The 115108-nt window shown below is 71.5% G+C and carries 95 protein-coding genes, 1 tRNA gene and 1 riboswitch (2 of these 97 cut by a window edge); of the genes, 46 read left to right on the top strand and 50 right to left on the bottom strand.

Annotated elements, in window-relative coordinates; genetic code table 11:
• Nucleotides 1-966: the 5' portion of an L-lactate permease gene (locus tag ACI2L3_RS10415; RefSeq protein WP_404751891.1), read on the bottom strand. 651 nt of this gene lie to the left of the window's left edge; the window shows 966 of its 1617 coding nt (coding positions 1-966); it begins with the start codon at nucleotides 964-966; the stop codon falls past the left edge of the window.
• Between the two features lie 154 nt (nucleotides 967-1120).
• Entirely contained in the window at nucleotides 1121-1543 is a 423-nt protein-coding gene (locus ACI2L3_RS10410) for a DUF3499 domain-containing protein (protein WP_365367275.1), read from the bottom strand.
• 283 nt (nucleotides 1544-1826) lie between these two features.
• On the opposite strand from ACI2L3_RS10410, the gene ACI2L3_RS10405 reads away from it, so the two are divergent.
• Nucleotides 1827-2279: a metallopeptidase family protein gene (locus ACI2L3_RS10405; RefSeq protein ID WP_404751890.1), complete on the top strand. Its 453-nt coding sequence runs from the start codon at nucleotides 1827-1829 to the stop codon at nucleotides 2277-2279.
• Nucleotides 2280-2349: 70 nt separating this feature from the next.
• Here the strand turns inward: ACI2L3_RS10405 and ACI2L3_RS10400 are convergent, their stop codons facing one another.
• The 3 genes from ACI2L3_RS10400 to ACI2L3_RS10390 form a co-directional block, all read right to left on the bottom strand.
• Complete coding sequence (locus ACI2L3_RS10400; RefSeq protein ID WP_404751889.1) at nucleotides 2350-3840, bottom strand: DUF5719 family protein; 1491 nt, start codon at nucleotides 3838-3840, stop codon at nucleotides 2350-2352.
• The gene (locus tag ACI2L3_RS10395; protein WP_404751888.1) at nucleotides 3837-7529 is read right to left on the bottom strand and encodes a glycosyltransferase; all 3693 of its coding nucleotides are present in this window, start codon (nucleotides 7527-7529) and stop codon (nucleotides 3837-3839) included. Before ACI2L3_RS10395 ends, ACI2L3_RS10400 begins: the two co-directional genes overlap by 4 nt.
• 258 nt (nucleotides 7530-7787) lie before the next feature.
• Nucleotides 7788-8051, bottom strand: a complete 264-nt coding sequence (locus ACI2L3_RS10390; protein ID WP_016642094.1) for a WhiB family transcriptional regulator — start codon at nucleotides 8049-8051, stop codon at nucleotides 7788-7790.
• 646 nt (nucleotides 8052-8697) lie between these two features.
• Here ACI2L3_RS10390 and ACI2L3_RS10385 point away from each other — a divergent pair.
• Genes ACI2L3_RS10385 through ACI2L3_RS10375 form a run of 3 tightly spaced genes read left to right on the top strand, consistent with a single transcriptional unit; the run spans nucleotide 8698 to nucleotide 11514 of the window.
• Nucleotides 8698-9213, top strand: coding sequence for a cysteine dioxygenase (locus ACI2L3_RS10385; RefSeq protein ID WP_404751887.1), 516 nt, complete (start codon nucleotides 8698-8700; stop codon nucleotides 9211-9213).
• 34 nt (nucleotides 9214-9247) lie between these two features.
• Nucleotides 9248-10204 (top strand): 2-phospho-L-lactate transferase, encoded by a 957-nt coding sequence (cofD, locus tag ACI2L3_RS10380; protein WP_404751886.1) that lies wholly within the window; start codon nucleotides 9248-9250, stop codon nucleotides 10202-10204.
• Entirely contained in the window at nucleotides 10201-11514 is a 1314-nt protein-coding gene (locus tag ACI2L3_RS10375; protein ID WP_404751885.1) for a coenzyme F420-0:L-glutamate ligase, read from the top strand. Before cofD ends, ACI2L3_RS10375 begins: the two co-directional genes overlap by 4 nt.
• Nucleotides 11515-11808: 294 nt before the next feature.
• On the opposite strand, the gene ACI2L3_RS10370 is transcribed toward ACI2L3_RS10375, so the two are convergent.
• The 3 genes from ACI2L3_RS10370 to ACI2L3_RS10360 all read right to left on the bottom strand — a co-directional run bounded on the left by ACI2L3_RS10370 (nucleotide 11809) and on the right by ACI2L3_RS10360 (nucleotide 15798).
• On the bottom strand, nucleotides 11809-12819 hold the full coding sequence (locus ACI2L3_RS10370; RefSeq protein WP_404751884.1) for a DNA-3-methyladenine glycosylase family protein: 1011 nt from the start codon (nucleotides 12817-12819) through the stop codon (nucleotides 11809-11811).
• 67 nt (nucleotides 12820-12886) lie between these two features.
• Nucleotides 12887-13969, bottom strand: coding sequence for a sugar phosphate nucleotidyltransferase (locus tag ACI2L3_RS10365; protein WP_404751883.1), 1083 nt, complete (start codon nucleotides 13967-13969; stop codon nucleotides 12887-12889).
• A 104-nt stretch (nucleotides 13970-14073) separates the two neighbouring features.
• On the bottom strand, nucleotides 14074-15798 hold the full coding sequence (locus ACI2L3_RS10360) for a peptidoglycan recognition protein (RefSeq protein ID WP_404751882.1): 1725 nt from the start codon (nucleotides 15796-15798) through the stop codon (nucleotides 14074-14076).
• Nucleotides 15799-15935: 137 nt separating this feature from the next.
• Here ACI2L3_RS10360 and ACI2L3_RS10355 point away from each other — a divergent pair, with 137 nt between their 5' ends.
• From ACI2L3_RS10355 to ACI2L3_RS10340, 4 genes are all read left to right on the top strand, one after another.
• Nucleotides 15936-16688 (top strand): TIGR03089 family protein, encoded by a 753-nt coding sequence (locus ACI2L3_RS10355; RefSeq protein ID WP_404751881.1) that lies wholly within the window; start codon nucleotides 15936-15938, stop codon nucleotides 16686-16688.
• 740 nt (nucleotides 16689-17428) lie between these two features.
• On the top strand, nucleotides 17429-18799 hold the full coding sequence (locus tag ACI2L3_RS10350) for an LCP family protein (RefSeq protein WP_404751880.1): 1371 nt from the start codon (nucleotides 17429-17431) through the stop codon (nucleotides 18797-18799).
• A gap of 226 nt (nucleotides 18800-19025) precedes the next feature.
• Complete coding sequence (locus ACI2L3_RS10345; RefSeq protein ID WP_404751879.1) at nucleotides 19026-20783, top strand: LCP family protein; 1758 nt, start codon at nucleotides 19026-19028, stop codon at nucleotides 20781-20783.
• Nucleotides 20784-20869: 86 nt separating this feature from the next.
• Nucleotides 20870-22537 (top strand): LCP family protein, encoded by a 1668-nt coding sequence (locus ACI2L3_RS10340; protein ID WP_404751878.1) that lies wholly within the window; start codon nucleotides 20870-20872, stop codon nucleotides 22535-22537.
• A gap of 73 nt (nucleotides 22538-22610) precedes the next feature.
• Here the strand turns inward: ACI2L3_RS10340 and ACI2L3_RS10335 are convergent, their stop codons facing one another.
• Nucleotides 22611-23657, bottom strand: a complete 1047-nt coding sequence (locus tag ACI2L3_RS10335; protein WP_404751877.1) for a glycosyltransferase family 2 protein — start codon at nucleotides 23655-23657, stop codon at nucleotides 22611-22613.
• Between the two features lie 256 nt (nucleotides 23658-23913).
• Between ACI2L3_RS10335 and ACI2L3_RS10330 the strand changes: the two genes are divergently transcribed.
• On the top strand, nucleotides 23914-25284 hold the full coding sequence (locus tag ACI2L3_RS10330) for an LCP family protein (RefSeq protein ID WP_404751943.1): 1371 nt from the start codon (nucleotides 23914-23916) through the stop codon (nucleotides 25282-25284).
• Between the two features lie 33 nt (nucleotides 25285-25317).
• Here ACI2L3_RS10330 and ACI2L3_RS10325 read toward each other — a convergent pair whose 3' ends face one another.
• Nucleotides 25318-25899: an acyl-CoA thioesterase gene (locus ACI2L3_RS10325; RefSeq protein WP_404751876.1), complete on the bottom strand. Its 582-nt coding sequence runs from the start codon at nucleotides 25897-25899 to the stop codon at nucleotides 25318-25320.
• Between the two features lie 129 nt (nucleotides 25900-26028).
• On the opposite strand from ACI2L3_RS10325, the gene ACI2L3_RS10320 reads away from it, so the two are divergent.
• Entirely contained in the window at nucleotides 26029-27384 is a 1356-nt protein-coding gene (locus tag ACI2L3_RS10320) for an LCP family protein (RefSeq protein ID WP_404751875.1), read from the top strand.
• Nucleotides 27385-27497: 113 nt separating this feature from the next.
• The gene (locus ACI2L3_RS10315; RefSeq protein WP_404751874.1) at nucleotides 27498-28667 is read left to right on the top strand and encodes a dipeptidase; all 1170 of its coding nucleotides are present in this window, start codon (nucleotides 27498-27500) and stop codon (nucleotides 28665-28667) included.
• Between the two features lie 18 nt (nucleotides 28668-28685).
• On the opposite strand, the gene ACI2L3_RS10310 is transcribed toward ACI2L3_RS10315, so the two are convergent.
• Nucleotides 28686-29075 carry a VOC family protein gene (locus ACI2L3_RS10310; protein ID WP_404751942.1) on the bottom strand — a complete coding sequence of 130 codons (390 nt, stop codon included), beginning with the start codon at nucleotides 29073-29075 and terminating at the stop codon, nucleotides 28686-28688.
• Nucleotides 29076-29166: 91 nt separating this feature from the next.
• Nucleotides 29167-30510 (bottom strand): UDP-glucose dehydrogenase family protein, encoded by a 1344-nt coding sequence (locus ACI2L3_RS10305; RefSeq protein ID WP_404751873.1) that lies wholly within the window; start codon nucleotides 30508-30510, stop codon nucleotides 29167-29169.
• Between the two features lie 187 nt (nucleotides 30511-30697).
• On the opposite strand from ACI2L3_RS10305, the gene ACI2L3_RS10300 reads away from it, so the two are divergent.
• The gene (locus ACI2L3_RS10300) at nucleotides 30698-31855 is read left to right on the top strand and encodes an acyl-CoA dehydrogenase (RefSeq protein ID WP_404751872.1); all 1158 of its coding nucleotides are present in this window, start codon (nucleotides 30698-30700) and stop codon (nucleotides 31853-31855) included.
• A gap of 153 nt (nucleotides 31856-32008) precedes the next feature.
• Here ACI2L3_RS10300 and ACI2L3_RS10295 read toward each other — a convergent pair whose 3' ends face one another.
• From ACI2L3_RS10295 to ACI2L3_RS10285, 3 genes are read right to left on the bottom strand one after another with little or no spacing between them, the layout of a single operon-like run.
• On the bottom strand, nucleotides 32009-33202 hold the full coding sequence (locus ACI2L3_RS10295) for a dipeptidase (protein ID WP_404751871.1): 1194 nt from the start codon (nucleotides 33200-33202) through the stop codon (nucleotides 32009-32011).
• A gap of 17 nt (nucleotides 33203-33219) precedes the next feature.
• Nucleotides 33220-33753, bottom strand: a complete 534-nt coding sequence (purE, locus tag ACI2L3_RS10290) for a 5-(carboxyamino)imidazole ribonucleotide mutase (protein ID WP_404751870.1) — start codon at nucleotides 33751-33753, stop codon at nucleotides 33220-33222.
• Nucleotides 33750-34904 carry a 5-(carboxyamino)imidazole ribonucleotide synthase gene (locus ACI2L3_RS10285; protein WP_404751869.1) on the bottom strand — a complete coding sequence of 385 codons (1155 nt, stop codon included), beginning with the start codon at nucleotides 34902-34904 and terminating at the stop codon, nucleotides 33750-33752. Before ACI2L3_RS10285 ends, purE begins: the two co-directional genes overlap by 4 nt.
• 222 nt (nucleotides 34905-35126) lie before the next feature.
• Between ACI2L3_RS10285 and ACI2L3_RS10280 the strand changes: the two genes are divergently transcribed.
• Nucleotides 35127-35657, top strand: a complete 531-nt coding sequence (locus ACI2L3_RS10280) for a GtrA family protein (RefSeq protein WP_404751868.1) — start codon at nucleotides 35127-35129, stop codon at nucleotides 35655-35657.
• Here ACI2L3_RS10280 and ACI2L3_RS10275 read toward each other — a convergent pair.
• The 3 genes from ACI2L3_RS10275 to ACI2L3_RS10265 all read right to left on the bottom strand — a co-directional run bounded on the left by ACI2L3_RS10275 (nucleotide 35654) and on the right by ACI2L3_RS10265 (nucleotide 39885).
• Nucleotides 35654-36946, bottom strand: coding sequence for an ATP-binding protein (locus ACI2L3_RS10275; RefSeq protein WP_404751867.1), 1293 nt, complete (start codon nucleotides 36944-36946; stop codon nucleotides 35654-35656). The genes ACI2L3_RS10280 and ACI2L3_RS10275 overlap by 4 nt on opposite strands.
• A 455-nt stretch (nucleotides 36947-37401) precedes the next feature.
• Nucleotides 37402-38238: an alpha/beta hydrolase gene (locus ACI2L3_RS10270; RefSeq protein WP_404751866.1), complete on the bottom strand. Its 837-nt coding sequence runs from the start codon at nucleotides 38236-38238 to the stop codon at nucleotides 37402-37404.
• Nucleotides 38239-38358: 120 nt separating this feature from the next.
• On the bottom strand, nucleotides 38359-39885 hold the full coding sequence (locus ACI2L3_RS10265) for a peptide MFS transporter (protein ID WP_404751865.1): 1527 nt from the start codon (nucleotides 39883-39885) through the stop codon (nucleotides 38359-38361).
• A gap of 473 nt (nucleotides 39886-40358) precedes the next feature.
• Here ACI2L3_RS10265 and ACI2L3_RS10260 point away from each other — a divergent pair, with 473 nt between their 5' ends.
• Complete coding sequence (locus tag ACI2L3_RS10260) at nucleotides 40359-41036, top strand: response regulator transcription factor (RefSeq protein ID WP_362997384.1); 678 nt, start codon at nucleotides 40359-40361, stop codon at nucleotides 41034-41036.
• 108 nt (nucleotides 41037-41144) lie between these two features.
• Here the strand turns inward: ACI2L3_RS10260 and ACI2L3_RS10255 are convergent, their stop codons facing one another.
• From ACI2L3_RS10255 to ACI2L3_RS10230, 6 genes are all read right to left on the bottom strand, one after another.
• On the bottom strand, nucleotides 41145-42473 hold the full coding sequence (locus ACI2L3_RS10255; RefSeq protein WP_404751941.1) for a hypothetical protein: 1329 nt from the start codon (nucleotides 42471-42473) through the stop codon (nucleotides 41145-41147).
• Entirely contained in the window at nucleotides 42473-43732 is a 1260-nt protein-coding gene (locus ACI2L3_RS10250) for a hypothetical protein (RefSeq protein ID WP_404751864.1), read from the bottom strand. Before ACI2L3_RS10250 ends, ACI2L3_RS10255 begins: the two co-directional genes overlap by 1 nt.
• Nucleotides 43733-44274: 542 nt before the next feature.
• Entirely contained in the window at nucleotides 44275-45327 is a 1053-nt protein-coding gene (locus ACI2L3_RS10245) for a hypothetical protein (RefSeq protein WP_404751863.1), read from the bottom strand.
• Nucleotides 45328-45363: 36 nt separating this feature from the next.
• Nucleotides 45364-46107, bottom strand: a complete 744-nt coding sequence (locus ACI2L3_RS10240; RefSeq protein WP_404751862.1) for an LPXTG cell wall anchor domain-containing protein — start codon at nucleotides 46105-46107, stop codon at nucleotides 45364-45366.
• 232 nt (nucleotides 46108-46339) lie between these two features.
• Nucleotides 46340-46846 carry an ATP-binding protein gene (locus ACI2L3_RS10235; RefSeq protein ID WP_404751861.1) on the bottom strand — a complete coding sequence of 169 codons (507 nt, stop codon included), beginning with the start codon at nucleotides 46844-46846 and terminating at the stop codon, nucleotides 46340-46342.
• Nucleotides 46847-47118: 272 nt separating this feature from the next.
• Nucleotides 47119-47493, bottom strand: a complete 375-nt coding sequence (locus tag ACI2L3_RS10230; RefSeq protein ID WP_404751940.1) for an STAS domain-containing protein — start codon at nucleotides 47491-47493, stop codon at nucleotides 47119-47121.
• 236 nt (nucleotides 47494-47729) lie between these two features.
• Here ACI2L3_RS10230 and ACI2L3_RS10225 point away from each other — a divergent pair, with 236 nt between their 5' ends.
• A complete protein-coding gene (locus ACI2L3_RS10225; protein WP_404751860.1) occupies nucleotides 47730-48692 on the top strand; it encodes an RNA polymerase sigma factor SigF in 963 nt (320 codons plus the stop codon).
• 239 nt (nucleotides 48693-48931) lie between these two features.
• On the opposite strand, the gene ACI2L3_RS10220 is transcribed toward ACI2L3_RS10225, so the two are convergent.
• Nucleotides 48932-49315 (bottom strand): ATP-binding protein, encoded by a 384-nt coding sequence (locus ACI2L3_RS10220; RefSeq protein WP_404751859.1) that lies wholly within the window; start codon nucleotides 49313-49315, stop codon nucleotides 48932-48934.
• Nucleotides 49316-49424: 109 nt separating this feature from the next.
• Between ACI2L3_RS10220 and ACI2L3_RS10215 the strand changes: the two genes are divergently transcribed.
• The 9 genes from ACI2L3_RS10215 (at nucleotide 49425) to ACI2L3_RS10175 (ending at nucleotide 58458) form a co-directional block, all read left to right on the top strand.
• Nucleotides 49425-50276 carry a Scr1 family TA system antitoxin-like transcriptional regulator gene (locus ACI2L3_RS10215; protein WP_404751858.1) on the top strand — a complete coding sequence of 284 codons (852 nt, stop codon included), beginning with the start codon at nucleotides 49425-49427 and terminating at the stop codon, nucleotides 50274-50276.
• Complete coding sequence (locus tag ACI2L3_RS10210; protein ID WP_404751857.1) at nucleotides 50257-50472, top strand: DUF397 domain-containing protein; 216 nt, start codon at nucleotides 50257-50259, stop codon at nucleotides 50470-50472. The genes ACI2L3_RS10215 and ACI2L3_RS10210 overlap by 20 nt, the downstream gene beginning before the upstream one ends.
• A 40-nt stretch (nucleotides 50473-50512) precedes the next feature.
• Complete coding sequence (locus ACI2L3_RS10205) at nucleotides 50513-51133, top strand: DUF5753 domain-containing protein (RefSeq protein ID WP_404751856.1); 621 nt, start codon at nucleotides 50513-50515, stop codon at nucleotides 51131-51133.
• Between the two features lie 110 nt (nucleotides 51134-51243).
• A complete protein-coding gene (locus ACI2L3_RS10200; protein ID WP_404751855.1) occupies nucleotides 51244-51453 on the top strand; it encodes a hypothetical protein in 210 nt (69 codons plus the stop codon).
• Nucleotides 51437-51961, top strand: a complete 525-nt coding sequence (locus ACI2L3_RS10195; RefSeq protein WP_404751854.1) for a DUF6879 family protein — start codon at nucleotides 51437-51439, stop codon at nucleotides 51959-51961. The genes ACI2L3_RS10200 and ACI2L3_RS10195 overlap by 17 nt, the downstream gene beginning before the upstream one ends.
• Nucleotides 51951-52784, top strand: coding sequence for a helix-turn-helix domain-containing protein (locus tag ACI2L3_RS10190; protein ID WP_404751853.1), 834 nt, complete (start codon nucleotides 51951-51953; stop codon nucleotides 52782-52784). The genes ACI2L3_RS10195 and ACI2L3_RS10190 overlap by 11 nt, the downstream gene beginning before the upstream one ends.
• Nucleotides 52785-52912: 128 nt before the next feature.
• On the top strand, nucleotides 52913-53146 hold the full coding sequence (locus ACI2L3_RS10185) for a DUF397 domain-containing protein (RefSeq protein WP_404751852.1): 234 nt from the start codon (nucleotides 52913-52915) through the stop codon (nucleotides 53144-53146).
• A gap of 106 nt (nucleotides 53147-53252) precedes the next feature.
• On the top strand, nucleotides 53253-53759 hold the full coding sequence (locus ACI2L3_RS10180) for a hypothetical protein (RefSeq protein ID WP_404751851.1): 507 nt from the start codon (nucleotides 53253-53255) through the stop codon (nucleotides 53757-53759).
• A gap of 1444 nt (nucleotides 53760-55203) precedes the next feature.
• Complete coding sequence (locus ACI2L3_RS10175) at nucleotides 55204-58458, top strand: AAA family ATPase (protein WP_404751850.1); 3255 nt, start codon at nucleotides 55204-55206, stop codon at nucleotides 58456-58458.
• A gap of 72 nt (nucleotides 58459-58530) precedes the next feature.
• Here the strand turns inward: ACI2L3_RS10175 and ACI2L3_RS10170 are convergent, their stop codons facing one another.
• Nucleotides 58531-59898: a peptidase M23 gene (locus ACI2L3_RS10170; protein ID WP_404751849.1), complete on the bottom strand. Its 1368-nt coding sequence runs from the start codon at nucleotides 59896-59898 to the stop codon at nucleotides 58531-58533.
• A 41-nt stretch (nucleotides 59899-59939) separates the two neighbouring features.
• The gene (locus ACI2L3_RS10165) at nucleotides 59940-61376 is read right to left on the bottom strand and encodes a hypothetical protein (RefSeq protein WP_404751848.1); all 1437 of its coding nucleotides are present in this window, start codon (nucleotides 61374-61376) and stop codon (nucleotides 59940-59942) included.
• Nucleotides 61377-61571: 195 nt separating this feature from the next.
• Here ACI2L3_RS10165 and ACI2L3_RS10160 point away from each other — a divergent pair, with 195 nt between their 5' ends.
• Nucleotides 61572-63278: a carboxylesterase/lipase family protein gene (locus ACI2L3_RS10160; RefSeq protein ID WP_404751847.1), complete on the top strand. Its 1707-nt coding sequence runs from the start codon at nucleotides 61572-61574 to the stop codon at nucleotides 63276-63278.
• A gap of 46 nt (nucleotides 63279-63324) precedes the next feature.
• Here the strand turns inward: ACI2L3_RS10160 and ACI2L3_RS10155 are convergent, their stop codons facing one another.
• The 5 genes from ACI2L3_RS10155 to hutU form a co-directional block, all read right to left on the bottom strand.
• Nucleotides 63325-63540 carry a hypothetical protein gene (locus ACI2L3_RS10155; RefSeq protein ID WP_404751939.1) on the bottom strand — a complete coding sequence of 72 codons (216 nt, stop codon included), beginning with the start codon at nucleotides 63538-63540 and terminating at the stop codon, nucleotides 63325-63327.
• Nucleotides 63541-63634: 94 nt separating this feature from the next.
• Entirely contained in the window at nucleotides 63635-64822 is a 1188-nt protein-coding gene (hutI, locus tag ACI2L3_RS10150) for an imidazolonepropionase (protein ID WP_404751846.1), read from the bottom strand.
• Nucleotides 64823-65056: 234 nt separating this feature from the next.
• On the bottom strand, nucleotides 65057-66409 hold the full coding sequence (locus tag ACI2L3_RS10145) for a formimidoylglutamate deiminase (protein ID WP_404751845.1): 1353 nt from the start codon (nucleotides 66407-66409) through the stop codon (nucleotides 65057-65059).
• Nucleotides 66400-67602 (bottom strand): allantoate amidohydrolase, encoded by a 1203-nt coding sequence (locus tag ACI2L3_RS10140; RefSeq protein WP_404751844.1) that lies wholly within the window; start codon nucleotides 67600-67602, stop codon nucleotides 66400-66402. The genes ACI2L3_RS10145 and ACI2L3_RS10140 overlap by 10 nt, the downstream gene beginning before the upstream one ends.
• A gap of 77 nt (nucleotides 67603-67679) precedes the next feature.
• On the bottom strand, nucleotides 67680-69344 hold the full coding sequence (gene hutU / locus ACI2L3_RS10135) for a urocanate hydratase (RefSeq protein WP_404751843.1): 1665 nt from the start codon (nucleotides 69342-69344) through the stop codon (nucleotides 67680-67682).
• A gap of 126 nt (nucleotides 69345-69470) precedes the next feature.
• Between hutU and ACI2L3_RS10130 the strand changes: the two genes are divergently transcribed.
• The 6 genes from ACI2L3_RS10130 (at nucleotide 69471) to ACI2L3_RS10105 (ending at nucleotide 75033) form a co-directional block, all read left to right on the top strand.
• Nucleotides 69471-70883 (top strand): diaminopimelate decarboxylase, encoded by a 1413-nt coding sequence (locus ACI2L3_RS10130; protein ID WP_404751842.1) that lies wholly within the window; start codon nucleotides 69471-69473, stop codon nucleotides 70881-70883.
• 424 nt (nucleotides 70884-71307) lie between these two features.
• Nucleotides 71308-72675: an APC family permease gene (locus ACI2L3_RS10125; RefSeq protein WP_404751841.1), complete on the top strand. Its 1368-nt coding sequence runs from the start codon at nucleotides 71308-71310 to the stop codon at nucleotides 72673-72675.
• A 234-nt stretch (nucleotides 72676-72909) separates the two neighbouring features.
• Nucleotides 72910-73323 carry a hypothetical protein gene (locus tag ACI2L3_RS10120; RefSeq protein ID WP_404751840.1) on the top strand — a complete coding sequence of 138 codons (414 nt, stop codon included), beginning with the start codon at nucleotides 72910-72912 and terminating at the stop codon, nucleotides 73321-73323.
• Between the two features lie 5 nt (nucleotides 73324-73328).
• Nucleotides 73329-74108 (top strand): transcriptional regulator, encoded by a 780-nt coding sequence (locus tag ACI2L3_RS10115; protein WP_404751839.1) that lies wholly within the window; start codon nucleotides 73329-73331, stop codon nucleotides 74106-74108.
• Nucleotides 74109-74190: 82 nt separating this feature from the next.
• Nucleotides 74191-74583 (top strand): roadblock/LC7 domain-containing protein, encoded by a 393-nt coding sequence (locus ACI2L3_RS10110; RefSeq protein WP_404751838.1) that lies wholly within the window; start codon nucleotides 74191-74193, stop codon nucleotides 74581-74583.
• Nucleotides 74584-74658: 75 nt separating this feature from the next.
• Nucleotides 74659-75033, top strand: coding sequence for a hypothetical protein (locus tag ACI2L3_RS10105; RefSeq protein ID WP_404751837.1), 375 nt, complete (start codon nucleotides 74659-74661; stop codon nucleotides 75031-75033).
• 24 nt (nucleotides 75034-75057) lie between these two features.
• Here ACI2L3_RS10105 and ACI2L3_RS10100 read toward each other — a convergent pair whose 3' ends face one another.
• Nucleotides 75058-75648, bottom strand: coding sequence for a hypothetical protein (locus tag ACI2L3_RS10100; protein ID WP_404751836.1), 591 nt, complete (start codon nucleotides 75646-75648; stop codon nucleotides 75058-75060).
• 104 nt (nucleotides 75649-75752) lie between these two features.
• A complete protein-coding gene (locus ACI2L3_RS10095; protein ID WP_404751835.1) occupies nucleotides 75753-78698 on the bottom strand; it encodes a BTAD domain-containing putative transcriptional regulator in 2946 nt (981 codons plus the stop codon).
• 161 nt (nucleotides 78699-78859) lie between these two features.
• On the opposite strand from ACI2L3_RS10095, the gene ACI2L3_RS10090 reads away from it, so the two are divergent.
• From ACI2L3_RS10090 to ACI2L3_RS10080, 3 genes are read left to right on the top strand one after another with little or no spacing between them, the layout of a single operon-like run.
• The gene (locus ACI2L3_RS10090) at nucleotides 78860-79738 is read left to right on the top strand and encodes a hypothetical protein (protein ID WP_404751834.1); all 879 of its coding nucleotides are present in this window, start codon (nucleotides 78860-78862) and stop codon (nucleotides 79736-79738) included.
• Nucleotides 79739-79754: 16 nt separating this feature from the next.
• Nucleotides 79755-81947, top strand: coding sequence for a PQQ-binding-like beta-propeller repeat protein (locus tag ACI2L3_RS10085; protein WP_404751833.1), 2193 nt, complete (start codon nucleotides 79755-79757; stop codon nucleotides 81945-81947).
• A 2-nt stretch (nucleotides 81948-81949) separates the two neighbouring features.
• Entirely contained in the window at nucleotides 81950-84085 is a 2136-nt protein-coding gene (locus ACI2L3_RS10080; RefSeq protein ID WP_404751938.1) for a PQQ-binding-like beta-propeller repeat protein, read from the top strand.
• 10 nt (nucleotides 84086-84095) lie between these two features.
• On the opposite strand, the gene ACI2L3_RS10075 is transcribed toward ACI2L3_RS10080, so the two are convergent.
• Together ACI2L3_RS10075 and ACI2L3_RS10070 are read right to left on the bottom strand one after the other, a co-directional pair.
• Entirely contained in the window at nucleotides 84096-84929 is an 834-nt protein-coding gene (locus tag ACI2L3_RS10075) for a MurR/RpiR family transcriptional regulator (RefSeq protein ID WP_404751832.1), read from the bottom strand.
• A complete protein-coding gene (locus ACI2L3_RS10070; RefSeq protein WP_404751831.1) occupies nucleotides 84926-86500 on the bottom strand; it encodes an aromatic amino acid ammonia-lyase in 1575 nt (524 codons plus the stop codon). The genes ACI2L3_RS10075 and ACI2L3_RS10070 overlap by 4 nt, the downstream gene beginning before the upstream one ends.
• A 142-nt stretch (nucleotides 86501-86642) precedes the next feature.
• Between ACI2L3_RS10070 and ACI2L3_RS10065 the strand changes: the two genes are divergently transcribed.
• From ACI2L3_RS10065 to ACI2L3_RS10040, 6 genes are read left to right on the top strand one after another with little or no spacing between them, the layout of a single operon-like run.
• Nucleotides 86643-87914, top strand: coding sequence for an ABC transporter ATP-binding protein (locus ACI2L3_RS10065; RefSeq protein ID WP_404751830.1), 1272 nt, complete (start codon nucleotides 86643-86645; stop codon nucleotides 87912-87914).
• Entirely contained in the window at nucleotides 87911-88561 is a 651-nt protein-coding gene (locus ACI2L3_RS10060) for an ABC transporter permease (RefSeq protein WP_404751829.1), read from the top strand. Before ACI2L3_RS10065 ends, ACI2L3_RS10060 begins: the two co-directional genes overlap by 4 nt.
• Nucleotide 88562: 1 nt before the next feature.
• Complete coding sequence (locus tag ACI2L3_RS10055) at nucleotides 88563-89234, top strand: ABC transporter permease (RefSeq protein ID WP_404751828.1); 672 nt, start codon at nucleotides 88563-88565, stop codon at nucleotides 89232-89234.
• An 11-nt stretch (nucleotides 89235-89245) separates the two neighbouring features.
• Nucleotides 89246-90181 (top strand): ABC transporter substrate-binding protein, encoded by a 936-nt coding sequence (locus tag ACI2L3_RS10050; RefSeq protein ID WP_404751827.1) that lies wholly within the window; start codon nucleotides 89246-89248, stop codon nucleotides 90179-90181.
• A gap of 26 nt (nucleotides 90182-90207) precedes the next feature.
• Nucleotides 90208-91602 carry a purine-cytosine permease family protein gene (locus ACI2L3_RS10045; RefSeq protein WP_404751826.1) on the top strand — a complete coding sequence of 465 codons (1395 nt, stop codon included), beginning with the start codon at nucleotides 90208-90210 and terminating at the stop codon, nucleotides 91600-91602.
• An 11-nt stretch (nucleotides 91603-91613) separates the two neighbouring features.
• Nucleotides 91614-92033 carry a hypothetical protein gene (locus ACI2L3_RS10040; protein ID WP_404751825.1) on the top strand — a complete coding sequence of 140 codons (420 nt, stop codon included), beginning with the start codon at nucleotides 91614-91616 and terminating at the stop codon, nucleotides 92031-92033.
• Between the two features lie 396 nt (nucleotides 92034-92429).
• Here ACI2L3_RS10040 and ACI2L3_RS10035 read toward each other — a convergent pair whose 3' ends face one another.
• Entirely contained in the window at nucleotides 92430-93821 is a 1392-nt protein-coding gene (locus ACI2L3_RS10035) for a cystathionine beta-synthase (RefSeq protein ID WP_404751824.1), read from the bottom strand.
• A gap of 165 nt (nucleotides 93822-93986) precedes the next feature.
• On the opposite strand from ACI2L3_RS10035, the gene ACI2L3_RS10030 reads away from it, so the two are divergent.
• From ACI2L3_RS10030 to ACI2L3_RS10020, 3 genes are all read left to right on the top strand, one after another.
• Nucleotides 93987-95015, top strand: a complete 1029-nt coding sequence (locus ACI2L3_RS10030; protein ID WP_404751937.1) for an SGNH/GDSL hydrolase family protein — start codon at nucleotides 93987-93989, stop codon at nucleotides 95013-95015.
• Nucleotides 95016-95478: 463 nt separating this feature from the next.
• Entirely contained in the window at nucleotides 95479-96699 is a 1221-nt protein-coding gene (locus ACI2L3_RS10025; RefSeq protein ID WP_404751823.1) for an acetyl-CoA C-acetyltransferase, read from the top strand.
• A 234-nt stretch (nucleotides 96700-96933) separates the two neighbouring features.
• The gene (locus tag ACI2L3_RS10020) at nucleotides 96934-97821 is read left to right on the top strand and encodes a hypothetical protein (protein WP_404751822.1); all 888 of its coding nucleotides are present in this window, start codon (nucleotides 96934-96936) and stop codon (nucleotides 97819-97821) included.
• Between the two features lie 52 nt (nucleotides 97822-97873).
• Here the strand turns inward: ACI2L3_RS10020 and ACI2L3_RS10015 are convergent, their stop codons facing one another.
• A complete protein-coding gene (locus ACI2L3_RS10015) occupies nucleotides 97874-98185 on the bottom strand; it encodes a hypothetical protein (RefSeq protein WP_404751821.1) in 312 nt (103 codons plus the stop codon).
• Between the two features lie 102 nt (nucleotides 98186-98287).
• Between ACI2L3_RS10015 and ACI2L3_RS10010 the strand changes: the two genes are divergently transcribed.
• On the top strand, nucleotides 98288-98518 hold the full coding sequence (locus ACI2L3_RS10010) for a DUF4287 domain-containing protein (RefSeq protein WP_125513198.1): 231 nt from the start codon (nucleotides 98288-98290) through the stop codon (nucleotides 98516-98518).
• Nucleotides 98519-98603: 85 nt separating this feature from the next.
• Here the strand turns inward: ACI2L3_RS10010 and ACI2L3_RS10005 are convergent, their stop codons facing one another.
• Nucleotides 98604-99536, bottom strand: coding sequence for a Bax inhibitor-1/YccA family protein (locus tag ACI2L3_RS10005; RefSeq protein ID WP_404751820.1), 933 nt, complete (start codon nucleotides 99534-99536; stop codon nucleotides 98604-98606).
• A gap of 215 nt (nucleotides 99537-99751) precedes the next feature.
• A tRNA-Leu gene (locus tag ACI2L3_RS10000) sits at nucleotides 99752-99834 on the bottom strand.
• A gap of 394 nt (nucleotides 99835-100228) precedes the next feature.
• On the opposite strand from ACI2L3_RS10000, the gene ACI2L3_RS09995 reads away from it, so the two are divergent.
• Both ACI2L3_RS09995 and ACI2L3_RS09990 read left to right on the top strand, forming a co-directional pair.
• Nucleotides 100229-100999 (top strand): ABC transporter ATP-binding protein, encoded by a 771-nt coding sequence (locus tag ACI2L3_RS09995; RefSeq protein WP_362998497.1) that lies wholly within the window; start codon nucleotides 100229-100231, stop codon nucleotides 100997-100999.
• A gap of 111 nt (nucleotides 101000-101110) precedes the next feature.
• Nucleotides 101111-103633, top strand: coding sequence for an ABC transporter permease (locus tag ACI2L3_RS09990; RefSeq protein ID WP_404751819.1), 2523 nt, complete (start codon nucleotides 101111-101113; stop codon nucleotides 103631-103633).
• Nucleotides 103634-103695: 62 nt separating this feature from the next.
• On the opposite strand, the gene ACI2L3_RS09985 is transcribed toward ACI2L3_RS09990, so the two are convergent.
• From ACI2L3_RS09985 to ACI2L3_RS09940, 10 genes are all read right to left on the bottom strand, one after another.
• Nucleotides 103696-104994 (bottom strand): class I SAM-dependent methyltransferase, encoded by a 1299-nt coding sequence (locus tag ACI2L3_RS09985; RefSeq protein WP_404751818.1) that lies wholly within the window; start codon nucleotides 104992-104994, stop codon nucleotides 103696-103698.
• A 246-nt stretch (nucleotides 104995-105240) separates the two neighbouring features.
• Complete coding sequence (locus ACI2L3_RS09980; protein ID WP_404751817.1) at nucleotides 105241-106644, bottom strand: NAD(P)/FAD-dependent oxidoreductase; 1404 nt, start codon at nucleotides 106642-106644, stop codon at nucleotides 105241-105243.
• Nucleotides 106645-107010: 366 nt separating this feature from the next.
• Nucleotides 107011-107952 (bottom strand): exopolyphosphatase, encoded by a 942-nt coding sequence (locus ACI2L3_RS09975; protein WP_404751816.1) that lies wholly within the window; start codon nucleotides 107950-107952, stop codon nucleotides 107011-107013.
• Entirely contained in the window at nucleotides 107949-108488 is a 540-nt protein-coding gene (locus ACI2L3_RS09970; protein ID WP_404751815.1) for a DUF501 domain-containing protein, read from the bottom strand. The genes ACI2L3_RS09975 and ACI2L3_RS09970 overlap by 4 nt, the downstream gene beginning before the upstream one ends.
• 22 nt (nucleotides 108489-108510) lie before the next feature.
• Complete coding sequence (locus tag ACI2L3_RS09965; protein ID WP_404751814.1) at nucleotides 108511-108990, bottom strand: septum formation initiator family protein; 480 nt, start codon at nucleotides 108988-108990, stop codon at nucleotides 108511-108513.
• A 115-nt stretch (nucleotides 108991-109105) separates the two neighbouring features.
• Nucleotides 109106-110392: a phosphopyruvate hydratase gene (gene eno, locus ACI2L3_RS09960; RefSeq protein WP_404751813.1), complete on the bottom strand. Its 1287-nt coding sequence runs from the start codon at nucleotides 110390-110392 to the stop codon at nucleotides 109106-109108.
• A gap of 321 nt (nucleotides 110393-110713) precedes the next feature.
• Entirely contained in the window at nucleotides 110714-111436 is a 723-nt protein-coding gene (locus ACI2L3_RS09955; protein WP_404751812.1) for a transglycosylase family protein, read from the bottom strand.
• A gap of 4 nt (nucleotides 111437-111440) precedes the next feature.
• Nucleotides 111441-111588, bottom strand: a riboswitch (cyclic di-AMP (ydaO/yuaA leader).
• 195 nt (nucleotides 111589-111783) lie between these two features.
• Nucleotides 111784-112863, bottom strand: a complete 1080-nt coding sequence (locus tag ACI2L3_RS09950) for a transglycosylase family protein (RefSeq protein WP_404751811.1) — start codon at nucleotides 112861-112863, stop codon at nucleotides 111784-111786.
• Nucleotides 112864-112982: 119 nt separating this feature from the next.
• A complete protein-coding gene (locus ACI2L3_RS09945) occupies nucleotides 112983-114326 on the bottom strand; it encodes a cytochrome P450 (protein ID WP_404751810.1) in 1344 nt (447 codons plus the stop codon).
• On the bottom strand, nucleotides 114323-115108 hold the 3' end of the coding sequence (locus tag ACI2L3_RS09940; RefSeq protein WP_404751809.1) for a sel1 repeat family protein. The gene runs 1140 nt beyond the window's last position; only the last 786 of its 1926 coding nucleotides appear in the window; its start codon lies beyond the right edge, outside the window; the stop codon is at nucleotides 114323-114325. The genes ACI2L3_RS09945 and ACI2L3_RS09940 overlap by 4 nt, the downstream gene beginning before the upstream one ends.

Raw genomic sequence — 115108 nt, 5'->3', positions numbered from 1 at the left:
GAGGTCCTTGACGGCCGGGATCTGGGCGACGGAGAAGACGGCGACGATGAGGGCGTACGGGGCGTAGGCGCGCAGTACTTCGGGGCGCGGGTCGTCGTGGTCGAGGTCTTCGCTGCGGGCGCCGGTGAGGACCGCGGCGCGGACGGGCTCGGGGGCGGGCCTGCGTGCGTGCGGCACCGCCATGAGCGCGCCCGCGCCCGCCAGCGCGGCGCCGATGTCGGCGAGTTGCGCGGAGACGTAGTTGGACGCCGCGAACTGCGCGACGGCGAAGGCGGCTCCGCAGGCGAGGGCGGGCACCCAGGTCTCGCGCAGCCCGCGCCGCCCGTCCACGAGCGCCACGAGGAGCAGCGGCACGACGAGGGCGAGCAGCGGCGTCTGGCGGCCGACGACCGTGGCGACGGTGTCCAGCGGGAGGCCCGTCACCTGAGCCAGGGTCACCACGGGGGTGCCCATGGCTCCGAAGGCGACGGGTGCGGTGTTGGCGACGAGGGCGACGACCGCGGCGCGCACCGGGTCGAAGCCGAGGGCGACGAGCATGACCGCGCTGATCGCCACCGGCGCCCCGAACCCGGCGAGCGCCTCCAGGAGCGCTCCGAAGCAGAAGGCCACGACGAGGGCCTGGATGCGGGGGTCGTCGGAGAGCCCGCCGAAGGAGCGGCGGAGGATGTCGAAGTGCCGGGTGCGGACCGTCATGCGGTACACCCACAGGGCGTTGACGACGATCCACAGGATGGGGAAGAGCCCGAAGAGTGCCCCTTGCGCGGCGCTGGAGGCGGTCTGGCCGAGCGGCATGCCGTACGCGAGCCAGGCGACCAGGACGGCGACGGCGAGGCCGATGAGCCCGGCCCGGTGCGCCTTCATGCGGACGGCGCCGAGGAGGACGAGGACGGTCAGAAGGGGCAGGGTCGCGACGAGTGCGGACAGGCCGAGCGAGTCGGCCACGGGCTCCAGTTGCTGCACGAACACAGGACGCCTCCCGGCTGTGGGGTGGCGAAATCGTCATGGCCTGGGCGAACGTGCGTCAACGTGCCGGACGGCGAAGATCCGGTGAAGGGGGCTTCCGGGGCGACGGGCGTGACGGGCGGGCCGTGGCGGGCCGTGAACTCGCGCCGTAGGCGGCTCAGGAGTCCGGGGAGCGCAGCACCCTGAGGTGGCCGCGGCGTGCGACCTCCATGGGGTCCGCCCTGCGGGCGCCGCCACCGGCCTCGGCCGCGCGCTCCTGCGGGCGGGCCGCCTCGCGCACGGCGTTGGCGAGCGCTTCCAGGTCGTCGCCGGAGGGGCGGGCCGGACCCGAGGCGTCGGCGAGCCGGACGACGTCCCAGCCGCGGGGTGCGGTGAGGCGCTCGGAGTGCTCGGCGCACAGGTCGTAGCAGTGGGGTTCGGCGTAGGTGGCGAGGGGGCCGAGGACCGCGGTCGAGTCGGCGTAGACGTACGTCAGCGTCGCGACGGCGGGACGGCCGCAAGCGGTGCGCGAACAGCGACGTACAGGGCTCACGATGTTGGACGGTACCGCACTCTTGAGCGGGCCGCGACGACTCTCCATGAGGTCACTCCACCGTGTCGTGTCCGGGCCCGCGCACCGGCGCGTCCCGCGCGGACCTCGTTGACCTGCATGGACGCCAGTGACCACAGGGGCGCATGGTGTTGAATCCGGTCACCACATGGATCGGATCACGTCATTTGGCGCGAGCTCGCCGGTCCAGGAGAGATACGGAATTGAGTCCAACCTGGGCCGGAACGGTCAGGAATCGACACTTCGCGCCCCACACGCGACATGTCGTGCCCCCCATGGAAAGGGCGATCTCGAGGACTACCCTTCGTCAGTGATGGACGACCCCGTACAGCCCCGCTCCGCAGAGCCGAGGCCCCGCCGCCGCGACCGCCACGGCAGGGGCATGCGCGGCCCCGTGGCGCCCCCTCAGGTTCCGCTCTCCACCAGCCGCGGCGAGGCCTTCACCGACCTCGTGCAGGACTCCGTGGAGCGTCTGGAGCGGCGCTGGCCGCAGCTCACGGAGATCGAGTTCATGGTGCTCGAGGTGCCGCCGCTGGGCCGGACCGACGGGGAGTGGCAGGACGAGGTGGTGCCGTTGGGCGGCACGATCACGGCGTCCCAGGGGCGGCCCGCCCGCGTCGTCATCTACCGCCGCCCCGTGGAGATCCGCACCAAGGGCCGCGACGAACGCGCGCACCTCGTGCACGAGGTGGTCGTCGAGCAGGTCGCGGAACTCCTCGGCATGTCCCCGGAGTCGGTGGACCCGCGCTACGGGGACGAGGACTGAGCGCACTTCTGCGGGGCCGTCACATCCGTGGGGCCACCCCTTCCGCTGGGCCGTCACATCTGTAGAGCCGTCACTTCTGAAGCACCGCCAGGTCCCGCTCGGCCTTCGGCACCGCCACCGTCCCCCGGTCGTCCGGCAGCGTCTGCACCGTGAACATCGGGATGCCGCTCTCCGGCAGTGCCAGCGTGCGCGCCGCGTGGACCGGGCCGCCGGACACCGGCTCCAGCGTGAGCGCGTAGGTGCCCTTGAGGCCGGCGGGCTTCGGCGGATCCGGGATCTCCAGGGTCGTGCCGCCCTTGACCGTGTACGTCTTCGTCGCCGGTGAGCCGCCCTCGGTGCCGGCCGACGCCGTGACCTTCACCCGCGCCGACTTCTCCGGGGCGACCAGGGAGAGCGTGGATCCCTTGGCGCCGTTGCCCGCGACCGTCGCGCGCGAGCCGACCTCGCTCGTCGCCGGGATGAACGCCGTCTCCTGCTTGCCGCCCTTGCCGCGGGTGACCCGCAGCGCCGCCACCACGGGTACCGGCGTGTCGGTGGGCGACAGGAGCAGCGAGCCGGCCTCGCCCTTGGTGACGTCGCCGAGGTCGACGGCGGCCGTCATGCCGGACTTGACGTGCAGGCTCTCGTTCCCGGCCGGGGTGATCGTGCCGGTCGGCGAGGCCAGCTGGACCTTCAGGTCCGCGTCCTGCGCACCGGGCGCGTAGGCGACCAGGCGCACCGAGGTGGCGTCCTTGGGGATGCCGGGCAGGACGAGGCTGTCCGCGGGGTCCGTGGACGCGGGCAGCCAGTCGCCGCCCAGCTTCTCGTCGGAGGACTGCACGGCCGCCGCGACCCGGCCGCTGCGCGCGGTCACGTGCATGGTGAGGTTCGTGTACGCCTTGTCGGCGAGCGTGGACAGCAGCACCGGGACGCTGGAGTGCGGCTGCACCTGGATCGAGTCGCCCACCGCGGACGTGACCTCGCCGTCCGGGCCGAAGAGTTCCACGTCGATGACGGCGGCGGAGTCGTCCGGGTTCGTCAGGTGGATGTAGTCGCTGCGGTCCTTGGCGGTGCTGGCGCCGGGGAACCAGAAGTCGGTGTCGGGCGCCGTGCAGTTGGTGCCGTGCATGCCGCGGCCGCTGCCCGCCGCGTACGTGGTCGTCTGCTGCACGGTCCAGCCGGGGGCGAGCCCGCCGTCGGCCGTGCCGATGAGCGCGGGCGCCTCGGCGCCCGACTCCTCGCCCGCGACCGGCTCGCCCGGCGTCTTCTGGGTCAGGAAGGGCTTGGCCTTCTTGTCGTTCTCCTTGGCCGCGTCGGTCAGGGCCTTGCTCACGGGCAGCAGTTCCGCCTTGCCCGTGGCCGCGGCGCCGCCCGCCTTCGGTGTGAACGCGGTGTACGAGGTCTCGGCGAGGTCGGACGAGCTGGGCACCGGGCAGAGCAGGCTGGTGCGCTCGACGGGCAGCCGGGCCGCGGCCTTCGTCCCGCCGTCGTCCGTGCCGTCCGTCCCACCGAACGCGGCGAACCCGGTGACGGCGCCGAGCGCGACGACCACGGCGATGAGGGACTGGGTGGTGCGGTTCACTGCTGGCTCCCGTCGGGGCGCTCACTGTCGGTGCCGTGGTCGTGGCCGTGGGGCGGGCGCGGGGGTGGCGGCGGCATGGGGGGCTGCTGCTGGTCGTACGAGGCGTCGTACGGGGTGTCATGCGGCGTGCCGTACGAGGTGTCGTACGACTGCCCGTACTGCTGCCCGTACTGCTGGCCGTCTCCGTAGGCACCCCCCGCGCCTCCGTAGGACGCGTACGGGTCGTACTGGCCGCCCTGATAGGCGTCCGCCTGGTACGCCGGCTGCTCGTACGGAGCGGACGCGTACTGCTCGCCGCCGTACTCCTCGTAGGACTGCGACTGCGACTGCTGCTGCGGGACCGCGGCGAAGGCCTCCTCCGAAGGAGGAGGCGGTACGTCGTGGCCCGCCTCCTGTGCGGCCTGCTCGCTCTGCGCCCGGAGCCTGCGCGCCCTGCGGCCCTCGCCCTCGACCGCCTGGGCCGGGACGACGGGCTCTTCGGGGAGGTCGTCGTCGACGTCGCGGCGCCGCCCCGGCAGGGCGAGCACCACGAGGACGACGGCCAGCGCGCCCTGCGCCCACAGCCAGGCCGTGTGGCTCATCGGGGCGTCGAAGGCGACGTCCAGGTGGCCGCCCGCGGTGGGCAGTTCGAAGCCCTGGGCCCAGCCGTCGACCGTGGTGCGGGGCAGCGGGCGGCCGTCGAGGGTCGCCGTCCAGCCCGGGTCGGCCGAGTCGGCGAGGCGCAGGACACGGCCCGCGTCACCGGATTCGATCTTCGTGTGGAGTTCGACGGGTCCCGCCGCGACGGGCTCCGGGTCGCCGGTCTTCGGGACGACGGCGGCGCGGGCCACCTGCCGGTCCACCCGCCACAGGGCGCTGCCGTCCTCCTGGCTGAGCCGGGTCAGGCCCGGAGTGGCGTCCAGGGTGCGGCTCATGTGGCGGGGCGCCCCGTCGCGTACGAGGACGTACCGCACGGCGAAGCCGCCGAGCTGGTCGGCCTGGTCGGCGCCGGAGCCCGCGATCAGCCGGGCGACGATCTTGTCGAGCCGCTCGTCGTCGGGGGCCGCAGCGGCGAGCTCCGCGTCGCCGAGCCGGCCGCCCGAGCCCCGTACGAGCGTGTAGGAGATCTCGGCGGCGGAGTCGCTGCCGAGGACGAGGGTGCGGGCCTGGTCCTCGGTGCCGCTCTCCTCCGCGACGAACGCGGGCACCTGCACCGGATCGCGCCGCTCCAGCGGTCCGTCGGCGCCGCCGATCATCCAGCCGGCGGCGACGAGCAGCGGCCCGGCGGCCGCGGCGAACGCGATGAGCGCGGCCACCGGCTGGCGCCAGCCGAAGCTCTGTTCGGCGACACGCGCGCGTGCCCCGTCGGCGCCGAGCGCTGCGGCGGCCAGGAGCGCGATGCCGTAGCCGAGCGTGGCCGGGCCCGCCCACGTCGAGCCGTTCGAGAGGACGGCGAAGACCAGGGAGACCAGGGCGGCGGCCCAGGCGGTGCGGACGGCGAGCTGCCGTTCGCTGCGCAGCAGGGCGCCGAGCGCGGCGAGGACGATGCCGATGAGCAGCAGTCCGTCCACGGTGCCGGGTCCGCCGGGGCTGGCGCCGAGCAGGTCGACGGCGGTGGCGGAGCCCGCTCCGAACTCCAGGCCCGCTTCCTGGAAGAAGCCGAAGGGCAGCAGCGTCAGGGACCAGGGCGCGAGGATCAGCAGCGGTGTGCCGAGCGCGGCGAGGAAGCGCAGCCCGTACGCCGTGATGTCGCCGCGGCGCACCACGAGGAGGGCGAGGCCGAGCACCAGGGCGATCGGCCAGACGATCGGCGTGAAGGCCGTGGCGAGGGTCAGCAGCAGGGTGTACGCCCAGGTGGCGCGCCAGGTGCCGCGGGCGCCGCCCGGGTTCGCGAGGCCGCTCGCGGCGATGCCCGCGCGCGCGATGAGCGGCAGCAGGACGGCGAGGACGGCGGTGCCGATGCGGCCGCCTGCGAGGGCGCCGGTGGCGGCGGGCAGGAAGGCGTACGCGATCGACGCCCACGCGCGGAGCAGGCGCGAGGTGACGAGCGGGCGCGAGGCGAAGTACGCGGCGAAGCCGGCCAGCGGGACGGAGCCGACGAGCAGCACGGTGACCGCGAGCCCGGTGGAGCCGAAGAAGAGGGTGGACAGGCTGGCGACGAGTGCGAGGTAGGGCGGTGCGCCCTGCGTGCCGCCGGTGCCGATGGGGTGCCAGGCGTCCGCGTAACGCGCCCACAGATCGGCGGAGTCGGCGGGTGCGGGCAGCAGCGCGCCGCCCGCGAGCGCACCGGTGCCGAGCAGGGCGCGGCAGGCGATGAGCGAGGCGAAGAGGAGCACTACGAAGAGGACGGGTCCCGGTTTGCGGGCGACGCGCTTGAGGCGGGCGAACTGCTCGATCTCCAGGAAGTCGGCGTCGTCTCCGCCGGGTCCGGACTCGACGACGCCGTGCCGTCCCGCGCCCGCCGGGGCTTCGGCGTCGGCGCGGCCGACGAGGCTGCCCGCGGCCTGTTCGACGGTGGCGCGCACGGTGGCTCCGGGCGGCGGGAAGAGGGCCCGCATCTCGCCGGCGTCGGGCAGCGGCTTGCCGCGCCGCTTGCGGGCGCTCAGGATCCGCCCGGGGCGCAGCAGTGTCGCGAGCAGGCCCGCGATCTCGTCGAGGGCCTGTCCGGGGGCCTTGCCGACGAGATACGCGACGGTGCGCACGAGCGTGCCGACGACGATCCGGAAGAGCACCCAGGGGAGCACGGCCGAGCGGGCGTTGGCGAGCAGGGCGTAGGTGGCGCCGGCCTTGTCGACGCGGTGCGGTGACGTGGCCGTGCGGCCGACGCAGTCGACGGTGCGGCGCTCGCGGGACGAGGCCTCGGCGTGCCGGACGACGGCGTCGGGGGCGACGAGGACGCGGTGGCCCGCGGCGTGCGCGCGCCAGCACAGGTCGACGTCGTCGCGCATGAGCGGCAGGCGGCGGTCGAAGCCGCCGAGCTGTTCGTAGACGTCGCGGCGGATCAGCATGCCCGCGGTGGACACGGAGAGCACGGGCCGTACGTGGTCGTGCTGGCCCTGGTCCTGCTCGCGGCGGTCGAGGCCGGTCCAGCGGCGGCCGCTGTTGGCGATGGAGACGCCGACTTCGAGGAGCTGCCTGCGGTCGTACCAGCCGCGGAGTTTGGGGCCCACGACGGCGACGTCCTTGCCGAGCTCGTGTTCGTTCTCGACGACGCGGAGCAGTTCGGCGAGGGCGTCGGGCTCGGGCGCGCAGTCGTCGTGCAGCAGCCAGAGCCACTGCACGGGCTCGCCGTGCGGCAGCTCCGGCATGTCGTACGCGTCGTCGCGCCAGCTGCGGCTCACCGGGTCCCAGCCGCTGGGGCGCTTCAGGTAGGGCAGCTCTTCGGGGGTGAGCACGGCGGCGGTGCGGACGGCCTCGTCGACGGCGGTGCCGAAGCCGGAGCGGCGGGCGAGGTGCAGCACGCGGTCGGCGCCGAGGGCTTCGGTGACCAGCTGCGCGGAGTCGTCCGCGCTGCCGGTGTCGGCGGCCACGGCGCTCTGCACGGGCCGCTCCTGGCCGAGGAGCCCTGCCAGGGCGTCGGGCAGCCAGCGGGCGCCGTCGTGGGACACGAGGACGGCGGTCACGACGTGCCGCGGGAACTCGGGCGGGCGGGTCGGGTCGAACCCGGTGGCAGCGTCGTGGTGGGCTGCCGAATGGCTGTGCACGGACATCGAGGTACGGGCCCCGGTTCGCTGGACTGTGGTGGACGCCCGCGCCCCGCGGGGCGCCGGGTCGTCTCGGACGGGGCCCCACACTAACGGCTGGTACCAGAACGGCCCGCCGCCTGTGGATAACCCACGGGTGACGGGCCGTTCGTCGCGCATTGTTCCAAGGACTCGTGCGGCGAGATGTGCGGCGAGACGTATGTCGGAATGTGTGTGGCGAATCGGTCGTGGGCACGCGGGTGTGAGAGCGTCGCAGCGCGTCGCTCAGACCGCGGCCTTCTTCAGTCGGCGGCGTTCTCGCTCCGACAAGCCGCCCCAGATGCCGAAACGTTCGTCGTTCGCAAGTGCGTACTCAAGGCATTCCGAGCGGACTTCGCAGGCGAGGCAGACCTTCTTGGCCTCGCGCGTGGAGCCGCCCTTCTCGGGGAAGAAGGACTCGGGGTCGGTCTGGGCGCACAGTGCGCGCTCCTGCCAGCCGAGTTCTTCGTCCGCGTCCTCGACCAGCAGTTCCTGAACCAGCTCGGTCATGTGCGCCCCTCGTCTGTCTGTGCGTCCCCGTGGTGCGGCCGTCACCGGTTTCGGATGAACGACACGAGTGAAATTACAAGTGCGCCGATCCGGGCCAGTCAAGCCGAGATCTGCTATTGGGCCCCTTATTCACTCTGCGGAACCAAGGGTATGCGGAAAGTGTTCAAATCGGCCTAAACCATGACACCCTCAATGGCCCGTCCGGCGCCCCGCCAACGAGTTCCCCCGAAGCGCGATCTCACTCAGGTCTCGCTCGGGTCTCAACATGGAGGACGTCGATGTTTGAGTGCCGGTTGCTGCGCCATGTGTCCGGAGGGTCGGCTGCACAAACCTTTCGCCTGACAGAACAACCGGATGAGGTGAAACATAGCCCACATAGTGGACATCGAGTTGACAGCTTCAGGTGTGAGCCGCTGTCCTGGTGGGCATGCTCGCGAACCTGGCTCTTTCGATGACCCGCACCAGCGGGTCCATCGGTGCTGCCCACGCGCGCTGTCGCTGTTCCTGCTCCAGCTGTTGAGCCCATCCAGCTGTTGAGCCGCGTTTCCCTTTCGCAGAACCCCGTTTGCGCAGAGCCGGTTCTCCCACAGAACCGCACCTTCCTTCGTGACACCCCAGCACTCTTACGTTGAGGAACCACCGCACGATGAACAGCGACAGCGACCTCCAGATCGCCGGCGACCTCCTCGAGGTCCCGCACCTCCTGCAGCCCGCCCGCGAGCACCCCGCCACCGTGGCCGAGTTCGTCGGCCTCGCCCGCACCATCGCCGCCGACCGCTCCCAGTGGGCCCACCTCGTCCAGTACGACGCCACCACCCGCTGGTACCACCGCCTCCGGACGGGACCCGGCTACGAGGTGTGGCTGCTCTCCTGGGTGCCCGGACAGGGCAGCGGCCTGCACGACCACGGACGCTCCTCCGGCGTGCTCACCCTCCTCCAGGGTGAGCTGACCGAGCGCACGGAGCGCGGCACGCGGGCGCTCGGCGCGGGCGCGCAGCGCGTCTTCGCCCCGGGATACGTCCACGAGGTCGTCAACGACTCCCTGGAACCGGCCGTCAGCCTGCACATCTACTACCCCGGCCTCACCGAGATGCCGATGCACGCCGCCCGGTGCGCCGCCTCCGTCGCCCCGGACGCCGCGGAGGATGTCGTAACCGCCTGACACGGTGTCGTACCCGCCTGACATGCTGGGGGCCATGCGCATTGTGGTTCTGGCCGGCGGCATCGGCGGCGCCCGATTCCTCCGCGGGCTCAAGAAGGCCGCGCCCGACGCGGACATCACGGTCATCGGCAACACCGGTGACGACATTCACCTGTTCGGGCTGAAGGTCTGTCCCGACCTCGACACCGTGATGTACACGCTGGGCGGTGGCATCAACGAAGAGCAGGGCTGGGGGCGTACGGACGAGACGTTCAAGGTCAAGAGCGAGCTCGCGGCCTACGGGGTGGGGCCCGAGTGGTTCGGCCTCGGCGACCGGGACTTCGCGACGCACATCGTGCGGACGCAGATGCTGGGCGCCGGATATCCGCTCAGCGCCGTCACCGAGGCCCTGTGCGAGCGGTGGCAGCCCGGCGTGCGGCTCATCCCCATGTCCGACGACCGCATCGAGACGCACGTCGCCGTCACGATCGACGGCGAGCAGAAGGCCGTGCACTTCCAGGAGTACTGGGTCCGGCTCCGCGCCTCCGTGGACGCGCACGCCGTGGTGCCCGTCGGCGCCGAGCAGGCCAAGCCCGCGCCCGGCGTCCTGGAGGCCATCGCCGAGGCCGACGTCGTGCTCTTCCCGCCGTCCAACCCCGTCGTCAGCGTCGGCACCATCCTCGCCGTGCCGGGCATCCGCGAGGCCATCGCCGACGCGGGCGTGCCGGTCGTCGGCCTCTCCCCCATCGTCGGCGACTCCCCCGTGCGGGGCATGGCCGACAAGGTGCTCGCCGCCGTCGGCGTGGAGACCAGCGCCGCCGCCGTCGCCGAGCACTACGGGAGCGGGCTGCTCGACGGATGGCTCGTCGACACCGTCGACGCGGGAGCGGTGGAGCGGGTGGAGAGCGCCGGGATCCGGTGCCGGGCCGTACCGCTGATGATGAGCGACGTCGACGCCGCCGCGCAGATGGCCCGCGAAGCCCTCGCCCTCGCTTCGGAGGTACGCGCGTGACGTCGCCGTCCTACCGGGTGTGGGCCGTCCCCGGACTGCCCGAGGTGCGGGAGGGCGACGACCTCGCCAAGCTCATCGCGGCCGCCGAGCCGGCGCTCGCCGACGGGGACGTCGTCCTGGTCACCTCGAAGATCGTCAGCAAGGCCGAGGGGCGGATCGTCCAGGCGGACGACCGCGAGGCGGCCATCGACGCGGAGACCGTGCGGGTCGTCGCGCGGCGCGGGCCGCTGCGCATCGTCGAGAACCGGCAGGGGCTCGTGATGGCCGCGGCCGGTGTCGACGCGTCCAACACCCCGGCCGGGACGGTGCTGCTGCTGCCGACCGACCCCGACGCCTCGGCCCGTGCCGTACGGGAAGGACTGCGCGGCGCACTGGGTGTGGACGTCGGCGTCATCGTCACCGACACCTTCGGGCGGCCCTGGCGGGCCGGGCTCACCGACGTCGCCATCGGGGCCGCCGGAGTGCGGGTCCTCGACGACCTGCGGGGCGGTGAGGACGCGTACGGCAATCCGCTCAGCGCGACCGTCGTCGCCACGGCGGACGAGCTCGCCGCGGCGGGGGACCTCGTCAAGGGGAAGGCGGCCGGGCTTCCTGTCGCGGTGGTGCGGGGGCTGCCGCATGTGGTGAACGGTGGCGTGGAGGGCTCCGCGGATGAAGGGGCCCGGGCACTGGTGCGGGCTGCGCGGGACGACATGTTCCGGCTCGGGACGTCCGAGGCGGTGCGGGAAGCGGTGACGCAGCGGCGGACCGTGCGGGAGTTCACCGACGACGAGGTCGACCCCGGTGCCGTGCGGCGGGCCGTCGCCGCGGCGGTCACCGCGCCCGCGCCGCACCACACGACGCCCTGGCGGTTCGTCCTCCTGGAGTCCGCCGCGGCGCGCGTCGAGCTGCTCGACGCGATGCGGGACGCGTGGATCGCCGATCTGCGGCGGGACGGGAAGTCGGAGGAGTCCATCGCGAAGCGGGTCCGGCGCGGGGATGTCCTGCGCCGGGCGCCCTATCTGGTGGTGCCCTGCCTGGTGATGGACGGCTCCCACACATACGGGGACGCGCGGCGGGATGCCGCCGAGCGCGAGATGTTCGTGGTCGCGGCGGGGGCCGGGGTGCAGAACTTCCTGGTCGCGCTGGCCGGGGAGCGGCTCGGCTCCGCGTGGGTCTCGTCGACGATGTTCTGCCGGGATGTCGTGCGGGAGGTTCTGGGGCTGCCTGAGTCGTGGGATCCGATGGGGGCGGTGGCTGTGGGGCGGGCTGCGGGGGAGCCGGGGGCTCGGGGGGAGCGGGTTGTGGATGACTTTGTGGTCGTCCGGTGAGGTGGTCGGGGGCGGGGTTTTGCGCAGTTCCCCGCGCCCCTGAGTTTGGTCCTTCCGCGCGTTGCTGAGTGCGGGTTGTGGGTTTTTTTGCGCAGTTCCCCGCGCCCCTGGGGTGGCTCCCCTGGCGTGTGATGTCGGGTGCGGGTCGTGGGTTTTTTGCGCAGTTCCCCGCGCCCCTGGGGTGTCTCCCGTCCCGGCGTGTCTTTGGGTGCGGGTCGTGGGGTTTTTTTGCGCAGTTCCCCGCGCCCCTGGGTGTCTCCCCTGCCGTGCGCCACAGCGTGACCCGCAGGGTGGTTACCAGGCGGCGATGTTGGTTTTGCGCATTTTGGGGGATCTGCGGGGTGGGGTTCGGCCGCTCAGGCAGATCAGGCGGGTGGCCCGGTGGCGTTGGCCCTCGTAGGGGGTGAGGAGCGTCAGCATTTCGGGGTCGGTCGCGTCGCGGTTGTCCGCCAGGGCGTAGCCGACGATGCCCGGGAGGTGGACGTCGCCGACCGTCACCGCGTCGGGGGCACCATTGCTGCGCTGCACCGTTTCCGCCGACGTCCACGGGCCGATGCCCGGGATCAGTTCCAGGCGGGCCTGGGCCTCCAGGGGAGCCATGGACGACGCCTCCTCCAGGCGGGACGCGCGGGCCACCGCGCGCAGGATCGTGGAGGCCCGCTTGTTGTCCACGCCCGCCTTGTGCCACTCCCAGGAGGGGATCAGGGCCCAGGTGCGCGGCTCCGGCATCACGTACATGCGGGCCTGCGCGGGGGTGGGCCCGGGCGCCGGCTCGCCGTACTTGCGGACCAGGAGGCGCCAGGCACGGTACGCCTCGTCCGTCGTGATCTTCTGTTCCAGGATCGACGGGATCAGGGACTCCATGACCAGACCCGTACGGGTCAGCCGCAGCCCGGGCCGCCGGTGGACCGTCACGGCCAACAGACGGTGGCGCGGGACGAACACACCGGGGTCGTCCGACTCCCCCAGCATCGCGGGCAGCTGGTCGAGCAGCCAGGTCGCGCCCGGCCCCCAGGCCTCCGCCTCCACGGTCCCGGCGCGCAGAGCGACCCTGAGCGTGCCGGCGCCCTGCGGCGTGCGGCTCGCGCGCCAGACCGAGCCGTCGGGTGTCGTACGGAACGTGGGGTCCGCCGGGCCGCGGCGCAGCGGGCCCAGCGTCAGGCCCAGGTCCAGGGCGTAGGGCGGCCGCCAGCTGCGGGTGTGCGCGGTGGAGCGGGAGGGCGGGTGGGGGACGGCTGTGGACACCGGCGTTTCGCCGCCGCGCACGGTGGTGCGGGTGGGGCGCGGGGCGAAACGGGATGACATTCGTATGAGGGTAGGCGAAGGAGGAGGGCGTCCGCCCCGGTCTCGTTCGGACTCGTTCGGACTCGTTCTACTGGTCCGAGGAGAAGCGGACCGCGCCCGCCGGGAGCGTGGCCTCGCACCAGACGCGTACGCCTTCGCGCAGTTCGTTGTCGGCGCCGACGGTCGCTCCGTCGCCGATCACCGTTCCCGAGAGGGTCGAGCGGGCGCCGATCCGCGCGCCCGCGCCGACCAGGGAGTCCGTGATGACCGCGCCGGGTTCGATGACCGCGCCGGAGAGGATCGTGCTGCCGGAGATCCGGGCGCCCTCGCCGACGCTCGCGTTCTCGCCGACCACCGTGCCGCCGGTGAGCTTCGCGTCGGGGGCGACGGAGGCGGTGGGCAGGACCAGGCGGTCGCCGCAGCGGCCGGGCACCGCCGGGGAGGGGGCGCGGCCGAGGACCAGGTCCGCGGAGCCGCGTACGAAGGCCTGGGGCGTGCCGAGGTCCAGCCAGTACGTCGAGTCGACCATGCCCTGGAGGTGGGCGCCGGAGGAGAGCAGGTCGGGGAAGGTCTCGCGTTCGACGGAGACGGGGCGGCCCGCGGGGATCGTGTCGATGACCGAGCGCCGGAAGACGTACGCGCCCGCGTTGATCTGGTCGGTGACGATCTCCTCGAGGGTCTGCGGCTTCTCCAGGAAGGCGGTGACCCTGCCGGACGGGTCGGTGGGGACCAGGCCGTAGGCGCGCGGGTCGTCGACCTTCGTGAGGTGCAGGGAGACGTCGGCGCCGGACTCCTCGTGGGTGGCGACGAGGGCGCGGATGTCGAGACCGGTGAGGATGTCGCCGTTGAAGATGAGGACCGGGTCGTCGGGGTCCGAGTGCAGCCGGGACGCCACGTTGCGGATGGCGCCGCCGGTGCCGAGGGGTTCGGTCTCCGTGACGTACTCGATGTGGAGGCCGAGGGCCGAGCCGTCCCCGAAGTACGGCTCGAAGACCTCGGCGAGGTACGAGGTGGCGAGGACGATGTGCGTCACGCCCGCGGCGCGGGCCCGGGCCAGCTGATGGGTGAGGAACGGGACGCCCGCTGCCGGGACCATCGGTTTGGGGGTGTGGACCGTGAGGGGCCGCAGCCTGGTTCCCTTGCCGCCGACCAGGAGGATCGCTTCTGTCACCTGTCGTCTCTGCTTCCTGCTGGGGCCGGCCGAACTTGGGTTTCGGCCGGCCAGTGTATGCAGATGGATGTGCAGGTCGTGCAGATCGTGCGGTGCGTCGGAGCTCAGCGGCCCTGGAGGCGGGCCGAGGTGGAGCGGGCCGTGCCGAGCTTCTGATATAGGCGCTTACCGGGGCATTCGGTACGGAAACCGTCCCGGTGCCCGGAGATCACCCGGAGCCGGACCTTCCTGCCTTTCTTGTACAGGTTTCCACCGCCCGACTTCAGGTATGTGGTCGCGCGCGGATTGGCTCCGTACAGGCCGAGCTTCCACGCCGTCAGCCGGGCGACGGCTTTCACGGCCGACTTCGGCGGGGTGGTGCCGCTGTACGAGCCGAGGACGGCGACGCCCATGGTGTTGCTGTTGAACCCGAGAGTGTGGGCCCCCAGGACCGGCTTGGCCACACCCCCGGCACGCCCTTCATAGATGTTTCCGCACTTGTCGACCACGAAGTTGTAGCCGAGGTCGCGCCAGCCGGTGCTCTTGACGTGGTAGCGGTAGATGCTGCGCAGCACGGACCCTGCCTGTGAGCAGCGGTAGTTGTTGCCGGACGCGGTGTGGTGCACGAAGGCGGCCTTCACGGTCTTCGTGTACGCGAAGTTCTTCTCGCGGATCTTCTCGTTGGCCCGCCAGCCCTTGCGCGTGATGATGCGCGGGCGCGGGCCCACGTACGGGCGCGCCTGGCCGGCGACCTCGGGGCCGCCGCGGGCCGCGATCAGGTCGTCCTCCGTCTGCCGCTTGGTCAGTTCGGGGATCTCCGTGGCGCCGAGGGGTGCGAGGTCCGCGTTCACGGCCGAGGCCGCGGCGGTCTCGGCGGACAGCGGGTTGATCCGCGGGGCGTCGAAGACCTGGGTGGAGCCTTGGGGCTGGGTCTGCTTGGGCGGGGTCTGCTGGGGCGGGACCTGCTGAGGCTGAGCCTCTTGGGGCTTGGTCTGCTGAGGCTGGGCCTGCTGAGGCTGGGCCTGCTGGGGCTGGGTCCCTTGGGGCTGGGGCTGCTGAGGCTGAGTTCCCTGGGGCTGAGCCTCTTGGGGCTTGGTCTGCTGGGGCTGGGCCTCCTTGGGCTGCGTCTGCTGGGGCTGCGTCTGCTGAGGCTGCGTCTGCTGGGGCTGCGTCTGCTGAGGCTGGGCCTCCTGGGGCGGGGGCTCGTCGCCGGGGTCGACCAGTTCGAGGCGCAGCCCGTCGGGGAACAGGCCGCCTTCGGAGGGAGCGGTGCCGGCGGCGGGGAGTTCCGTGCCGGCGCCGGGGAGTTCGGTGGTGGCGTCGGCGGCGGGGAGTTCGGTGGTCGTGCGGTTCGCGGGGGCGGGCCGCTCCGCACGTACGCGGATCTCGACGCCGTCCGAGGCGCCGACCCACAGCGGCGCGGTCGAGCCGCGGACCGCGCCGGAGCCGCGTTCGGGGGTGCCGGGGTCGGCCGCGTGTTCGTGGTTGTGCGTCTCGACGCTCTGCCAGCCGGACCAGGTGCCGGTGCCGGCCGCGCGGGCGCGGACCTGCACGGTGCCGTGCAGGTCCACGTCCGGGTCGTTCCAGACGACGCCCAGCAGGGAGAAGGGGCGGACGTCGCGCCGGGCCAGGCCCTGCTCGTGCGCCCCGGACGGGCCGAGGGAGCGGTCGGAGCCGAGCGGGGCGAGCGGGAATGACTGGGTGCTGCCGGGGATCGCCTCCGCGGCGGGCCCGGCGGCCGACGGTGCGCCGGGCGCCGCGGCCCGGGCGCCGGACGCCGGCAGGGTGAGGGGCAGGGCCAGGGCGGCCGCGCACGTGACGCCGATCGAGGAAGCAAGAAGTCCACGCATACGTCTGATCGTTGACATAGCGGGACATATCTGTCCATCGGGAAACTGACGGGCCGTCGGCCGCGAGTGGGTGTTCCGGCGTCCGTACTCCCCCGCCACGCCGGGGCGCGCGTGGACGCCCGCGTACCCTTGCGCCCGTGAACGCCAACGACCGCACCCCTGCCGACCTGCTGCGATCCGCGCTCGCCTCGGACCCCGGCCGGCCCCTTGTCACCTTCTACGACGACGCCACCGGTGAACGCGTGGAATTGTCCGTGGCCACCTTCGCCAATTGGGTGGCCAAGACCGCGAATCTGCTCCAGGGCGACCTCGCCGCCGAGCCCGGTGACCGGGCCGTCCTGCTGCTGCCCGCGCACTGGCAGACGGCCGTGTGGCTGCTCGCCTGTTCGTCGGTGGGTGTCGTCGCGGACGTGGGCGGCGACCCGGCGTCGGGCGACCTCGTCGTCAGCGGTCCCGACTCGCTCGACGCGGCGCGGGCGTGCTCCGGGGAGCGGGTGGCGCTCGCGCTGCGGCCGCTCGGGGGGCGCTTTCCGCAATCGCCGGCCGGCTTCGCCGATTACGCGGTCGAGGTGCCCGGGCAGGGGGACCAGTTCGCTCCCTACGCTCCGGTGGACCCGGACGCGCCGGCGCTCGCCGTCGACGGGGCCGAGCTGACGGGCTCGGAGGTCGTGGAGCGGGCGCGGGCCGACGCGGGGCGGCTGGGCGTCGGGCCTGGGTCGCGGGTCCTGTCCGGTCTTCCGTACGGGAGCTGGGAGGGGCTGAGTGCGGGGTTGTACGGGGCGTTGGCGGTGGGGGGATCTGTGGTGCTGTGCCGTCATCTGGACCGGCTCGGGGAGGAAGGGCTGGGGAAGCGGGTGGGGGATGAGCGGGTGAGTGTCACCGTGCGGTGACTGGCCGGGGGCCTTGGGGGGTTATTGGGTGCGGGTCGGTTGTGGCTGGTCGCGCCCCGCGGCGCAGCCGCATATGCCACAGCCCCGCGCCCCTGGAATCGTCCCCGGCGCGTCGCTTGCTGCCGGGGCCGGTTCTTTTTTCGGGTGCGGGCCCGTCGTGGCTGGTCGCGCAGTTCCCCGCGCCCCTGAACTCGCCTCCGGCTCGTCGTTTACTGCCGGTCGCGCCCCGCGGCACAGCCGCACATGTCACAGCCCCGCGCCCCTGGAATCGTCCCCGGCGCGTCGCTTGCTGCCGGGGCCGGTTCTTTTTTCGGGTGCGGGTCCGTCGTGGCTGGTCGCGCAGTTCCCCGCGCCCCTGAGTTCGCTCCGGTGCGTCGTTTGCTGCCGGCCGGCCCACCTGCTGGGCGCGCCCCGCGGCGCAGCCGCACATGTCACAGCCTCGCGCCCCTGGGCTCGATCCCGTGCGTCGTTGGGCGCGGGCCGTTTCCTGTGCGGGTGCGCCTCACGGGCGGACAGGCCGGGAGCGAACGACGTACGGGACCAAGTTCAGGGGCGCGGGGAACTGCGCGATCAGCCACGACGGACCCGCACCCTGACCCGCAACCGGACCCCACCTCACCCCCCCCCGCCCCCCATTCGGCCCACACAAGCCCCGGGCCCAGAGGCCCGGCGGCGTCGGGCGGGCCATGGTCGTAGGGACGGCCTATGCACCGACGCAGTCATGAGGGGTGGACGCACACGTGAGCGACAGCGCAGGCGTGCCTTCTGGGGATGGGGGGCCGGGGCCGTACGGGCCCGGGGCGGGGGCCAGTCCCAGTGGGGTGGGGGTCGTCCGGCGGAGGCGGCGGCACCGTTGGGTGCGGTGGACCGCGCTCGGCGTCGCCGTCCTCGTGCTCGGCGCGGGGGGCGCGGGCTGGGTGGCGTACGAGAAGCTCAACGGGAACATCACCAAGGACACCGACGCGGCCGCCGAGCTGGCGCGCTACGACAAGGAGCGGCCGACCCCGCTCGTACAGGGCGCGCAGAACATCCTGCTCCTCGGCTCCGACACCCGCGCGGGACCGGTCAACAGCAAGTACGGCAGGGACCCGGGCACCGAGCGCTCGGACACCACGATCCTGCTGCACCTGGCGGCCGACCGGCGCAGCGCGACCGCCGTGTCGATTCCGCGCGACCTGATGGTGGAAATTCCTGGTTGCCGCCGGCCGGACGGCTCCCGGTCGCAGCCCCAATTCGCCCAGTTCAATCTGGCGTTCGCGGTCGGCGGCACGGCCTGCGCGATCCGTACCGTCGAGAAGCTCACCACGATCCGCGTCGACCACCACATGGTCGTGGATTTCGCGGGCTTCAAGGGCATGGTCGACGCCGTCGACGGCGTACAGGTCTGTCTCAGGGCGCCGATCGACGACAGCGACGCGCACGTGAAGCTCGCGCCGGGGCTGCGGACCCTCAACGGCGAACAGGCGCTGGGTTTCGTACGCGCCCGGAAGAGCCTCGGCAATGGCAGCGACACGGAGCGGATGGACCGCCAGCAGGAGTTCCTCGCCGCGCTCGTCAACAAGGTGCAGAGCAATGACGTCCTGCTGAATCCGACGAAGCTCTATCCCGTTCTCGACGCGGCGACTTCTTCGCTGACGACCGACCCCGCTCTCGCCAGTCTGCGGGGTCTGTACGACCTGGTGCGCGGCATGCGCAATATCCCCACGGAACGGGTGCAGTTCCTCACCGTCCCCCGGCAGTCGTACACCTACGACGCCAACCGTGACGAACTCGTCGAGCCCGCGGCGGAACAGCTCTTCACGCGGCTGCGTTCGGACGCTCCGGTCGAGGTGGCACCGCATCAGGCCGCCGAATCCGGCGCGGGCGACCGGCAGGAGGGCCAGGCGCAGGAGGGCCAGGCGCAGGAGGAGCCCTCCGGCGAGTCGTATGGAGAACAGTCGTACGGAGAAGAGGCGCAGGGAGAAGAGGCGTACGGAGAAGAGGCGTACGGCGACGAGTACGGCGGCTCCGGGGACTCCTCGAGTGATGAGAAGCCCGACGACCCGACTCATACGCCGACCCCTACACCGACATTCCGGGGCAACACGGCCGCACGCTCCACCTGTGAGTAAAACGATCCCCAAGGGAAGTGCGCCCCGCACAAAGAAATAGGGCGGATTGCCCAGTTGTAGGGGAGTGGAATTTGTCACCGGCGTCGCTCGGCGCTGAACTGGGCGGATAGTGTGAGCGATCCGGTGCGCCGGGCCCTTTCGGCCGCGCACCGCTGGAACGACTGACCGAGCGCCTTCTTGAGGGGGGAAAGGCGCCGCGTGGCCCCGACGGAGGACGCAAACAACCGTGGACGCGCAAGGCCGTGGGCGGGCGGAGAACATCGACCCCGCAGACCAGTGGGTGCTCAACCCGGACACCGGCGATTACGAACTGCGACTGAGCCCTTCCGCTGGGCAGTCGGCGGTGCCGAAACCCCGTGGTTCGTCATCCCGTCCGGGCGGCCGCGGCCGTTCGGCGCCGGGGCGTGAGCGCTCCCGCGAGGGTGAGCGCGACGAGCGCCGCGAGGTGCCGGGGCAGCGCAGGCGACGCGTCAAGGAGCCGGAGCCCGGCGGGGGCGGCCGGCGCAAGCAGAATCCGCGCAAGTCCAAGGGCAGGAACAAGTCCAAGGGCAAGAAGGTGCTGGTCTGGACGGGCGGCACGCTGGCCTTCCTGCTGGTCGCGGGCTGCACCGGCGGCTACCTCTACTACCAGCACCTCAACGACAACATCACGTCGATAGACGATGACGGCGCGGGCACCGGCGGCTTCAGCAAGGACCGGGCCATCAACATCCTGGTGATGGGCACCGACAAGCGCAGCGGCAGCGGCAACAAGGGGTACGGCGACGAGGGCAGTGCCGGGCACGCCGACACGACGATCCTGCTGCACGTCTCCAAGGACCGGACGAACGCGACCGCGCTGAGCATCCCGCGCGACATGATCGTCGACATTCCGGACTGCCCGACGAAGCAGGAAGACGGCAGCACGAAGAACATCGCCGGCACGCAGAACGCCCGCTTCAACGAGAGCCTCGGCCAGAACGACCGCACGCCCAGCTGCACGATGCGTACGGTCAAGGCGGTCACCGGCATCACGCCCGACCACTTCATGGTGGCCGACTTCAACGCGGTGAAGACGCTCTCCAGCGCGGTCGGCGGCGTGGACGTCTGTCTGGCCAAGGACATCGACGACCCCAAGTCGCATCTGAAGCTGCCCAAGGGCGAGCACACGATCGAGGGCGAGGACGCGCTGGCGTTCGTCCGCACCCGTCACTCCGTGGGCACCGGCGGCGACTTGAGCCGGATCGAACTGCAGCAGCAGTTCCTCAGCTCCCTGATGCGCAAGCTGAAGTCCAGCGACACCCTCACCAGCCCGCAGAAGATGGTCAAACTCGCGGAGGCGGGCACCGAGGCCCTCACCGTCGACTCCCAGATCGCCGACATAATGAAGCTCAAGAACCTCGGCATGGAGCTCGGCAAGCTCGACATGAAGAACCTGAGCTTCACCACGGTGCCGGTCATCGACAACCCGGCCGAGAAGGTCCACACCACGGTCGTGCCCGACCCGACCAAGGCCGAGCAGCTCTTCGCCATGATGCGCGCCGACGAATCGCTGACCGCGGTGAAGAAGAAGGAGAAGAAGGAGAAGGCCGCGGTGGCCGCCCGGCTCAAGGGCCCCAAGGCCGACGCCTCCGACGTGCGGGTCGACATCTACAACGGCAGCGGCAAGACCGGCGCCGCTCAGACAACTCTCACGTGGCTGCAGAACACTGAGGGCGTGCTCAAGTCCAGCCAACTGGGTAACGCGCCCTCGGTCATCAAGAAGACGACGCTCGAGTACGCGCCGGACCAGGCCGACCAGGCCCGTCGGCTCGCCGACATCATGGGTCTGGCCGGTGCCGCCCTGAAGCCGGGCAAGAGCGAGAAGAACGCACAGGGTCTCCCGACCATGAAGCTGACGCTCGGTGGCGACTTCAAGGGCGCGGGGGTGCCCATTGATGCACCTGCGAAGGCACCGAAGGACCTGAAGAAGGTCGAAGCGGACAAGACTGTGTGTGCCAAGTGACCTGAAGCGGTCGTTCTGCGTCTAACAATGCGCCAAGGCGCCGTAGAGCGGCCGCAGTTCAGGAACGGGGCGGGGAGGGGCTGGGGATGAGGCAGAACAGCGTGCGTAAGGAGGGGGCGCGGCGGCGCGCCCCGCACGCAAGTGATCGCGGCCGAGAGGACGGTGCGCACGACGGCGCGGCGCGCTCCCGGAAGCCCTCGGAGAAGGGCGGCGAGCCGCCGGAGGGCAACGGCCGGCACCGGCGCGGCACCAGCGGCGGCGAGCGGCCGCCGCGCCGCAAGCGCGGCGTCCTGCGCTGGTCGGCGACGGTCCTTTCGGTACTGATACTCGGGACGGCCGGCGCCGGATACCTGTACTACCAGTACCTCAACGGCAACATCGAGACGGACGACCTGAACCTCGGCGAGCACCGGGCCCCCGAGCCCACGCCCAACGCCGCGGGCCAGACCCCGCTGAACATCCTGCTCATCGGGTCGGACGCACGGGACTCCAAGGCGAACCAGAAGCTCGGCGGCGCCAAGGACACCTTCGGCTCGCAGCCGCTCGCCGACGTGCAGATGCTGCTGCACCTCTCGGCCGACCGCACCAACATGTCGGTCGTCAGCATGCCGCGCGACACCCTGCTCCAGATCCCCAAGTGCACCGACCCGGACGACGGCAAGGTCTATCCGGAGACCGGGCCGCGGTACATGACGAACGAGTCCCTGGGCCGCGGCGGCCCCGGCTGCACGGTCGCCACCTGGGAGAAGCTCACCAACATCCACATCAACCACTTCATGATGGTCGACTTCGCGGGTGTGGTCTCCATGGCGGACGCCATCGGCGGCGTGCCGGTCTGCGTGGACAAGAACATCCACTCGCGCACCAGCAGCGGCAAGGGCTCCGGCCTGAAGCTGAAGAAGGGCACCACGGAGATCAAGGGCGAGCAGGCCCTGCAGTGGCTGCGCACCCGCTACGGCTTCGAGGGCGGCACCGACATCAGCCGCGCCAAGGCCCAGCACATGTACATGAACGCACTGGTCCGCAAGCTCCGCGAGAACACCGGTCTGACCAGCCCGAACAAGCTCCGCAAGCTCGCCGACAAGGCGACGAGGGCGCTGAAGGTCGACGACGGCCTGGGCGACATCAAGGAGCTGTACGACCTCGGCAACGAGCTCAAGAAGGTCTCGCCGAACCGGACGACGATGACGACCATGCCGTTCGAATACGTCGGCGCGCGCGTCATCCCCAAGCCCGGCGACGCCGAGCAGCTGTTCCGCCTCGTACGCGACGACATCCCGCTGGACGGCAAGGGCAAGAAGAAGCCGGCCAAGGAGAAGGCGTCGGACGACCCGGCGGCCGCGGACGACAAGATCGCGGTGCAGGTCCAGAACGGCACGCGCACCGACGTGGAGGCCCCGGTCAGCGGCCGTGCGGGCGTGGTGGCGCAGCTCCTGGCGGGCAAGGGGTTCACGAAGGCCGCACCGGACACGTCGACGGCGCCGGTTGAGGAGAAGACGGTCGTCCGCTATCCCAGCAAGGAGCTGGAGGGCGATGCCCAGCGGGTCGCCAAGTCGCTGGGGCTGCCGCTGAGCGCGGCGAAGAAGTCGACGGACGTCTCCGGGGTGACGCTGATCGTCGGCGCCGACTGGCGCGAGGGCGACGCGCCGCCCAAGGCGAAGAAGAAGGACGACACGACACCGGACTCGGCGGACGCGCTCAGCGGGTCCGACAAGAAGGCGTGCATGAAGGTGGATCCGGCCTACACCTGGTAGCACGTGACCTTCACCTGGTAGCACGTGAAGAGGGCCCCGGCGCGCTGCCGGGGCCCTCTTCGCGTGCGGTGTCTCAGGCCTCCTGGGCCGCCTGAGTCTCCCCGAGCACGGCCGGTCGGCGCGAGGCGATGACCTTCTTGGCGAGCGAGCGCGGGCTGGTGAGGAAGCCCCAGCCCCACGACATGTGCATGGTCGCGAGCGCCACCGGGATCCGCAGGCGCGCCTTCAGCGGCAGGCCCTTGCCCGCGGGGAGGGACCCGGCGACTATCGCCGCGAGGTAGCCGCCGGGGACGACGAAGCCCCACGGCGTGAGCGCGGCGCCCACGACGACGCCCGCGGCGATCGCGCAGACCGCGGTCGGCGGTGCGAGGTAGCGGAGGTTGATGGAACCCTCGTGGTAGCGGGCGACGACGTGGCGCCAGCGGCCGTAGTCCTTGTACTGCTTGGCGAGCGCCTTCACGCTCGGCCGGGGGCGGTACGAGACCTTCAGCTCGGGCGAGAACCAGATCAGGCCGCCGGCCTCGCGGATGCGGAAGTTCAGCTCCCAGTCCTGGGCGCGGATGAACTCCTCGTTGTAACCGCCCTGCTGCTCCAGGGCCTCGCGCCGGAAGACGCCCAGGTAGACGGTCTCGGCCTGCTGGGCCTCGCCGCCGGTGTGGAAGGCCGCGTTGCCCACGCCGATCTTCGACGTCATGGCGGCGGCGACCGCGTGCTCCCAGTCGTTCTGGCCCTCGGCGTGCATGATGCCGCCGACGTTCATCGCGCCGGTCTCCTCCAGGAGGCGCACGGCGGTCGTGATGTAGCCCGGCGAGAGCGCGGCGTGGCCGTCGACGCGCACCACGACGGGGTGGCGGGAGGCCTTGATCGCGGCGTTCAGCGCCGCCGGTGTGCGCCCCGTGGGGTTCGGGACCGTGTGCACCCTGGGGTCTTCTCGGACCAGCTCCGCGGCGATCTCGTCCGTGCGGTCGGTGGAGGGGCCGAGCGCGACCACGACCTCCATCTCACCCGCGTACTCCTGCTGCAGGATCGCGTGCACGGCCTCGCGCAGATGCCGCTCCTCGTTGAGGACCGGCATGATCACGGATACGGCTGGAGGCTGCGCCTCGGACTTCGCGTTCATCACGCGTCACGTTACCGCGAATGGGGGACACGGGTGCGCGCCGTCCGGGTCGCTACCCCGGGCCGCATTTCGTATGGGCTTACGTTTCTCGGGTCACCGGCTCGTCCACGCCCGCGCCACGGCCCGTCTCGCGGAGGTGCTTCCCAACGTGCCCACACCGCCCCGCTCCCCCACGCCACGACCGCGCCGCCCCGGCCCACCGGACAGAAGGCCCGTCCGGAAGCGCGCGGGGCGCGGGAAGCGGCCGCGCTGGGCGATGCGGGTGGTGACCGGCGTGTCCGTGGGGGTGCTGGCCGCGGCCGGGATCGGGCACTCGGTGGTCACCAGCCTCGACACGGGCATCAGGCGGGTCGACGCCTTCCGGGACATGAAGAACAGGCCCGCGCAGGGCAACGGCATGAACGTACTGCTCGTCGGCACCGACGGCCGCGACAAGATCACGCCCGAGGAGAAGGAGAAGTACCGCCTCGGCGGCTCCCCCTGCCACTGCACCGACACGATCATGATCGTGCACATCTCGGAGAACCGGGACCGCGCCAGCGTCGTGAGCCTGCCCCGGGACAGCTACGCCGATCTGCCCGCGCACACCGACCTGACCACCCGCAAGGAGCACCGCGAGCACCCCAACAAGCTCAACGCGGCGTACGCGGAGGGCGGCCCGAACCTCACGGTGCGCACCGTCGAGCGCATGACGAAGGTCAAGATCGACCACTATCTGGAGGTCGACTTCCTCAGCTTCATGAAGACCGTCGACGTCCTGGGTGGCGTGGAGATCTGCACGTCGAAGCCGCTGAAGGACTCGCACACCGGCCTCAGCCTGGCGGAGGGCACGCACCTCATGAACGGCGGCGAGGCCCTCCAGTACGTCCGTTCCCGGTACGTCGACGGGGCGTCCGACCTGGGCCGCATGCAGCGCCAGCAGCGTTTCCTCGCGGCGCTGATCGCGAAGGCGACGAGCGGCGGCGTCCTGCTGAACCCGGTCAAGTTCCGCGACGTGACGCGGACGCTGCTCGGCTCGGTGCGGGCGGACGGCGGCTTCGGCACCAACGAGATGCTGGAGCTGGGGCGGGCGATGCGGGGCTTCTCGCCGTCGTCGTCGGAGTTCACGACCGTGCCGCTGAGTCCCACGGGACAGGTCGTGCCGGGCATCGGCTCGACGCTGAAGTGGGACCCGGTGAAGTCCGGGAAGCTGTTCGACGCGCTGCGCGAGGACCGGCCGCTGGCGCCGCACCGCGTCAGGGCCAAGGGCGTCCTGGTCGACGTCTCCCCGCAGCAGATCCGGGTGCAGGTGGAGAACGGCACCGGGGCGCCGGGCCTTGGCAAGCAGGTCGACACGGGGCTGCGGGCGACCGGCTTCCGGACCACGGGGACGCCGGTGGACCTGCCGGGCGCCGCGGCGAAGCCCGCCGAGCGGACCGTCGTCGCGTTCGACCCGCGCTGGGACCGGTCGGCGAAGACGCTGGCCACGGCCCTGCCGGGGTGTGAGATGCGGCAGGTGCCGGGGCAGGGCGCGACGCTGAAGGTGATCGCGGGCAAGGACTTCAGGGCGGTGCGGCCGGTGCGGGCCGAGGACTCCTACCAGGGCGAGTTCGGGGTGGTCACCGGGGATGAGGTGATCTGCTCCTGAGCCGGCCGTGATGCCTGTGGTGCCTCTGGTGCCTCAGTCGTCGAAGCCCTCGGCGGCCCGTGCCTCCCGCAGCTCCTTGATCGCCCGGCGGCGGGCAAGGCGGTGGGTGCGGCGGATCTGGGCCTCCTGGTAGCGGCGGCGGTCGCGGTCCGTCTCGGGGACGACCGGCGGCACCGTGCGGGGCTTGCCGTCCGCGTCGACCGCCGCGAAGACCAGGTAGGCCGAGCCGACCTGCTGGGCGGGCGTCGACTCGTTCCAGCGCTCGGCGAGGACCCGGACGCCGACCTCCATGGAGCTCCGGCCGGTCCAGTTGACCTGGGCCTTCACATGGACGAGGTCGCCCACGCGGACCGGCTCCAGGAAGACCATCTCGTCCATCGACGCGGTGACCGCGGGCCCGCCCGAGTGGCGTCCCGCGACGGCTCCCGCCGCGTCGTCCACCAGTTTCATGATCACGCCACCGTGCACCGTGCCGAGGAGGTTGGTGTCGTTGTGGGTCATGATGTGGCTGAGCGTGGTGCGGGAGGCCGAGGTCGGCTTGCCCGGAATCGACCCGGGGGTCCGGTCGTTTTCCCCCGAAATAGACGCTGCCGAACGGGGAGCCTGGTCTGTCATGCCCTCCACCCTATGTCGGACGTATGTCCGACCCCTCCCCGGCCGCTTTGCATCAGCTCTGCAACAGCCCTGAACCGAATTCCCGACCGCCCTGTAAGGCGCGGGCCCTCAGGCGGCAGACTGGGCCACATGAGCGATTGGCCTGACGATCAGGGTGGCGGCCGGGGATACGGCCGCGGCAGCGGGAACCCCCAGCCCGAGGGAGCCCGCGCGATGCGGCACGTCCAGCGCGGCCGGCCCTCGCGTCCGGCCGGACCGCCGCCCGGCGGGGTCCCGCAGCAGCCCGCGTACGACGACGGGTACGACGAGCCGCGGTACGGCGACGGGCAGCCGTACGGCGACGCGCGCGACGAGGTCTTCGAGCCGCGCACCCCGCGCCGGGACCCGTACGGCCAGGGCCCCGACAACTCGTACGACAGCGGCTATAACACCGGCCAGGTCTACGGCCGGCCCGACGGCGGCAACGGCGGCCAGGGCGGCGCCCCGCCGCGTGCCGCGCGCCCCGCGCCGAACTGGCGCAAGCGCCTCAAGTGGGGCTCGATCACGCTGGTCAGCGTGCTGGTCGTGACCTCCGTCGCCACGTACTTCTGGGCCGACTCCAAGCTCAAGCGCGAGGTCGACCTCTCCAAGGTCATCGAGCGGCCCGAGGGCGGCGCGGGCACGAACTACCTCATCGTGGGCTCCGACAGCCGCGAGGGCATGTCCGACGAGGAGAAGAAGGAGCTCCACACGGGCTCCGCCGAGGGCAAGCGCACCGACTCGATGATGATCCTGCACGTCGCGGACGACGGCGGGAACACGATGATCTCGCTGCCCCGCGACTCGAACGTCACGATCCCCTCCTTCAAGGGCGCCGAGTCCGGCAAGCTCTACCCGAACCAGGGCCGCCAGACGAAGCTCAACGCCGCGTACTCGGAGGACGGCCCGGAACTCCTCGTACGGACCGTGGAGTACAACACCGGCCTGCGGATCGACCACTACGCCGAGATCGGCTTCGGCGGCTTCGCCAAGATCGTGGACGCGGTCGGCGGCGTCGAGATGGACATCCCCAAGGCCTTCAAGGACAAGTACTCGGGCGCCGACTTCGAGGCCGGCAAGCAGACGCTCAACGGGCAGGAGGCCCTGGCCTTCGTCCGCACCCGGCACGCGTTCAGCAGCGACCTTGACCGCACGAAGAACCAGCAGAAGTTCCTCGCGTCCCTCGCCAACCAGGCCGCGACCCCCGGCACTGTCATGAACCCGTTCAAGCTCTACCCGACGATGGGCGCGGGCCTGGACACCCTGGTCGTCGACAAGGACATGGGCCTGTTCGACGTGGCTTCCATGTTCTGGGCGATGAAGGGCGTCACCGGCGGCGAAGGCAAGTCGATGAACATCCCGGTCGCCGGCATGGCGGGCGGCAACGTCCTCTGGGACAAGGCCAAGGTCAAGCAGCTCGTCGAGCAGTTGAACAACGACGAGAAGGTCACGGTCACGGGCGGCTGAGACACGCTCCGGGACCGGCGGGTACCCCGAACGCTCCGTCCGCCGCGAAGCCGCGGCCGCTCCGTGCCACGGTTTATTCGACCTGCCACCCGCCGACGTCCGGAGCACCCGCCATGGCAGACCTGCAGGAGGAACTGAACGCCACCGCCGAGGCAGGGGCGCTCGACCCGCCCCTCGCCCCGCCCGAGCCCGGTCCCGATCTCGACCCCGGTCCCGATCTCGGCCCCGACCTCGATGTCGTCCTCGAACCGCAGCCGGGCCGGTGCGCCGATCCGGCCGAGCGGGCCCGCGCGCTTCTTGCCGCGCATCCGGTCGCCGACGGTTACAGCGGTCTGCCGTGGGCGCTGCGCCAGCTGGCCTGGTACGACTTCGAGACGGGCGACAGCGTGCTGGAGAGCGACGTACCGCGGCTGCGCGGGGGCCGCGTCGGCGCGCAGTTCTGGTCCGTGCACGTGCCCGAGGGGCAGGCCGCCGGCGACGCCGACCGGCCCGTCGGCGCCACCCTCGACCAGATCGACCTGGTGAAGCAGGTCGTCGCCGCCCACCCCGAGGCCCTGCGGCTCGCCCGCAACGCCTCGGAGGCCGCCGACGCGCACCACTGCGGCCGCATCGCCACCCTGATCGGCCCGGCCCGCGGGAGCGCCATCGGCGACTCCCTCGGCACGCTGCGCATGCTGCACAGCCTCGGCCTGTGCGTGGTGACCCTCTCCGGTACGTCGTGGGCGGGCCCGGGCGGGCTGACGCCGTTCGGCGAGGAGGTCGTCCGGGAGATGAACCGGCTCGGTGTCCTCGCGGACCTGTCCGGCGCGGCCGAGGTGACGGCCAGGCGCGTCATCGCCGTCTCCAAGGCCCCGGTCGTCTTCATGCGCTCGGGGGCCCGCGCCCTCAACGACCACCCGGCGAACCTCAGCGACGACATGCTCGCCGCGGTGGGCGCCGCCAAGGGCCTCTGCCTCGTGCCGCTCACCGCCGAGCGGACCGGCTCCTCGGTGCGCGAGGTGGCGGACCACCTCGACCACGTGCGCCGGATCGCCGGTCCGGAGTGCGTCGGCATCTCCGGGACGTACGACACCTACGAGGCGCACCCGCAGGGTCTCCCCGACCCGTCGGGCTATCCGCGGCTCGTCGCGGAGCTCATCGGACGCGGCTGGCCCGAGGCCGACTTGGCGCTGCTCACCTGGGGCAACGTCCAACGGGCGCTGCGGGGCGCGGACTTCACGGCGCGCGCCACCCGGCAGCTGCGGCCCGCGTCGACGGCGACGCGGGACCGCCTCGACGGCTGAACCTTCCGCCGGTCCGCGTCAGGGGATCTTGCAGAGGCAGAACGGGTGGCCCACCGGGTCGGCGTACACGCGGAAGTCGCGCTTGCCCCCGTCGTCGTCCAGGTCGAGGGGGCGCGCGCCGAGGGCGAGCACCTTCTCCTGGGCGGCGTCGATCTCCTCGTCGGTGCGGCCGGCGTCCAGGTCCAGGTGGACCTGCTGCGCGTTCACGTCGGCGCGCGGCCACTCCGGCGGGTGCAGGTCAGGCACCCTCTGGAACGACACCTTGACGCGGCCCGGCGTCACGAGGTCGACCCAGTCCCCGTCGTCCTCGATGGTGCCGCCGATGATCGCGGCGTAGAACTCGGCGAGGGCTCGTGGGTCGGGGCAGTCGAAGACGACGTTGCGCAGTTTGGCGATGGGTTCCGTCATGTCCATCTCGTCTCTCCTCGCGTCTTGCGTGGTCTCCGGACGCACGGTGGCTCCAGGGCGGAACGAGTGCCCACTTACCCCATATTCACCCCTATGCGGCCGGACGTCCCATCGCGCGGTACGTCCAGCCGGCGGCCCGCCACGCCACGGGGTCCAGCGCGTTGCGGCCGTCCAGGATGACGGGGGCCGTCGCCACGGAGGCGAGCTCGGCCGGGTCCAGTTCGCGGAACTCGCGCCACTCCGTGAGGTGCAGGACGACGTCGGCGCCCCGGACGGCGTCCAGCGCCGTGTCCGCGTAGCCGAGGGTGGGGAAGAGCCTGCGGGCGTTCGCCATGCCCTTGGGGTCGTAGACGGTGACCTGACCGCCCTGGAGATGGATCTGTCCCGCCACGTTCAGCGCCGGGGAGTCGCGGACGTCGTCCGAGTCCGGCTTGAAGGTGGCGCCGAGGACCGCGACCCGCTTGCCGAGGAAGGAGCCGCCGCCCAGCGCCTCGCGCGCCATCTCGACCATCTGGCCGCGCCGCCGCATGTTGATGGAGTCGATCTCGCGCAGGAAGGTCAGGGCCTGGTCGGCGCCGAGCTCGCCCGCGCGGGCCATGAAGGCCCGGATGTCCTTCGGCAGACAGCCGCCGCCGAAGCCGATGCCGGCCCGCAGGAACTTCTTGCCGATCCGGTCGTCGTGGCCGAGCGCCTCCGCCAGCTTCACGACGTCGCCGCCCGCCGCCTCGCACACCTCGGCCATGGCGTTGATGAAGGAGATCTTCGTGGCGAGGAAGGAGTTGGCGGAGGTCTTCACGAGTTCGGCGGTCGGGAAGTCCGTGACGACGAAGGGCGAGCCCTCCGCGATGGGCGTCGCGTACACCTCGCGCAGCAGCTTCTCCGCGCGCTCGCTGCGCACGCCGACCACGATCCGGTCGGGGTGCAGCGTGTCCTGCACGGCGAAGCCCTCCCGCAGGAACTCGGGGTTCCAGGCCAGCTCGACCTCGTCGCCGGCCGGGGCGAGCTCGGCGAGGCGCGCCGCGAGCCGGTCCGCGCTGCCGACCGGGACGGTGGACTTGCCGACGACGAGCGCCGCCCTGGTGAGGTGCTTGGCGAGCGACTCGAAGGCGGTGTCGACGTAGGACATGTCGCAGGCGTACTCGCCGTGCTTCTGCGGGGTGTTCACGCAGATGAAGTGGACGTCGCCGAAGTCCGCGGCCTCCGCCGGGTCCATCGTGAAGCGCAGCCGGCCGCTGGCGCCCTCGATGCCCGCGACGTGCTTGCGCAGGAGCTCCTCCAGGCCGGGCTCGTACATGGGGACCTCGCCCCGCTGGAGCATCTCGACCTTCTCGGGCACGACGTCGAGACCCAGCACCTCATAGCCCAGCTCGGCCATGGCCGCGGCGTGCGTGGCGCCGAGATAGCCGGTGCCGATCACGGTGATCTTGAGGGCCATGCGGTGCTCCAGGGTCTGAGGCTTCAGTGCGCTGACCGAGCATAGTTCGCGCGTGTCCCACGCTCTCACCGGGCACGATTCCCGCTGTCTTCGCGTTGTCGCCAAGCTCACGTATCCCTCTCACCGTGAGCGCCACTAAAATTTGGGTTACTTAACGGTAATTAGCATCCTTGGAGCGTGAGAGACCTTGGCCGGATCGGCTGATTTCGACCTGTACCGCCCGTCCGAGGAGCACGGCATGCTCCGGGACGCGATCCGCTCGCTGGCCGAGGCGAAGATCGCCCCGTTCGCCGCCGCGGTCGACGAGGAGGCCCGCTTCCCGCAGGAGGCCCACGACGCGCTCGTCGCCAACGACCTGCACGCCGTGCACGTCCCGGAGAGCTACGGCGGCGCGGGCGCCGACGCGCTTGCGACCGTCATCGTGATCGAAGAAGTGGCGCGCGTCTGCGCCAGCTCGTCGCTGATCCCCGCGGTCAACAAGCTCGGCTCGCTGCCCGTCATCCTCTCCGGCTCCGAGGAGCTGAAGAAGAAGTACATGTCGCCGCTGGCGAACGGCGAGGGCATGTTCTCGTACTGCCTCTCCGAGCCGGACGCCGGTTCCGACGCGGCGGGCATGAAGACCAAGGCCGTGCGCGACGGCGACTACTGGGTGCTCAACGGCGTCAAGCGCTGGATCACCAACGCGGGCGTGTCCGAGTACTACACGGTGATGGCCGTGACCGACCCGGAGAAGCGCTCCAAGGGCATCAGCGCCTTCGTCGTCGAGAAGGGCGACGAGGGCGTCTCCTTCGGCGCGCCGGAGAAGAAGCTCGGCATCAAGGGCTCCCCCACCCGCGAGGTCTACCTCGACAACGTCCGCATCCCCGCCGACCGCATGATCGGCGAGGAGGGCACGGGCTTCGCGACCGCCATGAAGACCCTGGACCACACCCGCATCACCATCGCGGCGCAGGCCCTCGGCATCGCGCAGGGCGCCCTCGACTACGCCAAGGGGTACGTCAAGGAGCGCAAGCAGTTCGGCAAGCCGATCGCCGACTTCCAGGGCATCCAGTTCATGCTCGCCGACATGGCGATGAAGGTGGAGGCCGCGCGTCAGCTGACGTACGCCGCCGCCGCCAAGTCGGAGCGCGGCGACAGCGACCTCACCTTCCAGGGCGCGGCCGCGAAGTGCTTCGCGTCGGACGTGGCGATGGAGGTCACCACGGATGCGGTGCAGCTCCTCGGCGGGTACGGGTACACCCGGGACTACCCCGTCGAGCGGATGATGCGGGATGCGAAGATCACGCAGATTTATGAGGGCACGAATCAGGTTCAGCGCATCGTGATGGCGCGGAACCTGCCGTAGCGCCTTAGGGGCGCGGGGAACTGCGCGAGCAACCACGGAAAACCCGCACCCGCGGGGAAACCGCCCGGGGCAGACGCGTCCGCGGGTGGTTCGTGGCTGAGCGCGCAGTTCCCCGCGCCCCTTACGGGGCGCCCCTGAGCGGGCGCCCCTGCCTCAGCCGTCCAGTTGGGCCAGCGTCGCGATCGACGGGCCCCTGCGGGACTGGAGATCCCGCGCCACGTCCTCCGCCGCGCCGAGGACTCTGACCGTGTTCTGCCACGTGAGCTTCGCCAGGTCGGGCTTCGACCAGCCGCGGGTCAGGAGTTCGGCGAGCAGGTTCGGGTAGCCCGCCACGTCGTCCAGGCCGTGCGGGGTGAACGCCGTGCCGTCGTAGTCGCCGCCGATGCCGATGTGGTCGATGCCCGCCACCTCGCGCATGTGGTCGAGGTGGTCGGCGACCGTCGCGGCGGTGGCGACGGGGCGGGGGTTGCGCTCCTCGAAGGCCGCGTGGACCTTCATCGCCTCCGGGGACGTGTCCAGGTGGTGGAAGCCGTTCGCCCGCATGTTGTCGTCGGCGGCCGCCGTCCAGTCGACCGCCGCCTGGAGGACGAACTTCGGGACGAAGGTCGCCATCGCCACGCCGCCGTTGCCCGGCAGCCGCTCCAGGACGTCGTCCGGGATGTTGCGCGGGTGGTCGCACACCGCCCGCGACGACGAGTGGGAGAAGATCACCGGCGCCACGGAGGTGTCCAGGGCCGCCCGCATCGTCGTCGCCGCCACGTGGGACAGGTCGACCAGCATGCCCATGCGGTTCATCTCGCGCACGACCTCGTGGCCGAAGGGCGAGAGGCCGCCGACGCGCGGCTCGTCCGTCGCCGAGTCCGCCCACGCGATGTTGTCGTTGTGCGTGAGCGTCATGTAGCGGACGCCGAGCGTGTGCAACGCCCGCAGCGTGGCCAGGGAGTTGTTGATGGAGTGGCCGCCCTCGGCACCCATCAGGGAGGCGATGCGGCCCTCGCCGCGGGCCTTCTCCATGTCCGCGGCCGTCAGGGCACGGGCCAGGTCCGCGGGGTAGCGCGTCAGCAACTGCTCGACACAGTCGACCTGTTCGAGCGTGGCGCTGACCGCGGCGTCGCCGGTCAGGTCCGTACGGACGTAGACCGACCAGAACTGCGCGCCGACGCCGCCCGCGCGCAGCCGGGCGATGTCCGTGTGCAGGCTGCCCGTCTGGTCGGCGGCGATGTCGAGCCGGCCTATGTCGTAACCGGCCTTCTCGCGCAGCGCCCACGGCAGGTCGTTGTGACCGTCGGCGACGGGGAACTCGGCGAGCAGGGCCCGTGCTTCTTCCAGCTTCTCCGGATGCGTCATACCCGTCACTGTGCCGGTCACTTCCCCGAGCCGAAGCCGAATCCGGAACCCGCTCCCTCGACCTTGGCGCGCAGCCGCTTGCCCTTCTCCGTCGCCTGGTCGTTCAGCTCCTGCTGGAACTCCCGCATGCGGGCGAGGAGTTCGGGGTCGTGCGCCGCGAGGATGCGGGCCGCGAGCAGGCCCGCGTTGCGCGCGCCGCCGACGGAGACCGTCGCCACCGGGACGCCCGCGGGCATCTGCACGATGGACAGGAGGCTGTCCATGCCGTCCAGGTACTTCAGGGGGACGGGCACGCCGATGACCGGCAGCGGGGTCACCGAGGCGAGCATGCCGGGCAGGTGGGCGGCGCCGCCCGCGCCCGCGATGATCGCCTTGAGGCCGCGGTCCGCGGCCTGCTCGCCGTACGCGATCATCTCGTGCGGCATGCGGTGCGCGGAGACGACGTCGACCTCGAAGGGGATCTCGAACTCGTCGAGGGCCTTGGCGGCGGCCTCCATGACGGGCCAGTCCGAGTCGGACCCCATGACGATGCCAATAACGGGGGAGGTCATTCGGTGATCGTTCCTCTGAGGTAGCCGGCTGCGTGGCGGGCGCGGTCGAGGACCTCGTCCAGATCGTCGCCGTAGGTGTTCACGTGGCCGACCTTGCGGCCAGGCTTCACGTCCTTGCCGTACATGTGGATCTTGAGCTGCGGGTCGCGGGCCATGCAGTGCAGGTACGCGGCGTACATGTCGGGGTAGTCCCCGCCGAGCACGTTCGCCATCACGGTCCACTTGGCGCGCGGGCGCGGGTCGCCGAGCGGCAGGTCGAGCACGGCCCGCACGTGGTTGGCGAACTGCGAGGTGATCGCGCCGTCCTGCGTCCAGTGGCCGGAGTTGTGCGGGCGCATCGCCAGTTCGTTGACGAGGATGCGGCCGTCGGGCGTCTCGAAGAGCTCGACCGCGAGGTGGCCGACCACGCCGAGCTCCTTGGCGATGCGCAGCGCCAGCTCCTGGGCCTCACCGGCCAGCGCCTCGCTCAGGCCGGGCGCCGGGGCGATCACCGTGTCGCAGACGCCGTCTACCTGCTGGGACTCGACGACGGGGTAGGCGACGGCCTGGCCGTGCGGCGAGCGGACGACGTTCGCCGCCAGTTCGCGCACGAAGTCGACCTTCTCCTCGGCGAGCACCGGCACGCCGGCCCTGAAGGGGTCTTCGGCGTCCTCGACGGAACGTACGAACCACACCCCCTTCCCGTCATAGCCGCCACGCACCGTCTTCAGGATCACCGGGAACCCGTCGCCGCCGTCACCCGCCCCCTCGGCCGCGAAGGCGGCCACGTCGGCCGGGTCCTTCACGATCCGATGGCGCGGGCACGGCACGCCGATCTCCGTGAGCCTCTCGCGCATCACACCCTTGTCCTGGGCGTGCACCAACGCGTCGGGCCCCGGGCGCACGGGAATGCCGTCCGCCTCCAGGGCCCGCAGATGCTCGGTGGGTACGTGTTCGTGATCGAAGGTGATCACGTCGCAGCCCCGCGCGAAGTCACGCAGCGTGTCGAGGTCGCGATAGTCGCCGATCACGACTTCGCCGACGACCTGCGCCGCGGAATCCTGCGGGGTGTCACTGAGGAGCTTGAATTTCAGGCCGAGGGGGATGCCCGCCTCATGGGTCATGCGGGCGAGCTGACCGCCGCCGACCATGCCGACTACCGGGAACGTCACACCCCCAGGGTATCGGCCGGTATCGGCCACCCGGCAACGGCCGGAACCAGTGCCCCGCGGCCCCCGCCGTCACAGCGCGGGCACAGTGTCCGGGCGCCCGCGAGCGCCGGGGAGGCCCGCTGGTTAGCATGGCTGGGTCGACACGACCGAATCACCAATCCGTCGGCACGTACACGACCGGTACGACCACCGGTACGAATCGACGGGGGCTGGGGCGACACCATGACGGAACGGGGCGCACTGCGCGTGCGGCTGGACCAGATCTGGCGTGAGGTCGCCAAATTCGGGGCCGTGGGAGCGGTCGGCACGCTGGTGAACTTCGCTGTCTTCAACCTCGTGCGGCACGTCACCGACCTCCATGTGGTGCGCGCGAGCGTCGTCGCCACGGTCGTCGCGATCGCCTTCAACTACGTGGGGTTCCGTTACTTCACGTACCGGGACCGCGACAAGACCGGCCGCACCAAGGAACTCACGCTCTTCCTGCTGTTCAGCGGGGTCGGCCTGGTCATCGAGAACGGGGTGCTCTACGCCGCGACGTACTGGTTCGGCTGGGACGGCCGGCTCCAGGCCAACTTCTTCAAGTTCCTCGGCATGGGCATCGCGACGCTCTTCCGCTTCTGGTCGTACCGCACCTGGGTGTTCAAGGCGCTGCCCGTGAGCGAGACCGTCACCGCCCATGCCGAATCGTTCCTGGAGACGACGGGTGGGGAGAAGGCGGACGAGAAGGCTGACGAGAAGCCCGTGGTCCGCTAGCGCACAGTCTTCTCGTCCGTCTTCTCGTCCGTCTTCTCGCTGTCCGTGCCCTTCGACGTCGGCGTACGCGACAGGAAGAGCCCGAAGACCGGCGGCAGCGTCTGCAGCATCTCGAGGCGGCCACCGTCCGCCTCGGCCAGATCCCGCGCCACCGCGAGGCCGATTCCCGTCGAATTGCGGCCGCTGATGGTCCGCTCGAAGATGCGGGCGCCGAGGTCGGCCGGTACGCCCGGGCCCTCGTCCGTGACCTCGATGACCGCCTGGTTGCCGGTGACGCGGGTACGCAGCGCGACCGTGCCGCCGCCGTGCATCAGCGAGTTCTCGATCAGCGCGGCGAGGACCTGCGCCACCGCGCCCGGCGTGCCCACCGCCTCCAGGTGCCGCTTGCCCGAGCTGACGATGGCGCGGCCCGCGCTGCGGTAGGCCGGGCGCCACTCCTCCAGCTGCTGCTTGACGACCTCGTCCAGGTCGAAGGCGACGGCCGAGCCGGTGCGCGGGTCACGGGAGTTGGTGAGCAGCCGCTCCACGACGTCGGTCAGCCGCTCCACCTGCGCCAGCGCGATCGTCGCCTCCTCCTTCACGGTGTCCAGCTCGTCGGTGACGGTGATCTCCTCGAGCCGCATGGAGAGCGCGGTCAGCGGTGTGCGCAGCTGGTGCGAGGCGTCGGCGGCGAGCCGCCGTTCCGCGGTCAGCATGCGGCCGATCCGCTCGGCGGAGGAGTCCAGGACGTCGGCGACGCGGTCCAGCTCCGGGACGCCGTACCGCTTGTGGCGGGGGCGGGGGTCGCCCGAGCCGAGGCGCTCCGCGGTCTCGGCGAGGTCGGTGAGCGGGGAGGCGAGGCGGTTGGCCTGCCGCACGGCGAGGAGCACGGCGGCGACGATGGCGAGCAGCGCCACGGCGGCGATGATCAGCAGGGTGCGGCCGACCTCGCGGGTCACCGCCGCCTTCGGCTCCTGCACGGTGACCTTCTCGCGCTGCTCGCCGGGGCGGGTGGCGCTGATGACGTCGCCGGTGGGGCGGGTGCCGATCTCGATGGGCTTGCGGCCGGGGATCTCGATACGGGCGTAACGGTCGCCGGCGACCTGGTCCCTGAGGATGGCGCCGGTGATCTTCTCGTCGCTGATCAGCCTGCTGTCGACGATGCTGGCGAGACGCAGCGCCTCGGATTCGACGCGCTCTTGGGCGCTGCTGCTGATGGTCCTCGTCTCTACGATGACGAGGCTCACTCCGAAGACCGCGATCACTACGAGGACGACGGCGAGAGTGCTGTTGATCAATCTGCGGCGCATTTACTCAGTGTCCCGCGTCCGGGGTGGCTTCAGGGGCGCGGGGAACTGCGCGGCCAGCCCGCGACGGGCCGCAGACGCGTCTGCCTGCGGCGGCTCGACGGCGGGTGCGGGTCTGCTTTTGGTTGCTCGCGCAGTTCCCCGCGCCCCTTACGGGGCGCTGCCGCGGGCTCCCCAGGGGCGCGGGGAACTGCGCGGCCAGCCCGCGACGGGCCGCAGACGCGTCTGCCTCCGGCGGTTGGGCGGCGGCTGCGGATTGCTTTTGGTTGCTCGCGCAGTTCCCCGCGCCCCTAACGGGGCGCTGCCGCGGGCCCCCCAGGGGCGCGGGGAACTGCGCGAGCAGCCACGGATCGTCCGCAGTCGCCCGCGAGCGGCCGCGGGCAGACGCGGGGGCGGGTTTTCAGGGGCGCGGGGAACTGCGCGGCCAGCCACAGGCGGGCCGCAGCCGACCGCCGGGGTCAGGTGTGGGAGCGGAGCCAGGTGAGGATTGCGCGGGACGTGGACGGGTCGCGGAGGAGTGGGCCCCCGTGTGCGGGGCCCGGCACCGTGCGGACCGTGACGTCGGAGAGTCCCGCCCCGCGCTGCGCCTCCGCAAGCTCCGCGGAGTGCACCCGCGGCACGAAATCCTCCGCCGAGTGGACCAGCAGCAGCGGAGCGTCATCCGCGCCGGAGGCGTGGGAGGCGACGGTCAGGTCGGCCCACCGGGTCGAACAGTCCCGCCCCGCGGCCCACGTCGGCACGCACCCCGCGAGCCGCTCCGCGGCCCTCCGCAGCGCCCGCCGCTCGGCGGACGCCCCCCGCCTCGCGCCGTCCAGCCACGCGCGGTACGGCGACGCGACAGGGGAGAGCGCGACGACACCCCGCACCCGCGCCCGCCCCGCCCCGTACGCCCCCGCCTGGAGCGCCAGGTGCCCGCCCGCGGACGATCCGAGGACGAGGGGCAGGCCCCCGCCGTGGAAGCCCTGCACCCAGCGCAGCGCCGCGTGCACGTCGTCGCGCTGCGCGGGCCAGACGGCGTCGGACGTCAGCCGGTAGTCCGTGTCGTACACGGTGAAGCCGCGCGCCGCGAACCACCGCGCCCGGCCGCTCCAGTCGGTGTCCTTCGACCAGTAGCCGCCGTGCACGATCATCAGCGCGGGGCCCCGGTCGCCGTACACGGTGATGTTCTGGCGGGCATGGCCGCCGTAGTGGAAGAGCCGCCCCGGCGGTGGCTCGGGGGCAGCCTGGGCGGCGGCACCGGAGGAGAGCAACGCCCCGCACACGGTGAGGGTCAGCAACGTACGACGCATGGCCATGACGCAGATGCTGCACCGCCCCCCGCCCCCGCATCCGGAGAAACGCCAAGGGCCGCCGCACCGGGTGGTGCGACGGCCCTCAGTTCGAGCGAGTCGAGCGAATCGAATGAGGCGTGCGGGTCAGCGCACGTCGCCCATCAGGCCGCTGACCTTCTTGCGCGCCATGTAGACCGAGATGCCCGCGAGCACCGCGGCCGTGGCCTCCAGGGCGACCATGCCCCGGCCGTTGAGGTCGACGCCGGCGATGGCGAGCATGCCGGTCACGCTGTCGCCCGCGGTGACGGCGAGGAAGAAGACACCCATCATCTGGGAGGCGTACTTCGCGGGCGCCATCTTCGTGGTCAGGGAGAGACCCACCGGGGACAGGCACAGCTCGGCGACCGTGTGCATCAGGAAGATCAGCACCAGCCACCACATGGTGACCTTCGTGTCGCCGGTCGCCATGCCCATCGGGACGAGGAACACGAAGAACGAGGCGCCGGCCATCACCAGGGCGAAGGAGAACTTCACGATGGTGCTGGGCTCGCGGTTGCTGCGGGCCATCTTGATCCACAGGGCGGCGAAGACCGGGGCGAGCAGCATGATGAAGCCCGGGTTCAGCGACTGGAACAGGGTGTTCGGCATCTCCCAGCCGAAGATGTCCCGGGAGGTGTGGGAGTCACCGAAGAGGGACAGCGTCGACGCGCCCTGGTCGAAGATCATCCAGAAGATCGCGGCGGCCACGAAGAACCAGATGAACGCCGTCATCTTGGTCTGCTCTTCGGTGTTGAGCTCCTTGTCCCGCTTGATCTTGACCAGGACCGCGACGGGGATCAGCAGACCGGCGACGGTGATCGGGAGCAGCGCCCAGTTCAGGGTCAGGCGGTAGACGTCGGTGAAGGCCACGACGAGGTAGAACGCCGCGATGACGGCGACGGCACCCAGCGTCTTGACGATGACGCCGCGCTTCTCCTCGGCGGACAGCGGGTTCGGGACCTTGCTGCTCTCCGCGGACAGGTGGCGGGAGCCGACCATGAACTGGATGGCGCCGAGCGCCATGCCGATCGCGGCCAGGCCGAAGCCCAGGTGCCAGTTGACCTTCTCACCGAGGATGCCGATGGCGAAGGGCGCGGCGAAGGCACCGAGGTTGATGCCCATGTAGAAGATGGTGAAGCCGCCGTCGCGGCGGAGGTCCTTCGGGTCGCTGTAGAGCTGGCCGACCATCGTCGAGATGTTGGCCTTCAGCAGACCCGAGCCGACCGCGACCAGCGCCAGGCCGACGAAGAACATCGCCGAGCTCGGCAGCGCCAGGCAGACGTGACCGGCGACGATCACGCAGCTCGCGATGGCGACGGTCTTGCGGGCGCCCCAGACGCGGTCACCGATCCAGCCGCCGGGCATGGCCATGAGATAGACCATGGCCACGTAGACGGAGTAGATGGCCGTGGCGGCCGCCGCGGTGTACGCAAGGCCGCCGCCCTGGCTGCCGGTGGCCGCGTCGGCGCCGCCGGAAACCAGGTAGAGCACGAGCAGGGCGCGCATGCCGTAGTAGGAGAACCGCTCCCACATTTCGGTCATGAACAGAGTGGCCAGTCCGCGGGGGTGGCCGAAGAAGGTCTTCTCGGTGCCAGGGGTGCTGGCGGAGTCCTTCGTCAGGCTGGACGCCATGGGTCGATCCTCGTGGGTTCGGGACGCGCGCGGCAGGAGCGTGAGCGCGCCCGGTGGGGGGCGGTCGGCACCGTCGTCGTACCGCCCGACCCCACGCCCGGGGGAGGTTCCCACCCCCGCATGCGGAGGTGAGGAGCGGTGACTCCGGGATCCACACCCTGGGCGCATCCTCGCGCGCAGGGCCCGACCACAGGTCATTCCTTTCAAGGCCAGCAGAACTGGCCCGCACATAAAAGAGACCTAAGGCCGCACAGCGGGCCAAAGGTCCTTGAGTAGTGCATGAGGCGTTGGGTCACCATACGACACCGCAGGGATGCATATGGAAGGACTTGAGAGATGGATCACAGGTTTCGCTGCAACCAACAGCGCACAATCAAAGGTGTTTCCTGGGATCGCGTCCCATAGCCGTAGGCATGGTGCTCCACTGTGCGATCACCTCCCTGGTGTTGTCCACCGCGGACTACCATCACCCCATGACCCGTGTACTGCTCGCCGAGGACGACGCGTCCATCTCGGAGCCGCTGGCCCGTGCCCTGCGCAGGGAGGGTTACGAGGTCGAAGTGCGTGAGGACGGCCCGACCGCCCTCGACGCAGGCCTCCAGGGCGGTGTGGACCTTGTCGTGCTCGACCTGGGGCTGCCCGGGATGGACGGCCTCGAGGTGGCCCGCCGGCTGCGGGCCGACGGGCTCACGGTGCCGATCCTCATCCTGACCGCGCGCGCCGACGAGGTTGACACGGTCGTCGGCCTCGACGCGGGCGCCGACGACTACGTGACCAAGCCGTTCCGCCTCGCCGAGCTGCTCGCCCGGGTCCGGGCCCTGCTGCGGCGCGGCGCCACGGAGCACAAGGAGGCGCCCGCGACGCACGGCGTGCGCATCGACGTCGAGTCGCACCGCGCCTGGATGGGCGAGGAGGAGCTCCAGCTCACCGCGAAGGAGTTCGACCTCCTCCGGGTCCTCGTGCGCGACGCGGGCCGCGTCGTCACCCGCGACCAGCTGATGCGCGAGGTCTGGGACACGACGTGGTGGTCCTCCACGAAGACCCTCGACATGCACATCTCCTGGCTCCGCAAGAAGCTCGGTGACGACGCGGCGAATCCTCGCTACATCGCGACGGTACGAGGCGTAGGTTTCCGCTTCGAGAAGAGCTGACGGCACCCCTTCGGGGGCGGTGCCTCCTTCCAGGGGCGCGGGGAACTGCGCGACCAGCCACGCACGGCCCGCGGGGAGCCACCGGTCCCAGGCCCCCCGCGGACGCGGCTAGCGCAGGCCGCCCCGCCGCCTGGGCAGGAAGGTGAAGACGGCTCCGCCGAGGAGGATCACCGTGCCGGCCACCAGGCCGAGCGCGCGCAACGCTCCGTTGTCGTCGGCGCCGGTCTCCGCGAGGCCGCCGCCGCCCGAGGACGAGCCGCCACCCGAAGACGTACCGCCGCCCGAAGACGTGCCGCCGCCGCCGGAACCGGACGCCCCGCCCGGCTGGGCCGCCGTGTCCAGTTCCAGGGAGACCTCGCTCTTGGCGGGCGTGCACGTCGTCGTCGTACCGAGCGCCTTCACCGTCAGTACGCCCGGCGACAGCGTCGACTTACCGTCCGCGCCCGGCTTGTACGTGCCCGTCAGGTCGGGGATGGTCATCGGGTCGCCGGACTTGATGGGCTCCTTGTTGGTGGGGCCCTCGACGTGCACCGTGCCCTTGTCCGCGCCGCCCAGCGCGACCTCCATCGACGGCTTCACGGAGTCCGCGGGGATGTCGGCCGGGCTGTCCATGACGGCCTTCTTGAACTGCACGGTCAGGCCGTAACCGCCGCCGTCCTTCTTGGCGTTGATCTGGACCGGCGAGGTCGCTTCCTTGTCACCGATCGGGGTCTTGCACTTGTAAGGCGTCTGGACTTCCTTGCCGGGGAAATCGGTCTGCCCGTCGCCGCCACCGGAGGTACCTCCACCGGGAGTGCCCCCACTGGAGGTGCCCCCACCGGACGCACCGCCCGAGGACGTGCCGCCGCCCGAGGACGAGCTGCCGCCGGAGGACGTGCCGCCACTCGCCGTCACCTTGATCGTCGCGCCCGCCTTCACCTGCTCCTTCGGCGTGCACTTCGTGTCGGTCGAGATCGGCTTGCTGACGTTGATGTTGTACGCGTCCGGGGTGAGCGTCACCTCGCCCGCCGCCGTCAGCTTCAGCTTGCCCTTCATGTCGGACAGGATCATGGGGCTGTTCTTCTTGATGGGCGGGTTCTTGCGCTCACCCGTCATTTTCAGGTCCCCGGTCTGGCCGCCGGCCACTTTGACCGTGCCGGTGGGCTGCACCGTGTTCTCGGCCAGGTCGAGGACGTCCGGGTTCTTCGACGCGGCCTGCGTCGTCTTCCACACCACTTCCACCTCGTCGCCGACCTTCGCCGTGGCGGGCGCGGTGATCTCCACCTGGGTCGTGCCCTGAACGGGAGGCAGATTGGAGATCGGCGGCGGAACACACTCCGTCTTGTAGGCGACTTCGGCGGCTTCGGCGGCCTGTGCCGGGCCCGCGGTGAGCAGGATGCCCGCTCCGCCCAGCAGGAGCGCGACCGAGGCCGCGCCCGCTCTCCGTCGTTGCGTGATCACGTGGTTCCCTTCGTCGGACTGTCGTCGGACGGTGCGGAGAGCCGGCCTGCGGGTGCGCCGGGGTCTGTGTCGGGGGTGAACCAGGGCAGGGAGCCGGTCGTGCCGGAGCCGCCCGTGCCGGGTCCCCCCGTCGGTTTCGTGCGCGGCGCCGGCGTCGGCGCCGTGTGGGACGTACGCGGGCCGCCCGCATCCCGGGCCTTGCGGTCCGCGTCGACCGCTCCCTGCGGAAGCCTCAACTGGGGCAGGCGCTGGGTAAGTTCGGCGAGGCGGCGGCCGGTGCGGTGGCGGCCGCCGTGCGACGTGCGGCGCCGGTTCGGGCGGAGCCGGTCGACGACCGCCATGCCGATGCGGAAGACGGCCGCGGGCACGACGACGCCGAGCAGGATCCAGAAGAGGGTGACGCCCCAGGGGCGGCCCACGCCCCACGGCTGCTCGGCCAGGACCTTGCCGCCGAACTTCAGCGAGACGAGGTAGTCGCCGTGCGCGCCCGCCGAGAGCTCCACGGACAGCTTGATCCGCGCCTTCTTGCCGGGCGCGACGGTGCCGCGCCACTGCTGTTCCTGCCACTCCGGGGCGAAGACGCCATGGGAGGTGCCGACCTGGAAGACGGGGTTCTTGACGGGCGCCGAGCCGACGTTGCCGACGGTGAATTCGAGGGTGCGCTGCGGTGGTGCCCCGAACCAGGTCAGCACTCCGCCGGACCCCTCGAGCCGGGTGTCCGTCAGGATGGACAGCTTCCCACCACCCGCCTGCTCGGGCAGCGCCTTCACGGGATGCCCCGCGACCTTCAGCACCGCGTCGACCTGCTGTTTCTCGCCGGTCACGGTGGACACGTGGACGACACAGGGGCAGGGCTCCGGCGGCTCGGCCACGGGAAGCTTCTTGCCGAAGGCACCGTCCTTGTCGGTGGTGACGGCCCGGCCCTCGGAGTTGGCGCAGGAGTTGGTGCCGCCGATGACGCCCTTGCCGGGCGCGGACTGCCCACAGACGAGCATCATCAGCAGGGCACCGGGCCGCCAGCCCTTGCCCTCGACGGTGACGGAGCCGCCTTTGCCCGCTTGGGAGGTGGAGAGTTCGAGGGTGGGGCCGTCCGCGGCGTTGGCCGCGTTCGCGGCGTCCGCGGCGTCCGCGGCGGAGGCGGGGGAGCCAGCGGGCGCGGCAGAGCCTGTGGACGCTGCGGACGCACCGGGCGCGGCAGAGCCGGCGGACGCGACGGAGCCGACGGGCGCGGCGGACGCGGCGGAGCCAGCGGGCACGACCGGTGCGACCGGTGCGACGGAGCCAGCAGACGCGGCAGAGCTGGCGGACGCGGCGGAGCCGACGGGCGCGACGGGCGCGACGGAGCCAGCGGACCCGACGGAGCCAGCGGACGCGCCGGACCCGACGGAGCCAGCGGACGCGCCGGACGTGGCAGAGCCAGCGGTCGCGGCGGTCGCGGCGGAGCCAGCGGGCACGACCGGTGCGACCGGTGCGACGGAGCCAGCAGACGCGGCAGAGCTGGCGGACGCGGCGGACGCGGCGGACGCGGCGGACGCGGCGGAGCCAGCGGGCACGACCGGTGCGACGGAGCCAACGGACGCAGCAGAGCTGGCGGACGTGGCAGAGCCAGCGGACGCGCCGGACGCGGCGGAGCCAGCGGGCACGACCGGTGCGACCGGTGCGACCGGTGCGACCGGTGCGGCGGAGCCGGCGGACGCGGCGGACGCTGCGGTCTGCGGTAGTGCCACGACGCTGCTGAGGACGAAGGTCAGCGCCGCCACTACGGCGCCCACCCCTGATCCCGGCCTGCTCTTCTCGTTCACAGTTCCTCCCCCGTCCTCGTCCGCGTCCCCGTCCCCGTCCCCGTCCGTGCCAACTCCCGCTCGTCGCCGCGTTCCTGTTCGTCGGCGACCGGCTCGGGTTGCCGCTCCTCGGAACGCCGACCCCGTCTGCGTACGAGATGGATCGCCCCGGCCGCGACGGCGAGCAGCAGCGCTCCCCCGCCCGCCACCGCGCCCCACGGCACGATGCGGGCGGACGCCGTGGCCGTGTCGCGGGCGCCGCCCGCCGCCGTGGCGGTGAGCTCGACGTCGACCGCGTCGAGGGCCGGGGCGTCCCGCCACGGCTCGGTGAGGGAGACCCGGCGGCCGGGCAGGAGCTCGACCGGCAGCGTGCGCGCGGGGCGGTCGAGGAGCGTGCCGAGGACACCCTCCGCGTGCACCGCGAGCTTCGGGGTCAGCACGGTGTTGCCGCGGTTGACCAGGTCGTAGGTGATGCGCTCGGCGTCGGTGTCGACCTTGACGCGTTCGACGGTGAGCGCCGAGAGGGACGGGCCGCCGACCCGCAGGTGCACCCGCACGCCCACCGTGCGGCCGCCGGCGCTCGCGACGATCGCCCCCGGGTGGTCGCCGGGCAGCGCGCTCGCGGGCACGGTCAGCGTGAACGGCACCTCGGCGCGGGTACGCGGCGGAACCTTCACCTGCCGCTTCGCGAAGGTGATCCACGCGCCCGTCCCCTTCGGGCTGCCCTTGGCCGGGGTGACGGAGAACGCGCCGGAGCCGGTGTTGCGCGCGTCCGCGCCGCGCAGGGAGACCGTGCGGGGCTTCGGGCCGGGGTTGGTGACGGACAGGGTGTCCTGGAGCACCGCGCCGGGGGCACCCTCCGCGTAGAACGCGGGCCGCCCGTCCTTCGCGGGGCGCTTGCCGGCGCCCGCGGAGGGCGCGACGGACCAGTCCGCGGAGCCGCCGCCGTCCGCGTGCGCGGGGGCCGCGGCCGTCACCACCAGGGCGGCCGCACACAGCGCGGCACCCACGGAGGACGTCAGCGCGGCCCGTACCCGTGCGGAGGACATCATCGGCGGCATCAGCGGCATCGGCGGCTCCTGACCTTCTCGCAGTCTTCCTTCGCGCTACCGGGAGCGAGCCGCCTGGTTCCTGCGGGTCAGCCAGAGCGCGCCGGCCGCGCCCGCGAGCAGCACGGTGCCACCGAGGGTGCCGAGCGCGACGGCGGAGTCCGCGGGGCCGGTCTGCGGGAGCTCCGCGCCGCCGGACGCCGCGCTGTCGGAGCCGCCCGAGGCGTCCGACGTACCGCCGGATCCCGTATCCGACCCACCTCCGGAGCCACCGTCAGAGCCGCCACCCGACCCCTTGACGTCCAGTTCGAGGGACGGCTTCGGGTTGTTGGACGGCGTGCACGTCGTGGTCGTACCGAGCGCCTTGATCGTGAGGACGCCCGCCGTGAAGGTGACCTTGCCGCTCTTCTCGGGCGTGTACGTGCCCGACAGATCGCTGATCTTGATGGGGGTGTTGGCGGGGATCGCCGCCGAGTTCGGCGCGCCGGAGACCGGGACGGTGCCGCTGTCGGCGCCGCCCACCTTGATCACGGCACTTGGCTTCATCGCGCCCTTGCCGAGCTCCACCGGGCTGGAGGAGACGCCCTTCTGGAAGGACATGGTGAGTTTGTAGCCGCTGCCGCTCTTGACGCTCTTGATGTCGATCGGCGAGACGGCGCCCTTGTTCCCGATGGGCGTCTTGCACTGGTAGTTGACGTCCTGGACGGTGGCCTGCGCGGCGGGGGCGGCCATCAGCACCGCTGAGCCGCCGGCCAGGACGGTGGCGAGCGCGAGCGCGGCCGGTTTTTTCGTGTGCGACACCTCGTTTGTCCCCTCATGCCGGTCGTGGCGTGCCGCGGTGCGGAGTTACTGGTGTTACTGACGGCACATCAGATTGGGCGCTCAAGGTACGCCGGGGACCTTGTCGAGGGAAGACAAAAGACGCGCCGGATCCGAGTGATCCGGCGCGCGTACGAACCGTGGGTAACAGCTATGGCCCAGGGGCGGGAGCCAGGTGGGCGCCAGGCGGCCGCCGGACGGAGGCCGACCGGCGCTAGGCGGGCGCGCCCAGCTCCGCCCAGACCGTCTTGCCCGTGGTCCCGGGGGTCCGGACGACGCCCCAGTCCAGACAGAGCCGCTGGACGATGAACATGCCGTGCCCGCCGGGGCGCCCCGCGCGGTGCGGCGTGCGCGGCGCGGGCTGCCCCGTGCCGCGGTCGGAGACCTCGATGCGCAGCACCTTGCCATCGCTGGAGAGCCAGAGCTCGTCGGGGCCCTCGGCGTGCAGGCAGGCGTTGGTGACGAGCTCGGAGACGACGAGGAGCACGTCCTCGGCGGCGGCGCGCCGCTCGGCGCCCTCCGCGGGCAGCCAGCCCCACGCGTGGAGCGCCTCGCGCGTGTAGTCGCGCGCGAGGGGGACGATCCCGCTCGCCCCGTTCAGGCTCAGTCTGCGGACCTGCCGGGTGGGCGTACCGGAGATCCGGTCCGCGGGAGCGTCCGCGACTGCGGCCTCGGAATCCGGGCCGCGGTCGCCCGGCGAGTAAGGCCGGGTGGTGCTCATCAGCGCTTCACCTCACCGACAAGAGGACTGAGGGCTCTGAACTCTGGACAAGTTGAGAACTCTGGGCGAGTAGGGGACATCGGCTGGTTGCCGTTCTGACTGTTGATTTTGCGGACCGCTGTCGGCGGATCCAGGTCTCTCCTGCCCGGAGGGGCCGTGAGAACACCCACTTCTTCGGCACGGTCCGTGTGACGCTGGTAACGCCATGATCACGCAGAGGCAACTGGAGCGTAACTGTCGCGTGTGACCAGCGCGGACTCATGCGGAATCATTCACCCAGAGCCGCTCAGAGCCGCTTCGAGCGTCTCGTGGACGGTGAAGACCGCCTCGGCCCCAGTGATCTCGAAGACCCTGGCGACCACCGGCAGCATTCCCGCCAGATGCACGCCGCCGCCCGCCGCCTCGGCCTTGAGCCGGGCACCGAGCAGCACGTTGAGCCCGGTGGAATCACAGAACTCAAGGCGTGAGCAGTCGACGACCAGTCGTGCAAATCCGTCCGTGATGCAGTTCTCGAGTGGCTCGCGCAACACGTCGGCGGTGTGGTGATCCAACTCACCCGCCGGGGTCACGACGGCACTCGTGCCCACCTTCCGGACTTCGACCAGAAGCCGGCCCCTGTGTGCGCTGCCGACCGTCCCGCGGTCCATCGTCACTCTCTTCCGACCGTCGTGGCTGTTGATGACGCCCCTGAACATTACGCCCTCCTGGCGGCCCGGGGTACCCGAACATCCCCCTGAATTCGGACATTTACCCGCAGAACGCACTTGCGACCGGCACGCGGAAGCGGGTAGGGGTAGAAGAGACATCAATCGACACGGACGGCTTTGGAGGCGCCGCACACCGCAGTGCACGTATTGGCATCGGCAGCCATATGCCGAGAACGATGGAGGACACCATGTCACCCCGGCTCGACGAATCGCATACTGACCAGGCGACGTCGACACTCCCGCCGCACCACTCCGCCACCGAGATCCCGGGCCCCGCTCCCGAGTCCGTACCCGCTCAGCGCGGGTCCATACCCACTCAGGACGGACTCGAAGGCCTCGACGACCTCCCCGAGATCCCGCCGTACGACGAGGTGGGGCCGCTGGACGCGAGGGCCCTGTCCAAAACTCTCTTCGAGCGCCTCGAATCGCTCGAAGAAGGAACGCACGAATACGCGTACGTCCGTAACACCCTGGTCGAACTGAACCTCGCCCTGGTGAAGTTCGCCGCCTCCCGGTTCCGCTCCCGCAGCGAGCCCATGGAGGACATCATCCAGGTCGGCACGATCGGCCTCATCAAGGCCATCGACCGCTTCGAGCTCAGTCGCGGCGTCGAGTTCCCCACCTTCGCCATGCCGACGATCGTCGGCGAGATCAAGCGCTTCTTCCGCGACACCAGCTGGTCGGTGCGGGTCCCGCGCCGCCTTCAAGAGCTCCGACTGGACCTCGCCAAGGCGGGCGACGAACTCGCCCAGCAGTTCGATCGCGCCCCCACGGTGGGCGAGCTCGCCGAGCGCCTGGGCATCTCCAACGACGAGGTCGTCGAAGGAATGGCCGCCTCCAACGCCTACACGGCGAGCTCCCTGGACGCGCAGCCCGAGGAGGACGACTCCGAAGGCGCCCTCGCGGACCGCATCGGCTACGAGGACCACGGCCTCGAAGGCATCGAGTACGTCGAGTCGCTGAAGCCGCTGATCGCCGAGCTGCCGTCGCGCGACCGCAAGATCCTCTCCCTCCGCTTCGTCGCCAACATGACGCAGTCGGAGATCGGCGAGGAGCTCGGCATCTCGCAGATGCATGTGTCGCGCCTGTTGTCGCGAACTCTCGTCAAGCTCCGCAAGGGACTGACGGTCGAGGAGTGAGCGCCGGCACCACTGCCCGCTTGAACGGCCCTGTGGGGCCCGCCCCTTGAAGAGGGGCGGGCCCCACTGCCGTGTCCCCTCCGGGCGGGAGCGGCATGCCGTGGATGACCGCCGGCCCGTAGTCCACACCCTCCATCGCGAGGGCGAGGGCGAGCGCCAGCCGCCGTTCCGCTTGCCCGGCGCGCACCCTCCCCCGGCAGCAGCCGCCCCAAGACCCGGTGCGCGAGCCGCTTCAGCACCTACGCCTCCCCCAGCTCGCACCAGACCGTCTTGCTGTCGGGCCCCTGCTCCACGCCCCACTGCAGCGAGACGGCGTCCAGCAGGGCGAGGCCGCGCCCCGTCTCGTCGTCCCGCCCCGCCCGGCGCAGCAGCGGCCAGGCCCGCGGGTCGGGGTCGGTGACCGCTACGCGGATCCGTCCGGCGCCGCCGGTGACTCTCACCTTCACGGGGGTGCCCTCGCCGAGGTGCAGGATCACGTTGCTGAGCAACTCGCTGACGCAGAGCTGCACGTCGGGGTGCGGGCCGTACGGGGACTCGCCCAGGGTGCGGCGGAGTTCGGGAACGGCTTTGGGAACGGCGAGCAGGGAGAGTTCGAAGTCCGGGGGCGGGGCTGGGTCTTGCATGGGTACGCCTTCCGTGCGCTCTGTGACGAGTTGGTCACACAGTGGCGTGGGGCGGCGTAGCGTGACAGGGGTTTGGATTCCACAGTGCGAAGTGTGGAGGCGGTCAACTGTGGCAGCGCGCAAGGACATCGACGGCTCGGTGAGCGTCCCCGCCTTCTACGGCAAGGAGTTGCGCTGGAAGCGGGAGGCGGCGGGCCGCACCCTCCAGGAGACGGTGCAGGGCAGCTACTACGGGGCTTCGTACCTGAGCGAGATCGAACGTGGGCAGCGTCGAATGCCGGTTGATCTGGCCCGCCACGTGGACCGGCTCCTGAAGACCGACGGCTTCTTCGAGCGTCGCTGCGCGGACGTGCACAAGGCACGGAGGAGCAAGCACGCGGAGTACTTCGCCCAAGTGGTGGAGATGGAGGCACGCGCCAAGGAGATCGAGGAGTGGAACCCCGTGTTCATTCCCGGTCCGCTCCAACTGGAGCCATACATCCGCGCCATTGTCCGGGCCAGCTGCCCCCGTGACACCGAGCAGGCGATCAAAACCAAGGTCGAGGCACGGCGCGAGCGGGCGTGGGTCTTCGAAGACTCGACGGGGCCGGAGTGCTGGCTCGTTCTGCACGAGTCGGTCCTGCGGCAACCGATCATCGGAGCGGACGCGATGGCGGAACAGCTCGCCCACATCGTCACCGTCGCCGAACGGCGGCGCTTCATTCCACAGGTCCTTCCGTGGAACTCCGGAGCGCACCCTTTCATGATGGGTACGACTTGGCTCATGACCTTCACCGACGCCCCGCCGGTGATGTACACGGAGGGCATGTACAGCGGGCAGATCATCGACGAGCCGGACCTCGTGCAGCAGTACACCAGCGCGTACGACCGCCTCAGAGCCGCCGCCCTGCCCCCTGAGGAATCCCTCAACATGATCGCGACAGCAGCGGAGGACTACGCCCATGGCAAGCACCGACTCTGATTTCGCCGCCACCCACTGGCGCAAGAGCAGCTACAGCAACGGCTCCGGCGGACTGTGCCTGGAGGTCGCCGACGGCCTCCCCGACCTCGTCCCCGTCCGGGACTCCAAGGTCACGGACGGCCCCGTCCTCGTCGTCCCGGCGACCGCCTGGGCGCCCTTCGTCGCCGCTGTCGTGGTGAATGAACTGGGCTGCTGAGGATGCACACCGACTGATCTTCGGGCCAGGGGGTCTCTGCATGACGTGTGAGGAGCAAGTCCGTTCCGCCGGCGGCACCGAGTGGCAAGACGCGTGGTCACTGCGGCGTGCGGGCCTGGAGAAGAAGCAGGATGAGCTCGCAGAGTTCGAGCGATCGGCGACCGAGTTCCGATACCTTCTGCCGTCCATGGTGACGGGTCTGCTGGCCACCCCCGACTACGTCAAAGCAAGCCTCGCCGGTGTCCCCTGTGACCACAGCAAGGTCATCGCGCAGAAGTTGCAGCGGCAGGCCGTCCTTCACGACACGGCAAAACAGTTCACGTTCATCCTGACCGAGCAAGCTGTCCGGTGGCCCTACCTCCCGCCTTCCGCCATGGCAGCGCAGTTGGACAGGCTGACAGTTGTCAGCCGACTGCCGAGCGTACGTCTCGGAGTGATGCCGCTGAACGGCGACCACACGCCCGTCGCGCCCTTGAACACATTTACGATCTATGACACTCGGGTCGCAACGGTGGAGACATCGATCGGAGTCATGGTGTCCCGGGACCGCCGCCATGTCACTGCATACCTGCAGGAGTTCGCTCGGTACGAGGAGTACGCCTTGTTCGGTGAAGAAGCACAAGAACTGCTGCACTCATGGGGCCAGCAGTTCATTTCGTGATCGTCTACCCGACAACGCGAATATTGGCGATGCGCCGTAGACCAGGCGCCTCTTGTCGTCCTACCGTCCTCGTGGCGGCGGGCGACGGTCCTGCGCCAAGGGAGATGACGATGGCGCGTGAGGAACTGACCCGCCTTACCGGCAGTGCCGAGGGACCCGACTGTGACGACGATGACTGCCCGAACGTCTACCGGACCAAGAGTGGTTCGTTCGTCGTCCAGGGGGAGTTGACAGACTTCTTCGTTCCGCCTGCCGGCGAGGGTCTGGTGGAAATTCCCGAGCATGTGCTGAGGGAGGCCGTCCGTGCTCTTGGATGGTGAGAACTGGCGTCGGTTCTTTGACGCCTTCAAGCAGGAAGCGTGGCGGTTCGAGGCCCAGCCGACGTACGCCATGCCCAAGGAGCAAGAAAATGTGGCCCGCTTCCTGCGGGGCGACAAAAAGCCCGTCGGCCACAACGCCCGCTGGCACGAGCGGGTGCGCGGCTACGTCGACTCCGGCAGACACATCGGCCGCGTCCGCATCGTGCGCCAGCCGCTCACCGCCTACCAGCGTTATCAATTCGCGTGGGGGATCCCCGACAACATCGCGGCAGGTGAGGACATCCGCATCCTGGATGTGACGCAGGACAGCTACGGCTTGCCGCTCTCAGGGCGCGACTGGTGGATGTTCGACGGGACCCGAATCGCCCACCTGAATTACCGACCGGACGGCACCCAAATCAACCGTGAGGCTTACGAGGGCGATCCGGCCCCCTACCGGGAGTGGAAGCGCATAGCCCTGGAGTATGCCGTGCCCTTCGAGGAGTACGTGAAGGGCCTTGACGTTTGACCCTGGGCAGCTAGGCCAGTCCAAGGCTGATCTGGCGGAAATGCTCCGCACTATGCGCAAGCGAGCCAGACGTACGCAGGTCTGGCTCGCTCAGCGCTGCAACATGTCCCAAACCAAGCTGAGCAACATCGAGACGGGACGGATCACCCCGGGCCTTGTCGATGTCGAGCTGATCCTCGGAGCACTTGAAGCACCTCCGGAACTCGTTTCGGAAGCATGCCTCCTTGCCCGGCTCGCAAATACGGAGTGGCAGGGCAAGCGAGCCTCGTGGCGAAGAGGGCTGGAAAAACGGCAAGCAGAATTGGCCGGTCTCGAAGCGGAAGCCACGACTTTCCGCTACTTCCTGCCTGCGATGGTGACAGGGCTCCTGGCCACACCTGAGTACATCAGAGCCAGCCTAGGCCACTCACCTGTGAACATCTCCAAGACTGTGGCCAGGAAGCTGCAGCGGCAAGCAGTCCTCTACGACAGCACAAAAAGATTTACGTTCCTACTGACGGAGCAGGCCGCAAAATGGCCCGTTATTCCGCATCTCGCAATGGCCGTTCAAATCGACCACCTTATCTCAATGTCACACCTCCCCCACTTGCGCATCGGCATCATCCCGCTGGGATCAGTGATGTCACGCGGCCCGATGAACAGCTTCACCGTCTACGACCAACGGTTGGCAACCGTCGAGACATTCACGGGACGCATAGTTTTCCAGGATGCCAGGGATATCGCGGAGCACCTTGAAGTGTTCAGCCTGTATGAGCGCCACGCCTTGTTCGGCGAAGACGCCCGGGCGCTGCTCGGCGAATGGGCTGCCGCCTACCGTTCCTGATCTTCTACCCCACAACGTGAATAACGCTGGAGCCTTCACGCCGGGTGGCCGATGCTTTACTCATGCCGACCGATCCGAGACGGGTCTGAGTCCGCTGTTTCCCCTGATCCCACAACGGAAGGTGAACCATGCCCGGAATCGACCTTTATGACTATCCCCTCTCCGAGGGCACCGTGTTCAGTAGGGCCTGCGGTGGCAACACGCATCCCGACGGCGAAGCGTGCGTGACTCTCGCCAAGATCGGCGACGGCGCGTGGGCCGTGGGAGACAGCAAGCGGCCCGACGTCGCGCCGCTGCGCTTCACCACGGCCGAGTTGGCCGCCGCCGGTATCGACCCGGCGAGGTTCGGGCTCTCCGCCTGACCCCGTATGCCTCGTGTCTCCGGCCGGGCTCCGTTCCCCCGCAGGGGTCGGGGCCGGCCGGACTCCATCGCTGCGTGCTCCCTCCCCCGCCCCGAAGGGGACGACTGTGCACCACCACGGCTACCTGTGGACCGGCCCCAAGCAGCGGTTCGACGATGAGGCTCTGCGTCGGCCGCCACCCCCGCACGTGCCCCCGGAGGGAAGCCGGCCCGAGCTGGTCCAGCGGCACCGCGAGGTGAAGGCGGAGTTCCGCCTCGTGGACCTGCCACCCCTGGAAACGGCGTACTGGCTGCTCAAGCCGGAGAAGCTGATCCGAGGCACGTGGGAGGAGCCGAAGGAGGCCGCGGAGTGGCTCGGAGAGCGGCTCGTCGAGTACGCGCCCCGGTTCGGCTCCGAGGCCGACCGGGACCATACGCGCCTCGCGGTGATCGTCGGATCCGCCGCCGAACGGCTCGGGTGGGGCGGAGACGTGTCCCACGGCTGCTATCTCGAACGGCCCGCCTTTCTGTCCTTGGCGCTCGTCTGCTGCTCCCCAAATCGTGCCGCACCCCAATTGGTCTGCCCCTCAAGCGGATTCGGTTCAGACCGACGACTCGGTACCGCCCTGCACTGACCAGAGGGGCCCCGCCGCCCGCGCCAACCTGGCCGCCGGTGAACCGTTCGGTGGCTGCCTCGGCGACTCGCGCCAGATCCCGCTCTTGGCCACTCGCAGCGGGGACGTTGATGGGTACCGGGGCCGCCCGGTTTTTTGCGGAGTGTGGCGCCTCCGGGCCACCAGTAAAGGGCGCTCCGCGTCGGCTGCGCCGATTCCGCTTCGCTCCACCCTTGACTGCCGTCCCTCCACCGCACGTAGACCTTGACCCGGACGGCCAGGGGTGGGGCCTGCGGGGACCTCTGTATGGGGCATTCCCTTTCACTGCCGGGTGCGGACCGGCCCATCGTGGGTGGCTGTCACGCTCGGGGCGCGGTCGTCCAGGCGGCCAGCCTGGTCGGGTCATCGGCTTTCCCGGCCGGGCGCGGTCCGGTCCAACGTGGGTGCCCGCTACGGTCTGGGCTCGCCCAGCCGCGCGGCCTCTCGGCTCGGGTCATCGGCTTTCGTCGCCGGGTGCGGGCTGGTCCATCGTGGGTCGATGCCACGCTTGGGGCTCGGTCTTCCACGTGCCCTCGGCGGCTGCCTCGGTCAGGGACCTACTTTGGGAAAGTTGCGAATCGGATCGGCGCGCGCCCCCTTGCCGCGCCCCGCGCGCCTGTCGCGCGTACCCATCCGGCCCGGGAATGGGACATAGCGGGACCGCATGCCGGGGGCGTATTGGTGTCGTGAGGGGGGCGCGCGGCACACGCATTCGCAACTTTCCCAAAGTAGGTGCCGTCGGGCGGCGGGCCCCGGCCTGACACCACATCGGCTGCGGCTCCCGCCCACGACGAGCCGGTCCGCACCCGGCAGCGAAAGCCGATGACCCGAGCGGAGAGGCCGGGCGCCTGGCCGAGCCGTGACCGTGGCGCGCACCCACGATGGGCCGGTCCGCACCCGGCAGCGCGAGCCGATGACCCGGACCGAGAGGCCGGGCGGGTGGCCGAGCCCAGGCCGTGACGGGCACCCACGATGGCCGGGTCGCAGGCGGCGGCGAGAGGTGATGACCCGAGCGGCGAAGCCGGGGGCGGCGCCTCGACCGTGACGGGGACTCACGTTGAGCCGGTCCGCACCCGGCAGTGAAAGGGGATGACCCGAGCAGGGAGCCCCGAAGCCCCCACCCCTGGCCGTCCGGGTCAACGTCTGCGTGCGGTGGAGGGACGGCAGTCAAGGGTGGAGCGGAGCGGAATCGGCGCAGCCGACGCGACGTAGGAGCGCCCTTTACTGGCGGCCCGGAGGCGCCACACTCCGCTAAAAACCGGGCGGCCCCGGTGACCATCGAAGGCACAGGCCCATCGAAGGGGAGCCGGGCCGCGTTCACCCCTTTGGTCGAGTTGATCCGGTTTTCGAACACGCCCTACGCTTTTGGGTTAGACGACGGCTGTCGCCGGACGGGGACGTTGCGAGGGCTGGGGCGGGGGCGGTCGTGAGCGTGGGGCCGGGGGAGGGTGGGGCCGGGCAGGGGCTGCTGGGGCGGGATGATGTTCTGCGGGCCGTGCGGGGGCAGTTGGGGCGAGCCGGCAGGGGGCAGGGTGGGCTGCTGTTGGTCACTGGTGAGGCCGGGATCGGCAAGACCGCTCTCACCGGGTGCGCGGTCCACGAGGCGCGGCGCGCAGGCATGGCCGTGCTGCGCGGGTCGTGTTGGGGCGCCGACGGTACGCCGGGGTACTGGCCCTGGACGCAGGTCATACGGGGTCTGCGCAGGTCCCTGCGGGCGGAGGCGTGGGAGGCCGCGTCGGAGGCCGCCGGTGTGGTGTGGCGGGTGCTGCTTGACGGCGGGGGCGGCGGGGACTGCGGGGACGGCGGGGCGGAGGAGTCGGGACGGTTCGAGCTGTTCGACGCGGTCACGACCATGCTGGTCAGCGCCTCGCAGCACCAGCCGGTGCTGGTCGTACTGGAAGACGTGCACTGGGCCGACACCGCGTCGGTCGCCCTCCTGGAGTTCGCGGCCCAGCACCTGTCGCTGGAACGGGTGTTGATCGTGGCGACGTGCAGACTCGTGGAGGTCGAGCGGCCGGACCACTCCCTGCGCGACCGGCTGCGGTCGTTGGCGGGCCGGGCGGCGACCCTCACGCTGAGCGGACTCGGCGCCGACGACGTCGCCGAGCTGATGCACCGTACGGCGGGCAGCACACCGGACAACAGGCTCGTCGCCGACGTGCTGCACCGGACGGGCGGCAACCCCTTCTTCGTACAGGAGACAGCGCGCCTGTGGGCCGGCGGTCACGACGTCAGCGGGACGTCGCCGGGACTGCATGCCTCCCTCCGGCAGCGGCTGGGCCTGCTGGACGGTGCCGTGGCCGATTGTCTGGGGGCCGCGTCCGTGCTCGGGCGGCGGTTCCGCACCGACACGCTGGCGAGTGTCATGGGTGCCCCGGTCGAGGACGTACGCCGGTGGCTGGGGCAGGCCGCGGACGCGCGGCTCGTGGCGTACGAACCCTCCGGCGACGGCGACGTGGTTCCGCGGGAGGTGGTCTTCGCGCATGATCTCGTGCGCGAGACCCTTTACGGCGGTCTGGACGCGCGGCTCGTACGCCGACTGCACGCGGCCGCCGTACGCGCACTGCGGAACACCGCGGACGCGCAGGACGTGACCCTTCCGGTGGAACTGGCCCGCCACGCCCACCTCGCCGCCGAGGAGCTGGACCGCGACGAGACCGTGGACCTGCTGCTGTCCGCCGCGCGGCATGCGGAGAACCGCATGGCGTACGAGGAAGCGGCCGGGCACTACGAGCGTGCCCTGCACCGCCTCGAGGATGCCGCCCCGGCGCGACGCGTGCTGCTCGGCCTCCACTTCGGGACGGCGCTCCAGATGCTGGGTGAGCACGAGCGTTCGTGGCGCGTGTACGCCGACGCCGCCGCCCTGGCGCGGGATCTGGGCGACCCGCTGACGATGGGGCGGACCGCGCTGACCCTGTACGGGTCCGACGGGCGCGGCGACACCGCGCTGCTGAAGCCGCGCGCCCTGCGGTGGGCCTACGAACAGCAGCGCGCCGCTTCCGGTGATCCGACAGCGGGGGACGACGGCGAACTGCCCCTGTCGCAGTCCTCCCTGGCCCGGCACGTCGCGGCCGGCGTGGTCGCCGGGGCCCGCGCGGCGGGTGACGACGACACGTTGCACATCGGGCTCTGGGCGCGGCTGCAGTCGGAGTGGGGGCCGCGGACGGCGGGCGGCCGGCGGGCCCTCGCGGAAGAGCTCGTCGCGGTGTCCCGGCGCCGCGGCGACCGGTGGACGGAGCACGTGGCGATGTCCATGCGCTGGGTCGCCGCGCTCGAGTCGGACGACCCGCGCTTCATGGCGGACTTCCACGCCATGGTGGCCCTGGGCGCCGCCGACGGCTCCACCCGCCTGCGGCTGCACTCCGTGATCGACCACAGCATCGTCCACGCCCTGACCGGCAGGTTCGGCGAGGCGGCGGAGCTGCTCGAAGCCTCGGAGTCGATGAGCAGCAAGGGCGCCAACTACTACCAGTACTTCGTCTCCCACCACCGCTGGAGCCTCCTCGTACTGCGCGGCAGGTTCACCGAGGCGAGGCAGCTCCTTGACACGCTGCGGGCCCAGCAGCATCCGTACGTCGACCTCGTCGAGGCCCTCGCCGGCCTGGAAGCCGGTGAACGCCGGAGCGCGCCCGTTCCCCGGCCGGGCGCGGGGGCCGGCGGTGACACGGTCCTCCACCGCAGCGTCACCCCGCTGTGGCTGCGCTACCAGGCGCAGGCGGCCGCCGCGTCGGGCGACCCGGCGTGGTGCGACAACGCCCACGCCGCGCTGGTCCCGTACACCGGCCAGTGGCTGGTCTCCCTCTTCGGGTGGGACATCAGCGGCCCGGCCACGCTCTGGCTGGGCATCCTCGACGCCGCGCGGCAGCGCTGGGACTCGGCCGTACGCCATCTCACCGAGGCATGCCGGTCGGCCGACCGGTTGCACGCCCTGCCCTGGTCGCTGCGGTCCCGCCTCGAACTGGCGGCCGCGATCGCGGCGCAGGACGCCCACGACGAGCGGTACGTGGCCACGCTGCTCGGCGAGGCCGCGGCACAGGCGCACGAGCTCGGCATGACGCATCTGCTCACCCGAGTCGAGCACGTGGGCGGCGGTCCCGCGGACGCAGGCCACCCCGATCCGGACGGCACACCCGCCGCGTACGAGTTCCGCCGCAACGGCGAGGTGTGGCGGCTGACGTACGAGGGCCGCACCGAGCACATGCCCGACGCGAAGGGGCTGCGCGACCTGCACTGTCTGCTGAGTCTGCCCGGCCAGGACATCGCGGCCGTCCGGCTGCTGAACCCGGACGACGACGCCGTCGCCACCGAGCACGGCATGGGGGCCGACGAGGTGCTCGACGACGAGGCCCGCACCCGCTACCGGCGCCATCTGGAGCGGCTCGACGAAGAGATCGACCGGGCGGTCGAGCAGGGGGACGAGCAGCGTGCGGCCGCCTACGACCAGGAGCGCGCCGACCTGCTGGAGGAGCTGCGCCGGTACGCGGGCCTCGGAGGCCGTCCGCGCCGCCTGGGCGACTCGCGCGAGCGCGCCCGCAAGAACGTCACCGCCCGCATCCGGGACACGTTGCGCAAGCTGGACCAGCAGCACCCCGAGCTGGCGGCCCACCTGCGCCGCACCCTCTCCACGGGCACGATGTGCCGCTACACCCCGGACGGCCGGGCTCTCCCATGGAAGCTGTGACCGGCAGCCGTCAGCCGTCGCGGACACCACTGGTCTGCGGTGTCCGCGACGGCCTGGTGCGCGAAGGCAGGGTCACAGCGGTTGCCAGTCGAGCCAGGTGCTGCCGGGCTGGTGCTGCCAGCGGTGGTGCACGCCGCCGGAGTTGTTCGCGACGATCTCCAGTCGGCCGTCCCGGTTGCGCAGGGCCTGGATGAAGTAGCCCCCACCGCCGAAGTCCTGCCAGGTGCGCCACGCACCCGACGCGTCCACCTGGTAGTTGTGCTGCAGGACGTCGTCGTTCATGGCGAAGACCTCGATCCGCTCGTCGTGGGACTCCACCACCGCGAGCCGCGCGCCCGCAGGGCCGCCCATGGGCTGCCACTCATGCCAGTCACCGGCCGGCACGTTCTGCCAACGGTGATGTACCCCGGACGAGTTGGTCGCGAAGACCTCCAGCCGCCCGTCGCGGTTCCTCGCCACCGCCAGATGCTCACCCCCGAGACCGAAGTCGACCCACTCCCGCCACGTCCCGGCCAGATCCGTCTGGCAGGTGTGGCGGAAGATGTCGTCGTTCATGGCGAACACCTCGATGCGCCCGTCCGACGCCGGAGCCGCCGCCAGACGCGCACCCGCCGGACCGCCCAACGGCCGCCAGTCGTGCCACGTACCACCCGGCGTGTTGTGCCAACGGTGATGCACACCCCCGGCGTTGGAGGCGAACACCTCCAAGCGGCCGTCCTGATTGCGCCCGACCGCCAGGTGGTCGCCACCCTCACCGAACGCGTACCAGTCGGCCCACTCCGCCGACACCTTCGCCTGGTACCGGTGCATGAACGTGTCACCGTTCATCGCGAACAGCTCCAGCCTGCCGTCCGGTGACGCCGCCAGCGCCAGGGCCGCCGACGCGGGCCCGCCGAACGCCCGCCAGCCCGACCACGCACCACCCGGCTCAAGCTGATACGTGTGGTAAATCTGGTCGACCGCCGCGTGGAACACCTCCGCACGACCGTCCGCCGACATCCCCACCGCGAGCCGCTGCCGCCGGTCCGGCTTCCCCGGGCCGACCGACTCCTTCGCCTCGTCGAGCAGCGCGCGGGCCTTGCCCTCGGCCTGGTCGTACCGGTCGGGGAACGCGGAACGCTGCACCCGCTGGGCCGTCTGCCCGGCCGTGAGGTTCGGGTGCTGCTCCTCGACGCGGATCGCCCGCGTGAAGAACTGCTCGGCGGCGTACGGCACGTGCCTGATCTGTTGCGGTGTGCCCCAGCCCTGGCTCGGGCGCTGCTGGAAGACGCCCAGGGAGTCGCGGTCGCCGCAGTCGAGGTTGTTCATGTGGGACTCGACCCAGCCGGCTTCGAAGCCGGCGAGCATCACTTTGTCGGACACCCCCAGATCGCGGCCGACGGTGTACACCGTCTTGGTGACGTCCAGGTCTCGGTCCGGGGGTACGCGGCAAGGTGCCATGGGAGTGCTCCTGTCTGTACGAGGGGGGAGTGAGGGCGGCGTTACAGCGGTTGCCAGTCCAGCCAGGTGCTGCCGGGCTGGTGCTGCCAACGGTGGTGCACGCCACCGGAGTTGTTGGCGACGATCTCGAGGCGGCCGTCCCGGTTGCGCAGGGCCTGGATGAAGTAGCCCCCGCCGCCGAAGTCCTGCCAGGTGCGCCACGCGCCCGACGCGTCCACCTGGTAGTTGTGCTGCAGGACGTCGTCGTTCATGGCGAAGACCTCGATCCGCTCGTCGTGGGACTCCACCACCGCGAGCCGTGCGCTCACCGGTCCGCCCATGGGCTGCCACTCGTGCCAGTCACCGGCCGGCACGTTCTGCCAACGGTGATGTACCCCGGACGTGTTGGTCGCGAAGACCTCCAGTCGGCCGTCGCGGTTCTTGGCCAGCGCCAGGTGCTCGCCGCCCAGGCCGAAGTCGACCCACTCCCGCCACGTTCCCGTCAGATCGGTCTGGCAGGTGTGGCGGAAGATGTCGTCGTTCATGGCGAACACCTCAATGCGCCCGTCCGACGCCGGAGCCGCAGCCAGACGCGCATCCGCCGGACCGCCCAAGGGCCGCCAGTCGTGCCACGTGCCACCCGGCGTGTTGTGCCAGCGGTGGTGGACCCCGTCCCCGTTGGAGGCGAAGACTTCCAGGCGGCCGTCGTGGTTCTTGGCCACGGCCAGGTGGTCCCCGCCGCCGCCGAACGCGTACCAGTCGGCCCATTCCGCCGACACCTTCGCCTGGTACCGGTGCATGAACGTGTCGCCGTTCATGGCGAAGAGTTCCAGCCTGCCGTCCGGTGACGCCGCCAGCGCGAGGGCCGCCGAGGCGGGGCCGCCGAACGCCCGCCAGCCCGACCACGCACCACCCGGCTCAAGCTGATACGTGTGGTAGATCTGGTCGACCGCCGCGTGAAAGACCTCCACACGGCCGTCCGCCGACATCCCCACCGCGAGCCGCTGCCGCCGGTCCGGCTTCCCCGGGCCTTTCCACCAGCTCGTCTCCTTGCGGGCGCCGGCCCACGAGAAGCTGAAGTGGATGTGGTTGGTGTGCGGGTTGGCGCCCCGGTACGGCTGCCAGCCGGCGTCGGGGCGGTTGGCCATCCAGATGCGCCGGTTCCAGATCATGTACATGATGCCGAAGCGGCGGGCGAGGGCGTGCGGATTGCCGTGCCGGTCCGTGGCGTGCAGCCAGTTGATCAGGTCGTCGGCCAGATGTTCCTGGCCCTGCACGTTCACGCCCCAGTCCCAGGCCCGGCCCTCCTTGTGCTCGCTCTGGCCTCCGCTGCCGCAGGCCCTGCTGATGCCCATGTCCGTCGTACCGGCATACGCGTCGAGCACCAGCTCGCGGAAGCCGACAAGGCCGGGTTTGGCCTCGGGGTCGCAGTCGCGCTGCGGTTCGTAGGGCGCGTACGGATCGATGTCAGGACCGAATTCGGGTGCGGTGGGTGCCATGTCCGGCTCCTCGGGTCCCAGCCCCTCGCCCGGTGCGAAGGAGCTTCGTACCCCTGGGGCGCGTGATGGGAACGCGCGGCCGCCAGACGCGATCACGCGCCTGCCCTGTAACAGGGGCGCGGGCCCGCGCCTCGTTCAGGTCGTCTTCGGTGCGTCCGCGCGCCGGGACAGGCACCCACGAGGAAGGCTTCCGTCGTGATCCATCGCAGAGCTCCCCACGCTCCCCACACTCCCCACCGGGCGGCCGTCGCGCTGACTGCCACCGCCTTGACGTTCACCGCGCTGTTGTCCGCCCCGCTCGCCTCCGCGGCGAAGCCCGGCCCCGGCCCCGGTATCGATCCGGTGCCGCACACCGGCGAGATCGTGCGCACCGACGCCGGCCTGGTCCGCGGCGCCCGGTCGGGCCCGCACCGGATCTTCCGGGGCGTCCCCTACGCGGGCGCCCCCGAGGGACGCCACCGCTGGGCGCCGCCCCGCCCCGTACAGCCGTGGAAGGGGGTCAGGGACGCCACGAAGCCCGGGCCGCTGTGTCCGCAGGTCCCCTCGGCGTACGCGCCCATCTCCAGCACCGAGGAGGACTGCCTGGCCCTGAACGTCACGACGCCACCGGCCACGGACCGGCACCTGCGGCGGGCCGCGCCCGTGCTCGTATGGATCCACGGGGACGGGTCCGTGGGCGGGGGCGGCTTCTTCGACGGGCGCCGGCTGGCCGGGCGCGGCCTGGTGGTCGTCACCGTCAACTACCGCCTCGGCGTCTTCGGCGGTCTCGCCCTGCCGGGTCTCCGCGGCTCCGGCACCTTCGGCCTCCAGGACCAGCGCGCCGCCCTCACCTGGGTACGGAACAACGCGCGGGCCTTCGGCGGCGATCCCGGCAACGTCACCGTGGCCGGTGTGTCGTTCGGCGCGTCCGCCGTGGCCGGGCACCTGACGTCACCCGCGTCCAAGGGTCTGTTCCACCGGGCCGTCATGGCGAGCGGCGAGGCCGTGATGGACATGCCGGCCGGCGCGATGGGCCCCGGCGTGCCGGGATATCCGTGGTACGCCTGGCGGACGGGCCGGGAGATGGAGGACATCACCACCGAGATGACCTCGACCCTCGGCTGCCGGGACCGCCGCCGCCCGCAGCGCACGCTCGCCTGCCTGCGCGCCCTGCCCGTGAAGACGATCCTGAAGGTGCCGCACATCATGAACGCCTTCCAGGCGTTCGGATACGGCAACGCCACCCTGCCCGAGCTGCCCCCGAAGGCGCTGCGCGCCGGACGTTTCCACCGCGTGCCCGTCCTGTCGGGGGCGACGCTCGACGAACACCGCACGTTCGTCGGGATGCTGTACGACGCGGTGGGCAGGAAGTTCACCGAGGCCGACTACGGGCGGGCGCTGCGCACCGCGTTCGGCAAGGCGTCGGCGAAGCGGGTGCGGGCCGAGTACCCCACGGACGCGTTCCCCTCCCCCGCGCTGGCGTGGGCCACCGTGATCACCGACCGCATGTGGGCGCGCGGCACGCACGCCCAGCACGAGGCGCTGGCCCGGCAAGTCCCGGTGTACGCCTACGAGTTCGCGGACCGCGACGCGCCGATGTTCCTGCCGCTGCCCGGCGACTTCGACTTCGGCGCCTTCCACGCGGGCGACATCCCGTACCTGTTCGAGGACGAGACGGCCGAGCCGCGGTTCACTCCGGCGCAGCGGCGTCTGTCGGCGGCGATGAGCGGATACTGGGCCGCGTTCGCCCGCACCGGTACGCCGGGGGCCGGAGGCCTGCCCGCCTGGCCGTCCTACCGGCCGGGCCGCCACGTCAGCCGGCCGTACACCCAGTCACTGGCACCGCACCGGATCGGGCCCGTCGACTACTACCGGGAGCACAACCTCGCCTTCTGGGAGGGGCAGCGAGGGGTGACGCGGTAGACACGCCAAGGGGGGCCACCCGCGAAGGTGGCCCCCCGAAAAGCCCTTAGCGGGTCGGCGGCTTGACCCAGCCCTTGCGGACCAGCTGGTCACAGTGCCACTTGCCCTGCGCCGGGCTCTCCCCCTTGTCGGCGGTCGCCTTGAGGCAGTCCGCGTAGGGGAAGGGGGGTCCCTGGTTGGGGGCGGCGGGGGCGGCCTGGGCGGTCGCCGCCGACATGCCGATTCCGCCGGCAGCCACCGCGAGGGCCAGGGCCATACTCATTCGACGCACGGGGTTCTCCTCTTCTCGCGCCGGAGCGGAACACTCCGGCAATCGCTCGACGGATCGCTCAACGAGAGAGGCCGCCGACGGGAAATCACCCATCCGCTTTAACTCGCGTGCCCCGGCGCCACACCTCACCGACCAGCGGGACCCCCGGCCGGTACGCCAGGTGGACGTGGCTCGGGGCGTCGAGGAGGGCCAGGTCCGCGCGGGCGCCCTCGCGGATGACGCCGACGTCCGTGCGGCGCAGGGCCGCCGCGCCGCCCGCCGTCGCCGACCAGACCGCCTCGTCCGGGGTCATGCCCATGTCCCGTACGGCCAGGGCGATGCAGAACGGCACCGAGGACGTGAAGGACGAGCCCGGGTTGCAGTCCGTGGAGAGGGCCACCGTCGCGCCCGCGTCCAGGAGGCGGCGGGCGTCGGGCCACTCGGCGCGGGTGGAGAACTCCGCGCCGGGGAGGAGCGTGGCGACCGTGTTGCTGTTCGCGAGGGCGTCGACGTCGGCGTCGGTGAGGTGCGTGCAGTGGTCGGCGCTCGCCGCGTCCAGCTCGACGGCCAGTTGCACGCCCGGGCCGTACGAGAGCTGATTCGCGTGGACGCGGGGGTGCAGGCCCTTCGCCTTGCCCGCCGTCAGGATCGCGCGGGCCTGGTCGCCGTCGAACGCGCCCTTCTCGCAGAACACGTCGATCCAGCGGGCGTGCGGCGCGCACGCGTCCAGCATCTCGCCCGTGACCAGCTCCACGTATCCGGCCGGGTCCTCCGCGTAGTCCGGGGAGACGATGTGCGCGCCGAGGAAGGTGACCTCGTCGGTGTGCCGCGACGCGATGCGGAGGGCGCGGGACTCGTCCTCCGTGTTGAGGCCGTAGCCCGACTTCGTCTCGAACGTGGTCGTGCCCTGGTGGAGGGCCTCGCGGAGGTAGTGGGTGAGGTTCGCTTCGAGTTCGGCGTCCGTCGCGGCCCGGGTCGCGGCGACCGTCGTACGGATGCCTCCTGCCTCGTACGCGCGGCCCGACATGCGGGCGTTGAACTCCTGCGTGCGGTCGCCCGCGAAGACGAGGTGGGAGTGGGAGTCGACGAAGCCCGGGATCGCGGCGCGGTTCTTCGCGTCGTACGTCTCGTCCGCCGCCGGGGCCTTGGCGGCCGGGCCCACCCAGGCGATGGTCTCGCCGTCCAGGACGACGGCTGCGTCCGTGAGGAGGCCGAGGGGGGTGCCGTCGCCCTGCGAGGGGTCGTTGGTGACGAGGGAGGCGATGTTGGTGATGAGGGTGGTGGTGCTGGGCATGGGGCTTCTCCGGGTGGGTGGGGGCTGGTGTCCGAGCGGGTTTCCTTCCCCGATCCCGCCCCTTCCCGAAACCAAGGGGCTCCGCCCCCTGGACCCCCGTCAATCGCCCTTCGGGCTCGTCCTCAAACGCCGGACGGGCTGGATTTCCAGCCCCTCCGGCGTTCGAGGAGCGGGGCCTGGGGCGGAGCCCCAGCTTCGGGAAGGGGCGGGCAAGGGGCGGGCTTGGGGAAGAGGTCAGTCTCTGAGCGCCGCGATCGCCTCCGTCAGCGCCGACGGGACGTCGGGCACCGACACGTGGACACCGTCCCGCACCACATGACGGCCCCCCACCACCGTGTGGCGGACGTCCGCCGACGTCGCCGCGAAGACCGCCGTCTCGGCGGCCAGGCGCGGGACCGGGCCGGCCGTGCGGACCGAGTCCAGGGTGATGGTGGTGAGGTCGGCGAGTGCGCCGGGCTCCAGGACGCCCGCGTCGGGCCAGCCGAGGGCCGCGTGCCCGTCCGCCGTTGCCGCGCGCAGCAGCGCCGCCGCCGTCCAGTGGCCGCGCGTGTGCGAGCGGAGGCGTTCGTTCAGCTCCATGGCGCGGGCTTCTTCGAGGATGTCGATGACGGCGTGGCTGTCGCTGCCGAGGGAGAGAGGACTGCCCGCCCGCTGGAGGTGGAGGGCGGGGCCGATGCCGTCCGCCAGGTCTCGTTCCGTCGTCGGGCACATGCACGTGCCCGTCGTCGTGCCACCGAGCAGACCGATGTCCTCCTCCGTGAGGTGCGTGTTGTGGACGCCGGTGGTGCGGGAGCCGAGGACACCGTGGTCCGCGAGGAGTTGCGTCGGCGTGCAGCCGTGCACCGCCTGGCACGCGTCGTTCTCCGCCGTCTGCTCGGAGAGGTGGACGTGGAGGGGGGCTCGGCGGGCCGATGCCCAGTCCGCCACCGCGCCCAACTGCCGGGCGGGGACGGCCCGTACGGAGTGGATCGCCGCGCCGATCCTGGCGTGCGCGCGGTCCTTGAGGAGCGAGGCGCGTTCCGCCCACGCCTCCGTCGTACCGTCGGAGAAGCGCAGCTGGTGGCGGTTGGGCGGCTTGCCGCGCCGCGCGTCGAGGAGTCCCGACGCCACGTACGCCGTGTCGAGGAGCGTGATGCGGACGCCCGCGTCGGCGGCGGCCTGGATCAGCGCCTCGCCCATCGCGTTGGGGTCCTCGTACGGGGTGCCGCCGGGGGCGTGGTGGAGGTAGTGGAACTCCCCCACCGTCGTGATACCCGCGAGCGCCATCTCCGCGTACACCGCCCGCGCCAGCGCGTGGTACGTCTCCGGCGTCAGACGGTCCGCCACCCCGTACATGACCTCGCGCCACGTCCAGAACGTGCCGGAGCCGACCTGCACCGTGCCGCGCAGCGCCCGGTGGAAGGCGTGCGAGTGGGCGTTGGCCAGGCCGGGGAGGGTCAGGCCGCGCAGCACCGTCGCGCCGGGCGGGGGTGACTCGACCCCCTTGCGGACGGCCTTGATCCGGTCGTCCGCCACGTCGACCGCCACGCCCGGCTCGACATGCGTGCCCAGCCAGGCCTGCTCCAGCCAATACGTCGTCACCTGCACGCGAGCCCTTCCAGTACGTCGGCCAGTGCGGTCACCCCGGCCAGGCAGTCGTCCTCGGCGGCGTGTTCGGCCGGGGAGTGCGAGACGCCCGTGGGGTTCCGTACGAACAGCATGGCGGTGGGGATCGAGCCGGACAAAATACCCGCGTCGTGTCCCGCGCCCGTGCCGAGGACGGGCAGCGGGCGCTCCGCACGCGCGCCCAGGATCCTGCCGAGCTCGTCGCGCAGCGCGTCCTCGAACTCGATGACCGGCGTGAAGGACTCGCGGACGACGTCGAGGTCGATGCCGTGCCGGTCCGCGTACTCGCGGGCCGCCTTCTCGATGCCGGTGACGACCGTGTCCAGGGTGGACTGGTCGGCGGCGCGTGAGTCGAGCCAGCCGCGGACGAGCGACGGGATCGCGTTGACACCGTTCGGCTCGACGGAGATCTTGCCGAACGTGGCGACCGCGCCCGCGAGTTCGGCCTCGCGGCGCGCTGCCAGGACCGTCTCCGCGTAGGACAGCATCGGATCGCGGCGGTCGACGAGGCGGGTGGTGCCCGCGTGGTTGGCCTCGCCCCGGAAGTCGAAGCGCCAGCGGCCGTGCGGCCAGATGGCGCTCGCGATGCCGACCGGGTCGCCGGTCAGGTCGAGGGCGCGGCCCTGCTCGACGTGCAGCTCCACGAACGCGCCGATGCGGGCGAGGCGTTCCGGGTCGGGGCCGATGTTGTACGGGTCGTAGCCCGCCGCCTCCATCGCCTGCGGCAGCGATACGCCGTCGCCGTCCCGGAGCTTGTGTGCGGCCTCGACGGTGAGCCGGCCCGCGGTGAGCCGCGAGCCGACGCAGGCCAGGCCGAAGCGGGCGCCTTCCTCGTCGCCGAAGTTGGTGATGGCGACCGGCCTGGTGAACTCCGCTCCCCTGGCGCGGAGTTCGTCCAGGGCCGCGAAGGAGGAGACGACGCCCAGCGGGCCGTCGAAGGCGCCGCCGTCGGGGACGGAGTCCAGGTGCGAGCCGGTGACGACGGCGTCACCGGCCGCGGGGTCGCCGAGCCAGGCCCACTGGTTGCCGTTGCGGTCCAGTTCGTAGGTGAGGCCGCGGGTATCCGCCTGCGCCTTGAACCAGGCGCGACAGTCGGAGTCCGCGCCGGTCCAGGCGTAGCGGCGGTAACCCCGGGTGGCGGCGTCCCTGCCGATCGGCTTCAGGTCCCGCCACATTTCGAGGAACCCGGGCGGTCGCGCCCCTTTAGGGGCGCGGGGAACTGCGCGACCAGCCCCCACGGGCCGTGAGTCGCTCACGCGCCGTCACCCTCCCGCATCGGGACGCGTACGCCCTTCTCGGCCGCCACCGACTCCGCGATGTCGTACCCGGCGTCCACATGCCGGATGACGCCCATGCCGGGGTCGTTGGTGAGGACCCGGCGAATCTTCTCGCCCGCGAGCTTCGTGCCGTCGGCGACCGAGACCTGCCCCGCGTGGATGGAGCGGCCCATGCCGACGCCGCCGCCGTGGTGGAGGGAGACCCAGGAGGCGCCGGAGGCGACGTTCACCATGGCGTTCAGGAGGGGCCAGTCGGCGATCGCGTCGGAGCCGTCGAGCATGGCCTCCGTCTCGCGGTACGGGGATGCGACGGAGCCGCAGTCGAGGTGGTCGCGGCCGATCGCGAGGGGCGCGGCGAGGGTGCCGTCGGCGACCATGTCGTTGAACATGTCGCCCGCCTTGTCGCGCTCGCCCTGCCCGAGCCAGCAGATGCGGGCGGGCAGGCCCTGGAAGTGGACGCGCTCGCCCGCCATCCTGATCCAGCGGTGCAGCGATTCGTTCTCGGGGAAGAGGTCGAGGATCGCCTTGTCCGTCTTGTGGATGTCGGAGGCCTCGCCGGAGAGGGCCGCCCAGCGGAACGGGCCCTTGCCCTCGCAGAAGAGCGGGCGGATGTAGGCAGGCACGAAGCCGGGGAAGGCGAAGGCGCGGTCGTAGCCCGCGAGTTGGGCCTCGCCGCGGATCGAGTTGCCGTAGTCGAAGACCTCGGCGCCCGCGTCCATGAAGCCGACCATCGCCTCGACGTGCCTGGCCATGGACTCACGGGCGCGGGTCGTGAAGCCCGCCGGGTCCTTCGCGGCGTACGTCTGCATGTCGTCGAAGGCGACACCGCTCGGCAGGTACGAGAGCGGGTCGTGGGCGGAGGTCTGGTCCGTCACGATGTCGATGGGGGCACCCTCGGCGAGCATGCGCGGGACGAGGTCGGCAGCGTTGCCGAGCAGGCCGATGGAGAGCGGCTTGCGCCGGTCGCGCGCCTCGACGGCCAGCTGGAGCGCGTGCTCCAGGGAGTCCGCCCTCACGTCCAGGTACTTGTGCTCGATGCGGCGCTCGATGGCGCGCGGGTCGACGTCGATACAGATCGCGACGCCGTCGTTCATGGTGACGGCGAGGGGCTGGGCGCCGCCCATGCCGCCGAGGCCGGCGGTGAGGGTGATGGTGCCCGCGAGAGTCCCGTCGAACTTCTTCGCGGCGACGGCGGCGAACGTCTCGTACGTGCCCTGGAGGATGCCCTGCGTGCCGATGTAGATCCAGGAGCCCGCGGTCATCTGGCCGTACATGGTGAGGCCGAGGGCCTCCAGGCGGCGGAACTCCTCCCAGTTCGCCCAGTCGCCGACCAGGTTGGAGTTGGCGATCAGGACGCGCGGTGCCCACTCGTGGGTCTGCATGACGCCGACGGGGCGGCCGGACTGGACGAGCATCGTCTCGTCCTGCTTCAGGGTCTTCAGCGTGCGGACCATGGCGTCGAACGACCGCCAGTCGCGCGCGGCCTTCCCCGTGCCGCCGTAGACGACGAGCTTGTCGGGGTGCTCGGCGACCTCGGGGTCGAGGTTGTTCTGCAGCATGCGGAGGGCGGCTTCCTGCTGCCATCCCAGGGCGCTCAGTTCCGTACCGCGCGGTGCCCGTACGGGGCGGGGTCCTGACATGGCGATGCCTCCTCGAAGCTGTGACCTTGTTATTCACATCCTGGGGTTCTGAATAGAGCTAGTCAATAGCGAACGAATGCGCGAGTACGCCAGCGGGGGTCCGGCCCGGATGATTGGCTGGATCACATGGCTCACGACGAGGACGACGCACAGCAGACACGGGACGACGCACAGCGGACACAGGTACTCCGCACCGGCGCCGAGGCCGCCGTCCGCCGCGACCAGGCCGTCCGCGCCGCCGTCGAACAGGGCGTCGTCAGTGACGCCGCGCCCGTCGTGGGGCTGCTCGACGTCACCGGCATCCGGGCGAGCGCCGCCGCCCTGCACGCCGCCTTCGACGCCGTCACCCCGCCCGGGACGCCCGTCCTGCACGCCTTCGCGGTGAAGGCGACCCCGCTCGTCCCCGTACTGCGGCTGCTGCGTTCGGCGGGGATCGGCGCGGAGGTGGCGAGCCCCGGCGAGCTGGCCCTGGCGCGGGCCGCCGGGGTGCCGCCCACCCACACCGTCCTTGACTCACCCGCCAAGACCCCCGCCGAACTGCGCCAGGCGCTGGCGCTCGGCATCGCCGTCAACGCGGACAATCCGCAGGAGCTGGCCCGCCTCGACGCCATGATCCAGTCGGCCGTGACCGGCTCCCCCATCGGCATCCGCGTGAACCCGCAGATCGGCGGCGGCGCGATCGGGGCGCTGTCGACGGCGACGGCCACCTCCAAGTTCGGGGTGCCGCTGCTCGACGAGGGCGCCAGGGACTGGGTGATCAGGGCCTGCCTCGACCGGCCGTGGCTGACCCGCCTGCACGCGCACTCCGGGTCGCAGGGGATGCCTCTGGAGATGATGGTGCGGGGCGTCGCGGCGACGTACGAACTCGCCGAGGAGATCAACGAACGTGCCGGGCGGCGGCAGATCGACACGCTCGACATCGGCGGCGGCCTGCCCGTCAACTTCGGCTCGGACGACGAGACTCCGACGCACGCGCAGTACGCACGCCGCCTCAAGGCCCGCGTGCCGGGGCTCCTGGACGGGCGGTACGGCCTCGTCACCGAGTTCGGCCGCTCGCTGCTCGCCAAGCACGGGACGGTCCTCGCGCGCGTCGAGTACGCGAAGCGGGCGGGCGGGCGGCCCGTCGCCGTGACGCACGCGGGGGTGCAGGTGGCGACGCGGACCGTGTACGCGCCCGCGTCCTGGCCGCTGCGGATCGCCGCGTACGACGCGAAGGGGCGCCCCAAGAGCGGGCCCGCCGTCGGCCAGGATGTCGCGGGCCCCGCCTGCTTCGCGGGCGACCTCCTCGCGGAGAACCGCCCGCTGCCGCTGCTCGAAGCGGGGGATTATGTGGCGGCGCTGGACACCGGCGCGTACTACTTCGCGCAGCACTACTCGTACAACAGCCTTGCCCGGCCGGGCGTCTACGGCTACTCCGCCCACTCCTCCCCGTCCGCCGAGGAGGTCCGCTTCGCGGTCGTACGAGAGCCGCAGACCCTCGACGAGATCGTGGCGGAGGCAGGCGGCACCACGGAACGCGACGCCCTCCGCCGGCTCTGATCCCCCGCCCCACCCGGCCGAGGGCCCCTCCGGACCGCGACCACTGCCGGCCGTCGGTGGCCGGTCGCGCAGTTCCCCGCGCCCCCAGGGAGACTCCGGCAGCCCCCACCCGCCAACAAGCCGCCAGCCAGGCACGCACGTCAGCCCCACCAGGGGCGCGGGGAACTGCGCGAGCAACCACGACGAACCCGCACCCGCCAACCGACCGCCGAAGGCAGACGCGTCTGCGGGGCTCGGGCCGTCGAGCCACTGTCGGCCGTCGACGGCTGGTCGCGCAGTTCCCCGCGCCCCTGGCGGGGCGCCTTCGGCGGCGCCCCCCGCCCAGGCGCCGTAGAACCGTCGAGGCTCCCGCGCATAGTGACCTGGATCACGGGCAGACCCTCCCCCAGTCCCGATCCAGTCCCGAACCCCGGGGGAGGCTCCTGTGACGACATCGGACACGTCCGCCACCGCACCACCACCGGCCGAAGAGCCGGCGCTGCACCGTGCCGTCGGCCCCAAGCTGCTGATCCTCTTCGTGATCGGCGACATCCTCGGCACGGGGATCTATGCCACCACCGGCAAGGTCGCGGGGAAGGTCGGCGGAGCCCTGTGGGTGCCGTTCGCGATCGGGTTCGTCGTGGCGATCCTGACGGCGGCGTCGTACGTCGAACTCGTCGGCAAGTACCCGAAGGCGGCCGGTGCCGCGCTCTACACGCAGAAGGCGTTCAAGACGCCGTTCCTCACCTTCATCATCGCCTTCATGGTGATGTGCTCGGGGCTTTCGTCCGCGAGCGCCGCCGCCCGCGCCTTCAGCGGCGACTACCTCGGCGAGCTGACGGGCGACGCGCTGCCGCCCACCCTGATCGCCATCACCTTCATCGTGCTGCTCGCGGCGCTGAACCTGCGGGGCGTCTCGGAGTCGGTCAAGACGAATGTGGTGCTGACCCTCGTCGAGCTGACCGGACTCGCGATCATCCTCGCCATCGGTGCGTACGCCGTGCTGTCCGGGGACGGCGAGCCGTCCCGCCTCACCGAGTTCGAGGCGGGGGGCGGCACCGCGTATGCCCTGATGACAGGCGTGCTGGGAGCGACCGCGCTCGGCTTCTTCGCCTTCGTCGGCTTCGAGGACTCCGTGAACATGGCCGAGGAGACGAAGGACCCCGTCCGCACCTTCCCGCGCGCCATCTTCATCGGCGTCGCGGTGACCGGCACGATCTACGTCCTGGTGGCGCTCGTGTCGTCCCTCCTCGTCGACTACAAGACGCTCGAAGGGTCGAGCGGCCCGCTGCTGGAGGTCGTGAAGGCCGGCGGCGTCGACTTCCCGCACAAACTCTTCGCCCTGATCGCCCTGTTCGCCGTCACCAACTCCGCGCTCATCAACATCATGATGGCCTCCCGGCTCTGCTACGGCATGGCCAACGAACGCATCCTGCCGCGCGCCATGGGCCGCGTGCTCGCCAAGCGCCGGACACCCGTCGTCGGGATCGTCTTCGTCTCCCTCCTGGCCATCGGCCTGGTGTCGACCGGTGAGATCGAGGGGCTCGGCGACACGACGGCGTTCCTGTTGCTGTGCGTCTTCGCGGTGGTCAACGTGGCGGTGCTCGTCCTGCGCCGCGACCCCGTCGAGCACGAGCACTTCCGTACGCCGACGGTGCTGCCCGTCCTGGGCGCGATCACCGCCCTGACCCTCGCCAGCCCACTGGCGGACCGCCCCGCCGAGGTCTACATCCGGGCGGGCGTCCTGATCGCCATCGGCGTCGCCCTGTGGGGGGTCAACAAGGCGGTCCTGAAGGCGCGGGGCGAGGACTGACCGACTGACCCGGCGGGCGTACAGGTACCCGGTCGGGGGACGGCGCGGTCATGCGGGTGACGCACTCGGTCAGGCGTGGTCGTGACTTCGAACAGTCCTCGCACCGGTCCCGTCGGGCTCGGGCATGTTCCACCGGAAGTTGCCAGTACCCCCGGAAACTCCACCCTTCCTGCGTACCTTCCTCACACCGGACGGCGCTGCCGTCCGGTACCGCCCTGGGGGAAGGGGAACCGCGTGCCCGGAATCGACGAGTGTCTGCTCACCGCGATGACACTGCCCGGCGCGCGCGGCGCGGCGATCGTCGACTGGACCAGTGGGCTCTCCCTCGGTTCGGTCGGCGACTCGCCCAACGGAGACCACGAGGCCACCGCCGCGGAGACCGCGGAGGTGGCGCGGGCGGCGGCCGAGTACCAGGCGTTCGCCCCGCTCTCCGACCTCGTAGCCTGCGAAGGCCGTGAAGGCCGTGAAGAGCTGCCCGTCGAGGACCTCATGCTCACCACCCGGACCGGCTTCCATCTGATCCGGTTCGTCGAGACGACCTTCGACAGCAGCGTCTTCCTCTACCTCTGGCTCGACCGGCACACGGGCAACCTCGCACTCGCCCGCATGCGGCTGCGGGACCTCTCCGTACGCCTGGTGCTGGTGTGACGGCCATGCGGATCACCGCGCCCGCCACCTCCCCGATGCTGATGCGTCTGGCCGGGGAGCGGGCCACCGGCGCCCTGCTGCGCGACCACGGTGTCCTCTACCTCGTCGAGGGCCGCGTGGCGCACGCGGAGAGCCCGCTGGCCCCGGGCATCGACGTCCTGCTCACGGCCGGCGGGGTGCTTCCCCCGCACGGCTGGCAGGAGGCTCTTTCCCAGGCGGGGACCCGGCACGAGGTGGGGCGCCAGCTGGTCGACAGCGGGCAGGTGACCGCGGGCGAGCTGGAGCTGTGCCACCTCGGCGCGCTGTTCGACGCCGCGTTCTTCGTCCTCGGCCCGGCGAGCGGACCCACCCGGTTCCGCTACGGCGTCGCGCACTGGCTCGGCCGGCTGCGGCCCGTCCCCGCCGAGGCCGTGGAGCGGGAGACGCGCCGCCGCCGGGCCCTCCTCGACAGCGTCTGGTGCTGTACGGACGACGCCGTCGACGTCGATGCCGCCCCGGTCGTGCCGCGCCCTCCCGCGCCCGGCCAGACCGTCACCGGACGCCAGCGGGCCCTGCTGCGCCTCGCCGACGGCGTCCGCACACCCGCCGCGATCGCGCGTGCCCTGGGCCGTCCGTCCTTCCACACCCTGATCGAGGTGGGGCGGCTGGCCGCCGCCGGACTCGTGGAGCCGCCCCGGGCGCGGGACTCCCCCGCGGTGGCCCTTCCCGTCCCGGCCCTCGCGGACCGCGAACCGGGCATCGCCCTGCTGCGCAAGGTCCGTGACGGTCTCGAGGCAACCCTGTGAAGCGCCGTTCCGCTCACCCGGCACGGCTCCGGTCGTCGTGAAGGTCTTCGCGCTGTGGAAGCGCCCCGGGAGGAGACACCTGATGGTTGCCGAAGCCGACGTACTCAGTGAGCTGAAACGGCTGCGGACCAGGATTCCGCAGCTCAGGGGCGCCCTGACGGCCAGCGTCGACGGGCTCCTGCTCGCGCAGGACGCCGCGGACGTGGAGGCGGAGGGCGTCTGCGCGCTCACCGCCGCGGCACTCGGAGTGGCCCTGCGGCTGTCCGACGCCACCCACCAGGGCGGCTTCCGCGAACTGCTCATCCGCGGCGAGGACGGCTACGTGGCCACGTACACGGCCGGCTCCTCGGCCGTACTGACCCTGCTCGCCGAGCCCCGCGTCAACGTGGGCCGGCTGCATCTGGAGGCCCGCCGTTCCAGCGTTCTCATCGGAGAACTGGTCGACGCCGCCGTCGAACGAGCGGAGAGCACCTGACCCATGTCCCCTACATCAGCCTCAGCACCTTCGTCATCAAGGACACCCTGCAGCCGGAAAGGAAGCGCACGCACCATGACCAACGCGGAAACAGCACTGAAGGAAGCGACCACCTCGATCGAGGGAGTCATCGGAGCGGCCCTGGTCGACTACACGAGCGGCATGGCCCTGGGCACCATCGGCGGCGGCAAGGACCTGGACCTGTCCGTGGCGGCGGCCGGCAACACCGACGTGGTGCGCGCCAAGCTCCGCACCATGGAACTGCTCGGCCTGAAGGACGAGATCGAGGACATCCTCATCTCGCTCGGCTCCCAGTACCACCTCATCCGGCTGATCAAGGGGCGCAACAACAACGGCCTGTTCCTGTACCTGGCCCTCGACAAGAACAGGTCCAACCTGGCCATGGCCCGGCACCAGCTCATGCGTATCGAGGCGGATCTCGACGTCTGACCGGTGGCCGGACCCCCCACGTCCTCACCGCCGCGCACCGGCCGCGGCCGTACGGCGGGCGCCGCCCGGAGCCGCGTCGCCCGCCGCGACGCCCGTGCTGCGGTAGCCCTTGACGGGCTTGCCCGCCGGGGCGCCCGCCCGTCGCCCGAGCCAGTCGACGCGTACCCACAGGAGTACGTCGCCGTCCCGCTCGCGGCGGCCGAGCCATGCCGCTTTCGCCCACAGGCCCGCTGCCACGCCCGCGAGGACCGCGCCGCCCGCGACGGGGACGGCGAAGGCGGTGCCCAGGGCGGCGAGGAACGCGGCGGCGAGCCACCAGCGGTGCCCGCGCCGCCAGTTGCGCACGGTCACGGACCGGCTCTGCAGCACGTCGTACTTCCCGGCGCGGGTCGCCTCGCGGGCGAGGACGTCGTAACGCTTCCTGCGGGCGTACGCGACGACAGCGGCCACGACGATGAAGAGGGCCGCGCCGGTGAGCACCCCGATGCGCCGCCCGGTGACCCCGTCCGGCAGCGCCCCGACACCGGCGGCCACCACCCCGAGCCACCACAGGGGCGCCGCCCCGGCCCGTACGACCACCGGCACCCTCACAAGCCCGTGTCCACCGCGTCCCACGTCGCCTCCCCTGCCTCCCGCCGTGCTTCTTCGGCGTGCTTCTTCGGCGGAGGAGGTTAGCGCCGGAATCTGAGGAGAGGGTGAGAGCAGGTGTCCTGGCCTGGTCAGGCCTCCAGGGAGCGTGCCGCGCGGAGCTGTTCCTCGGCCTCGGCCGGGTGGCCCGCCGCCGCGTAGGTGTGTGCGAGCCTGCGGCGGACCTGCGTCTCCAGGGGTCTGCTGGTGTGCTCGGTGAGCGTGGCCAGGGCCTCCCGCTGGAGCGTGACGGCCAACGGCAGGTTGCCGCGGCCGTGTTCGGCGGCGCCGAGCAGGGACAGGCTCGTCGCCCGCAGTTGCAGGTCGCCGACCTCCCGGGCCAGCTCCGCCGCCCGCCGCGCGAGGTCCTTGACCTCGGTGTGCCGGCCGAGCGCCAAGTGGGCCTCCGCGGTGAAGCACAGGGTCTTGCTGATCATCCTGGGGCGGCCGATCTTCTCGGCGAAGGTGAGCGACGTGGCGTAGTACGTGAGTGCTTCCTCGTGCCGTCCCTGCTGGTCGTGGAGGGCGCCGAGGTTGCAGCTCGACATCCCGGCCAGCCAGTCGTCGTCGAGCCGGGCCGCCATGTCCATGGCCTCGCTCAGGTGCCGTGCCGCCGCCGGGAAGCGGCCGAGGGCACGCTCCGCGGCACCCATCCCGGCCGTCGCGCGGGCCTGTTCGCGCAGGTCGCCCCGGCGGCACGCGATGCGGAGCGCGTCGGTGCACCAGGCGTGCGCCTGCTGGAAGCGGCCCTGGTAGATGTCCGCGATGGCCAGGCAGTTGCGCAGGGAGGACGGCATTCGCCGGTCGTCGGCCAGGTCGGCGCCGGACAGTGCGAGCTCCAGGGCCGATCGGCACTCGTGGTAGCGGCCCTGGCGGACCAGCGGGTCGACCAGGGACTCGGCGATCCAGCAGGCGTGGTCGCGCTGCCCGCCGGCCGCCGCGAAGGCGACCACGTCGAGGAGTTGGCCGCCCGCGGCCTCCAGCCACGCGTCGGCTTCCCGCCAGTCCGGGAAGGGCGAGCCGGAGACGTCGGGGCCGGTCGGGAAGCCCTCGGGCCCCCAGTCGCTGGCCATGCGCCCGGCGGCCGTGTAGAGGTGCAGCACGGCGGCGCGGTCCGCGGCGGCCTCCGCGGGCTCGGCGGCGGCCAGGCGGCGCGTGTGGTCGCGTACGAGATCGTGCAGCCGGTAGCGGCCGGGCCGGGGCTGCTGCAACAGGCTCGCGTCCACCAGGCGCTCCAGGACGTCCTCGGCGTCCCGGAGCGGGCGGCCCAGCATGACGGCGGGGGTGAGCCCGTCGAAGTCGGCGGTCGGCGACTGGCCCAACGCCCTGAAGCCGCGCCTCAGTTCGGGGGCGAGGAGGTCGTACGACATCCGGAACGCGGCTTCCACGCTGCGGTCCTCCGCCCTGAGCTCACCCAGGCGGCGTTCGTCGTCCGACATCCGGCCGACCAGGTGGGCCAGTGTCCAGGCCGGGCGGTTCTGCAGCCGGGCCCCGGCGATCCGCAGCGCCAGGGGGAGGCCGCCGCAGCGGCGGGCGAGCTCCTGTGCGGCCTCCGGTTCCCGCTCGGCGCGCGGCTCGCCCAGCAGTCGTGTGAGCAGGGTGACCGCCTCGCCCGTGTCCAGCGGCTCCACGGTGAGCCGCCGGTCGGCGTCGAGGCCGGGCAGGCGCTGGCGGCCGGCCACGAGGACCCGGCTGCCCGGGCCCGCGGGCAGCAGGGGCCGCACCTGTTCCGCGCTGCGGGCGTCGTCCACGACGAGGAGCAGCCGCAGGGAGCTGGTGGCCGCGCGCCAGGCGGCGACCAACTCCTGCTGGTCGTCGGGCAGTTCGTCGTCGGCGGCGTTGACGGCACGCAGCAGCCGGTGCAGCGCGCGCTGCGGACGCAGGCTCTCGTGCGGGGCGCCGTGCGTGTGCAGGTCCACGAAGAGACAGCCGTCCGGGTACTGGTCGTGCAGCGTCCAGGCGGCACGGACCAGCAGCGCGGTCTTGCCGACACCCGCCGTGCCGTCCACGGCGGCCACGGAGACGGAGCCGCCCGGCACCGGCGCGGTGAGCAGCGCCAACTCGTCTTCCCGTCCGACGAGCCAGGCGGTGTCGCCGGGGAGTTCGTTGCGGCGGGGGCGGGGTGGTGGCGGCGTTCGGGCGGGTGTGGAGGGGCCCGTGGTGCGGGGTGTCGCGGGGTGGCCGAGCAGCAGTGGGTCGTCACGGCGCAGTACGGCCTGGTGCGTCCGCCGCAGTTCGTCGCCGGGCTCCACGCCCAGTTCGTCGCGGAGCCTGTCCCGCGTCTCCCGGTAGGCGGCGAGCGCTTCGGCCTGCCGCCCGCTGCCGTAGAGCGCGCGCATGCGCAGGGCGGCGAGCGGTTCGTCGTGCGGCCGCGCCGTCGGTGCCGCCGCCAGTTCGTCCAGGGCCTCCGCGTACCGGCCCAGGAGCACCAGGCACTCCGCCCGCTCCTGGTGGAGGGCGCGCCGCTGCCCGGCAAGGCGCTGCCGTTCGGCGTCCGCGAGCGGGCCGGGCAGGCCGGCCAGCGGCTCCCCGCGGAACAGGGCCAGTGCGCGCGTGCACCCGTCGAGGGCGGCGGTGAGGTCACCCGCCGCCTTCGCGCCGCGCGCCGCGCCCGCCTCCGCCGCCAACTCCGCGAGGTCCGTGCGTGCTTGGCCGGGTACGAAGCGGTAGCCGCCGCGCTCACCGCGGATCACGGACGCGGCGGGTCCTGTGCCGGGCGCGTCCAGTGCCTTGCGTAGGGGGTAGACGTAGCTGGGCAGGACGCGGTGGCCCGTGCCCGGGGGTTCGAGTCCCCATACGTCGTCGAGCAGTTGCTGCCGGGTGACGAGCGTCTCCGCGCGCAGGATCAGCGCGGCCAGTACCGCCTGACGCCGTACGGGACCCAGGTCGAGCGGCGCCTCGCCGCGGTGGGCGCCGACCGGGCCGAGGAGCGCGACGCGCAGCCGGTCCGCGGCGGCCTCCGCACCGGCCGTACTCGCCGCACCGGTCGCACTCGCCGCGCCTGCCGCACCCGCTGTGTCCGTCGCGTTCGTATCCACACCGAACTCCCCCGTGGTTCCTGTGGTTCCCCGTAGTGCCCCGTGGTTTCCCCGCGGCAGCCGAGTCCTCTGCTTCAGCAGGATTTCATCGGCATTGCAGTGTCTCGCGAGAAGGTGCGGCGGGTCATGTCCGGCCCCCGGTCGAGGAAGTGAGCCGTTCCGTGAGTGAGAACCCGCAGATGGACCCCCGGCACGGCTTCGGCCAGGCTCCGCCTCCGATGCCGGGGCAGGCGCCGCCGCCGATGCCCGGCCAGGCGCCGCCGCCCGTACCGCCGCAGGCGCCGGGCGCGCCCTCGGCCTGGTCGCAGCCGGTCCCGGCGGGCGGCCCCGGCGGCCCCGGGGGCTCGGGCCCGCGCGGCGGTGGCCGTTCGCGCGGCTGGCTGATCGGCGGCGCCGCGGCGCTCGCCGCCGCCGTGGTCGTCGGCGTGGTGGTCGTCGCCACGTCGGGGGACGACGACAAGGGCAGCGAGTCGGCCAAGCCGGGAGCGCCCGGGAGTGCGCCCGGAGGCAAGCCGGGAGGTGCCGCCGCGCCCGAGGAGCCGACGCCGGGCAAGGCGTTCACCAAGGTGCCCAAGGGATGTGACCTGATCAAGGCGGCCACCATCGAGAAGATCGCGCCCGGCGGCAAGTGCACGCCCGGTCTGATGGACGAGAAGGACCTGTCCACGATGATGACCAGGATGCCGAGGTGGGAGCCCGCCGACTACAACCGCTATCAGAGCCTGGACGTGAGCCTCACGGTCAGCGCGAGCGTCGAGGGTCAGTACGACCTCAAGAAGAGGGGCCTCCTCAGGGCGGTCACGGGCAACAAGGTGGAGGACCCCCACCCCGTCAGCGGGCTCGGCGAGGAGGCCTTCGCCGCCCACCATGTCGACGCCCGGGGCGGGTCCCTGACCTACGCCAAGGTGGTCGTCCGTGAGGGCAACGCCTCGCTCAGGGTGGACCTCGTCTACAGCCAGGACACCTCCGACCTCACCCGGAAGCAGGCCGAGGACGTCGTCGTCACCGCCGCCCGTGACGTGCTCGGCTCGCTGAGCTGACCGCCCCGGCGACGACGTGCACACACATCCCTACGAAGGCAGCGACCCCGCAGTCGTACAGCGCCCCGCCCGGATCGGCCCCTACGAGGTGTTCCAGCTCCTCGGCGAGGGCGGCATGGGCAGGGTCTTCCTGGCCAGGTCGCCGGGGTCGCGGCTGGTCGCCCTGAAGGTCATCCGGCCCGAGTACGCCGAGGCACCCGACTTCCGCGGGCGTTTCCGGCGCGAGGCCGGATCGGCCCGGCGCGTGAGCGGCTTCTTCACCCCGCCGGTGCTCGACGTGGACGCGGACGCCCCGCAGCCCTGGCTGGCCACCGCCTACGTCCCCGCACCCTCGCTGCACGACGTCGTACGCGGCTTCGGTGTGCTGTCCGAGGCGGGACTGCGCGCTCTGGGCACCGGGCTCGCGGAGGCGCTGCTCGCCATCCACGACGCCGGCATCGTCCACCGCGACCTCAAGCCCGGCAACGTACTCGTCGCCGAGGACGGGCCCCGCGTCATCGACTTCGGCATCAGCAGCGCGGTCGACGCCACGCAGGTCACGCGGACGGGCGCCGTGATGGGGACGCCCGGGTTCATGGCGCCCGAGCAGATCGTGTCGAGCCGCGAGGCCGGGCCGGCGGCCGACGTCTTCTCGCTGGGCTGCGTCCTGGTCTTCGCCGCCACCGGGCGCGGCCCCTTCGGTTCCGGAGGGACGGCCGAGATCCTCTACCGGGCCGTCCACCACCCGCCCCAATTGGACGGGGTGCCATCGGCGTTGGCCCAGTTGATCGGTGCCTGTCTGGACAAGGACCCCGTCCGCAGGCCGGCCGCCGCGTCGGTGCTGGCCGCGCTGGGGCCAGCCGACCCTGCCGCGCTGCTCACCGAGGGGCTGCGGGAGGACCTGGCGCGGCGGGGGGCCCATGCCGCCGTCCTGGTCTCCGCACCGCCCGTGCCCATGGCGTCCCTCGCGCCGCCCGACGACGCGTTCGCCACCGCCCGGGGGCCGAGCCGCCGCAGGTTCCTGTGGATCGCCGCGGCCGGCACCACCGTCGCGGCGGGCGGCGGGGCCGCGGCGCTGGCCGGGTGGCGGTCGGAGCCCGGCAAGGACCCGGCCCGGAGCAGCGGCAGTGCGGGCAGCACGGGGCGGCCCGAGCCCAAGGTCCCGGCCGGGCCGAAGCCGCGGTGGTCGGTCCCGCTGAAGAAGCTGCAGAGCGCTCGACTGCAGCTCCTCGGCGACGCGTTGGTGCACTGGGAGCAGCGACGCGCGACCGCCTACGACACCGCGACCGGGAAGGAACGCTGGACGGGTTCGCTGCGCATGCCCTCCGACGTCTCGACCGACCCGAAGTGGCTGGGCGTGTGCGGGCCGTTCCTGTTCGCCTCGGCCTGGAGCGGTGAGCGCGGCTATGTGTTCGGCGTCGACGCCGCGGGCAGGCAGAAGTTCGGCCACACGGTCACCGAGCAGGGCGCCGGCGCCCAGTCCGCCGACTTCGTCGACGACGTCCTGTCCGTCGCCGGTCCGGTCGCGGTCCTCGGCACCAGCGGCCACAAGGGTTACGGGGCCCTCGCGGTCGATCTCGGATCGGGTGAGGTGCTGTGGTCGCGCAGGATCAAGGGCAGCGACTTCCAGGCGTACGCCCACGGGAGCCGCTGCTTCCTCCAGGACAACGGCACACTCCGCGCCCTCGACCTGCGCACGGGCGCCGAGCGGTGGAAGGTCCCGGACGTCGTCAAGCCCGGCGCCTACCCCCACCTGTCCACCGACGGCAGGACGCTGCTCGTCACCAGCACGAAGGCGCAGGCCTTCCGCGTCACCGACGGCAAGAAGCTGTGGACCGCCGTCAACGAGACGACCACCATCAGCGCGGCCAGGGTCCGCGGCGAGCGGGCCTACCTCTACGACGGTCCGGGCACCGTGTTCGCCCTGGACACGCGGAGCGGTGAGCAGGTGTGGCACACCGCGAGCCCGGTGCGCCTGACGACCACCGGCGGCGCGCACGACCAGGGGCCCACCGTCTCCTCCTCCGTGGTGGCCGTCGCCACCTGGGCCACCGGTGACGTGCCGGGATTCGTCGTCCTGCGCGCCTCCGACGGCAGACCGCTCTGGGCACACCAGCCGTCCTCCGCCAAAGAGGCGGGCAGGACCGACTGGCTGCTGCAGATCTCCGGCGGCACCCTCTTCGCCGCCTCCGCGACCACCCTCCACGCCTTCCGGAGCGACACCCCGTGACCATGCCACCCCCGCCGACCGCCGCCCCCGCCACGTACATCGGCCCCTACCGGGTGATCCGGGAGCTCGGCGCCGGCGGCATGGGCCGTGTCCACCTCGCCGCCTCGCGCAGCGGCCGCGCGGTGGCCGTCAAGGTCGTACGCCCCGAGCTGGCCGCCGACCCCGACTTCCGCCGCCGCTTCAAGGCCGAGGTCGACGCCGCCCGCGCGGTCTCCGGCGCCTTCACCGCGCCGGTCGTGGACGCCGACCCCGAGGGGCCGCAGCCGTGGCTGGCCACCGCGTACATCCCGGGACCCTCCCTCACCGACGCCCTGGACGCCCACGGGCCCATGCCCGAGCCGACCCTGCGCGTACTCGGCGGCGGCCTGGCCGAGGCGCTGGCCGCGATCCACCGGGCCGGGCTCATCCACCGCGACCTCAAGCCGTCCAACATCCTGCTCACCCTCGACGGCCCGCGCGTCATCGACTTCGGCATCAGCCGGGCCGTCGACGGGACGGTGCTCACCGCCGCGGGGCAGGTCGCGGGATCGCCCGGCTTCATGTCGCCCGAGCAGTCGAGGGGAGGCGAACTGACCACCGCGAGCGATGTGTTCGCCTTCGGTGCCGTGCTCGCCTTCGCCGCCACCGGCGCCCCGCCCTTCGGCACCGGCGCGGTCCACGCGCTGCTTTACCGGGCCGCCTACGAGGAGCCGCAGCTGACCGGCGTGCCGCCCGGCCTGCTCGGCATCGTCGCCGCGTGCCTCGACAAGGATCCCGCCCGCCGCCCCACCGTCGAACAGCTCCAGGCGTGGCTGCGCCCGGGGACGACCGCCGGCTGGCTCGGCGCGGTCGAGCTGCAGGTGACCGAGGACGAGCGCACGCTGCAGGGCGCGCTGCGCGGCCCGCTGCTCAGCCGCCGCCGGCTGCTGACTGGCGGCGGCGCGCTCGCCGTGACCGCGGCGGCCGGGGGCACCTTCTGGTTCCTGCGCTCACGGGGCGGGGGCGGCGGGAACACGGCCGTTCCCGAACTCGACTGGACCAAGGACCTCCCACGGCCCGGCATGTTCCTGCGCGCGGTGACCCGGTCCACGCTGCTCTGTACCGAGAAGGCCGCCGGCGCCTGCTTCGACCGGGGCACCGGCAAGCTCCTGTGGAAGGACCTCGGCGGCCAGAACACAGACGCCCTCGCCGACGACGAGCGGGTATACACGGTCCGCACCGACGGCAAGGTGCACGCGTTCGACGGCCGGTCCGGCAGGAAGCTGTGGGACGCGCCACCGGCCAAGGGCAGCGCGCCCGAACTGGACTACGCCGACGGCGGGTTGGTCATGGCCAGGAGCGGCGGACGCTTCCGGGCCCTGGAGGCGTCGAGCGGTGAGGTGCGGTGGACCTCACGCGACGAAGACGACGTGAGCATGGCCCTCGGCGCCACCCCCGCGGGCGCGCTGCTCGTCTGGGGCGACGCGTCGAAGACCACTCCGGGCGCGATGCTCAGGGGCTACTCCGCCCTCGACCCTGACACGGGTGAGCGCGTATGGGGGAAGGACCTCGTCACCCTTTACCCACCGGAGAAGAGCAAGGTGCTCTACGGCATCGACGCCAGGATGAAGCTGCTGGCCGTCGACCCCGACGACGGCCGGACACGCTGGAGCGAACCCACCGGACTCCCGCCCACGAACGCCGAGATATTGGGCTGGTCGGGCTCCCTGAGCCTGCTCGAAGGCACCCTCTTCTGCTATCCGAGCACCGGCTTCAGCGGCTCGAAGCGCGGCCTCCTCACCGCCTTCGACCCGGATTCCGGCAAGACCCTGTGGACGGTGCGGACCGCCGCCCGCGGCAACCGCGGCTTCGCTCGTGCCGGCGCGACCGTCTGCCACCTGGACAAGAAGGTCCTGCACGGGCTCGACGCCAGGACCGGCGCGGCACGCTGGACGGCGGGGGCGGGCCTGGACGGCCTCGCCCTCCTGGGCGCCCTGCGCGGACTCTTCCTCGCCGCGGGCAGCAAGGGCCTGTACGCCTTCCACGCCGGCACCGGCGAGCAGGTGTGGCACCACCGGGCCACGGGCGGCTCCGGACCCTGGGCGGCGGAGGTCGTCGGCGACTCCCTGTACGCCACCTGGTCGGGCAGGCTCTTCCGCTTCTCGATGCCCAAGCCGTAGAGGACGCGGGTCACTCCACGAAAAGCCCCCGCGCCGCCGCCCGTACGTCGAACTCCTCCAGGCGGGCCTGCGCGTCCGGCAGGCCGTCGCACATCGCCTCCAGGAGGACGCGGCCCAGGAGCATCGGGGCGCAGGCCGTGTCGAAGGCGAGGCCCGTGCCGACGGCGGCCGGGAGGAGGAGGTCGGAGTGGGCGGCGACCGGGGCGAACGCGGAGTCGGCGACGGTGACGACGGTCAGGCCCGCGGACCGGGCGTGGGCGAGCGCGTCGACGACCTCGCGGGGGTGGCGGGGCAGCGCGAAGCAGAGGAGGGACGTGGCGCCCGCGCGGACCGCCGCGTCGATGCGGTCGGCCAGCATCGTGCCGCCCTCGTCGAGGAGGCGTACGTCGGGGTGGACCTTGGCGGCGAAGTAGGAGAACCCGTACGCCTGGGAGGCGGCCGCCCGCAGGCCGAGGACGGGTAGGGGGCGGGACGCGGCGAGGAGGCGGCCCGCGCGTTCCACCGGCGCCGGGTCGGCGAGGACCTCCGCGAGGTGCCTGAGGTTCTCGATCTCCGCCTCGACCGCCTGCTGGTACTCGTTGACGGCCGTCGCACCCGACGCCTCCGCGGGGGCGACGTCCCGCAGGTGCTTGCGCAGGGCCGGGTAGCCGTCGAAGCCGAGGGCGACGGCGAAGCGGGTGACCGAGGGCTGGCTCACTCCGGCGAGTTCGGCCAGTTCCACGCTGGAGAGGAAGGGCGCGTCGGCGGCCCTGCGCACCATGCAGTGCGCGATGCGCCGCTGGGTGGGCGTGAGCCGGTGGCCCTCGAAGAGCACTTGCAGTCGCGCGGCAGGGCTGTCACTCATGCCGTCCCCCTCAGGATGTCCGTATCCGCGGTCGTTCCGGCGCCGGGTTCCGACCGGCCGACTTCCGACCGGAGCCGGGTGAACCGGTCGAGGAGTCCCGCCGCCGCCGTCACATCATCCGTCAGCGGCCGGTCCGCGATCTCCGCTTCGAGGACGGAGTCGGCGAGCTCGAAGGCCCGGGCGAGCGGTGTCGCCGGGTCGAGGCGCAGCTCGCGCTGGCGCAACGCCCTTACCGCCGCGACCAGTTCGCACCCCACCACCATGCGGTACGCCTCGCAGGCCCGCAGTGTCTGGCGGGCGGCGAGCGAGGCGAAGCTGGCCTGTTCCTCGACGCCGCGGGAGAGCACCGCGTGGCCGAGGGAGGCGGGCGCGGAGAAGGCCCGCAGGTCGCCGAGGGCGGCGCCGGCCGCGTATTCGAGGATCATGACGCCCGACGAGGCGGGTTCGCCGTCGGCGAGGAAGGGGCGCAGGCGGGTGAAGGCCGGTTCGTTGAGCGTGGAGAGCCGCGAGGTGGACAGGCGGGCAGCCTGGGTGACGGAGAGCCGGAAGTGGTCGAGGGCCAGGGCGAGTTGGGCGAGGTAGAAGCCGCCGTGGTGGTACGCCGCCATGTCCTCCGGTGAGATCAGGGGGTTCTCCGCGGCGGCGTTGATCTCGACGGTGAGGACGGCTTCCAGGGCGTCGGCCGCGTCGTGTGCCGGGCCGTGGATCTGCGGGACGCAGCGGAAGCCGTAGGGGTCCTGGATGCGGCCGAGGGGCGGCGTCGGCCGGTCGGGGGCGCCGAGGAGGTGCCGCATGTGTTCGGCGACCGCGTAGGAGCCGGGGTGGCGGCGCGCCTCGTGCACGGGGAGCGCGTACGCCTCGTACGACCCGTCGACCGCCATCAGGGAGAGCGCGGCGACGACCTGCGTGGCGCCGATCAGGCCGCGCAGTTCGTGCAGGGCGAGTGCGGACTGGCCGAGGGTGAGGGCGTTGCTGCTGATCAGGGCGAGGGCGTCGTTGTTGTCCAGGGGCTGGGGCTCCGGGGGTGTCCCGCTTCCCCGCCAGGGGTGTTCGCCGGCGAGTGCGAGGCCCATCTGGGCGAGGGCGGCGATGTCGCCGGTGCCGACCGAGCCGAACTCGTTGACCGTGGGGTACGCGCCGGTCTCCAGGGCCTCGCAGAGCGCGGTGACGACGCTCGGACGCAGGCCCGCGCCGCCGGCGAGGAGCTGGTTGGCGCGGACCGCGAGCATGGCGCGGACCTGCCGGGCGGGCAGCTCGGCGCCGATGGCCCCGGCGTGCGAGCGGAGCAGCCTGAGGCCGTGGTCGGCGGCCGCCTCGGTGGGCACGTCCTCATTCCGGTTGGCGCCCACGCCGGTGGAGCGGCCGTAGACGCGGCCCCAGGCGGCGATCTCCCGCGCGGCGTTCCAGGACTCCTCGGCGCGCTTCATGCCGTCGGTGGCGGGCACGGGCCGGGCGTCGGATTCGGCCAGGCGTACGACGTCTGCGACCATCATTCCCCGGCCGTCGAGGACGACGACCGCTCCCCTGTCGCCGGTCGCCGTGTCCGCGATACGAGACGACTTCACTCGCATTCCCTCCCCAATCGGACGTCCTGTCTTGCCCTGCGGCCACTTGTTACCGGTGTTTTACGCGGGGCACACCGCACCCTATTGACAACTTATTCAGACAGCGAGAACTCTGCATGACGATATACAGCCGGGCAAGGGACTCCACATGATCCAGTTCGACACGGTCCGCAAGCGCTTCCCGAACGGCACGACAGCGGTCCACGACCTCACCCTGGACATGCCGGAAGGCGGCGTGACCGTCCTCGTCGGGTCTTCCGGTTGCGGCAAGACGACGACCCTCCGCATGATCAACCGCATGGTCGACCCGACCTCCGGGACGATCCGGGTCGGCGGCCGCGACATCCTCGAACAGGACGCGGCGGAGCTGCGCCGCTCCATCGGCTACGTCATCCAGCAGGCCGGCCTCTTCCCGCACCGCACGGTCCTCGACAACGTCGCCACGGTGCCGCTGCTGCTCGGCTGGGGCCGCAAGAAAGCGCGGGCGCGGGCGGCGGAGCTCCTGGAGACGGTCGGGCTCGCCCCGGACGCGGGCAAGCGCTACCCGCACCAGCTCTCCGGCGGCCAGCAACAGCGCGTCGGCGTGGCCCGCGCGCTCGCCGCCGACCCGCCGGTCCTCCTCATGGACGAGCCGTTCGGCGCGGTGGACCCGGTGGTCCGCACCCAGCTCCAGGACGAACTCCTCCGCCTCCAGCGGGAGTTGTCCAAAACCATCGTCTTCATCACGCACGACATCGACGAGGCGGTACGGCTCGGTGACCGCATAGCCGTCTTCCGCACCGGCGGCCACCTCGTGCAGTGCGCCGGGCCCGCCGAGCTCCTCGCCCGCCCCGCGGACGACTTCGTCGCGGACTTCCTGGGCGCGGAGCGCGGCCTGAAGCTGTTGTCGCTGACGAGCCTGGCGGGTGTTCCCCAGGGTCCCGCCCCGGAGGGCGGGGCGTGGACGCTCCGCCTGGACGCGGTGGGGGCCCCACTCGCGTGGCGCCACAAGGACGGTGACGCGGCGGACGTCCCCGTACGCCCGCTGCGCGACACGGACTCGCTTCTCGCCGCGCTGGACGAGTCCCTGGCCTCGCCTGCGGGGCTCGTCGCCCGCGTCGACGAGGCGGGCGCGCTGACCGGGGTCTCGTCCCGCGACGACATCCACGAGTACGCGGGCGCGGCCCATGAGAGGGGTCGTTCCGTCCGCGGGCCGGTGGGGGCTGGTCGCGCAGTTCCCCGCGCCCCTTCCAGGGGCGCCTCAGCGGCGCCGGGCGAGGTGGACCAGTCAGGGGCGCGGGGAACTGCGCGAGCAACCACAGACGACCCGCACCCACCAGGGAACCGCCGGGGGCAGACGGGGCCGCGCACCACGGACGACCCCGCCCGCCCGGACGACGAGGCCACAGCCCCCCGCACCACAGCGAAGCGCACCCCGTGACCGTCGACTGGTCGTGGATCGCCGACCACACCGACGACCTCACCACCCTCACCCTCTCCCACCTCCAGGCCGCCCTCTCCGCCGTAGCCCTCGGGCTGCTGATCTCCCTCCCGCTGGCCGTCCTCGCACACCGCGTCCGCCCCCTGCGAGGACTCCTCCTCGGGCTCTCGAACGTCCTGTTCACGATCCCGTCCATCGCCGTCTTCGTGCTGCTCCTGCCGGTCAGCGGCCTCACCCGCACCACCACCGTCATCGGCCTGACGATCTACACGCTCGTCGTGCTCCTGCGGAACACGGTCGAGGGCCTGGACTCCGTCCCGGCGAAGACGAAGGAAGCCGCCAAGGCCATGGGCACCCGGCCCCTGCGCACGCTCCTCACCGTGGAGCTGCCCCTCGCGCTCCCCGTGATCATGGCGGGCGTACGGATCGCGACGGTCATGTCGATCTCCCTCGTCTCCGTGGCGACGTACATCGGCGACGGCGGTCTCGGACAGCTCTTCACGGACGGGTTCCAGCGCAACTTCCCCACCCCGGTGATCGTCGGCGTGGTCCTCACGCTGCTGCTCGCGCTCGTCGCGGACGCGCTGCTCGTCACCCTCCAGTACGTCCTGACGCCCTGGACCCGACGACGCCGTGGGAGCGCCTGACATGTACGAACTCTTCAAGGACCTCGGCGCCTGGCTGGTCAGCGACGAGCAGTGGACCGGCCCCGACGGCATCGGTCACCGGCTCGCCGAGCACCTCCAGTACTCGCTGCTCGCCACGCTCGTCGCCGCCGCCATCGCGCTGCCGCTCGGCCTGCTCATCGGGCACACCGGCCGCGGCGCCTTCGTCGCCATCAACCTGGCCTCCTTCGGCCGGGCGCTGCCCACCGTCGGCCTGGTCGTGCTGGTCTTCCTGGCCAGCGGGCTCTCCATGTGGCCCGTCTACATCGCGCTCGTCGCGCTCGCGGTCCCGTCCATCGTCACCAACACGTACGCGGGCATGACCGCCGTCGACCCCGAGGTGCGGGACGCGGCCCGCGGCCAGGGCATGCGCGCCCACCAGGTGCTGTTCCAGGTCGAGCTGCCGCTCGCGCTGCCGCTGATCATGACCGGGCTGCGGCTCGCGCTGATCCAGGTCGTCGCGACGGCGACCATCGCCGCGTACGTCTCCTTCGGCGGTCTCGGCCGGTACGTCTTCGACGGCCTCGCCCAGCGCGACCTGGTCCAGGTGCTCGGCGGCGCCGTGCTCGTGGCCCTCGTCGCCGTCGTACTGGATCTCGCCCTCTCGGCCCTTCAGCGCGCCCTCTTCCGCCACCGTCCCGCCAAACAGGCCTAGGAGCTCCCACGATGAACCGCAGAACCCTCCTCGGCGGACTCCTCGCCACCGCCTCCGTCCCCGCGCTCGCCGCGTGCAGCGGCGGTATCACCTCCCTCGACGGGGGAGGTTCCGGCGGCGGTGGCGGCGGCTCCAGCAAGGGCGGCGTCACCATCGGCACCGCCAACTTCACCGAGAACCAGGTCCTCGGGTACCTGTACGCGGCCGCGCTGGAGGCGGCGGGCGTGAAGACGAGCGTCCGGCCGAACCTCGGCACCCGCGAGATCCTCATCCCCGCGCTCAAGGGCGGCGACATCGACCTGCTGCCCGAGTACCAGGGCGCGCTCCTGCACTACCTCGACCCCAAGGCGGAGGCCACCGAGGAGGGCGAGATGCAGAACGCCCTCGCCATGCGCCTCCCGCGCGGCCTGCAGATCCTCCCGTACGGGCGGGCCGAGGACTCCGACGCGTTCGTCGTCACGCGCGAGACGGCGGAGGAGTACGGCCTCAAGTCCCTCGCCGACCTCGCCAAGCACAACGGCAAGCTGGTCATCGGCGCCGCGCCCGAGGTGAAGAAGCGCACGGTCGGCGCGGTCGGCCTCAAGGACGTGTACGGCGTCGAGTTCGAGGAGTTCAAGTCCCTCGACTCGTCCGGGCCGCTGGTGAAGGGCGCCCTGCGCAAGGGCGACGTCGACGTCGCGAACCTCTTCACCACCGACACCGACATCGCCGCCGAGAAGTGGGTCGTCCTCACCGACCCCAAGAACCTCATCCCCGGCCAGCACGTCGTCCCGCTCATCGCCGACCGCAAGGCCGACTCGACGGTCCGCAAGGCGCTCGCCCGCCTGGGCGCCCTCCTGACGACCGAGCAGCTCACCGAGCTCAACCGCCTGGTGGACAAGGACAAGAAGGACCCGGAGGACGTCGCGGACGACTGGGCCACGCGCCACGGAATAGCCAAGAAGTAGGCAGCTCAGCAAGGGAGTTGACGGGCATGGCAGCTGAAGGCCTGGTGGAGCGGCACTCCATCGACGTCGTCCCCGACGACGAACGGCACGGCACCGCGTTCAGCCAGTTCACGCTCTGGCTCGGCGCCAATCTGCAGATCACCGCGGTCGTGACGGGCGCCCTCGCCGTCGTCTTCGGCGGCGACGTGGTGTGGTCGCTCGCCGGCCTCGTCCTCGGCAATCTGCTGGGCGGCGCGGTGATGGCCCTGCACTCGGCGCAGGGCCCGAGGCTCGGCCTGCCGCAGATGATCCAGTCCCGCGCCCAGTTCGGCGTGAAGGGCGCGGTGGTCCCGCTGCTCCTGGTCATCCTCATGTACGTCGGGTTCTTCGCGAGCGGCAGCGTCCTCGCCGGACAGGCGACGGCCGAGCTGACGCACACGAACGACACCACGGGCATCATCCTCTTCGCCGCCGTCACGGCGGTCATGGCGGCGGTCGGCTACCGCGTCATCCACGCGCTCGGCCGGGTGGCGAGCGTGATCTGCGCGCTCGCGTTCGTCTACCTCGGCATCCGGCTCGCCGCCCGCGTGGACGTCGGGGCGCTGCTCGGCGACGCCCGCTTCGACCTGCCGATGTTCCTGCTCGCCGTCTCCCTGTCGGCGTCCTGGCAGCTCGCGTTCGGCCCGTACGTGGCGGACTACTCGCGCTATCTGCCGCGTACGACATCGGCGAAGGCCACGTTCTGGTGGACGCTGTCCGGCTCGGCGATCGGCTCGCAGTGGTCCATGACCTTCGGGGTCCTCGTCGCGGCCAGCGCGGGGGACGCCTTCCTCGCCAACCAGGTCGGGTACGTCGTCGGCCTCGGCGGCACCGGCCTGATCGCCTCCTTCCTGTACTTCGTGATCGCCCTCGGCAAGCTGACCATCAACGTGCTCAACACCTACGGCGGCTTCATGTCGATGGTGACCAGCATCAGCGGATTCCGGGGCCAGAAGGTGCTCGGGCCGCGCGGGCGGGCCGCGTACATCGCCGTGATCATGGTGGCGGGCACGGCGGTCGCACTGCTCGGCAAGGACAGCTTCCTGGCGTCCTTCAAGGACTTCCTGCTGTTCCTGCTGACGTTCTTCACGCCCTGGTCGGCGATCAACCTGGTCGACTACTACCTGATCTCCCGCGAGCGGTACGACATCCCCGCCCTCTTCGACCCGCACGGCCGCTACGGCGCCTGGCGCCGGGACGCCCTGACCGTCTACGGCGTGGGCCTCCTCGCCCAGCTCCCCTTCCTCGTCACGCACTTCTACACGGGCCCGTTGGTCGATGCGCTGGGCGGCGCCGACATCTCCTGGATCGTGGGGCTCGTGGTGCCCGCGGTCCTTTACTGGTCCGTGGCCGGGCGGAAAGGGGGGATAGCCCCACCGCGAGCAAGGCCCCCGGCCCCGTAACGTGAACGGTTATGGAAGCCCGTGACGCGGAACTCAAGAAGGAACTCGACGCCACTCTGCACGCCCGCAGAGAGCTCGGCGAAGAGTACGACTCCGCCCTGGTCGACTCGTTCCTCGGGAAGGTCGAGCAGCGCCTGGACGGCACGATCGACCGCCGTCTGCGCCGCCACCTCGCCGAGCAGCAGATGGTCGTCGCCCGCGGCGCCCGCTCCCCCGGCAGCCCCGTCGACTCCTGGAGCGAGCGCTTCGGCTTCGGCGTCATCTCGCTGGTCCTCGCGATCCCGCTCTCCGCGATCGCCTCGGCCAACGCGGGCCTGACGGGTCTCTTCATCTCCTGGGCGGGCATCCTCGGCGTGAACGCGGTGCACGGACTGCGCGGCACGGCCTTCGGCCGCCGGCGCGATGATCGCCCCTCGGAGTGGGACGGCTGATTCATACGGCCTGCGGGCCGGTGGGGGCTGGTCGCGCAGTTCCCCGCGCCCCTAAAGACAGCACCCTTCGGCGGGCGGCGAGGAGGACTCCCCAGGGGCGCGGGGAACTGCGCGAGCAACCCCCACCGGCCCGCAGGGAAGGCGCGAGGTAGACCCCTGCGTCAGCGCGGGGACCGCCGCACCCCCGGGTCACCCCAGGGGGCGGGACGACGGCGGTCCCCGCGAGGGACGCAGGCCCGGGTCAGAGCCGGGCCACGTCCAGGCGTCCGTGGAGGTCCGGGAGCCGCTCCGGATGTCCTGACGCCGACACCCACCAATGTGCCGCAGCCGTGTTAAGCGGGTGCTGCGCGCACATGACGTGCTCGTACCGCTTCCGCGAAGCGGAGTTCACCGACGTCACTGCCCCTGCTGCTCCGCGAGGAACGCGAGCAGGTCCTGCCGGCTCACGACACCCGTCGGCTTGCCCTCGACCAGGACGATCGCCGCGTCCGCGCCGCCGAGCACCGACATCAGGTCCGCGACCGGCTCACCGGAGCCGACCTGCGGCAGCGGGTCCGACATGTGCTTCTCCAGCGGGTCGGAGAGGGAGGCGCGCTGCGTGAAGAGCGCGTCGAGCAGCTCCCGCTCCACGACCGAGCCGATGACCTCCGCGGCCATCACGTCGGGGTGGCCGGCGCCCGGCTTGACGATGGGCATCTGCGAGACGCCGTACTCGCGAAGGACCTCGATCGCCTCGCCGACCGTCTCCTCGGGGTGCATGTGGACCAGCGAGGGCAGCGCGCCGCCCTCCTTGCGGCGCAGCACGTCGCCCACGCGGGGCGCGTCACCGGCCTGCTCCAGGAATCCGTAGTCGTTCATCCACTCGTCGCTGAAGATCTTGCTCATGTAGCCGCGGCCGGAGTCCGGCAGGAGGACGACCACGACATCGTCCGGGCCGAGCCGCTCCGCGACCCGCAGCGCCGCCACGACGGCCATGCCGCAGGAACCGCCGACGAGCAGCCCCTCCTCCTTGGCGAGCCGCCGGGTCATCTGGAAGGAGTCCTTGTCGGACACGGCGATGATCTCGTCGGTGACGTTGCGGTCGTACGCCGTCGGCCAGAAGTCCTCACCGACGCCCTCGACGAGGTAGGGCCGCCCGGAGCCGCCCGAGTACACGGACCCCTCGGGGTCGGCGCCGACGACGGTGACCGCGCCCTTGGAGATCTCCTTCAGATAGCCGCCCGTGCCGGAGATCGTGCCGCCGGTCCCGATACCGGTCACGAAGTGGGTGATCTTCCCCTCCGTCTGCTCCCAGAGCTCGGGGCCCGTGGAGTGGTAGTGGGAGAGCGGGTTGTTCGGGTTGCTGTACTGGTCGGGCTTCCAGGCGCCGGGCGTCTCGCGTACGAGCCGGTCGGAGACGTTGTAGTACGAATCCGGGTGCTCGGGGTCGACGGCGGTCGGGCAGACCACCACATCGGCGCCGTACGCGCGCAGCACGTTGATCTTGTCGAGGGACACCTTGTCGGGGCAGACGAAGATGCACTTGTAGCCCTTCTGCTGGGCCACGATGGCGAGGCCGACCCCGGTGTTTCCGGAGGTGGGCTCGACGATGGTGCCGCCGGGCTTCAGCTCCCCGCTCTGCTCGGCCGCCTCGATCATGCGCAGCGCGATGCGGTCCTTCACGGAACCGCCGGGATTGAAGTACTCGACCTTGGCCAGGACGGTCGCCTGGATGCCCGCGGTCACGTTGTTGAGCCTGACGAGCGGGGTGTTGCCGACGAGGCTGATCATCGAGTCGTGGAATTGCACCGTTGTCTCCGGGCTGCGATGTAGTGCGACGAATTGGTGCGGTCAGCCTAAGGGTGCCCAAGGCTCCGCCTCATCCGTTCACCTCTGCTTGCGATTGGCCGACCGTGCTTACGGGGCAATGAGTGGATGTACGGCCGTACGAACCGGTACGGCACGAGGAGGTGACTGCAGGGCATGTCGAGGGCGAGGGTGGCACGGCGGATCGCCGCGGGCGCGGCGTACGGCGGCGGAGGCATCGGGCTGCTCGGGGCCGCCACGGTGGGCGTGGTGCTGGCCGAGGTGCAGCTGGCGAAGCGGAACGTGGGCAATGGCGGGCACGTGGATCCTCCGCGGGCCGACGGCCGGTACGGCGGGGCGTTCGCCCGTCCCGCCCGCGCCGACTCCCCCGAACCGGTGCGGTTCGCCATGCTGGGGGACTCCACGGCGGCGGGGCAGGGCGTGCACCGGGCGAGGCAGACCCCGGCGGCGCTGCTCGCCTCGGGGCTCGCGGCGGTCGCCGAGGTCCCCGTCGACCTGCGGAACGTGGCGCTGCCCGGCGCCCAGTCGGACGACCTGGACCGCCAGGTGACGCTGATCCTGTCGGATCCGACCTGGGTGCCGGACGTCTGCGTGATCATGATCGGCGCGAACGACGTGACGCACCGCATGCCACCGACCCGCTCCGTGCGCCACCTCTCCGCCGCGGTGCGCAGGCTCCGTACGGCGGGTGCGGAGGTCGTCGTCGGCACCTGCCCCGACCTGGGCACGGTCGAGAACGTCTACCAGCCCCTGCGGTGGCTGGCCCGGCGCGTCTCGCGGCAGCTGGCCGCGGCGCAGACGATCGGTGTCGTGGAGCAGGGCGGGCGGACGGTGTCGCTGGGCGACCTGCTCGGTCCCGAGTTCGCGGCCCACCCACGGGAACTGTTCGGCCCCGACCGCTACCACCCCTCCGCGGAGGGTTACGCGACGGCCGCGATGGCCGTCCTGCCCACGCTGTGCGCGGCGCTGGGCCTGTGGCCCGAGGAGGAGCGGCCGGACGTCTCGCGGCGCGAGGGGTTCCTGCCGGTGGCGCGGGCGGCGGCGCAGGCGGCGTCGGAGGGCGGCACGGAGGTCACGGCCGCGATGCCGACGGGCCCCCGGGGTCCGTGGGCCCTCCTCAAACGCCGACGCCGCCGCCGCATCCACGCCCCGGAGCCGTCGCCGCTCCCCCAATGACCCCTGGTGCGGGCCGGTGGGGGCTGGTCGCGCAGTTCCCCGCGCCCCTGGGTAGTCCACCTCGGCCCACGCCGCCCGTGCGGGCTGCCCGGGGCTGGGTGCGCAGTTCCCCGCGCCCCTGGGTAGTCCACCTCGGCCCGCACCGCCCCCCCCTGGGTGGGCCACCTCGCCCGGCGCCGGGGGTGTGCTTTTAGGGGCGCGGGGAACTGCGCGACAAGCCCCCACCGGCCCGCAGGAGAAAACGGACCGGAGGAACCGGTAAGGGGCGCGGGGAACTGCGCGACCTGCCCCCACCGGCCCGCAGAAGAGAAACGCCCCCTTCCCGCCCCGGGCCCCGCGGCCTGAGCGCCCGCTTAGAAATGCGTCCCGCGTCACACCCCCCACCCGATGACCGACAGCGATACGTGCAGGTAACTTCCAGAGAGCCCTGCCTCACCCTTCGCCTCGTCACTGGAGCGTCCTGATGCCCGAAGCCGTGATCGTCTCTGCCGCCCGCACCCCGATCGGCCGCGCCTTCAAGGGCTCGCTGAAGGATCTGCGGCCGGACGACCTGACCGCCACCATCATCGAGGCCGCCCTCGCCAAGGTCCCCGAGCTCGACCCCAAGGACATCGACGACCTGATGCTCGGCTGTGGTCTGCCGGGCGGCGAGCAGGGGCACAACCTCGGCCGTATCGTCGCCGTGCAGATGGGCATGGACCACCTGCCGGGCTGCACGATCACCCGGTACTGCTCCTCGTCCCTCCAGACCTCCCGTATGGCCCTGCACGCCATCAAGGCCGGTGAGGGCGACGTCTTCATCTCCGCCGGCGTCGAGATGGTGTCGCGGAGCGTGAAGGGGACCAGCGACGGGCTGCCCGACACCCACAACCCCCTCTTCGCCGACGCGGAGGCCCGCACCGAGGCCGTCTCCAAGACCGAGGGTTCCAGCTGGCACGACCCGCGTGAGGACGGCCTGCTCCCGGACGCGTACATCGCGATGGGCCAGACCGCCGAGAACCTGGCCCGCACCAAGGGCGTCACCCGCCAGGACATGGACGAGTTCGGCGTCCGCTCGCAGAACCTCGCCGAGGCGGCCATCAAGAACGGCTTCTGGGAGCGGGAGATCACCCCGGTCACGACCCCGGACGGGACCGTCGTCAGCAAGGACGACGGGCCGCGCGCGGGCGTCACGATGGAGGGCGTGCAGGGCCTGAAGCCCGTCTTCCGCCCCGACGGCATGGTCACGGCGGGCAACTGCTGCCCGCTCAACGACGGCGCCGCCGCCCTCGTGATCATGAGCGACACCAAGGCGCGCGAGCTCGGCCTGACCCCGCTGGCCCGCATCGTCTCCACCGGCGTCACCGGCCTCTCCCCCGAGATCATGGGCCTCGGCCCGGTCGAGGCCAGCAAGCAGGCTCTCCGCCGCGCCGGGCTCACCATCGACGACATCGACCTCGTCGAGATCAACGAGGCCTTCGCCGCCCAGGTGATCCCGAGCTACCGCGACCTGGGCATCGACATCGACAAGCTCAACGTCAACGGCGGCGCCATCGCCGTCGGCCACCCCTTCGGCATGACCGGCGCCCGCATCACCGGCACGCTCATCAATTCCCTCCAGTTCCACGACAAGCAGTTCGGCCTGGAGACGATGTGCGTGGGTGGCGGCCAGGGCATGGCCATGGTCATCGAGCGCCTCAGCTAGGGCCGGGGGCCAGGGCCCGCCCCAGGCCCCTGGATCACTTCGTGACCCAATCTCCCCCAGGATGTGACCTATCTCCTGGGGGAGGTGCATATGCCCAGCTCAGAGCATGTCCGCGGGGGCACACCGGGTCCAAAGACCTGTCCAGTTCGTGACGTAATGCACTGACAGGTGGATCGTGCAGGCTTCAAGCTGATGTAGGAAGTCGGGGGTCGACTTGAAACCGGGAGTACGTCAGTGAGCGCCTTGCCTCTTGCCCTGCTGCTCTCCACGGCCGCTGCCACGGCCGTGGGCGTCGCCGCCCTGCACACCGTGCATGGCCTGCGCAAGCAGCTCGCCGAGATCACATCCCTGCACCACGAGCTGCGCGACGAGCTGGCCGAGAGCCGCGCCGCGAGCGGTCCGCACCCCATGGTGCCGGGCGCCCGCACCGCGGTGGACGCCGACGAGATACGCGCGGCGGTGACCGAGGCCCTCGCCGAGGAGCGGGAGCGCGAGCTCGCCGAGGCGCGGGCCTTCTGGGCCGCCCAGGAAGCCCGTGAGGGCTCCGACGGGCCGTCGCTCCTCAGCGGTCTCTCCGGCATCCCGGACAGCATCGCCGACGAGCTGTTCCTGCCGCGACAGGCCGACTTCGCGGGCATCGAGGCCGACAGCCTGGAGCCGGTGACGGAGCCCTTCGCCGACCCTGCGGGCACCGACGAGTTCGCCGGTGACTCGCCCGAGCTGGCCGCCGCCCGCCGCCGCCACCCCTCGCACCCGGACTTCGTGCCGGTGCAGACGCCCGTGTCGCCGGCGCACGAGGACCACGGCGACCACGGCGACCACGGCGACCACGAGCGCACGGTGGAGTGCCTAGAGGAGCTGGCCGCCGCCCGCACCGCACTCGCCGACGTACGCCCCGGCCCGCTCGGCACCCTGGACGTGTACGTCTTCGCGGACGGTACGACGCTGTGCATGACCCCGGGCCACCGCGAGACGGCGGAGCTCCTCGCCACGGCCCTGCGGGAGGGCCGGACCCCGTTCCTGCTGGGCGGCTCCGGCATCTCGGGCGCGTACGCCCTCACCTTCGAGTGCGGCACCGAGACCGTCTACATCCTGGCAGACCGCGTCATCGCGTCGGTCTGAATTTCCGGCTGAGCCGGTGGCTGAACCTCCGGCTGAGCCACCGGAGCGGGTCCTAGACCCCGGCCCGCTTCTGCGCCTCCTCCACGAGGCGCAGCACGCGCTCCAGCTCCTCGGCGTCCGTCAGGACGAGCGCCAGGTCGCGGCCCGCCACGGTGATCTGGTCGGCGGCGGCGAACATCCCCGCGTCCGGCATCTCCCGCGGTGGCGTGTCCGGCTCCTCGATGCGCTGCGCGAGCACCGCCAACTCCCGGGCCAGGGCGAGCGCTTCGGTCGCCGCTCCACGCTGGAGCCGGCTCTGCGGCGCGGCCCGCAGGCGGTCGGCGAAATGGTCCACTGCGGCCGTCAAAGGCGTCGTATCGAGCACCCCGCGACCCTATGTGCCTTTCCGGGACTGTTGCCAACGCCCCGGCGCTCAGGCACGGTGTCGTGAAGGACGGAACACATCGCGACGCGTCCGGAGGCGCCGATGTCACAAGTCTTCTCCGAGGAGACCCACCGCAATCTGCTCGCCCGAATCCCCCAATGCACCGGTCGTGAAGTCTCCGACTGGCTCCGCGCCGTGGACGAAGGCCCCTCTCTCTTCCGCTTCGAAGAGAAGGTCAGCTGGCTCCGCGCCGAACACAACCTCGCGTACGGCCACGCGAAGGCGATCATCCACGAGTACGACCTCAGGCGGGCCGCCCGAAAATTCCTCTGACCCCCCACCCACACGGCGAAGGGCCCGCGGACCGTCTCCGGTCCGCGGGCCCTTACGTGCCTACTGCTGCGTACTACTGTCTGCGTCAGTCGTTGCCCGAGAAGATGGCGATCAGGCGCAGGAACTCCATGTAGATCCAGACGAGCGTCATCGTCAGACCGAACGCGGCGAGCCAGGCCTCTTCCTTCGGGGCGCCGTAGGCGATGCCGTCCTCGACCTGCTTGAAGTCGAGGGCCAGGAAGCAGGCGCCGAGCAGGATGCCGACGATGCCGAACGCGATGCCGAGGCCACCGCTGCGGAAGCCGAGGCCGTCACCGCCGCCGAAGACCATGAACAGCAGGTTCACGGCGGTCAGCAGCAGGAAGCCGAGCGCCGCGGCCATCACGAAGCCGTAGAAGCGCCGGTTGACGCGGATCCAGCCGGCCTTGTACGCCACGAGGACGCCGATGAAGACGGCCATCGTGCCGAGCACGGCCTGCATGGCCGCGCCGCTCGCGATGCGGTTGTCGACGACGCTGGAGACGACGCCGAGGAAGACGCCTTCCAGGGCGGCGTACGTCAGGATCAGCGCGGGGGACGCCTTGCGCTTGAAGGCCTGGACGAGGCCGAGCACCATCGCGATGAGGCCGGCGCCGATCGCGATGCCGTACGACTTGCTGATGTTCGCGTCGTCCACCGGCAGCAGCGCCCAGGCGAGCGCGGCCGTGACCACGAGCGTGCCGAGCGTGGTCGCGGTGCGCATGACGACGTCGTCCATCGTCATGCGTCCCGCGGTGGTCACGGGCGCCTGGGGCGCTCCGTGCTGCAGGTCCTGCTGGGCGTACGGATTGGTGGCGTAGGGGTTGCCCGCCGGGGCCTGCTGGCCGCCTGCGTACGGATTGCCCTGCGCGTACGGGTTGCCCTGCTGGGTCTGGGTCGCGGCTGCGGGTCCCCCGGCCTGCGGCTGCGCGCCGAAGCCGGCGAAGCCGTTGTCGCGGCTGAACCCCCGTCGCGAGAAGACCGGGTTACTGCTCCTCATTTCACTCCTCCATGGCCACCGTGTGTGGCTTTGCCTCAAGAGTAATGCGTAGGCAAAGGGATGGGCCTAGTGCTTGGGGAGGATCTTTCCCTCTCTGTGAGGGAGAACGCTCGGTACCGTGCGTACTGTTCCCGGATCGGTACCGTTCCGCCGCTCGGGTGGCCCCGCAGGCCGGGAGGGACGATGCCGGCGGCACCGTCGCGCAGCAGCGGATGTGCCCGGAGCCGGACTCGAACCGGCACGCCCCCGAGGGGCAGCGAGGTTTAAGCTCGCCGTGTCTGCATTCCACCATCCGGGCAGGCCATGGGCTCCGCGTCGAGGCTTCGACCCTATCGGGAGGCATCCCCCGAACAGCGGAAGGACAGCCCGATGTTGTCTTATTTTATTGACGTCTGAGGGTGCATCAGTCGCTGTCACGGTTCGTTGGTACATGCCGGAGGCCTGTACCGGGGCCCGGCCGGGCTCGTGGGCCTCTGTGCGGAATGACGGAATTTAGCCGTACCGACGTTCCAGGTCCCGCTTTTTCCTCCTTTCCGCATCAGGGACGCCCGTCATCCCCAGGTATGACAGGACGCCCTCAAGTCCGACTCGAGAGGGCCTCCGGAACCGGATCAGCGGCTGACTACATGGCGCTGATCGGCCAGGACGATGGAGTACGTCCCCACTCGTCGTCCCGACAGGAGCACCACCCCGTGACCACCACCCCTTTCGCCACTCGCGCCACCGCCGTGGCCGCGCGCGCCACGGAACTCTCCAAGGTGTACGGACAGGGTGAGACCCAGGTGGTCGCCCTGGACCGGGTCTCCGTCGACTTCGGGCAGGGCGAGTTCACCGCGATCATGGGCCCCTCGGGCTCCGGCAAGTCGACGCTGATGCACTGCGTCGCCGGTCTGGACAGCTTCAGCTCCGGCTCCGTGCGGATAGGCGACACCGAGCTGTCCACGCTCAAGGACAAGCAGCTCACGAAGCTCCGCCGGGACAAGATCGGCTTCATCTTCCAGGCGTTCAACCTGCTGCCGACCCTGACGGCCCTGGAGAACATCACGCTGCCGATGGACATCGCGGGCCGCAAGCCGAACCGCGAGTGGGTCGAGCAGGTCATCGAGATGGTCGGCCTCTCCGGGCGCCTCAAGCACCGGCCCACCGAGCTCTCGGGCGGCCAGCAGCAGCGCGTGGCCGTGGCCCGCGCGCTCGCCTCCCAGCCGGAGATCATCTTCGGTGACGAGCCGACCGGAAACCTCGACTCGCGCTCCGGCGCGGAGGTCCTCGGCTTCCTGCGCAACTCGGTGCGCGACCTCGGGCAGACCGTCGTGATGGTCACCCACGACCCGGTCGCCGCGTCGTACGCGGACCGTGTGATCTTCCTCGCGGACGGGCGCGTCGTCGACGAGATGCACCGGCCGACCGCGGACGGGGTGCTCGACCGCATGAAGCACTTCGACGCGAAGGGCCGGACCAGCTAGGCGCCGGTCGCCCCCTCCTCGACTGCGGGTCGGCCGTGGCTGGTCGCGCAGTTCCCCGCGCCCCTGAAGGGGCGCTCCGCCGCCCCTCCCTTTTCACCTGGACTCCCACCCATGTTCCGTACCGCCCTGCGCAACGTGCTCACGCACAAGGCCAGGCTGTTGATGACCGTGCTCGCCGTCATGCTCGGCGTCGCCTTCGTCTCCGGCACGCTGGTCTTCACCGACACCTTCGGCAACGCCTACAAGAACAAGTCGGCGAAGAGCTTCGACCACGTCTCCGTCGCCATCACGTCCGACAGCACCTCCTCCGGTGACGACAGCCACGGCCCCAAGCAGAAGCCCGAGCTCACCGACTCCCTCCTGAAGAAGGCCGACGGGCTGCCCGGCGCCGGTTCCGTGCTCGGCTCCGTCTCCGGCTTCACCGCGCTCGCCGACAAGGACGGCAAGCTGGTGGGCGGCGAGTGGGGCACCACCGGCGCCAACTACTTCCCGGGCAAGGACGGCAAGGACCCGCGCTACGACTTCACCGAGGGCGCCGCCCCGAAGTCCGCCGGTGACATCGCCCTCGACTCCCGCACCGCAGGGCGTACCGGCTACAAGGTGGGCGACTCCGTCCGCTACTCCACCGACGGACCGGTGCGCACCGCGAAGGTCAGCGGCATCTTCGACACCGACGAGGGCAGCGTCGTCGCGGGCGGCAGCCTGGTGGTCTTCGACAACAAGACCGCGCTCAAGGAGCTCAACAAGAACCAGTACGACGAGATCGACGTGAAGGCGGCCGCCGGCACCTCCGAGGCGGCTCTGGAGAAGTCGGTCGAGAAGATCCTGCCCAAGGACTCCTCGACGATGACGGGCGGTGAGCTCAAGGCCCAGCAGGACGACATGATCGAGGAGCAGACCAGCTCGATGAGCCAGATCCTGCTCATCTTCGCGGGCATCGCGCTCTTCGTCGGCATCTTCATCATCGCCAACACCTTCACCATGCTGGTCGCCCAGCGCACCAAGGAGCTCGCGCTCATGCGGGCCGTCGGCGCCTCGCGCCGCCAGGTGACGCGCTCCGTGCTGATCGAGGCGTTCCTCGTCGGCATGATCGCCGCCGTGAGCGGTTTCGCGCTCGGCATCGGCGTGGCCGTGGGCCTGGAGTCCCTGATGAACTCCGCCGGTGCCTCGCTGCCCGACGGACCGCTCGTCATCGCCCCGACCACGATCGTCGTGGCGCTGCTCATCGGCGTGGTCGTGACCATGCTGGCCGCGTGGCTGCCGGGCCGCCGCGCCGCGCGCATCCCGCCGGTCGCCGCGATGAACAGCGTCCACGCGACGCCGACCGTGCGGGGCCTGGTGGTCCGCAACACCATCGGTTCCCTCATCGTCGCGCTCGGCGCGGTGATGCTCTTCATGAAGGACAACTACGTGAAGTCGGGCGGCGCGGGCGTCATGCTCGTCGGCGTCATCGTCCTCACGCCGCTGCTGTCCCGTCCGTTCATCGCCGCGTCGGCGCCGCTCCTGAAGCCGTTCGGCGTCACCGGCAAGCTGTCGCGCCTCAACTCGGTCCGCAACCCGCGCCGCACGGCCTCCACCGCCGCGGCCCTGATGATCGGTCTGACCCTCATCACGGCGATGACCGTGGTCGCCACCTCGATGAGCACCGCCATCAACAAGATGGCCGCCGGCGCCATGAAGGCCGACTACAGCGTCTCCATGGCGAACTTCCAGCCGCTGACCCCCGAGGTCCGCGAGAAGCTGGACAAGCTCCCGGACGTCGAGGCGACCACCCCGCTGCGCAGCACCTACGGCGAGGCCGACGGCGGCTACGTCTCCATCTCCGGCGTCGACCCGAAGACCTTCGGCAAGCTGGTCGGCCTGGACTTCACCAGCGGCTCGGTGGAGGGCCTGAAGTCCGGCGGCGCGCTCGTCGACACGGACACCGCCAAGGAGAAGGGCCTCAAGGCGGGCGACACCTTCCCGCTGAAGTTCGACGACGACGGCAAGAAGGTCGAGCTGAAGGTCGCGGGCGTCTATGAGGGCAACGAGATGCTCAACGGCCTCTTCGCGCCGACCTCCGTCGTCGACCCGCACCTGACCAAGGTCGTCGACAAGCAGGTCCTCGTGAAGATGAAGGGCGGCACCTCCGACAAGGCCGAGGACACCATCGTCGACGCCCTCGGCGACAACCCGGCCATCACCATCCAGGACAAGGACGCGATCAGCAACCAGGTGGCCGGCGCCATCAACATGATGCTGAACATGCTCTACGGCCTGCTGGCCATGGCCGTCCTGATCGCGGTGCTCGGCGTCATCAACACCCTCGCGATGTCGGTGTTCGAGCGGAAGCACGAGATCGGCATGTTGCGGGCGATCGGCCTCGACCGCGCGAAGGTCAAGCAGATGGTGCGCCTGGAGGCGGTCATCATCTCCCTGTTCGGCGCGGTGCTCGGCATCGGCCTCGGCCTCTTCATGGGCTGGGTCGCGGGCGGCACCATCTCGAACAGCGTCTCCACGTACTCCATGGAGATCCCGCTCGGCCGGATCGTGATCTTCCTCGGGATCGCGGCCCTGGTCGGTGTCCTCGCGGCGATGTGGCCGGCCCGCAGCGCGGCGAAGCTGAACCCGCTGATGGCCATCAAGAGCGAGTAGCTGCGCAGGCTGGAGCGGTACACGAGTCGGGCCCGGACGTCGATGCGTCCGGGCCCGACGCGTCAGCCGCGCCAGTCCCTTGTCCGCAGGCTCAGACCCGACGCCCCGGTCTCCGGGGTCTTCACCACCAGGACCTGGTTGACGCCGATGCGGTTGTGTTCGAAGGCCAGCGCGGAGGCGGCCATGTAGAGGCGCCAGATGCGGGCGCGGCCGGGTGAGGTGAGCCGCTGTCCCTCCGCCCAGGCCGCTTCCAGGTTCGCGACCCAGCGGCGCAGGGTGAGGGCGTAGTGCTCGCGGATGGACTCCAGGTCGCGTACCTCGAAGCCGGCCTTCTCCAGGAGGGCGACCGTGGTGCCCACGGGCGCCAGTTCGCCGTCGGGGAAGACGTACGCGTCGATGAACTCGTCCACGGAGTACGCCGATTCGTCGGCCTGCGGGCGCCGCGCGATCTGGTGGTTGAGCAGCCGCCCGCCGGGCTCGAGGAGGGCGTACAGGTCGCGGGCGTACTCCAAGTAGCGTTCGCTGCCGACGTGTTCGGCCATGCCGATGGAGCTGATGGCGTCGTACGGCCCGTCGCGCACGTCGCGGTAGTCCTGGACACGGATCTCGATCCGGTCGGTGAGGCCCTCCTCGGCCACCCGCTTCCTGGCGTAGGCGGCCTGCTCCTGGGAGAGGGTGACGCCGACGACGCTCACGCCGTGCTCGCGCGCCGCGTGGATGGCCATGGAGCCCCAGCCGCAGCCGACGTCGAGCAGCCGCATGCCGGGCTTCAGGCCGAGCTTGCGGGAGACGAGTTCCAGCTTGTCGCGCTGGGCGTCCTCCAGGGTGCCGTCGGGCGACTCCCAGTACGCGCACGAGTAGACCATCGACGGGCCGAGCACCAGCTCGTAGAAGTCGTTGCCGACGTCGTAGTGGTGGCTGATGGCGCGGCGGTCGCTGCCCTTGGTGTGCAGGTGGAGGCGGCCGTGTCTGCGCATCTCCTCCGGTGGCGGGGCGGGCGGCAGGAAGGGGGCGGAGAGGGCGAGCAGGGAGCGGACCGCGGTGCGGAACTCCGGGTCGCGCAGTGCCTGCCGCAGGCTCCTGGCGTCGTCGTCGCGCTCCCAGATGAACCCGGCCATCGCGTCGAGGGCCTGGTAGAGGTCCCCTTCGACGTCCAGGTCACCGGCGACCCAGGCACGGGCGAGGCCCAGCTCGCCCGGCTTCCACAGGAGGTGGCGCAGGGCGCGGCGGTTGCGTACGACGAGGGCGGGAGCGCTCGGCGGGCCCGACTCCGAGCCGTCCCAGGCGCGGATTCGTACCGGCAGCGGGGCTCCCACGAGCTGCTCGGCGAGGTTCTTCAGCCGCTGTGCGGCGTCCTGCATGGCGCACACCTCCGTGGATGGGGCATCCCTTTGTTGTGACAATGAGGGAAAATCCCGGAACGGTCCAACACCACGTCAACACCGAAGGGCCTTGGACGCAGTCCCGTTGCCGCGTCACGGTACGGCAAAATAGATGCCCCCGGCATCTATATTTCGCGGCTACGTCACAGCGCGCGGGTACGCCGAAGGGGCCGCCCGCACCACGGATGGCAGGCGGCCCCTTCGGGGTGGATCAGTGACGCGAGGTCAGGAGGCCTTGGCCTTCTCCTCGGTCTTCGCCGCGGGAGCCGGCTCGGCGGCGACCGCGGGCTTCGGGGCGGGCTTGGCCGCCTCGTAGAACTCCTCGCGCGGCGTCTCCATGGCGCCGAGCGAGACGACCTCGCGCTTGAGGAACATGCCGAGGGTCCAGTCCGCGAGGACGCGGATCTTGCGGTTGAACGTCGGCATCGCCATGCCGTGGTACCCGCGGTGCATGTACCAGGCGAGACGGCCCTTGAGCTTGATCTTCATCTTGCCCATGACGATCATCGCGACGCCCTTGTGCAGGCCGAGACCGGCGACCGCACCCTTGTTGGCGTGGCTGTACTCCTTCTGCGGGAAGCCCCGCATGCCGGAGATCACGTTGTCGCCGAGGACCTTCGCCTGGCGCAGCGCGTGCTGGGCGTTCGGCGGGCACCAGGCGTTCTCGTTGCCGGCCTTGCGGCCCACGACGTCCGGCACCTGGGCGTTGTCGCCCGCGGCCCAGATGTAGTCCGTGCCCTGCACCTGGAGCGTCGTCTGGGTGTCGACGTGGCCGCGCGGGCCGAGCGGCAGACCGAAGCGGGACAGCGCCGGGTTCGGCTTGACGCCCGCGGTCCACACGATGGTGTTCGAGTCGACCTCGAGGCCGTTGTTGAGCACCACGTGGCCGTCCACGCAGGAGTCCATGCCGGTCTTCAGGTAGACCTCGACACCGCGGCCCTCGAGGTGCTCCTTGCCGTACTGGCCGAGCTTCGGACCGACCTCGGGGAGGATCTTGTCCGCGACGTCGACGAGCACGAAGCGCATGTCCTCGCGCTTGACGTTGTTGTAGTACTTGGCCGCGTCGCGGGCCATGTCCTCGACCTCGCCGACGGTCTCCGCACCCGCGAAGCCGCCACCGACGAAGACGAAGGTCAGCGCCTTGCGGCGGACCTCCTCGTCGGTCGTGGAGTCAGCCTTGTCCAGCTGCTCCAGGACGTGGTTGCGCAGGCCGATGGCCTCCTCGATGCCCTTCATGCCGATGCCCTGCTCGGCGAGGCCGGGGATCGGGAAGGTGCGGGAGACCGCGCCCATCGCGATGACGAGGTAGTCGAAGGGCAGCTCGTACGCCTCGCCCACGAGGGGGGCGATCGTCGCTACCTTCCGGTCCTGGTCGATGGTGGTGACCCGGCCGGTGAGGACCTCGGCCCTCGGCAGCACGCGTCGCAGCGGTACGACGACATGCCGGGGCGAGATGTTGCCGGCGGCGGCTTCGGGGAGGAAGGGCTGGTAGGTCATGTACGACCGGGGGTCGACGACCGTGACGGTCGCCTCTCCGAAGCGCATCTTCTTGAGAATGCGCCGAGCTGCGTACAGGCCTACGTACCCACCGCCTACTACGAGGATCCTGGGACGCTCCGTGGTGCTCATGCCATCGAGTATCCACCCGTCCGGCGGGGGTCGCTCGTGCGCCCCTTCACAAGCATGGAGAGCCCCTCTGCTACACTTCGCCGCCCACGTGACCGAGGTCATGGTGGCGAGAGGGAACCACGGCACCACCCGAGTCGTTGTTCACCCCTTGTGAGCTGCGGTCCAGGGCCCCGCACCGAGCGCCCCGGCGCCCCGCGTCACACCGCGGCCACACGGGCGAAGCGTCCCCGTCACACGCTCAGGACCCCGGACAAGCCCCTTTCGGGGGCTCCGCACCCTCGAACCTCGCCCATCAGGGCCCTTTTCCTTGTGAAGAACTTCACGAACTTTCCCGACGGAGCGTCGCTCGAGGACCGCTCGAGCCCCTCAGGCGAGGGACCACGCAATGCCGTCGAGGATGTCGTGCTCGCTCACGACGACCTCGCGGGCCGACACCCTGTCCATGATCGCGAGCAGGACGAGGGCGCCCGCGGCGATGACGTCGACGCGGCCCGGGTGCATGACCGGGATCGCCGCGCGCTCGTCGTGCGTGGCGTGCGTGAGGCGCTCCACGATGGTGCTGACCTGCTCGTACGAGATCCGGGAGTGGTGGATCGCCGCCGAGTCGTACGTGTCGAGGCCGAGGGCGATCGCGGCGACCGTGGTGACCGAGCCCGCGAGGCCGACCAGCGTGCGGGCCTCCTTGAGCGGGACCGTGCGTTCGGCGAGGTCCAGGGCCGCCTCGATGTCGGCGCGGATCGCGTCCAGCTGCTCCGGCGCGGGCGGGTCGGTGACGGCTCCGTCCCGTACGAGATGACGCTCGGTCATGCGGACGCAGCCGACGTCGACGGAGCGGGCGGCCCGCACGTGGTCCGTGCCGACGACGAACTCCGTGGAGCCGCCGCCGATGTCCACGACCAGGTAGGGCTTGGCGAGGTCCGCGCGGCCCGTCAGTTCCTTCGTCGCGCCCGTGAAGGAGAACTCGGCCTCCTGGTCCCCCGAGATGACCTCCGGCTCGACGCCCAGGATGTCCAGGACGCCCCGCACGAACTCGTCGCGGTTCTCCGCGTCGCGGGACGCCGAGGTGGCGACGAAGCGGATCCGCTCGGCGCCGTGCTCCTTGATGACGGCGGCGTACTCGCGGCAGGCCGCGAAGGTGCGCTCCAGCGCCTCCGGGGCGAGGCGCCCCGTCCTGTCGACGCCCTGGCCGAGCCGGACGATCGTCATCCGCCGGTCCAGGTCGACCAGTTCGCCCGTGGCCGGGTCGGCGTCCGCGACCAGGAGGCGGATCGAGTTCGTGCCGCAGTCGATGGCGGCCACCCTGGTCATGCGGTCTCCTCCCCAGCGGGCCCGCACGGCGTGACGCAGGGGCCCTTCGCCCACCACTCCGGGAGCATCTCGATGGCCTCGTCGCCCAGCGGGTTCACGCCGGGGCCCGCGGCCAGCGAGTGGCCGACCAGGACGTGCAGGCACTTCACGCGGTCCGGCATGCCGCCCGCGCTCGGGAAGCCCTCCAGGACCTCGATGGCGTCGCGGCGCGCGATGTAGTCCTCGTGCGCGGCGCGGTACTGCTTCGCCAGCTCCTCGTCCGTCGTGAGCCGCTCCGACATCTCCTTCATGACGCCGTTGGCCTCCAACGTGCCGATCGCGGAGGCGGCCCGCGGGCACGTCAGGTAGTACGTCGTCGGGAAGGGCGTCCCGTCCGGGAGGCGCGGCGCCGTCTCGACGACATCCGGCTGTCCGCAGGGGCAGCGGTGCGCGATGGCGCGCAGGCCGCGCGGCGGGCGGCCGAGCTGCTGCTTGAATGCCTCGACGTCGGCGTCGGTGGGCTCGGTGCGCGGGGTGCTCGGCGGGGGCGTTTCCATGCCTGTCTTTCGTGTCAGTGGGTCAGTCTTCGGGACGGTCGGCCTGGTCGACGCCGTCCCAGACGTTCGAGTACCAGGGGCGCGTGGCCGCCCCCTGGTCCGTGCGGCGGCTCTTGGCCGCCGCCGGGTCGATCACCGTGAACCCGGTCTCGCCCGGCATCACATAGTGCAGGCGGTCCCGGATGCGCTGCTCCGCGTACGCGTCGTCCTGCCAGCGGGCCTTCTCGTCGCGCAGCTTCTCGACGTCCGCGCGGTGCTCGGCCTGCTGCCGGCGCAGGTCGTCGATCTCGGCGCGCTGCGAGACGTACTGCCGCATCGGGTACGCGAGCGCGACGACGAGCGAGCAGAGCACGAGCGCGAGGAGGGCGGCGCGGCCGGTGAGCCGGGAGCGGCGGGCCTGGCGCTTGGTCTGGGAGCGGTAGACCCGCTCGGCGGTCTGCTCGCCGAGCAGCCGCAGGCGGGTCGCGGTGGAGAACCGGTCCTTGGTCCCGGCCTTGGCCATGGTTCCGCCTCCCCAGAGCAGCGTAAACGTGCGTACGTCCCCGCACACGGTACGGGACCGGGTGCGGGGACGTAGGTAACCACGTGGCCACGAGGACGGGGCCTCGCGGCGCCGACTACTCCGCGGAGCGGAAGCGCGGGAAGGCGCTGCGGCCCGCGTAGACGGCCGCGTCGTCGAGGATCTCCTCGATGCGCAGGAGCTGGTTGTACTTGGCGACGCGCTCGGAGCGGGCCGGGGCGCCGGTCTTGATCTGGCCGCAGTTGGTGGCGACGGCGAGGTCGGCGATGGTGACGTCCTCGGTCTCGCCGGAGCGGTGCGACATCATGCACTTGAAGCCGTTGCGCTGGGCCATCTCGACGGCGTCCAGGGTCTCGGTCAGCGAACCGATCTGGTTGACCTTGACGAGCAGGGCGTTGGCCGAGTTCTCCTCGATGCCGCGGGCCAGGCGCTCCGGGTTGGTGACGAACAGGTCGTCGCCGACGAGCTGCACCTTGTCGCCGAGCTTCTCGGTGATGGCGTTCCAGCCGGCCCAGTCGTCCTCGAACAGCGGGTCCTCGATGGAGACGAGCGGGTACGAGGCGACGAGCTCCTCGTAGTACTCGGTCATCTCGGCGGCCGAGCGGGACTTGCCCTCGAACTCGTAGCTGCCGTCCTTGTAGAACTCGGACGCGGCGACGTCGAGGGCGAGCGCGATCTGCTCGCCGGGGACGTAGCCGGCCTCCTTGATGGCCTCGAGGATGAGGTCCAGGGCGGCGCGGTTGGAGTCGAGGTTCGGGGCGAAGCCGCCCTCGTCGCCGAGGCCGGTGGCCAGGCCCTTGCTCTTCAGGACCTTCTTCAGCGTGTGGTAGACCTCGGTGCCCCAGCGCAGGGCCTCGGAGAAGGACTCCGCGCCGATCGGGGCGATCATGAACTCCTGGATGTCGACGTTCGAGTCGGCGTGCGACCCGCCGTTCAGGATGTTCATCATCGGGACGGGCAGCAGGTGCGCGTTGGGGCCGCCGAGGTAGCGGAACAGCGGCAGGTCGCTGGCCTCGGAGGCGGCGTGCGCGACGGCGAGCGAGACGCCGAGGATGGCGTTGGCGCCGAGCGAGCCCTTGTTGTCGGTGGCGTCCAGGTCGAACATGGCCTGGTCGATCAGGCGCTGCTCGGTGGCGTCGTAGCCGACGAGCTCCGGGCCGATCTGCTCGATGACGGCGAGGACGGCCTTCTCGACACCCTTGCCCTGGTAACGGTTGGGGTCACCGTCACGGAGTTCGATGGCCTCGAAAGCACCGGTGGAGGCACCGGACGGAACGGCGGCACGACCGGTGCTGCCGTCGTCGAGGCCGACCTCGACCTCGACCGTGGGGTTGCCTCGGGAGTCCAGGATTTCCCGGGCTACGACGACGTCGATGGACGGCACGAGCATCTCCTTCTGGGAGTGTGACGCGTAAACACGATTACGCCGGGCCGCTTCGGCCCTGCGTCTCCTGAGCCTAACCGGCCCGGAGGCTTCGGCCAGCCGACCGCCCGTCCCCTGGGACGACACAAGGCCCAAATGGCGTGGAATCCGGGCGTAAGACCACGTTCTCTACTCGCTAGTAGCGAACATGGGGACAGTCACCGGGGGCGGACATGGCCCCGCCCCGGTGCGTACGGGGGATACACGCACCGGGGCGGGGAGCCCGTGGGGACGGGGTGGGACGGCCGTGCGTCCGCCGAGGCACGGCCGCGACCGGGTCCGTCAGCTGAGGTGCAGCTGCTGGCCGGGGTAGATGAAGTCGGCGTTGTCGATGATGTCGCCGTTGAGCTTGTAGACCTTCTGCCAGCCGCCCTTGACGTCGTGCGACTCGGCGATCTTCGACAGGGTGTCGCCCGTCTTGACCTTGTACTCGCCGTCGCCCTTCTTGACCGTCTTGCCGGTCGGGGTCTCGACGGTCTTCTTGGACTCGGTCTGCGGCGCGGGCTGCGGCTTGGGAGCGGCCTGCTTCGGCGCCTGCTGCTGCGGAGCGGCCTGCTGCTGCGTCTGCTGCGGCTGCGGCTTGCTCTGCTGCTGCGGGGCCTGCTGCTGCGAGCCGCCGCCGCTGCTGGGCGAGGCGCCCGAGAGGCCGACGCCGCAGGACGGCCAGGCGCCCTTGCCCTGGCCCGCGAGGACCTTCTCGGCGATCTCGATCTGCTGGGCCTTGGAGGCCTTGTCGGCGGTCGGCGCGTACTTCGTACCGCCGTACGCGGCCCAGGTGGAGGCGGAGAACTGCACGCCACCGTAGTAACCGTTGCCGGTGTTGATGGACCAGTTGCCACCGGACTCGCACTGGGCGACGGCGTCCCACTCGGACGTGGTGGCTGCGGAGGCCGAGCCGGCCGCCATCAGCGGGGCGGCGACGGCCGCGCCGGTCACGCCGACGAGCGTGGCGACACGGGTGGCCTTGGACGGGCGACGGTGCTTGCCCTTGCCGGAAAGCAGCATGAGTTGATCCCCTACACCGACGCCTGCGAGGTGAGCTGTCGGGTTCGGGCCGATGTGGTTGCCCGGCCGCACTTCTCGAGTGCGACTTCACCCCTAGCCGTTTCCGGCACTTACCTTGGGTCCCCCGCTCCTGCCCACGGCGCTCTTGAGCGACGACTGTTCCCGTCCGGCCGTTGGCAGGATTCGGCGTACCGACCGGCGGGGCTCACCAGTGGCGAGCGGTCACGACCGTAGCCACGCTCCCCACGGAATTTCAAAGACGATCAGGGCTTCTGAGACCCATCTCTCACTCGCGCCAATCCGGACAACAGGTGTCAAGTCCCCCGCAGACGCATCGTCAATTTCCGTTACTTTTCGCCCAGATCGAGGCTCTGACCGGGGAGAATGAGGTCCGGGTCGGCTCCGACGGTCTTCTTGTTCTCGCTGTAGAGCTCGTGCCATCCGCCGTCGACGCCCAAGTCGTCCGCGATGACCGAGAGGTTGTCGCCGGAGCGGACCGTGTACGTCCCGTCGGCGAGCTTCTCGGTGCGGTCGCCGCCGCGCGAGGCGTGCCGTCCGGGACGGTCGCCGGCGCTGTCGCTCTCGTCCGCGCGGTCGCCCCGGTGGCGGCCGGCGGAGGAGCCGTCGGAGTCCGCGGCGTCGTCGGCCGGTTCGGTCGACTTCTCGGGCGTGGGCGAAGTGGAGTCCTTGTCACCGGACTTGCGGGACTCGCCCTTGCCGTCGGCGTTCTCGGCGTTCTCGGCGTTCTCGGCGTTTTCGGCGTCGCCCTTGCCGCTGTCCTTGCCGCTCTCGCCGCCCTTGTCGTCCTTTTCGCCGGACTCGTCGTGATTCTTGTCTCGCGAATCGTCACCGGAGGGCTTGCGCGGGCCCTCTGACGGGTCGCCGGAGTCACCGGCCGCCTTGTCCGCCCCCTCGGGCTTCTTGGCGTCCTTGGCGTCCTTGTCGTCCTCGGAACCCTTGGGATCGGCCGAGTCCTTCGTGTCGGTCGTGTCGGGCGACTCGGAGGGCGTCGGCGCGATGGGACCGCCCGGGTCGACGTCGGCCGCGGCACCGTCCTTGGAGAGACCGGCGATCGGGGCGCAGCTCGGCCAGGCGGCGGTGCCCTGGTCGTCGAGGATCTTCTCGGCGACGGCGATCTGCTGGGAGCGGCTGGCCTGGTCGGCGCTGGTCGCGTAGTCGAGGCCGCCGTACGCCTCCCACGTCTCCTGGGAGAGCTGGAGCCCTCCGTAGTAGCCGTTGCCGGGGTTGGCGCTCCACGCGCCGCCGCTCTCGCACTCGGCGAGCTTCTCCCACGTGGTGGTCTCGGCGGCGCTCGCGCTGGTGGCGCCGAGCAGCGGGATGGCGATGGCTGATCCGGTGACTCCTGCCGCGACGATGAGGGCCGGGGCCTGGCGGGGGCGTCGGTGACGACCATTGCCGGAGAGCATGCGGGTGCCTTTCAGGAGACTGCAGCGACGACTTGGGCGCCTGGGGCGCTCAAGTCGTCGTGAACGTAGCCGCAGTCGAACGCTTGTCACAAGTCGATGCAGCGGAGATCACGTGAACATCACAGTCCTGATGGGCCGTCAGCAGGGTGTACGGCCGGACCCGTTTTCTGTGCGGTTGTGAACTCCGCCGTGAACTCCACGGGCAGTGTCCGCAGTCCTCGCATGATCAGCCCACCACGCCACCGCAAATCGGCGGGGTCCGCCGCCAGTTGCAGGTCGGGAAGGCGCCGCAGCAGGGTCGCGAGGGCGGTGCGGCCCTCCAGGCGGGCGAGCGGGGCGCCGAGACAGTAGTGGATTCCGTGCCCGTAGCCGAGGTGCTGGTTGTCCCGGCGGGAGAGATCGAGGGTGTCGGGTTCGTCGAACCGGGCGGGGTCGCGGTCGGCGGCGGCGAGCACGACGAGGACGGGGTCGCCCGCCGCGATGTCCTGTCCGCCGATGCTGAGCGGCTCGGTCGCGAACCGCCAGGTGGCGAGCTCCACGGGCCCGTCGTAGCGCAGCAGCTCCTCGATGCCGGTCTCCAGGAGACCGGTGTCGCCCTCGTCCAGGGCCCGCTGCAGCCGCTCGCGCTGCTCGGGGTGGGTGAGCAGGGCGTACACCCCGTTCCCGATGAGGTTGACGGTGGTCTCGAACCCGGCGAACAGGAGGATGAAGGCCATCGCGGCGGCCTCGTTCTCGGTGAGGTGCTCGCCGTGGTCGGAGGCCTTGATGAGACCGGAGATGAGGTCGTCGCCCGGTTCGAGGCGCTTGCGGTGGATCAGCTCGGCGAGGTAGCCGCGCATCTTCTTCACCGACCGCGCGACACCGCCGCGCGGGCCGCCCCCGTGCCGGATCATCATGCCCGCCCAGTCGCGGAAGTCGTCCTGGTCCTCGCGGGGGACGCCGAGGAGGTCGCAGATGGCGTAGATGGGGAGGGGGAAGGCGAACTCGTGGATGAGGTCGGCGGTGCCCTGCTCGGCGAACCGGTCGATGAGCCGGTCCGTCAGCTCCTGCACGCGCGGCGCGAACTCGGCCACGCGGCGGGGCGTGAACGCCTTCGCGACGAGCCGGCGCAGCCGGGTGTGGTCCGGCGGGTCGATGTTGAGCAGATGCGTCATCAGCTCGGCCTTGCGCTCGCCCGGGATACCGGTCTTGCCCTTGGCGTGGGCGGGCTCGGCGTGGTGGGCCGGATTCTTGCTGAGCCGCTGGTCGGCGAGGGCCTGCCGGGCGTCCGCGTACCGGGTGACCAGCCAGGCCTCCACCCCACTGGGCAGCCGCTGCCTGCTCACGGGCTCGTTGTCGCGCAGCCAGGCGTACGCGGGGTAGGGGTCGGTGGCGAACTCCCAGGTGAAGAGCTCGGGCCCCTGGGCCTCCGGCGGGGTCTCCCGGGCGCTCCCGGTGGCGGACGGGTCGGTCTTTTCGGTCACTCCTTGACGGTATCCGGCCGTGCGGCCGGGGCGGAGCGCAGGTGGGCGAGGGTGGCGGCGGCCTGCTCGTCGCCCTTACCGGCCGCCTGCGCGAACCAGTACTGGGCGCGGGTGAGGTGCAGGCGGGCGGCCGCATGTGCCGTCGAGGCGGTGCCGTCGGCCCCGGCCGTCTCCAGATGCCGGACGGCTTCCGCGTACTCACCGAGCGCCGACAGCTCCATGCCGACGGACATCGCCGAGTCGGGCTCGCGCTCCACCACCCGGCGGTACCAGTACTTGGCGTCCGCCAGGTCACCGGCGGCACCGGCGAACTCCGCGAGCACCCGCATCACGTCGACGTCACCCGCCTCCCCCTGCGGCCGCAGGGCGGCCCTTGCCGCCGCGAGCAGCGGGCCGTGCGCCGCCGGGCTGTGCTTCCACACGCTCCGGACCATGGCCCACCAGCCGTAGCGGTCGACCACCGGGAAGTCCGGCGCGCGCATGGCTTCCGCGACCAGCGGGCCGCATGCCTTCCAGGTGTCCTCGCGCTCCCCCGGTACGAGCAGTCCGGCCACCCCCGACCGGGGCGCGCACGCCCACGCCAACGCGTCCTCGTACGTCTCCCCCTTCACCTCCTCCCGCTCCTCGTACTCGTCCGCCACGCCCTTCAGCGCCTCCAGCGGCAGCGCTCCGGCTGTCGAGTTCCGGGCCAGGTCGATCGTCGCGCGCACCAACAGGTGGCCGAGCAGCCGGGTTCCCGAGCGCCGCGCCCTGCGCCACTCCTCCCACAGGTCCGGGCCGAG

This window comes from Streptomyces sp. NPDC029674 (genome assembly GCF_044903205.1).
Lineage (GTDB): Bacteria > Actinomycetota > Actinomycetes > Streptomycetales > Streptomycetaceae > Streptomyces.
This window is presented reverse-complemented; position numbering and strand designations above follow the sequence as displayed.

Coding starts and splice junctions, on each gene's coding strand:
- ACI2L3_RS10410 (WP_365367275.1), bottom strand. CDS start 1,543: ATGGAGAGTCGTCGCGGCCCGCTCAAGAGTGCGGTACCGTCCAACATC.
- ACI2L3_RS10405 (WP_404751890.1), top strand. CDS start 1,827: ATGGACGACCCCGTACAGCCCCGCTCCGCAGAGCCGAGGCCCCGCCGC.
- ACI2L3_RS10395 (WP_404751888.1), bottom strand. CDS start 7,529: ATGTCCGTGCACAGCCATTCGGCAGCCCACCACGACGCTGCCACCGGG.
- ACI2L3_RS10390 (WP_016642094.1), bottom strand. CDS start 8,051: ATGACCGAGCTGGTTCAGGAACTGCTGGTCGAGGACGCGGACGAAGAA.
- ACI2L3_RS10385 (WP_404751887.1), top strand. CDS start 8,698: ATGAACAGCGACAGCGACCTCCAGATCGCCGGCGACCTCCTCGAGGTC.
- cofD (WP_404751886.1), top strand. CDS start 9,248: ATGCGCATTGTGGTTCTGGCCGGCGGCATCGGCGGCGCCCGATTCCTC.
- ACI2L3_RS10370 (WP_404751884.1), bottom strand. CDS start 12,819: ATGTCATCCCGTTTCGCCCCGCGCCCCACCCGCACCACCGTGCGCGGC.
- ACI2L3_RS10360 (WP_404751882.1), bottom strand. CDS start 15,798: ATGCGTGGACTTCTTGCTTCCTCGATCGGCGTCACGTGCGCGGCCGCC.
- ACI2L3_RS10340 (WP_404751878.1), top strand. CDS start 20,870: ATGAGGCAGAACAGCGTGCGTAAGGAGGGGGCGCGGCGGCGCGCCCCG.
- ACI2L3_RS10335 (WP_404751877.1), bottom strand. CDS start 23,657: ATGAACGCGAAGTCCGAGGCGCAGCCTCCAGCCGTATCCGTGATCATG.
- ACI2L3_RS10330 (WP_404751943.1), top strand. CDS start 23,914: ATGCGGGTGGTGACCGGCGTGTCCGTGGGGGTGCTGGCCGCGGCCGGG.
- ACI2L3_RS10325 (WP_404751876.1), bottom strand. CDS start 25,899: ATGACAGACCAGGCTCCCCGTTCGGCAGCGTCTATTTCGGGGGAAAAC.
- ACI2L3_RS10320 (WP_404751875.1), top strand. CDS start 26,029: ATGAGCGATTGGCCTGACGATCAGGGTGGCGGCCGGGGATACGGCCGC.
- ACI2L3_RS10315 (WP_404751874.1), top strand. CDS start 27,498: ATGGCAGACCTGCAGGAGGAACTGAACGCCACCGCCGAGGCAGGGGCG.
- ACI2L3_RS10310 (WP_404751942.1), bottom strand. CDS start 29,075: ATGACGGAACCCATCGCCAAACTGCGCAACGTCGTCTTCGACTGCCCC.
- ACI2L3_RS10305 (WP_404751873.1), bottom strand. CDS start 30,510: ATGGCCCTCAAGATCACCGTGATCGGCACCGGCTATCTCGGCGCCACG.
- ACI2L3_RS10295 (WP_404751871.1), bottom strand. CDS start 33,202: ATGACGCATCCGGAGAAGCTGGAAGAAGCACGGGCCCTGCTCGCCGAG.
- purE (WP_404751870.1), bottom strand. CDS start 33,753: ATGACCTCCCCCGTTATTGGCATCGTCATGGGGTCCGACTCGGACTGG.
- ACI2L3_RS10280 (WP_404751868.1), top strand. CDS start 35,127: ATGACGGAACGGGGCGCACTGCGCGTGCGGCTGGACCAGATCTGGCGT.
- ACI2L3_RS10275 (WP_404751867.1), bottom strand. CDS start 36,946: ATGCGCCGCAGATTGATCAACAGCACTCTCGCCGTCGTCCTCGTAGTG.
- ACI2L3_RS10270 (WP_404751866.1), bottom strand. CDS start 38,238: ATGGCCATGCGTCGTACGTTGCTGACCCTCACCGTGTGCGGGGCGTTG.
- ACI2L3_RS10265 (WP_404751865.1), bottom strand. CDS start 39,885: ATGGCGTCCAGCCTGACGAAGGACTCCGCCAGCACCCCTGGCACCGAG.
- ACI2L3_RS10260 (WP_362997384.1), top strand. CDS start 40,359: ATGACCCGTGTACTGCTCGCCGAGGACGACGCGTCCATCTCGGAGCCG.
- ACI2L3_RS10245 (WP_404751863.1), bottom strand. CDS start 45,327: ATGCCGCTGATGCCGCCGATGATGTCCTCCGCACGGGTACGGGCCGCG.
- ACI2L3_RS10235 (WP_404751861.1), bottom strand. CDS start 46,846: ATGAGCACCACCCGGCCTTACTCGCCGGGCGACCGCGGCCCGGATTCC.
- ACI2L3_RS10230 (WP_404751940.1), bottom strand. CDS start 47,493: ATGGACCGCGGGACGGTCGGCAGCGCACACAGGGGCCGGCTTCTGGTC.
- ACI2L3_RS10225 (WP_404751860.1), top strand. CDS start 47,730: ATGGAGGACACCATGTCACCCCGGCTCGACGAATCGCATACTGACCAG.
- ACI2L3_RS10220 (WP_404751859.1), bottom strand. CDS start 49,315: ATGCAAGACCCAGCCCCGCCCCCGGACTTCGAACTCTCCCTGCTCGCC.
- ACI2L3_RS10210 (WP_404751857.1), top strand. CDS start 50,257: ATGGCAAGCACCGACTCTGATTTCGCCGCCACCCACTGGCGCAAGAGC.
- ACI2L3_RS10205 (WP_404751856.1), top strand. CDS start 50,513: ATGACGTGTGAGGAGCAAGTCCGTTCCGCCGGCGGCACCGAGTGGCAA.
- ACI2L3_RS10200 (WP_404751855.1), top strand. CDS start 51,244: ATGGCGCGTGAGGAACTGACCCGCCTTACCGGCAGTGCCGAGGGACCC.
- ACI2L3_RS10185 (WP_404751852.1), top strand. CDS start 52,913: ATGCCCGGAATCGACCTTTATGACTATCCCCTCTCCGAGGGCACCGTG.
- ACI2L3_RS10170 (WP_404751849.1), bottom strand. CDS start 59,898: ATGGCACCTTGCCGCGTACCCCCGGACCGAGACCTGGACGTCACCAAG.
- ACI2L3_RS10165 (WP_404751848.1), bottom strand. CDS start 61,376: ATGGCACCCACCGCACCCGAATTCGGTCCTGACATCGATCCGTACGCG.
- ACI2L3_RS10155 (WP_404751939.1), bottom strand. CDS start 63,540: ATGAGTATGGCCCTGGCCCTCGCGGTGGCTGCCGGCGGAATCGGCATG.
- hutI (WP_404751846.1), bottom strand. CDS start 64,822: ATGCCCAGCACCACCACCCTCATCACCAACATCGCCTCCCTCGTCACC.
- ACI2L3_RS10140 (WP_404751844.1), bottom strand. CDS start 67,602: ATGTGGCGGGACCTGAAGCCGATCGGCAGGGACGCCGCCACCCGGGGT.
- hutU (WP_404751843.1), bottom strand. CDS start 69,344: ATGTCAGGACCCCGCCCCGTACGGGCACCGCGCGGTACGGAACTGAGC.
- ACI2L3_RS10130 (WP_404751842.1), top strand. CDS start 69,471: ATGGCTCACGACGAGGACGACGCACAGCAGACACGGGACGACGCACAG.
- ACI2L3_RS10115 (WP_404751839.1), top strand. CDS start 73,329: ATGCGGATCACCGCGCCCGCCACCTCCCCGATGCTGATGCGTCTGGCC.
- ACI2L3_RS10110 (WP_404751838.1), top strand. CDS start 74,191: ATGGTTGCCGAAGCCGACGTACTCAGTGAGCTGAAACGGCTGCGGACC.
- ACI2L3_RS10105 (WP_404751837.1), top strand. CDS start 74,659: ATGACCAACGCGGAAACAGCACTGAAGGAAGCGACCACCTCGATCGAG.
- ACI2L3_RS10080 (WP_404751938.1), top strand. CDS start 81,950: ATGCCACCCCCGCCGACCGCCGCCCCCGCCACGTACATCGGCCCCTAC.
- ACI2L3_RS10075 (WP_404751832.1), bottom strand. CDS start 84,929: ATGAGTGACAGCCCTGCCGCGCGACTGCAAGTGCTCTTCGAGGGCCAC.
- ACI2L3_RS10070 (WP_404751831.1), bottom strand. CDS start 86,500: ATGCGAGTGAAGTCGTCTCGTATCGCGGACACGGCGACCGGCGACAGG.
- ACI2L3_RS10065 (WP_404751830.1), top strand. CDS start 86,643: ATGATCCAGTTCGACACGGTCCGCAAGCGCTTCCCGAACGGCACGACA.
- ACI2L3_RS10055 (WP_404751828.1), top strand. CDS start 88,563: ATGTACGAACTCTTCAAGGACCTCGGCGCCTGGCTGGTCAGCGACGAG.
- ACI2L3_RS10050 (WP_404751827.1), top strand. CDS start 89,246: ATGAACCGCAGAACCCTCCTCGGCGGACTCCTCGCCACCGCCTCCGTC.
- ACI2L3_RS10045 (WP_404751826.1), top strand. CDS start 90,208: ATGGCAGCTGAAGGCCTGGTGGAGCGGCACTCCATCGACGTCGTCCCC.
- ACI2L3_RS10040 (WP_404751825.1), top strand. CDS start 91,614: ATGGAAGCCCGTGACGCGGAACTCAAGAAGGAACTCGACGCCACTCTG.
- ACI2L3_RS10025 (WP_404751823.1), top strand. CDS start 95,479: ATGCCCGAAGCCGTGATCGTCTCTGCCGCCCGCACCCCGATCGGCCGC.
- ACI2L3_RS10010 (WP_125513198.1), top strand. CDS start 98,288: ATGTCACAAGTCTTCTCCGAGGAGACCCACCGCAATCTGCTCGCCCGA.
- ACI2L3_RS10005 (WP_404751820.1), bottom strand. CDS start 99,536: ATGAGGAGCAGTAACCCGGTCTTCTCGCGACGGGGGTTCAGCCGCGAC.
- ACI2L3_RS09990 (WP_404751819.1), top strand. CDS start 101,111: ATGTTCCGTACCGCCCTGCGCAACGTGCTCACGCACAAGGCCAGGCTG.
- ACI2L3_RS09985 (WP_404751818.1), bottom strand. CDS start 104,994: ATGCAGGACGCCGCACAGCGGCTGAAGAACCTCGCCGAGCAGCTCGTG.
- ACI2L3_RS09980 (WP_404751817.1), bottom strand. CDS start 106,644: ATGAGCACCACGGAGCGTCCCAGGATCCTCGTAGTAGGCGGTGGGTAC.
- ACI2L3_RS09975 (WP_404751816.1), bottom strand. CDS start 107,952: ATGACCAGGGTGGCCGCCATCGACTGCGGCACGAACTCGATCCGCCTC.
- ACI2L3_RS09970 (WP_404751815.1), bottom strand. CDS start 108,488: ATGGAAACGCCCCCGCCGAGCACCCCGCGCACCGAGCCCACCGACGCC.
- ACI2L3_RS09965 (WP_404751814.1), bottom strand. CDS start 108,990: ATGGCCAAGGCCGGGACCAAGGACCGGTTCTCCACCGCGACCCGCCTG.
- ACI2L3_RS09955 (WP_404751812.1), bottom strand. CDS start 111,436: ATGCTGCTTTCCGGCAAGGGCAAGCACCGTCGCCCGTCCAAGGCCACC.
- ACI2L3_RS09950 (WP_404751811.1), bottom strand. CDS start 112,863: ATGCTCTCCGGCAATGGTCGTCACCGACGCCCCCGCCAGGCCCCGGCC.